The following is a 115,343-nucleotide window of genomic DNA, read 5'->3' on the forward strand; positions in this document are numbered from 1 at the left end:
CCAAGCTTGCTCTTTCTCGTGCACAATCTACAGCGGCGGCCAGAATGTTTCCTTCTCCAGTTGCTGCAATGTTCTCTAAGGCCCTTAATGCAGATTGGACCTTGTCCTCATCCCTGTTTGCGCGTAATTCTTTTAGTCGTTCAATTTGAGAGAGTCTAACTTTGGTGTTATCGACTTCTAAAATCTCCATCTCTTCCTCTTCGTCTAATTGGTACTTATTTACGCCAACCAGAACATCTTTTCCTGAATCTAAACGGGCTTGTTTTCTTGCTGCTGCTTCTTCTATTCTCATTTTTGGAACACCAGTTTCAATAGCTTTAGCCATTCCACCGAGTCCTTCTACTTCTTGTATGAGTTCCCAAGCCTTATCAACCAGTTCGTCAGTTAACTTTTCAACATAATAACTTCCACCCCAAGGGTCTATAAAATCTGTAATTCCTGTTTCCTCTTGCAGATAGATTTGTGTGTTTCGTGCAATTCTAGCTGAGAAGTCGGTAGGTAGAGCAATGGCTTCATCCAAAGCATTTGTATGTAGAGATTGAGTTCCACCAAAAACAGCGGCCATGGCTTCTATACAAGTTCTTCCTACATTGTTAAACGGGTCTTGCTCTGTAAGGCTCCAACCTGATGTTTGACAATGTGTCCTTAAAGCTAAGGATTTATCACTTTCTGGATTAAATTGCTTTACAATTTTGGCCCATAACAAACGACCTGCTCTCATTTTTGCGATTTCCATGAATTGATTCATACCAATTCCCCAGAAAAAACTTAGTCTTGGAGCGAATTCATCTATTTTTAAGCCCGCTTTTATTCCAGCGCGTAAATACTCTAAGCCGTCAGCTAGGGTGTATGCTAACTCAATAGAAGCGGTTGCTCCAGCTTCTTGCATGTGATAACCCGAAATAGAAATCGAATTAAATTTCGGCATGTTTTGAGAAGTGTATTCAAATATGTCTGATATAATCTTCATCGAAGGAAGAGGAGGGTAGATATAGGTATTCCGCACCATAAACTCCTTCAAAATATCATTTTGAATAGTACCTGATAGTAAGCTTTTATCGACACCTTGTTCTTCAGCAGCCACAATGTAGAACGCCATAATAGGAACCACAGCTCCATTCATTGTCATCGAAACAGACATTTTATCCAATGGAATTTCATTAAACAAAATCTTCATATCCATGATAGAGTCAATCGCTACACCAGCCTTACCAACATCTCCTTCAACACGTTCATGGTCTGAGTCGTAGCCTCGATGAGTTGCCAAATCAAAAGCTACCGAAAGTCCTTTTTGTCCTGCTTTTAGGTTTCTTCTGTAAAATGCATTAGAGTCCTCCGCTGTTGAAAATCCTGCATATTGCCTAATCGTCCACGGACGCGCGGTGTACATTGTTGAGTAGGGCCCACGCAAATAAGGTGGTATTCCAGATACGAAGTGACGCTGTTTTAAAGTGGCAATATCGCTGAATTGATAAAAAGATTTTAGATCAATTTTTTCTGCTGTGTCATGTGATTTTTCAGCCTTGTGAGATGTGTTCTCCTCAATCTCCATTGGAGAAACTTTACTAAAGTCTATTTTATTCATACCTCTTCTTCAATTTGACATTCATTTTCTAAAACCAGTGGTGCTCCAAAAGGAGTTAATTCTTCAATTTTCCATTCCGAATCATTCGGAGAAGGATTGAAGTACTTGTTTATCCCAATGTGTGTATCTATCTTTTCTTTAGTGCGTTGTATTCTTATTTTTGCAATCTTTCTAATACTAGATTTTAAAAACTCTATTCCTTCCTTTTCCAGTTTTTGGAAGGTAGACCACGATTTTTCCTTCACAGCATTTAGCAGTTCATTTTGGATATACGCACCTCCAGATGGATCAATAACTTTATCTAAATAGGATTCTTCCTTCAGTAAAAGAGCAAGGTTTAACCCAAGTCTTTGAGTTTTCTGTAGTGACGAATCAGTAGACCAAGCGTTGTAAGGTCTGACGGTTAACTCATCCACTCCTCCTAAAACAGCTGCAAAAGCTTCCGTTGTTTGGCGTAGTAAATTATTGTGAGGATCTTTTAATGATTTGTTTAAAAAACCGGTCTCTGCTTCAATGTAGGCTATAGCAGAACGAGGATCTTCTGGCTCGTATGACTTTATAATTGTGTACCAAAGTGAGCGAAATGCCTTGAACTTAGCAATCTCAAAAAAGAAATTATTTCCAATTCCAAGTTTGAATTTGATTTGAGCCGCGGCTTCATCAATGCTCATTCCCTTACTCATTAACAGGAAAAGGGATTCATGTCCTTGGTGCAGTGCATAAGCAATTTCTTGGTGAATATTTCCCCCAGAATATTGAACATCAATTCCTTTTACGATGTAGTTTTTGGTATTTTTTATTTCTATAAAATCTTGATTACTAATATTAAAAGTGGTGCAGTCTAAATTCTTATTTGAAGTGATTTGACTTAGCCAATCATGCTGTTCTTTAGTGGAATAATAGAATGTAGATGTGATGTGTTCTAGACCAATTTCCTTGATCAAAATCTCGCATTGCTCTATATCAAAATTACCGAGGTTTATTGTTATTCCTGTTGCTCCATTCATCAATTGCTTGAGGGCAAAAGTATTCATTTCTTCAGGTGTCCCCTGTGGAATAAAAACATTGTTTACCCAGTCGTTATTGTTTGTTTTCCCTCCTCTAATATAGTTTGGTTGGCCAGGAGTTGTATGGGAATCTTTCTTGTCATTTGCTAGTCCATAAGAAGTGTATGACAACTCTTCAATTGGGTGTTTTTTATGCAGGGTTTCCTCTATGCTTTTCCCTTTCAAATCCTTGGTGACTTTCTCCAACCATTCGGGAAGTGTTGTTGTTGAAAATTCTTTATAGAAATCGGTCATATTCGACGTTATTGTTTTTTTATCAAAAATATGAATATTTTAGTGTAATGGGCGCGGTATAATGGTAAACTTGACAAATTAAGCTAAAAAAGTATGATTGATAATGGGGAAAACAATTCATTTAGATTAAAATTTAATCCTTTCGAGCATGAGGTAACTGGAGTTAACCTTTGCAGTTTAACAATTTGTATAAAGAGTGAAAAACTCTTGCTTAACTTGTTAATTCAATTTAATTGCCTACTTTTAAGTACATTAAATTTACTATTATGAAGCTAAATTATTATTTATTACCATTTTTGATGCTGTTGTTGGGATGCGAAAACAAAACTGCGGAAACTAAAAAAACAGTTACCGTTGTGGATGCGCCTATTGCGGTAGACCATGTTTTAGAAGAAGAGCCTGTTAAAGAGAAATTGAGTAACAATACTTTTAATGTAGATTATTTTTCTGGAAAGGCCGAAATTGCAACTTATACTTTAAGAAAAGCAAGGTATAGCGAAGAGAACCATCAAGGAGAAGCGGTCCTGATATTTGTAACCGAGCCCTTTTTAATTGAAGAGCAAGTGAAGGCAGATAGTCCAACTCCCGAAAATAGTGTGAAAGTTTTAAAAATGAATCGAATCGATCGTTTTAAAACAGGATTATACGACTATTCTCAATTCACCTCTGTTTTTACTCCGGTAGAAAAATATGATGCAATGTATCCGTTGAAAATTACAATGGGGAGTCAAGATTGGTGTGGACAATCTTTTACGCAAGTCAATAACAAGGGAGGTTTTAATTTTGAACAAAAATCATATTTCGAATCAGAAGGAGACTCCAGCTTTCATATGGATTATGTGGTCATGGAAGATAACTTGATGAATATTGCACGACTATCCACGGATTTACTTCCAGTGGGTGATTTTACAGTTTTTCCCAGTATTTCATTTCTACGGTCATCACATGTAGAAATGAAGAATTATGAAGCATTGGGTTCTCTGGACTCTCTTGAATCTGGATTGTTTTATGTGTATGAAATTCCAGAATTAAGACGTTCGGTGAGATTTTTCCTGTCTTCTGAATTCGATAATAGAATAATGGGCTGGGAGGAATCTTACCCAACGGTTTCAGATGGTAAAGTGAGAACATCTATTTATCAGCTAAAAGGTGTAAATGATTTGCCTTATTGGGATTTAAATAAAAAAAGGGATTCTTCCTTTAGAAAAGAATTTAATATGATTTATTAAGCTTAAGCTACTGTTTTTTAAATTATTAATCTTTAGTGCAATGCAAAGTAAAAGCTTCTAGAAATCATTTTTGCAATTAAAAATTTGGTTTTGTAATTATAGTTCTCTATCTTAGTAAAAATCGAGGTTTCTCGATTAGTTTTTTATTAATATTAAAGATAAATATATATTATGGGTAGACCGCCAACAAGACCAGCAAAGCTAAAAGATGGTTTTTATATAGAAGTTAGAAACGAAGGATCTAAAGCAAATGGTATCAAAATTAGACGTGATACGAAAGAAGAAATGTTGATGGCTATTGAAGACTACAACAGAATTAAAGATGTTACTGTTTTAGGTGAGCTTAAAAATGACAAATGGGTCAACAAAAAAGAAGCGAAATCTAAAAAGTAAGCTCGAAATAACAAATAATACCTTTAAGCTTTCCAGTTCTGGAAAGCTTTTTTTATGCATTCCGTTTTAATATTACACGGTCCTGATTCAGATTCAATTGTTCTTGTAAATTATCTAGGATGATTTTCTGTCTGGGCGCTATTTAGATTAATTTTGTCCCTCATCGTCCACAAAAGTTTTATTTATAATGTATAGCCTTAAAAATAGGAGAGTAACCATGAAAGATAATTTACGATTAGCAATCGTATTGTCCTTTGTTGCTGGAATTGTAAATGTAACGGGCTTCCTATTTCTAAAACAACTTACGACCAACGTAACTGGACATTTCGCCTTGTTTATCAATGATGTTGCAAATTTAGAGTTTTGGCACGGAACAATTTATTTTTTATATATTTTCTCCTTTTTGTTCGGTTCATTTGCTTCTAGTTTTCTCATTGAATTTTTCCGAAATAACAATAGAATAAATGTTTATGTAATTCCTGTAATTATAGAATCTCTAATATTGATTTTTGTTGCCATCATAGCAAGCATTTACCTCACTACTTTTCCTGATTTAATTGCATGCCTACTTTTGTTTGCCATGGGACTTCAAAACTCCTATGTTACGAAAGTCTCTGATGCAGTGGTGCGTACAACGCATCTAACTGGATTATTCACTGATTTAGGGATAGAGCTTTCTTACCTCTTTTTTAAAAAGGAGTATCCCAACAGAAAAAAGATAAAAGCGTCGATACGCTTAAGGGTCTACATTATTTCGTTTTTCTTTCTTGGTGGATTATTGGGAGGATTTGCTTATTCAGAGCTAAATTTTGAAATGTACACCTTGATCTTGGCTGCGGTAATCCTTATCCTAAATCTTCTTTTTGATGGCATGAGAATCAAAGTAAAGAAATTAAGAAACTATAATTACAGGAGAAAAATTGCTTATAAAAAATAGCTTTTGTAATTGTCGACCATTCCTTAGCTTAAATTTAATCGATTTTCGCGGTTTTACAGAATTAACCTCTATTCAAAAATATTGAAATATACCTGTAGTCCAGTGTCATCCTTTCTAAATTTATTTCTCAATTTGCTGAAAATAGAAGTTTGTGAAGCTTCTGGTCAGCTATCCGCTCAATCTCATGTTTGATTAGCCATTTATTATTAAAGTATCGGCTGGAGATTAAAGGAGTTATTCCTTGCCGTGTTTCTCTTTAAAATAGGATTGAAACCATTTCGGAGCCTCGATTGGGTGATGGTAGATATATTTAGCTAGTTCTTTAATTTCATCTTTTGATAATGCAGTTTTTGGCATCAAACCAAAGCGTTTTATTGGGCCTTTCATTAATGCTTCTTCCTCCGAGGGCGAATCTATAAATTCGGTCATGTGCTCAACAAAGCTTTGCTCATCAGGGTATTGCTTCTTGTACCTGCGTTTTATCCCTGCAAGTGGTGGTGCTAAAATATCATCATGCGATTCTGTTTTGGGATTATGACAAGCATAGCAATTATTTCTCAAACTAATTAGTGCAATATCATCAGAGACTGTTGATGTGGTGATTTGTGGATTTGAATTTGCCTCTATTGCTTGTACAGTATCATTAGTATGATTACCGCAAGAAAGTAAAGTAAAAGTAGCGAGAGCTGCCATGAGTTGTAATAATTTCATGAATTATATTTTTGTTGTCGTTGATAAAAATAAGTAATTCTACTTTTTTTTTGAGCGACAAAAGTTACACAACAGGTGTTCAAGAATGACTCTAGCGAGCATATTATTTAAATCTGTTCTCTAACCAAAAAATACAAGGTAATTGTACGAAACTTTGAATCTCGGAGCTGCAATTACTTCATTTACAAGTATCACATCAAAATAAAGTCTAGTACTTCAATTTGGTTTTATCTTATCTCAAAATTTATCCCCAAGGACTCCACTAAAACTCATCCCATAATTATTGGAGTTAAAGGCTTCTAAAATAAGTCCTGATGCTACCTCCAAATGGTTGTTTTTTGCTTCTCTTTCTTGTGAAAATGCCAAAGTAGATAGGAAGAAAGCAAAAGCAAATAAAGAAATTCTATTCATGAGGTCTATTGATTTATGGATACTAATAAGCTTAATTTTCTATTTTCAAAAGTTGTTTATACTCTCCTTTTTCGGTTTTTATGCGTATAATGTAAATTCCCGAATCTAAATGAGAAACATTGAGCTTTACTTGCTGCTCAGAATAAAGGTTATTCATTCTAACTTTACCTAACAAATCTATTATTTGAATTTCGTAATTGTCCACATCCCAATCATTTGATATTTTCACGTTAAAATACCCTTTATTGGAAGGGTTGGGGTAGACCAATAAAGAGTTGCCTTGTCCAAAATTTTCCGTACTCACTTGGTTGGGAGAAATCCCATTAATCATCATAGAAAAATCTTGAAATCCATTTACCAAAGTATTTTTATGAGTTACTGTTACTGTATAGATTCCTGCAGGCAAACTATTGATATCAATTCGCTCAACGTTATCTCTAAAGTTATCTCCTTTCGTTGCTGCAAAATCAAAATTGTTGGAGGAGGAGTTAGGAGTCATTTTCCAAGGATAGTAGACTGCTGCACTTTTAGTAATTCTTACATCTAAATCATTTACCAACATTGGAGTCAAATTATCCAAAATGCCAGTGCTGACCGGTGTACCTTGGGGGTCTGTCCAAGCTATTGTAAGCGATAGAGGAGAGCTTCCATCTACTTCTATATCCGCAGTATAAGTGCTTCCGTTGGTTAAAGAAAGCTCATTTATTCTGGAGGTAATTCCGTGATTAGAAATCACCCCTGCCGCACGTTCAGCATTTATCAATCCCCAACCATGCTGAAAGTCTGGTCCATCGTTATCTCCTGCTTCATCTGTAGTTCCTAGTAGCAATGCTTTTACAGTCGCTGCTTTCATGTATACCGAATTCTGATTGTGATAATGCTCCTGTAATAGTGCTATTGCACCAGTAACGGAGGGAGTAGACATAGAGGTTCCGCTTTTAACTGTATAATCTGTGTCACTGTCATCGTCTGCGGAATATAGCGAAACACCGTTTGCCGTAAGGTCTGGTTTTATTCGCCAGTCATCTGTTGGTCCCCATGTACTAAACGCAGAATGGGTAATAGATTGCGGGCCTGTATAATTTAAAACATCGTTAATCGCACCAATCGTGAGCAGATTTTTGCAAGTTGCAACAGTATAAAGAAGGTCATAACCGTTGTCTCCCGTGTTTACGCCGTCATTCCTCGTGTTTCCTGCCGACTTACACAAAGTTAAGTAAGGAGCATTGAAAAGAATTTCATCCCATTCTGCGGCGTTTTCAGTGTAATGACCATAGAGTGGAATGTCACCGTTAGGATTTCCTGTGCTGTAGGAGTGATTGGACAAAAGGCCACCTAAAGCACCGAAACTGGCAATTTCAGCTTCATCATTGTTACTTCTTCTGGAAACTATTGTAGCGTTCGGAGCTGATCCCCGAGCATCCTGATCAATACCTTCACCAATCATAGTGCAAGCTGTGTGAGTTGAGTGACTGCTCACCGCTTCATTTTCGGCATGCGTGACTTTCCCTGCTAATTCTTGGTGCGTTGTTAAAGCGAGACCACCAGCTTCCCAATGTCCAATTTGAATTCCTAAACCACTTAAATCAAGACCGCTAGTTCCTCCAGTCCAAATCTTACTTACGCGACTTGATATTGCAGCATTCACATTGTCATCGGAATCATAAATCGGATTTCCCTTTTTATCAAATCCAGCTAAATATTCTATTTCATTTTTTTGTTTAAGATTTCTGTTGGAATCCCTTGCTCAATCGCCTTTTTTGAAAAACGTGCATATTGGCTGCTTTTTTTACTTGCGAATTCATTCAGTGCCTTTGTATTTGTTTGTTCAATAATTTGAGATCTGTCATTTTGATCTTGAGCTATTAGTTCTAATTGAATCAAAAATAACCAGCTTACTAAAATGAATACTTTTTTCATGGTAAATAGTGTTTTGTAGAATACTGTGAACGCAATTGTTTTGTAAATTTAAAAAATTATTCATTTCTAAACATCTTTTCGCTAGAACCATCGCTATATAGGTAAATTTGGACAGTATTCGATTTGATTTTGGTTTCTCTTCCTAAAAGATCAAGTACTTTAATGAGTTCTTTTTGCTTGTTATTTTCTGCAAGACAATCGATTAGTCACTTTCCCCAATCAATTATATATACCATCTGTCATTGCGCAAGAGTCAAACGGCAGAGGAGGTCTCAGGTTTCCGACTGAATCTTTTTTCGATTATCGTTTATTATTGATTTAGCTTCAAAGGCTTGATTTTTATTTAGTTGTTTTCGTTATAAAGAACTGGTATGATCGCCGTTAACCACAAAAAAATCTTTTAAAACCCAACTGTAGCTTGTTAAATGGAACATTTTTTGAATCTTTGTGATTAACCATGAAGAAGAAACTACTTTTAATACTGTTGATTGCTGCTTTTAACTCAATGGCACAAGATTTTACGGGAACCTGGTCTGGATTATTAATTTCTAACGGACAGGATGTTGAAAAAGCAGATGTTATTTATTTAACCATTGAGAAAAGTGGTGAACAATTAACAGGCTTATCTCGTATTGAATTATTGAATGATGTAGAATTTGCAGTCAAATCAATTGAAGGCCAGCAAAGTGGGAGTAAATTGACATTAACAGAAAAACTAGTGCGTCGTTCTTCAAATAGCAGAAAGTCTCCAATCTGCAAACTTAATTATGAACTGGAATACAACGATTCGACGGCTTACTTAATAGGAGAGTTTAAAAGCTCAGATTGTCGGAACATACAAGGAGAGGTACTTTTCTTTCGCTCCAATCATTTGGTTAATTTGGAAAAGGAGCCTAGCTCTACTCACATGTGGAAACACCGATTTTTGAAACTATATGCAAAAGGTTATCCCGCGCCAGAAGTAATGAAGATTGAGCAGCTAAATTTTAAATTCCAGCCTATTTTCTTTGATCATGATAAGTCTGAAATCAAAACTGAATTTTTTGATTATTTAAATAGAATGGCTAGAGTATTGGATGGTATTCATGATCTACGTGTTGAAATTACAGGGCACACGGATGCTGTTGGAACAGATCAGTATAACATAGGATTGTCGGAGCGCCGTGCCAAAGCAATTCGGGATTATTTCAAAAAACAAGGTATTGAAGCAGAAAAATTAGAAATCGATTTTAAAGGAAAGCGTCAACCTGTTGATACCAATAAAACAAAGGAGGGAAAGCAGAGGAATAGGCGAGTTGATTTCCGTTTCATCTAAATTTCTATTTGTAAAGAAATGAAATCGATGTGCCCCATGCTTTTTAAATAAGTCATGCCGTCATTTTCGTAGGGACTCGTCAGATTTAAAAAATGGAACGCGCCTAAAACTAAAACATACTAAATCATATCGAATAAATACCTAGACTAGAATCCAGTAACTGTTAGAATATTTTTTTTGATTTCATCCTGAAGAAAAGCAAAGGCGCTATATTATTTACTCTTAAAAGAAAACTCCTCCATCACTTCTAAAATACTGGCAAAAGTGTTCTTCTTAATAATGGATAAATCGTACTTGTTAAACCATTGAACCTCCGTAATTCCTTCTTCTGTTTGAGGCTCAACTTTTTCTTCCTTCGTTTCTAAGGTAAACCAATAAGTTTTTTTAATAAAGTGTTTGCCGTAAGCAAAATAGACATGATAAGTAGGGGAGAGTTCACTTGTAATTTTTAGGTTTTTCAAACCGCATTCTTCTTCAATTTCTCTAATTGCTCCTTCTTTTGGGTTTTCATCTTTTTCAATCTTGCCTTTTGGAATATCCCAAAGTCCATTTCTAAAAATGAATAAAAGCTTTTTGGTTTTAGTGTTTTGAACAATTCCCCCAGCGGCTTCAATCCATTCAAAATCGGCAAAAACTTCTTTTACTTGTTCAACAGGGTTAGGACTTTGAATAAATACTTCTTCTTTAACATTTAATCTTTCAATTTCTTTTAAAAAAGACTTATACTTGTTAATTGCAACCGTTGGAAAAAAATCTGATGAGATGTTGCTTTTAAAGAAAGAATCTTTTTGAAAGCAAATCGATAAATTATCGACAAAAACTTTATACATTTGCGAATATGATTAATGATATTGATAACGCTGCAAAGATAGCAGAATATTTATTGCAAATTAAGGCAATTAAGCTTCAACCTAAAGACCCATTTACATGGTCTTCTGGCTGGAAATCTCCAATTTATTGTGATAACCGAAAAACGCTTTCCTATCCTAAAATCCGTACGTTTATTCGTCAAGAATTCACCAAAACAGTTTTAGAAGAGTACGGTAAACCAGATATTATAGCTGGTGTTGCTACGGGTGGAATTGCAATGGGTGCGCTGGTAGCGCAAGAGTTGGGTGTTCCTTTCGTGTATGTTCGTTCATCGGCAAAAGGACATGGATTGGAAAATATGATTGAAGGTGATTACTCAACAGGTTCTAATGTAGTAGTCATTGAAGATTTAATTTCTACTGGAGGTAGCAGTTTGAAAGCTGTTGAGGCCTTACGTGCTGCGGAACTGAATGTAAAAGGAGTAATCGCAATTTTTAATTATGGTTTCGAGACTGCAACAAAGGCTTTTGAAGCGGCAAACTGTCAATTAAATGTACTGTCTAACTATGAGGTGATGGTAGATATTGCTTTAAAACAAGGTACAGTATCTGAAAAAGAAATGGGATCACTTCGTGAATGGCGTATTTCGCCAGATACATGGGGCAAATAATTATATAAAATGAAAATAGATAGCAATAAATCAATCGTTAATGCTCCAGTGGATAAAGTATTTGATTATTTAAAAAATACTGAAAATCTTGGTGAGTTATTACCGAAAAATGAGGTTAAAGATTTTAAAGGAAGTGCCACGGATTGTTCTTTTAAAGTTCAAGGAGGCATTACAATTTCTCTTGTTCAGAGTGATTTACACCCAAACAAGGCTATTCAGATGGTTTCTGGAGAAAAATCTCCATTTCCTTTTAAATTAACAGTTCATCTGGATGATGTGGACGGCAAAACTGAAGGGTATATCGCTTTTGATGGAGAGGTGAATGCATTTCTAAAAATGATGGTTAAAAAGCCATTAACAAACTTGTTCAATCACATGACAGGGGAGTTGAAGGAGGTATTTGCGTAAAATCATCCATAAGTTTCAAAACAAATATTTTAATACTGAGTCCTTTAATATAAGGCGAAACATTTGTTTGTCGCTCCTTAAAGGACTCAGTTATTAACGTATTAAACATATGAATAGAACTAAATTTACTGCTAGTATCTTGGATATTGACAATACACCACGATGGATTGTCATGCTCATGGACATACTTATTGCTCTGATAGCGCTAAGTATAGCTTATTTAGTTCGGTTTGACTTTTATGCTGACTACGAAACTGTTCTTGAGGAATGGAATATTCTAAAAGAAGTTTTATTGTTTGTAATACTTCTCAAGCCTGTCGTGTTTTATTTTTTCAAGATTCACAAGGGCATCGTAAGGCATACTTCATTAGAAGATGTAAAACGAATATTTTTTGCACTGCTCACCTACAGTCTAATCATTTCGGTGGTTAGCGCCATTCGTTTCTTTATTTTCGATCACAGGTTTATATTACCTACTTCGGTAATTATTGTGGAATTTTTGGCATCATTGCTATTAATGATTGGACTTCGTTTTACGATTAAAGTATTGTATTTCGAACTCAGTAAACCAAAAGATGAAGAGCGCAAGAACATTTTAATTTATGGTTCTGGTGTTTCTGGATTAATTACAAAGCGTACAATTGAAAAAGATCCAAAAATCCATTCTAAAATTATTGGTTTTCTTGACGACAATAAGAAATTAGAAGGCAATAGACTCGAAGGAACCTCTATTTTTTACTCAAAAAAATTAGCTTCAATAATCGACAAATACAAGGTTACAGAGTTGATTGTGGCGATTCAAAAACCTACAACAAAGAACATTACTGAAATTGTAGAGTTATGCTTGGAAAAAAATGTTGCTGTAAAACGTGTTCCTAGCTTTCAAAAATGGATTAATGGGGAATTTAGTTTAAATCAAATTCGTAAAATTAACATTGATGATTTATTGGGTAGAGACCCTATTAATCTAGAAGTAGAGGAGGTAAAAAAACAAATTAAAGGAAAAGTCATACTTATCACCGGAGCTGCAGGTTCTATTGGAAGTGGCATTGCACGTCAGGTAATCCATTATAAGCCAAAAAAGATGATCTTATTAGATCAATGGGAATCCGGTTTATATGATTTGCATAATGATTTAATAGCGAATAAGCTTTCTGATCATGTAGAGGTAGTTATTGGAAGTGTCTATGACTTAGATCGAATGAAAAATGTTTTTCAAAGTTTGAAGCCATCCATAGTTTTTCATGCTGCTGCCTATAAACATGTCCCTTTAATGGAAGATAATCCGTCTGAATCTATAAAGACGAACGTTTTAGGTACAAAAACTATAGTAGATTTAGCAGATGAGTATAAGGTAGAGAAAATGGTAATTATCTCAACGGATAAAGCCGTGAATCCCACTAATGTGATGGGTGCATCAAAGAGAATTGCTGAAATATACGCACAGAAAAAGAATGAAAAGTCGAATACCCTTTACGTAACCACTCGTTTTGGAAATGTTTTGGGTTCAAATGGTTCAGTAATTCCGCTGTTTAAAAGACAAATAGAGCAAGGCGGCCCTTTAACGGTAACGGATGAAAATGTTACCCGCTATTTTATGACTATTCCTGAAGCCTGTCAATTGGTTTTAGAAGCTGGAGCCATGGGAGACGGAGGAGAGATTTTTGTTTTCGATATGGGTAAACCTATTAAAATAATAGATCTTGCGAAGAAGATGATAAGGCTATCAGGCCTAGAATTAGACAAAGATATTGAAATCAAAATTTCGGGATTAAGGCCAGGGGAAAAACTATATGAAGAGCTTTTGGCAGATAAAGAGAATGCACTACCCACGCACCATAAGCAGATTCTAAGAGCCAGAAACTGCCCGTGCCCTGAAGGAGTAATAGCTGAGATTGAGAAATTAATTGTTTTATTTGAAAGTCAGAACAACGAAGCCATAGTGGCTCAAATGAAGCAAATAGTTCCAGAATTTGTAAGTAATAATTCAAAATATACAAAATTAGACAGATGATTAAACCAACGAAAATTCAAGTAAGGTTTGCCGATTGTGATATGATGGGCCACGTTAATAATGCAGTTTACCTTAGTTATTTCGAGCAGGCAAGAATGCACCATTTCGGACAATTGGTAGGAGCAGAATGGGATTATAAGAAACAAGGGACTTTACTTGTTAAAAACGAAGTAACTTACCTTAAACCAATTTTCTTGCATGATTTCCCTGAGATTTCATTACATTTAATCGAAATTGGAGAAAAAAGTTTCACTTTCGGATATAAAGTAACGGTGGAAGGAGAGGTGCGTACAACAGGATCTTCTAAATTAGTTTGCTTTGATTTCCGAACAAATTCAAGTGTTAAAGTTTTTCCTGAATTTATTGAAGCATTTAAACAACTCGAAGAAACAACATGATTAAAACATCACTTACATTTTTAATGATTATCATCTCCTCCTTATTATTTTCGCAAATTAATAATGTGAGAAGGGCTCCTTGCTTTAGCAAATCAGCTGAAAGACTTGGAAAAAAATATGTCAATTGGGAATGTAAAGACAATGATGATATTCTCGATTGTAATGAGAACCTAGAGGTCGACCCAGATTCTAAATTAATTCTTACCCGTAAAACAGGAAATCCTTATTCAGGAGATTGTGAAACCTGTCACATGAATGGTTTGAGAGAAAGATTGGTTAGTTTTTCAGGTGGAAAGGTGGATGGAATTGATACCACTTATTATGAGTCTGGTTGTCCGCAAGTAGTAAGAAATCATATCGTTGGTCAGGAGAATGGCCGATGGACTTTTTACAATGATACCAGTGGATTGGTGGCTTGGCATATCAATTACCTTAATGGCGAAAAGCATGGAGAGTCCATATTTTTCCGTCAATACAAAACAGGAACCGAAAAATATAAAATCACAATTGACAATGCAGATCGTTTTATTGAATATGCAGTTTATCAGAGCGATACATTTAAAATCGAGAATTATGCCAATGGTTTGTTGGATGGGTTAAAAACCGATTACTACCTTGACTCTAAGGTGAAAACTGAAATTAACTACAAACAAGGACTTTTTGATGGCGCATATGTAGAATACACTTACGAGGGAAATATACTGCAAGAACGCTTATATAATGAAGGCAAAAAGCATGGTGAATGGAAGTATTACTATAACGACGGGAATCTTCTAAAAACAGAAAATTGGGATAATGACGTCAAAGAAGGAGTTTTTAAATCTTTCTATATACAAGGACATATTCAATCTTTGAGTACCTATAGAAAAGGATTGAAACATGGAGAATTTATGGAGCGTTTTCCGGATGATAAGCTCAAGCTGCAAGCTTTTTATAAAAAGGGTGAGTTAATAGAAAAGCATGTATTTGACAAATACGGCAACGAGATAGAGACCTTTGGAGGTGAAAACGCTAAAAATAAATTGGAGGATGATGAAATTCCAAGCGGAAAAAACAAGAAATGGTGGCAATTCTGGAAAAAAGGATAAGCATTTCTAATCAAATTAAATTAAATGAATAAAGATTCAAATTTAGCCGTCTTAATAGATGGCGACAACATACCTAGCCGATACATCAAAGAAATGATGGAGGAAATTGCAAAATACGGAACTCCATCAATTAAAAGAATTTATGGTGATTGGACGAAACCACACTTGTCCAAATGGAAAAGTATTTTATTAGAAAATGCTATTCAACCCATTCAGCAATATGGATATACGCAAGGTAAAAATGCAACAGATTCTGCGATGATTATCGACGCTATGGATATTTTATACGGGGGTAAAACGGATGGCTTTTGTATAGTTTCCTCAGATTCAGATTTTACAAGATTAGCAACAAGGTTGAGAGAGTCAAGTCAATATGTGATTGGAATAGGGGAGAAGAAAACGCCTGAGCCTTTTATAGTGGCATGCGATAAATTCATCTACCTAGAAATTCTAAAAGCGGACGAAGTAGATGAGAAAGACGATAAAAAAGGGAAGGGAAAATCGAAATCAAAGACCAAGAAAACGGTACAAAATATTACGCCTACGGTCACTCGTCTCATCAGACAAACCATTTACGATTGTGCAGACGATGATGGTTGGGCATTTTTAGGAGATGTTGGTTCTTTAATTAACAAAAAGCAACCTAATTTTGACCCAAGAAATTTTGGTTTCTACAAGCTAACACCTTTAATTAACTCTATTGGAACTATAGAAGTTGAAGAGCGTCAAGCTCCAAACAGTAGATCAAAACATATTTTCGTTAAAAATATTCCAAGCAGTTAGTCCTTTTAGTAGCGCTTTCAGTTGGCGAATCGTGTGTCAAAATACAAAACGCTTTCCCTAGTTTCAGGACTTGTTCCTTTCTGTTCAAGCAGAAGATTTCAAGACAAACAGAGCCTTGATCTATTTCGTTAAGTATTTTGATTGCGTATAAATAAGTATAGTTTAAGATAAAAGCTTTTCTTAGCTTGCTATTGAAGGTGTATTTTGCTATATTCGCCATGCTTAAAAAAATTAAATTTTAAATACAAAATAAATATATTATGGCCTTTGATATTGATATGATTAAAGCCGTTTATGAGCGATACCCAGAACGTATTGCTGCGGCACGAAAAGTAGTGAACAAGCCTTTGACCTTGTCAGAGAAAATTCTCTACACTCACCTTTGGGATGGTGCTGCAGATACGGAGTTCAAGCGTGGTGGTTCATACGTAGATTTTGCTCCAGATAGAGTAGCAATGCAAGATGCTACCGCACAAATGGCTTTGTTGCAATTTATGCAAGCGGGGAAAGATAAGGTAGCCGTTCCTTCTACCGCACACGCAGATCACCTTATTCAAGCAAAATTAGGAGCTGATAAAGATTTACAAGAAAGTTTAAATAAAAATAACGAAGTATTTAACTTCCTAAGTTCAGTTTGTAATAAATATGGAATTGGATTTTGGAAGCCTGGTGCAGGTATTATTCACCAAGTAGTTTTAGAAAATTATGCATTTCCTGGTGGAATGATGATTGGAACCGACTCTCACACAGTAAATGCTGGTGGATTAGGAATGGTTGCTATTGGTGTTGGTGGTGCTGATGCAGTAGATGTTATGGCCGGAATGCCTTGGGAACTTAAATTTCCAAAATTAATTGGAGTTAAATTAACAGGTAAATTGAGCGGATGGACAGCGTCTAAAGATGTTATTCTAAAAGTGGCTGGAATCTTAACAGTGAAAGGAGGAACAGGTTGTATCGTTGAATATTTCGGAGAAGGTGCAAAATCTCTTTCTGCAACTGGAAAAGGAACAATCTGTAACATGGGAGCTGAAATTGGAGCAACAACTTCAACTTTCGGTTATGATGATTCTATGCGCCGTTACCTTAAAGCAACAGATCGTGCAGATGTTGTTGAGTTAGCAGATAAAGTAGCAGATCACTTAACTGGTGACCCAGAAGTTTATGCTGAACCAGAAAAATACTTCGACCAAGTAATTGAAATTAACTTGAGCGAATTAATGCCTCATGTGAATGGACCTTTTACTCCGGATTTAGCAACGCCTATCGATAAATTGGGTGAAGTCGCAAAAAAAGAAGGATGGCCTTTAGATATTGAATGGGGACTGATTGGTTCATGTACCAACTCTTCTTATGAAGATTTAACGCGTGCAGCTTCAATTGCAAAGCAAGCGGTAGATAAAAAATTGAAAACAAAATCTGATTTCGGAATTAATCCTGGATCTGAGCAAGTACGCTTTACCGCAGAACGTGACGGCTTATTGGGCGTATTCGAAGATTTAGATGCAACAATATTTACAAATGCTTGTGGACCTTGTATTGGACAGTGGGACAGAGCAGGAGCTGATAAGCAAGAGAAAAATACAATCATTCATTCTTTCAATAGAAACTTCTCGAAACGTGCGGACGGAAATCCAAATACCCACGCTTTCGTAACATCACCTGAGTTGGTGGCTGCAATGGCAATTGCTGGTCGTTTGGACTTTAATCCACTAACGGATACATTAACAAACGAAGATGGAGAACAAATTAAATTGGATCCTCCAACAGGAACTGAATTGCCAGAAAAAGGATTTGATGTTGAAGATAACGGATACCAAGAACCTGCAAAAGATGGTAGTGGTATTGAGGTAGTTGTAAAACCAGATTCTGAGCGTTTACAATTATTGACGCCTTTTAAAGAGTGGGATGGTAAGAATATCTCAGGAATGAGACTGTTAATTAAAGCATTTGGAAAATGTACAACTGACCATATTTCTATGGCTGGACCTTGGTTACGTTACCGTGGGCACCTAGATAATATCTCAAATAACTGTTTAATCGGTGCGGTTAACGCATTCGGAAAAGCAACAAATGAAGTCGTAAACCAACTAACGGGTGAAAAAGGTGAAGTTCCTGCTACGGCTCGTGCATACAAAGCTGCTGGAATTCCATCAATTGTTGTTGGAGATCATAATTATGGTGAAGGATCTTCACGTGAACACGCGGCAATGGAACCTCGTCACTTAGGGGTTATTGCAGTAATAGTTAAATCTTTTGCGCGTATTCATGAAACTAACCTAAAGAAACAAGGAATGCTAGGTTTGACTTTCGCAAATGAAGCGGATTACGAAAAAATCAAAGAAGATGATACTTTCAATTTCCTAGATTTAGATCAATTCGCTCCAGACAAGCAGATTACCTTAGAGCTTGTTCATGCTGATGGCTCAAAAGAGGACATCAAGTTGAATCACACCTACAATTCTCAGCAAATTGCGTGGTTTAAGGCGGGAAGTGCTTTGAACTTGATTAGAGAGAAAGCAAACGCATAATAGTTTAATTAGAATTATATTTAAAATGCTGTTCCAATTTGGAGCAGCATTTTTTTGTAGGCTTGCCCAATTTGGGCATGCCTACAAAAACAATTTGGGCATGCCTACAAAAACAATTTGGGCATGCCTACAAAAACAATTTGGGCATGCCTACAAAAAAAAAATTGGGCATGCCTACAAATAAAATTTGGGTATTCCCAATAAAAAACATCACCAACCATTGTGTATTTCAACTATTTCACTATCTTAATTCTAATAATAACCTAAATTAAGATAAATGTATAAGAATACCACCACAATTAAATCATGGGCAGAAGAGGACAGACCACGCGAAAAACTTCAACATAAAGGCAGAAACTCCTTAACGAATGCGGAGTTATTGGCTATCGTTTTGGGTTCAGGAACACGAAAAAAATCAGCTGTTGAATTAGCAAAAGAAATCCTAACCGCAAATAAGGATAATCTCTATCATCTGGGTAAAATGAACCAGGCAGAACTTATGAAGTTTTCTGGAGTAGGCGAAGCAAAAGCAATTAGCGTTATCGCGGTGATGGAATTGGGACGAAGAAGAGCAGAAACTGAAGTTCCCATAAATCCCAAAGTTGGACACGCAAGTGATGTGTATAAGTTCATTAAGCAGGACTTTATGGACCTAGACCATGAACAATTCAGGGTAATTGGACTGTCGAGAAGCAACAGAATAATAGGCAACAAACTTGTTTCTCAAGGAGGTCGCTCTGGAACAGTGGCAGATGGTAAACTTATTTTTAAAGAACTTCTCGATATGAAAGCTTCTTCCTGCATTCTCGCTCATAATCACCCATCTGGCAGGTTAATCCCCAGCAAGCAAGACATAAATTTAACCAGAAATTTTATTGAATTCGGAAAACTTATAGATATGCCAGTGTTAGATCACTTAATCGTTTGTGATAATGGCTATTATAGCTTTGTAGAGAATGGTAGAATCTGAAAAATGAAGCACTGATAAAAATGTAAAATAGGAATATTAGAAGCAGGAAAATGATAATCGTCCCTATCATTTTACTTGCTTCTCCCAATTAATAGTTTCTTTTCCATTTTTTTTCAAGATTTCGTTTGTTTGACTAAAATGCTTATTTCCAAACCAATAACCTCTATTAGCACTTAATGGCGAAGGATGACCGCTGGTAAGAATAAAATGCTTGCTGGCGTCAATTAGTTTTGCTTTCTTTTTTGCAAATCCACCCCACAAAAGAAAAATCACATTCTCCTTTTCTTTTGAAATGACTTGAATCACTTTGTCTGTAAATTGCTCCCAACCTATTCCTTGGTGCGAAGCTGCTTCATGAGCTTTAACAGTTAGAGTAGCGTTCAGTAACAAAACGCCTTGCTTTGCCCAATGAGATAGATCTCCATTGTTAGGAAATGCAATTCCCAAGTCTTGATTTAACTCTTTGAAAATGTTGATTAATGACGGTGGAGGGGTAACATCCCTATTCACAGAAAAGCACAGACCATTCGCTTGACCATTGCCATGATATGGGTCTTGTCCGATAATTACCACTTTCACTTCATCAAAAGGAGTGAAATTGAAACCAGCAAATATTTCTTCTCTTTTTGGGTAACAGGTACATTGTTCGTATTCTTTTGAAATTTCAGTTTCTAATGCTTTAAAATAATCTTTGGAAATCTCTTCACTCAAAACCCGTTCCCAAGATGGTTCTAATTTTGCTATCATACGACTACAGATAATGATGCAGGCTTACACTTTAATTGGATAGATAAATCCTTTAAATTGACAGGCTCTCCATCAATGTGGGCTGCATTGTTTTTTACTTTAATTTGAGCCTCACTCGTTTGAATGAGCGTTACATATTTGGATTTATGAACTGTTCCGCGAACAGAAGCGAGCAGTAAACCGATAAAAGCCATGGTAGGAGGCAATTCAACTATCACTATTTCAAATTGTCCATCTTTCATATTGGTTTCTGGCGATATATAAAATCCGTTTCCAAATTGAGAAGTATTAGCAACACTGCAAAACAGCAAATTTTTATATTCATCTTTGTCATTTAGAACCACACTTATTGCTTCATAATTTCTAAACTCTTTCAGCACCAATTTTATGTAGCTCAGAAACCCACGGGTATGATATTCATCAAATCTTTTTGCAATTAAAGCATCAAATCCAAATCCAGAAACCCCAATTCCTTTTCTATCATTAATGGTAACTGTATCCACAAAATCAAACTGCTGTTCATTGATGCGCTGAATTACTTTTTTTAATTTCAGCGACAAGCCCAAATGACGAGCTATACCATTTCCTGAACCAGTGGGCAAGATAGCTAAGGAAGTATTCGTGCCCACTAGAGCTGTGCCTGCCTCATTTACAGATCCATCTCCACCCGCAATGCATACGATATTTACACCCTCATCTGCAGCTGTTTTACTGAGTGCTCTGGCATGACCTCTGTGTTCGGTAAAAACAATGTCATGGGTGAAAACCTTGTGATCCAAGTACTTCTGAATCAATTTTGGTAAAATATTCTTTTTACCAATACCCGAAATCGGATTAATTATAAAACGAATACTCTTTTTCATTTCAATTTCATCGTATTGTGAATCAAGTCGTTGTTGTAACGCTGAATAATTCCTTTTAACTGTTCGGTCATCTCTTTTTCAACTGCGGGATAAAACGACAGTGAATCTTTCATCATGAGTGTATCCGTCTTGTAGTTATATAGGCCAGTAGCTTTATCATGAACAAAGTTTAGCATGTAGTCACCTTTAAACAACATGTGTGAATTGGCAATATAATTTATTGAAAAGGCTTCGTTTTGGTTAGATAAATAGGAGTTTCCGAAAGTATAAACATCTTTTGAATACCCTACTAAATCTAGAAGACTAGGCATAATATCTATCTGATTAAACAATTGACTATTCACCCGTGGTTTAATTTGACCTTGAGGATCAAAAAATGCAATAGGTATTTGATACATTCCTATTCTCCTATTGTATCGCATAGTTGTTCCTGCTGGCGTATGGTCTGCACAAATCACAAACACAGTATTCTCATACCAGTCTTGTTTTTTTGCTTCTTCAAAAAACAAACGTAAACTCATGTCTGCATAAGCAATAGATTTACCCATTGGATGTTTTCCTGTTGGCAAATTATTCCTGTGTTCTTCAGGAACGAAGTAGGGGTGATGGGAAGACAATGTAAACAATCCAGCCATAAATGGCTCTTTCAATTCTTGGGTAATAGATTTCGCTGTCCAAGGCATGAAATATTCATCTAAAACTCCCCAAGTTTCATCGGTATGTTTCTCATTGTCAAATTCTTTCCTGCCAAAATAATGATCAAATCCCAAATGCGCTGTAAACACATCAAATTTCATCGATCCATTTGTTGCTCCATGATAGAAAGCAGAGGAATAGCCTTTTTCTTTCAAAAGTTGGGGGAATGCTGTAATCGCATTCGTTCCGTAAGCCGAAGAAATATAGGGGTTGTCGAGTAGACTTGGTATACCCGCGAAAATAGCAGGAACAGCTTCTATGGATTTCTTCCCATTCGCAAAAGCATTGTCAAAATAAAGGGATTGATCCAATAATGAATCCAAGAATGGCGTGAATTCCTTTCCTGTTTTTTTTCCAATCCATTCATTCCCGAAACTTTCTAGAATAATCACCATTATATTTACATCCTTTCGCAATTGATGCTCTTTGCTTCCTTTGTGAATCGGGGCGTATATTTTTTCACTGTTTTCCTCAAAGAAATTTTGTTCCGTTAGTGAAGATTTACCTATCGTCTTTATTATGGACAATGGTGTGTTGGCAACAAGTGCCGTTTTATCAGGGTTTGTTAATTGAGATGCTGTTAGCATATCTGCGGGTCTGTAAGCCAATCCGCCACGACCAATAATGAATAGTAACGCAAACACAACAAGGAAATTAAGAATATCCACATAAACATTTCCCACTTTATTCCCGTAATTGATCGTCTTGTTGTAGAGCCAATTGCTAATAATAATCATTAAAATATAAATTAGAATTAACCACCAAAAATCAATCATAAAAGTCACGAATAATTGATTGATGTCATTTCCAGTAGAAACCATGGAAAACAAATCAGCGGTGCTTCGTTTTGCGGTAAACTTAAAATACTCAACATCCACTAGATTGAAGCCGATGATCACGGAGTTTGTAATGTGAAAAATCGTTTTTAGAAAAGTTTGATAGCCTTTTTTCTGATAAATTGGAAAAGGCAATAGAGAAAATATGTAAAATGGAATAGCGTACATTCCTATGGTTATTGCATCCATCCAAATTCCCACTAGAAAATCGTAGAACTTAACCCCAGTAAATGCATCAGAATTTACAATGAAAAAGATAATTCTAGACAAACTCATCATCAGCAAAATGATTCCTAATCTCTTAAGAAGCTGTATATTCTTTGTCAAAAACAATGCTTTGTTATTCATTTATAAAGAAAGTTACTGTTTTTCTTTGGCTCTAAACTACTAAAATAGGGTGAAGAGCCAGTCGAATTATCACAAAATTAACGAATGATTTGAATTAGTTGCTAACTCTTTTATACTTAATCGAAGACTTATTTTTTTCGCAGATTGTCCTGACTTTAACCAGATTCGAATATCTGTATTTTCGTGCCTCACCTGTGGACTCGCGATGTGGCTGAAAACCATTGTTTCATATTGGGCCAAATCATTTATTGTTGAGCAACTAATTTAAACAACAGTAAGATTTAGCTCCTCGTAAAAAAGCGTTTGCTTTTAGGCTTTTACAGTTTAGGTTTGGTTTCAATTGGTTCATTATTGCTCAAATCACTGGTAATTCACAGACTTTTTAGCATAAAAACAGCAACCAAGCCCTTTTTGTCCTAAATTTGTAAGCTGAATTCAATTGATTAGATTTTAATTAAAAACAATTTATAGATATGTATCAGCGCCCACGTAGAAATAGAAAATCAGCAGCCATTAGAGGAATGGTTGAAGAAACGAACTTAAGCGTTTCACACTTAATTTACCCATTGTTTGTAGCCGAAAATCCAGATGAAAAATCAGAGATCGCCTCTATGCCTGGTATTTTTCGTTGGGGAACTGAGAAAGTACTTTCTGAAATCGAAGAATGTGTTGAATTAGGAATTCAAAACTTTGTGCTTTTCCCTGTTGTTCCAGAGAAATACAAAACTAAAAGAGGGGAATACAGTGCAGACGAAAAGAACTTTTACTTAAAAGTAGCTACAGAAATTAAAAAGCGTTTTCCTCAAATTTCATTAATGAGTGATGTTGCTTTGGATCCATACAGCACTGATGGACATGATGGAATAGTTGAAAACGGAATCATTTTAAACGATGAAACTCTTCCCGTTTTGGCCAATATGAGTTTAGCCCAAGCACAAGCAGGGTTTGATATTATCGGACCTTCAGACATGATGGATGGAAGAATTGCTATAATTCGTGAAACGCTAGATGATAATGATTACGATCAAACAAGCATAATGGCCTACAGTGCAAAATATGCAAGTGCATTTTACGGACCGTTTAGAGATGCTTTAGATTCTACTCCAAAATCCGGAGATAAGAAGACGTATCAAATGAATCCTGCCAACAAGAAAGAAGCTTTGCTTGAAGCCATGTTAGACATCGAGGAAGGAGCAGACTTTTTAATGGTAAAACCAGCATTGGCTTATTTAGATGTGATTCATTCATTGAAGGAAAATTTTGTTTTACCAATCACAGCATATAATGTTTCAGGAGAATATGCTATGGTCAAAGCCGCTGCAAATAATGGATGGTTAAATTATGACGCTACAATGCAAGAAACGCTATTGTCTATGAGAAGAGCAGGAGCAAACGCTATTTTGACTTACCACGCTAAAGATTTTGCTCAGTTGCATAAAAAGTAAAGCTCGGTTTTCTATAATTAAATTTAAATGTAAAGATTGCTCTACATCCTGCTTTTATAGGTTGTAGAGCAATCTTTTCTTTTTTCAACCTAATAGATAGCAAGTTATAGAATATTCATAAACAGTTTTTATTCTATATTTTCTGTGTGAAACTAGGAGGTGAGTTTCATTATTCTAATGATAATTACGCAGGAACAAAGGTTGAAAGCTGTGTTATTATTGGTAAATCTAAACGCTATTTATTCATTTAACTCAGGGAGTAATCCAAATAGTATTTAATTTGTCTTTACTTCCACGGATACAATTTCGTTTAAAAGAACAATATTAATTTCGCATTGATGTAATCATTTTTATGAAGCTCCCTCCATTCGAATAGGCAGAACACCTTTAATAGTTCAAAACTGTTTATTATCATTATTTGTCATTTTCATCACCAAAATTGATTTATCTTTATCCCTGCAATGAATCTAGTTCAAAGGATTCATTTTAAGATTAAAAACACGATTATGAAAATTGAATTCGACAAAAACAATGGAATAATTCCCGTAATCATTCAAGATGTAAATACTTATGATGTTCTCATGTTTGCCTACATGAACGAAGAAGCTTACGACATTACTTTGAGAACAAAGGAAGTCACATTTTTCTCTAATGAAAAGCAAGCACTTTGGACAAAAGGTAAGGACAAGAATGCACTTATTTTTCATGGAGTCGAGCTAGACGAAGACGAGAGGGTATTGCTCATGAAAGTTGAGCCCATTCAAGCAATTGGAGAGGAGGGAAAAATGACTGTTTGGGGAGATACATTTTCTAACCAACATGGAATCTTAGAGCAATTAGAGAAGAAGATTAACGATAGAAAATTAAACCCTAAAGACAATTCTTACATATCGAGCTTGTTTGATCGCGGTGAGAATCACATTGCCGAGAAATTTGGGCAAGAAGCTATTGAAATGATTGTTGATTTAAAGAATAAGGACAAAGAGTTGTTTTCTAAAGAAAGTGCGGATTTATTATTGCATTATTTAGTACTGCTAAAGTCGAAAGGGATAACACTGAATGATGTTTTAAAAACGTTAAAGAGCAACAGTTAAATAAAACCTAAAACATTTTACAAAATTAATTGTAATTAAGTTAAATAAAAAACAAAAATGAAACAAAAAAGCTTATTGATTCTGGTATTTTGCATCGTAACAATCTTTCCTTTACTTTCTCAAAATATCACCATCAGCGGGAGCATTACTGACGGTAGGAATGGAGAGGATCTTTTTGGCGCGTCAGTTATAGTTTCTGACATGACGAATACCGGGGCAAAGGCAAATATTTATGGTTTTTATTCCCTTTCTATACCAAGCGGTAAGCACCAATTAATTTACAGAAGTTCGGGTTTTGAAGAGCAAATTCTGAATTTAACCTTTACCCAAGACACTGTAATCAACTAGAGAAGAAGATTAACGATAGAAAATTAAACCCTAAAGACAATTCTTACATATCGAGCTTGTTTGATCGCGGTGAGAATCACATTGCCGAGAAATTTGGGCAAGAAGCTATTGAAATGATTGTTGATTTAAAGAATAAGGACAAAGAGTTGTTTTCTAAAGAAAGTGCGGATTTATTATTGCATTATTTAGTACTGCTAAAGTCGAAAGGGATAACACTGAATGATGTTTTAAAAACGTTAAAGAGCAACAGTTAAATAAAACCTAAAACATTTTACAAAATTAATTGTAATTAAGTTAAATAAAAAACAAAAATGAAACAAAAAAGCTTATTGATTCTGGTATTTTGCATCGTAACAATCTTTCCTTTACTTTCTCAAAATATCACCATCAGCGGGAGCATTACTGACGGTAGGAATGGAGAGGATCTTTTTGGCGCGTCAGTTATAGTTTCTGACATGACGAATACCGGGGCAAAGGCAAATATTTATGGTTTTTATTCCCTTTCTATACCAAGCGGTAAGCACCAATTAATTTACAGAAGTTCGGGTTTTGAAGAGCAAATTCTGAATTTAACCTTTACCCAAGACACTGTAATCAACTTAGAGCTTTTCTTGTCTAAAGAAGTGCAGGAATTGGAAGAAGTCAACATAACTTCTAAAAGAACAAACGATAACATAACTTCTGCTCAAATGGAAGTGACGCGTTTAGATCCTCAGTCGATAAAAACTATCCCTATTTTGTTTGGTGAACAAGATGTAATGAAAACCTTACAGTTAACTCCAGGTGTCAAAGGTGGAGGAGAAGGGAGTGCTGGCTTTTATGTAAGAGGTGGAGGAGCAGATCAAAATCTTATTCTTTTAGATGAATCTACTGTATATAACGCCTCTCATTTGTTAGGCTTTTTCTCTGTTTTTAATTCAGATGCCATTAAAGATGTTTCCTTATATAAATCCGGAATACCCGCAGAATATGGTGGAAGAGCCTCTTCTGTTATGGATGTGCGAATGAGAGACGGAAACAATAAAAACCTTGCAGCGTCTGGTGGAATAGGATTAATTTCATCTCGTTTAACACTGGAAGGACCAATTGTAAAGGATAAAAGCTCATTTATTATTTCAGGGAGAAGAAGTTACGCAGATTTATTCTTGGTTTTTGCTCCTGATGAAGACATTAGAGATGCTCAATTATTTTTCTATGATTTAAACGCTAAAGTAAACTACAAAATCAGTGACAAGGACAGGATCTATCTTTCAGGATATTTTGGAAGAGATAAATTTGCTCTTAGCGAAGACTTTGGTTTTAATTGGGGGAACAAAACAGGAACTATTCGCTGGAATCATTTATACAACGACAAACTTTTCGTAAATACTTCATTTATTTACAGTTCCTTTGATTATGAATTCACTATTGGGCAAGGGGAAGATGGATTTGGAATTCGTTCCTCTATCAGAGATTTCAATCTTAAACAAGATTATAGTTATTTCTTAAACTCTAATAATAGTCTCAAATTTGGGTTCAATGGAATTCACCACACTTTTGAGCCAGGTGTTTTAGAAAGTGGAGAAAATGTAGGATTCAATCAAATTGAATTAGATAAACGTCATGCTTTGGAGTTAGGTGCTTATATTCAAAACGAACAAAGTATTGGAAATCGTTGGGCTCTGATGTATGGATTAAGATATTCAGGGTTCAATTACATGGGGAAAGGAACAGCCTATGAATTTGCTGAGAATGGAGATATTCTAACTGAAAGATCTTATAGTTCATGGGAATCTATTAAATATTACCAAGGATTTGAACCAAGATTGTCTGCTAGTTTTATCATTAACGAAAGTAATTCAGTAAAAGCCGGATACAACAGAATATTTCAATACATACACCAGTTAACAAATGCTACAACGAGTAGTCCAACAGATGTATGGGTTCCTACTTCAAATAATGTCAAACCTCAAATAGGTGACCAAATTGCATTAGGTTATTACAAAAATTTCAAGAAAGATGAATACCAGGTTTCTGTTGAGACCTATTACAAGTGGTTGCAAAATCAAATCGACTACAAGCCCAATGCAAACTTACTATTGAATGGTCAGATTGAGAGAGAACTGGTTTATGGAAAGGGTAAAGCTTACGGAGTTGAATTTCAGCTAAAGAAAACCAAAGGTGCTTTTACTGGTTGGGTAAATTACACCTTATCACGCGCTTTGAGATCATTTGATGATATCGATGGAGGAGAGGAGTTTTCTGCAAGACAAGACAGAATTCATGATGTGAATTTAGTTTTAACCTATGAAATTAACAAGAAGTTTGTGGTGAGTACAAGCTTCGTTTATTATACCGGCGATGCGGTAACTTTCCCAAGTGCACTTTATGAAATGAATGGTTATGAAGTACCCTATGTGGGCAAAAGAAATGCCAACAGACTTCCAGATTACCACAGGTTGGATTTAGGGCTGACATGGTATTTAAAAGAACGAAAAAACTACAAACACAATCTGAGTTTCTCCATTTATAATGTTTACAACAGAGAAAATGCATTCTCGGTTAGTTTTGTTGATGATTTCGAAGGAAACACTACAGGACAAACACAGGCCGTTCAAACAGCACTCTTTAAAATGATTCCATCAATTACTTACAACTTTAACTTCAAATAAAATGAAAAATATACTTTACATCACATTTTTATTTTTGTTAACTGCTACCTCATGTCAAAAAGTGATTGATTTAAAAGTAGATGACACAGAACCAAAGATCGTTTTAGAAGCGAGGTACGACGCAACAAAGGAAGAGGTTTGGGTTCGAATTTCTAAAACCATTGATGTTTTCTCAGCTGAAAACTATCCACAAATTAAAGGAGCTCAGGTTGAGATTATTGATGAAAATGGAGTGTCTACTCCACTTGCTGACCAAGGAGATGGGACTTATTTGTTTGAGAACTATGTACCCATCTTTGATAGCGAATATGCAATAAAAATTGTAGTGGATGGAGAAACATACGAAGCATCAGATTACTTGAAAAATGTGGTTCCTCTGGATTCATTATCTACTGAATTTCAGGAGGCCTCCGCTTTTTCTGAAGAAGGTTATGTTGTTTTCATGAATGCTACAGATCCTTTTGGATCAAACTATTACGGTGCAATTCGTAAAGTAAACGGAGAATACAGAAAAGAATTGGGAGATGAGTTTCTTTTTGATGATAGCTTTTCTGAAGGAAATACCCAAAGCGTTCCAATCTTCTCAGAGCTCTATCAAGTGGGGGATACAGTCCAAATTGAATTGAATTCTTACAGTGAAAAAACATATAACTACCTGAATCAATTGAGAGCTATTGCATCAGGGTCAGAAGTTTCTGCTGCACCAGCAAATCCAGTTAATCAATGGTCCAAAGAAGCACTTGGCCACTTTTCAGCCTTTGGGTATGACACCAAAACAATTATCATTGCGGAATAGCCTGCATCAAGTTTATTGTTAATAACTATTGGAAAAGACTTAATGTTAACTTAATACACCTTAAGAGAACTTATCTTAATTTTGTAGTCAAACATATAAAAAATAGTTATGAAAAAAATTTACTTATTAATGATGTTGTTTTTCACATCAACAGTAATGGCACAAACACCAATCATTACAATGATCATGGATGGTGATTGCCCAGGAGGTGTACCAAAGGTACTTGAAGTTTATGCGCAGGGAACTGTGGATTTCTCAAATTACTCTCTAGAAAATCAAATGAATGCTGGGACTACATGGGGTAACACTTATGATTTATCTCCAATTGGAACGATAACAGATGAATTTGTTTACATTCACGCAGATGACCCAAGTTTTGCTACTGAATTTCCTAATGTTACAAATTCACACGCAGTAGTTGGTTCAGTTATGAATGTTAATGGTGATGATAGATTAAGAATTATCGAAACTGCAACTTCTAATGTTGTTGACACTTATGGTGTTGAGGCAGTAGATGGAACAGGAGAGACATGGGAATACAAAGATGGTTACGCAAAAAGAAATGACTATACTGGTCCTGATGGAACTTTTGTTGAAGCTAACTGGACATTCAATAACGGTGGAATAGACGGACAATGTGGAACAACAACTTTTGAAGTTATTGCAAACGCTGGTTCTTATATCCATACTGCAACAGGAACTCCAACATTATCTGCTTCTGCAGGAGTAGTTGGTGGTTTTGTCCAAATCCTAGGAAACCCTTCTTCTGAAGAGTCTTTTGATGTTTCAGGTGTAGATTTAACTGCTGATATCGTTGTAACGGTTAACTCTGGAGACTACGAAATTTCAACTACTTCTGGTTCAGGATTTGGAAACTCAGTTACTATTCCTTTTGGAACAGGAACTGTTGCTGCAACTACAATCTATGTTCAATTGAACGGAACTGCAGCGGCTAATCCTTCAAATGGTGATTTATTAATTACTTCAGCTGGCGCAACAGATGTTAATGTAACGCTTGAAGGAAAAATCGTTGACTTTACAGCAAGCACAATTGCCGATGTTACTGGTGTGGATGCTGACGGTGTTGGTACTTCTTTAGGAGAATTTGTTTCAATAACAGGTGTTCTTCACTGTAATAATTTTAGAGGAGCAGGTTCAGGATATGACCTAACTTTAATTGATGATAATAACGATGGAATTAACATCTTTAGCTCTAGTGATATTGCTGGATTCGTACCAACTGAAGGAGATGAAGTAACAATTGAAGGAGAAATCAGTCAATACTTTGGTTTGCTTCAAATAGAGCCAATGACAATTACTGTTGTTTCTCAAGGAGCTACTTTACAAACTCCAACTGTTGTTACTGTGTTGGATGAATCAACTGAAAGTCAGTTTATCAAATTAGAAAACCTAACTTTAGTAGATGGTGAAGCACTATGGCCAGATAATGGTAACATTAACGTAACTGATGGAACAAATACTTTTATGGTGAGAGTTCCTTACGCATCTTCATTAGTGAATACACCAACGCCAACAGGATCATTCAGCTTAACAGGTATTGGGAAACAATATGACAACAGTAACCCTTACACTGAAGGTTACCAGATTTTCCCTTGTGGTGTTATAGATAACGTAGGTTTATCAAGTAACGAATTCGCAGGTATTTCAGTTTACCCTAATCCTGTAAATGAAGTATTGAATATTTCAAACGAAAATGGTTTAGTTGAGTCTGTAGAACTTGTTTCAACAACTGGAAGCGTAGTTTATACTTCTTCTGTGTCTGCAAGTAATTTTACTGTAAATACTGCTGAGTTAAACGCAGGAATTTACTTTGTAAACGTTCGCACTGCTAACGGAGTTAAAACTTTCAAAGTAGTGAAGTAAAACTTGCTATTTTATTATATTGAAAGCCCAGACAAATTTGTCTGGGCTTTTTTGTGCTATTTTATATTTAAAACAGAATTAGTTTATACTTTTATGGGATATGAAAGATAAGTTTACTGTGACCGTATTGGGTTCAGGAACCTCACAAGGTGTTCCTGTTATTGGTTGTCAATGTGAGGTCTGTTCGTCAACAGATTCGCGAGATAGTCGCTTGAGAAGTTCAATATTAATCTCCTACAATGATCAAAACTATGTAATTGATTCAGGACCTGATTTTAGACAACAAATGCTCAGGGAAGACGTAAGAAGTCTTCGCTCTGTCATATATACACATGAACATAAGGATCATGTTGCAGGAATGGATGATGTGAGATCTTTTAATTTCTTGGAGGGTCGAGATATGGAACTCTTTTGCAATGAAGCTGTTTCAACAGCGTTAAAAAGGGAGTTTCATTATGCTTTCGGTGCTAACTTATATCCAGGTGTTCCTCGGGTTAAAATTAATATTATTGGTAACGAACCTTTTCAATTACCAGATGGACCTATGATTACTCCTATATTAGCTTACCACTATAAAATGCCCGTTTTTGGTTATCGCATTGGTGATTTTGCCTATATGACAGACGTAAAGACAATACCTGTTGAGGAACTTCAGAAACTTAAAGGAGTCGAGGTTTTAATATTGGACTGTTTACGTGAAGAACCGCATGTATCACACCTAAATTTAGAGGAAGCATTAGATATAATCAATTACTTACATCCTAAACAAAGCTATTTAACCCATATTTCCCATTTGTTTGGAACCCATGAAGAGATCTCAGCGAAGCTACCACACTCTGTTTCGCCTGCCTTTGATGGCTTAAAAATTAAAATTGACTAAAATTATTGATTCAAATCTATTGATTGAAAGGTTATTAACATTGAGCTATTGAAAGAATTGAATGAATTACTATGATTTAGTTCCCAGACTTACTATATTTAGAACGAATTATTAAAACTTATAATTATGAAAAAAGTTATTTTAACAGGTTGCTTAGCTGTTTCTGCTTTGTTTGCAAGTAATGTTAACGCACAGACATTTGCAGATGTAGAAAAGGCTACAGATGCAACTCCATTCTCAATTGAGACTACTCTTATTGAGAATTTCGGAAACGGAATGAATTGGACTACACCAGCATTAAGAGGTCGCTACTTTGTTGACAACAATATTGCTGCGCGTTTACAAATTGGTTTAGGAGACGGACTTGGAAGTGCAATGTCTACAACAAATCGTTTTTATGAAAATATGGACGGTTCAGGAGGCGAAGGAACTCAAGAAATCAATAGAATGTCAGTTAACATTCAAGCTGGTGCGGAGTATCATTTCGTAGGAACTCAAAAATTAGATCCTTACACTTATTTAGGAGTTAATTTTGGTTTTGGAACTCAGAAAGTAACAGGTACTGCATATAACGATGGAGCTGTAGTTCCGGGAGCTGGATACAATGCTGATCACTCTTTTGAGTCAGAAGGAGGTTACACTTTAATTGGAGGTATAATTGGTCTAGGTATGGATTTCTATTTTGTAGAAAATGTATACATCGGAGCTGAATTAGGTGTTGGTATAACTGCATTCAACTACAAAGATTCAGAAAGAACTGATATGTTCAAAGCAGGGGGTAGCGATTTCCAAAATGATATTAAAATGGCTGGTTATGAAGAATCATTCATTGGTACTCAGGCATCTTTACGTTTAGGATGGAGATTCTAGAATTATTTACAAAGTAATATTGAAGGAGGGAGCAGCGGAAACGTTGATCCCTCTTTTCTTTTGGATTAGTTTCACTCTGTGTAATCAATTTTAAAAATATAAACTACAATTGAGGACTAATCACTAAATTTGGAAAAAAAGATAAAATGAAAAAAATACTATTATTGGCTTCTTTAGGAATGTTGGTTTTCACCACATCTTGTGAGAAAAGCCTTAGTACAGAAGAGCAATTTGATGAAGATATTAAAGAAATTGAGGAGTATATTTCAAAAAATAAGCTTGATGCCGTTCGCTCAAGCACGGGCTTGTACTATGTGATCAATGAACTAGGAACTGGGCATCATCCAGAAGCAAATGATAATGTTAGGGTTAGATACAAAGGCTACACAACAGACGGTGCAGTTTTTGACCAAAGTGATGAAGATGGAATTTCGTTTAATTTGCAAGGTGTTATAAAAGGTTGGACAGAAGGAATTCAATATTTCAAAGAAGGAGGGAAGGGAGTTCTTTTAATTCCTTCAAAACTAGGGTATGGAGAGTCAGGTTCTGGTCCAATTGCACCAAATACTGTTTTGGTTTTTGATGTAGAATTGTTAACAATTGTTGAATAATTTGATATTTCGGTACATTCTATCTACTTTTTAGGAAAAAGATTATGAATTACACACCAGAAATGTACGAACAAAAATTAAATGAGTTTTTTGATAGGCATGATCCACTAAATAAACACTTATCTAGTGAGATTGTGAGTAAATTTCCTGATAGACAAGAGGATGTTTTTAAACACCTAACAGCAGTTTACGCAAAAAAAGAAGGAACCTTGGAACAAGCTATGAATCAAGAAACTATATTGAGTATTCCACCGAAAGCAAATACGGGAGTAGGATAGGAACAAAAATGAGATGTGCTGGAAGAAATTTCAGCACATTTTTAATTTTGTAGAATACAGCGTTTCGCTACTATAATAGATACATTTGAATAAGAATTTCTTATCTTAGCGACATGTTTGAAGAAGAAAATGAAGACGATTGGTTAAACCATGATTATCAAAGAAGTTTAGCCAACTTTGATGAAATGTATCAACGTGATGAATATATTTATATAGATTCTGATGATGTTGAATATATATTGGATCATTTGATGATTTCAAACCAATTAAAAAAAGCCAAATGGGCTGCGGAAAAAGCGCTTCAACATTTCCCAACAAATAGTACAATTATCATCCGTCAGGCCCAAATTATGTCAATGACGGGTAGCACCAATTCAGCTTTAAAAAACTTAATTAATTTAGAGCAATTGGAGCCCAATAATCTCGATGTCTTGCTGTCTATCGCCTCATGCTACAGTCAACTGAAGCACAGCGATCAGTCAGTAAAATATTTCAGGAAAGCTCTTCTTGTTGCCACAGGAGAAGAAAAAGTTGATATTGCCATAGACTTAGCAATGGAATTGGAAAGTAAAGACGACTACATTGAAGCGATAAAAGTCATAAATGGTACCATAGACGAGGGCTTTCTCAGCGATATGTTAATTTACGAATTGGCACACTGCTATGAAAAAATTGGAGATTATGCCAATGCAGTAAAGAGCTTTTTATCCTACATAGACAATGATCCGTATTCCTATACCACTTGGTACAATTTAGGGAATACTTACTCGAAAATGGACAAAACCGATGAGGCCATTTGGGCTTATGAGTATGCTATTGTTATACAAGACGATTTTGTTCCTGCTTTATACAATATTGCCAATGCCTATCTCGACGCCAACAAAATAGAGTCTGCATTAGAATATTATAAAAAATGTTTAGAGTTAGATAAAAACGATCCTATGGTATTTTGTTCCATGGGAGAATGTTACGAAGAGTTGGCAGATTACGAAAAAGCCTATCAAATGTATAACAAAAGCACTATTCTATTGCCGCAGCTGGCAGACGCTTGGTTGGGGAAGGGAATAATGAGCGATTTGATGGAAAATCACACGCGTGCGGTTCAAGAGCTTATCGTAGCTGTCGATTTAGAGCCCGAAAAAGGAGATTTTTGGAGAGCTCTCGCTAACGCTTACGAAAATAAAAACCAAACAGAACAAGCGCTCAAGGCCTACGAAAAAGCGGTCCAATTAGAGCCAAATGAAAAAGAAATAATAATAGATTATCTCTCTTTCTTGGCAGGACAATCTATGGAATTAGTTTTTGAAGCAGTTGAAAAGAATAAAGAACTCAATAATAATAATGTAACTAAAATGGTGCTTTGTTATTGTCATTGGATGGTAGGAAATCAATCTGAATCTATGATGATATTTGATGAAGTCCTAGAAAATGATGCTATTTTGGCGAAAAGTTTATTTTTGCATTTTCCAGAAATGAGCAAGGCATCTTATTTTATAGATAGGTTACATGAACTTGACGAAAGTAAAGACAATGAAAAATTTTGAATTACCTTTTATTCCTGAAAGACCCGAAAAACCTCGGGAAAAGGGATTAACAATGATGATGGACAAAGGCTTAAGTCTTTCCCAAACAGCAGATTTTATAGAAGCGAACAAGCACCTTACAGATATTGTGAAGTTTGGTTTCGGAACAGCATTCGTTACCAACGACTTAGAAGAAAAAATCGCGTTATACAAATCCAATAATATTAGGCCATACTTTGGAGGAACATTATTCGAGGCATTTTATGCTAGAGGAATGTTTGAAGATTATTTGCGATTAGTAGATAAGTATGACTTAGATTTGGCTGAAATATCTGATGGTTCTATCATTATTCCTCATGACAAAAAGTGTGAACTAATTCACACCATGGCCAAAGACAGAACGGTTTTATCTGAAGTTGGATCAAAAGACTCTGGTATTTTAATTTCTCCAAATAAATGGATTAAAATGATGAGTACAGAGCTGGAAGCCGGATCTTGGAAAGTGATTGCTGAAGGTAGAGAAAGTGGAAATGTTGGAGTTTTTAGACCTAATGGAACAGCGCATACTTTTTTGATTAACAAAATTATCGCTAAGATTGAACCCAATCGAATTCTTTGGGAAGCACCAATTAAAAATCAACAAGTTTGGTTTATTAAATTATTTGGAGCTAACGTAAACCTTGGTAATATTGCTCCACATGAAGTTATTCCATTAGAATGTTTAAGAATTGGCTTACGTGGTGATACATTCTTTGAGAATCTACCAGAAGATTATGCAACACGTTTAAAGCAAGTTAATTCTGACGATATAGAAGAAGAGGAAGAAAATCAATAATCTAGAGTTATGAAGGGATTAGAAAATATAAAATCTATTAGTGGCCATAATGGTGCAATTTACGATGTTATTTTTTGTGATCCTTTCCTATTTACAACAAGTGCTGACAAATATGTTGCACAATGGAACCCAAAGACTGGCGAACAAACAAAATTCGCTGTAAAATTAGAAAGGTCATCCTATAATATTGCTTTTTCAAAAAAACATAATCTTTTGGCTGTTGGTACTAATAATGGAGGAATTCATGTTATAAATACAGAGAAGAAAGAGGAAATACGATTGTTAACGCAGCATAAAAGTGGTGTTTTTGCTTTAATTCATAATGAGAAAAAGGGACATTTCTACTCTGGTGATAAAGATGGTGTTTTTTGTGCATGGAGCTCTGAAACTTTTGATTTATTGATCACCCTTCCTTATAATTGTGGTAAAATTCGAGAAATTTCCCTTAGCGAAGATGGCGAATTTTTAGCTATTTGTGGTCAGGATGGAATCGTTAGAATTTTAGAAACATCTTTCTTCAATCAGACAAATGAATTAACAGCACATAAAGAAGGGGCAAACTGCGCTTTATTTGATGGTGATTTTTTATATACCGGAGGAAAAGATGCCCACATAAAGAAATGGAATTGGAAAGATGAAAAACAATTATTAACTATTCCAGCTCATAATTATGCGGTTTACGATTTAGAATTTTTAAATAATAAGAAAAATCTAGTTTCTGTTAGTTTCGACAAAAGTATTAAGCTTTGGAACACTGAAGATATTTCCATTATTGAAAGAATAGAATTTAAAAATAGGGGACACCGGCACACCGTTAATAGAATCGCCAAAATTTCTGAAAATTCTTTTGCCACTGTCAGTGATGACAGAAAAATTAAAATCTGGAAGTTGAAAAATGATTAGGTAAACGGATAGTCACTGGTTTGTTTTTAGCTCAAGGGAGAAAAAATAATACCTTCCCAGCTTACAATTATCTACTTGGAATTTTCATGCTGCCATTTAATCAAGCTGGTATTCAGGCAATCTAACAACAAATAGCTTAGCATAATAATCTAAAAGAAAAATGGGCTGATATCAATTATCAACCCATTGTCAAAATTACATTATATCATTTTATAAAATACCAGCACCTTGACGAATCAATTCTGGAGCATCTCCAGTACAGTCTATTACAGTAGACGCCTCTAACTTTCCTGGACCCCCGTCTATAATTGTTTTTACTTGATCATCAAATTGTTCGTATATTTTATAGGGATCAATAAAATACTCCAGCATATCATCCTCATTATTATTTAATGAAGAAGTTACTAAAGGATTACCCAAAGCTTCAACAATTTCTAAAACAATATTGTTGTCAGGTATTTTAATCCCCAATTCTGTTCGCGTGGTATCAAATAGTTTTGTCACTTCACTCGATGCATTTAAAATATAGGTAAACGGACCAGGTAAAGTTCGTTTCATTAATTTAAAAGTTGGTTGTGGAAGGTGCTTCACATATTCTGAAACCTGACTTAAATCTTTACAGATAATGGAGAATTTTGAATTTTTCAGTTTCATTCCTTTAAACTTGGCCAATTTCTCCAAGGCTTTTTTATTCTTTAAATCACAACCAATCGCATAGACTGAATCCGTTGGATAAATAATAATTTCACCTTTCTTTAACTCACTTACAATGTCATCGATTAGTCGCTTATCGATGTTGTTGTTATTAATTTCTATTAGCATAGATTCATTTTTTAATTTCCCAAGTAAGTTAATGAAAAAATTGATTTGGAAAATTATTTATGAACTAAAATTGTCTAAAAAATACAGGAAACTTAGTCCACTTGATAATTGACTGAAAATGTATTGTTTTTCTTGAGCTTTACAAGATAGACAAGAGCGGGTGATCTTCATTAGATTTTTGTTAAACTGTAATTTCAGCGCGATTCACACCCTGACTTTTTTCAAGCTTAAAAGTAGTTTCAGGGTCAGCTGGAAGAAAGTACATTTCTCTCTGAATTAAGCTGAATTGTTCACAGAAACAAAACTATTCATTTAAAACACCTACTTAAAGCGTTATTCAATAGTACTTTATCCTGATTTGAATAGTCTGCGCTTTCTTAGAAAACTCAAAACTAGCTTCTTCAAAACTAGGTGGGCCAAAGCTTCCTTCAGCGTTATTACTCATTCCAATACCTTCTTTTGGGATTCCAATAAAATTAGTATCGAGCCGTTGATTTGAATTTTCATCATGAACTAAACTAACGCCATAGTTACCAAATGGAACATTCTCTATCTTTATTCTACTGGAATTATTAGTAATTTCCTGTTCAACTAAATATTTGGCCAAGTTGGGAGTTCCAGGAAAGCCACTTTTAGAATTAAATACACTGCCAATAATCTTACCAGTGTTGTTTCTCATTCCAACCACTTCAATGATCAAGGTGGCAGATTTTTCTTGTCCAAACACTGTTACCGAATGAGCTAGAATACCCCCTAATAAGAGCAGTACAGTGGGTAGTAATTTTGAAAGATTAGAATAAAATGTGTTATTATTTTTCAAGATAGTTTTTTTAAGATGATGCTTTAACAATAAATAATGCTAGAATGTTTATTCTTGATGTAAAAAGAAAGACCTTACTCTAAGCAGAATAAGGCCCTTCATTGTATTTTATAAAGAAATAGAAAATTACTTCTTACCGTTTTTTAGTTTTTCTTGCTGTGCTTTTTGCATTTGCTCTAAGCGTTCTTGGAATTTAGATTTTCCTTTTTTCTTTCCTTCCTTTTTACTCGCATCTTGGCGTTTGGCCATTTTTGCTTTCAATTTATCTTCATTCACAAAGAAATTCTTAATCATCACCATAGTTAAAATAGACATTAACGTTGAGATGAAGTAATAATAACTTAATCCTGATGCATAATTGTTGAAGAAGAAAATCATCATAATAGGGAAGAAGTACATGATAACTTTCATATTTGGCATTCCCGGCTGTGATGGTTGCTGCATGTTACTACTGTTTAAAACAGTGTAAAACAAAGTGGTTACCGCCATTAATAGGGTAAATAAACTTACGTGCGCACCATAAAATGGAATATTGAAACTTAAATCTAAAATAGAATCATAACTTGATAAATCTTCAGCCCAAAGAAAGCCTTCCTGACGCAAGGTAAAGGTACTTGGGAAAAAGCGGAAAACTGCAAACAAAATCGGCATTTGAATTAACATCGGAATACATCCCGCCAATGGACTTGCACCAGACTCTCGATAGAGTGACATCATTTCCATTTGTTTTTTCATAGCATCATCCTTTTCAGGATATTTTTTGTTGATTTCTTCAACCTCTGGCTTCAAAATTCTCATTTTCGCAGAAGAAGCATACATTTTCCATTGAATAGGAGTAAGGATTAGTTTGATAATTACAGTCAATAGTAAAATTGCAATACCTAAGCTCATTCCGTAACCTGCTAACCATACGAATAGGGGTTGAATTGCATAGATGTTAATCCATCTAAATAATCCCCAACCATAATTAATGATATCCTCACTACCATTAGCATAAGATTCTAATAAATCATAATCATTTGGACCAAAGAACCATTTCATCTCAGCGTTTCCAGAACCTGTATTACTCATTCCTATATTCATAGAAGAGCTATACTCTTTAATATGAGTTGAATCTTTAAAAGATCCTTCTTCGTAATTTGTTACTTTGAAATTCGTACCTTCCTTCTTGAAACTTTGATCTGGCATGATGATAGAAGAGAAGTAACTTTGTTTAAAAGCAACCCAATCAACATTCGTTTCTGCATTAAATTCATCATCGGAATATTCAGAAAGGTAATCATATGAGCCGTTTGATTCTTTAAAGAAGATGGTTGAAATTCTGCGTTGTTCAGAAAGTAATCTCTCTGTTTTCAACAGTTCAACATGCCAATCTAGGAAAACTTGATCTGAATTAACTTCACCTTCAAAGCCATTCATTTTCACCTCATAATTGATGTGGTATTGCTCTGGGGTAATCGAATAAATTTGTTCAATTGACTTACCGTCTTCAAAATTGGCTATAAAAGAAATGTAGTTGTCTGTATTTTTTGAAATCTCAAAAGCAATTCCAGTCGTATTTTGTTCACCTTCATTTGTTTTGAACCTCAAACCATTAGAAGCAACCTCTTCATTAAAAAGTTCAAGTGGATCAATCTTATCTGTTCCCGTATTTTTACTAAAATCATCATAAGTTTGGTGTTCTTTTAGGAATACACTTTTTACACCACCACCTTTATTCGTTAAAATAACTTTGAGTTTTTCATTCTCTAAGATATAAGTTTCTTCCTCTACATCTCTGGCTTTAACAACTCCTTCTTTTTTAGTCGGCGCAGCATCAATACTTCTATAAACAGTATTACCTAAACTATCAAAAACTGTGTTACCGTTTTCATCTAAAAGAGCAACTGGTTCTGCTTTTTCATCAGTTTCAATTGTAGTTTTCTTTTGTTCGTCTGCTTTTTCAACTGCTTCTTTTTGTTGCTGGGCTATTTGTTCTTGTTGCGCCATTCTTTCTTTCAGCTCTTCTTCCGAAGGCTGATTAAAAAAGGTGAAAAGCGCCAGTATTAAACCGATTAAACCTAAACCAATAATTGTATTTTTATCCATTACACTGTTTTTCTTATCTCTTTACTCTAAAATTTATTATTTTTTATTATCCAACACCGCCTTCACAAAACTTTTGAATAGGGGATGTGGAGTATCTACTGTGCTTTTGTATTCTGGGTGGAATTGAACCCCCACAAACCAAGGATGGTCTTCTACTTCAACCACTTCAACCAACCCGGTGTCCGGATTAAATCCTGTGGCTTTCATACCATTTTTTTCAAACTCCCCAAGAAATTCACTATTAAACTCGAATCTATGACGGTGGCGCTCCTTAATAACTTCTGTATTATAAGCTTCGTAAATTTTAGAATTAGGTTTTAATTCACATTTATACTGACCTAAACGCATTGTTCCTCCCATGTCAGATACAGTTTTTTGTTCTTCCATTAAACTGATGACAGGGCGCTTTGAATCTGGAGATATTTCAGCAGTATGCGCGTCATCCCAACCAATTACGTTTCTTGCAAACTCAATGACTGCACATTGCATTCCCAAACAAATACCCAAGAAAGGCAGCTTATTTTCCCTTGCATATTGAACAGCATTAATTTTCCCAGTGATTCCACGAGAACCAAATCCAGGAGCAACTAAAACACCGTCAAGGTGACCAAGCATTTCTTCGACATTGCCCTTAGTGATTTTTTCAGAGTGAATCCATTCTAAATTTACCTTGCATAAATTAGCTGTCCCACCATGAATAAATGCTTCATTGATAGATTTGTAAGCATCTTTTAATTCAACATATTTTCCAACCAATCCAATTGTGACCTCGGATTTTGGACTTTTCAAATTTTTCAAAAACGAATTCCAAGAAGTTAAATCAGGCTTAGATTTACGAGAAAGATTTAATCGCTTTAAAACTATTTCATCCAATTCCTCTTCCTGCATCATTAAAGGAACATCATAAATCGTATCAGCATCCATTGCTTCAATTACAGCTTCCGGAACTACATTACAAAATCGTGCAATTTTCTTACGTAGCTCTAAGTCTAATTTATGCTCTGTTCTACAACAAAGAATGTCGGGTTGAACACCTAATTCCAAAAGTTGTTTAACTGCATGTTGAGTTGGTTTTGTCTTCAATTCACCAGCAGCTTTGAGGTAAGGAACAAATGTTAAGTGAATCACTATACAATCATCCGCAAACTCCCATCTCATTTGTCTTAGGGCTTCTACGAAAGGAAGAGATTCTATATCTCCCACAGTTCCTCCAATTTCTGTAATAATAATGTCATATTTCCCATCTTTTCCAAGACGTTGAATATTCTCTTTGATTTCGTTTGTAATGTGCGGAATCACTTGAACAGTTTTTCCTAAATATTCACCTCTCCGCTCCTTATTAATCACGGATTGATAGATTCTACCCGTGGTAACATTGTTGGCTTGAGAAGTGGTTACATTTAAGAAACGTTCATAATGACCTAAATCTAAATCAGTCTCGGCACCGTCATCCGTCACATAACACTCGCCATGTTCGTATGGATTTAAAGTTCCAGGATCAATATTGATGTATGGATCTAATTTTTGAATTGTTGTTGAGTAACCGCGTGCTTGAAGAAGCTTGGCTAATGAAGCCGCTATAATTCCTTTCCCTAATGAGGATGCAACCCCACCAGTTACAAAGATATATTTCGTTGAATTTGACATTATAAATAGATTTGTAACTACGGGGGGCAAAGATACAACAATACTTAGGAGTTGAATGAAATCTTTATCTTTTTTTATGCGTCCCTATTGAAACAGTGAGAATGGTGTATTCAATATTCTGCAATGGAGAAAAGAACTCAATTATGAAGTATGGATTGGATGAAATATAAAGCGCTTACAGAAAATGGTTTAAGTCTTTGGTTTCTAAAAGTGAAAATAATTTCAGGGGAAGAAGCTTATTTAAAAAGCACTCAAGCGCTATTAAACAACAAGAGGAAGAAACTGGCGTTTCTCCCTCTTGCATATCAACCTAACTTAACCACCTAAATCACTACAAATGTAGTTTATTATGATTGCATAACCAAGAATTAAAACTCTAATTGTCGAATTTTAACATATTTAAACAACTGTTCCTTAAAAGGTTACCCTCAATGCTTGAAAAATATCAAAAAATAGCATTGTAAAGGAAAGTAAGGCTCATCTTATTTCTTCGGAAAATGAGCCAAATACAGTTTACATACGGTTCAGGGCCTGACGCCGTAGAAAGCGCTAATGAAATTTATTAATGTAAAAAAAGGAATGAAATAGTGGAGGAGGAGGTAAAAAAAAAGTGGGGTAAGCAACATGCATCGCACTGCTACAACCTCTTACCCTTGCTACATTCCTGTCCTGGGGGATTCAGAGGGAGCTAGTCGTACATAACTTACCCCGCAGCAAAATTAGTAATTTGATTTTAGTCTGCAAGCATTATCAATATAATTTATTAAATATTTTTTGCTGCTGCTGCAATCACATCATCAATTGACTTTGTATCATTGAAATAGGACAAAACTTTATGAAGAACTCTGTCTACAACAGCATCCGGACAAGACGCTCCCGAGGTTAGTACAATATCTAAGACATCGTTTTCTGGAAGAAAACCATTCGTTATTTCCAGCTCCTTTGAGTGAATGTTGAAGTGCTTAATTTCGTATTTGCTTTTTATATCGTCTTCGGTATTGATAAAGTAACAAGGATACTTTTCTTCCAGTAATTCAACCAAATGCGTGGTATTTGAACTATTGTATCCACCAACCACAATCGCAAGATCAGCATCAGACTCCATTAATCCATAAGTAGAATTTTGGTTATCATTCGTCGCGTAACAAAGGGTATCTCGGGTATCAGCAAAGTGGCTTTTTATTTTATCCAGACCGTATTTATGAATCATCGTGTCTTTAACAAAGTCCGCGATTTCTTGTGTTTCAGAGGCTAACATTGTAGTTTGATTAACCACACCAAGCTTATCTAGATGAACATCGACATCAAAGCCTTCGGTATATTTACCTTCAAAGTAAGTGTAAAAACTCTCTTTCGGCTTATTCCCCATAACAATATCCATTAGAAAAACAGTATCTCCAATATCGCGAACAACAACAGAAGGTGCATTAAAGGAACTGTGAGAAAAAGTTGCCCTTGTCTCTTCATGGTTATGTTTACCATGGATAATGATGCTATGATCAGACTCACCAAGACTTTTGGAACGGTTCCAAACTTTTTCAACAAAGGGGCAAGTCGTATTATACGCCTTAACATCTACACCTTTCTCTTCCAGTTTTACAACAGTCTCTAATGGAGCGCCAAAAGCAGGAATAATAATTACATCATCTGGCTTTAATTCATCAAAGGAAATTAATTCATTCCCTTCCGTGTCTTGGAGAAATTTAATTCCGTTATCCAACAAGTCTGCATTCACATTTGGATTATGAATCATTTGACTCAGCAAGAATATACGTTTACCCTGGTTTTCAACAATGGCCTTGTAAGAAATTTCAATTGCATTTTCAACGCCATAGCAAAACCCAAAATGTCTGGCGATATGGAAGCGTACTGGCCCAAAGTTAAGGATGGTTGGTGTAAAATCTTTTTTTCTAGGATCTGCCACCTTACGCAAATTCTTAACTTTAGATATAATAGGAGAGCGGTAAAACTCTGGGATATCAAACTCTTTCATCTTATTTTACTTTTACATTTCAAAGATAATGCTTATTTGTTGATTGAAGCGTTGTATTTTTATTAGACCTCAAAATGATAACTAAATGTTCACTTTAAAACATAGATTGCTTAAGAAAGTTTATGCGCACAGAATTTTGATATCCAATACAAAATTGATTTTTGCAATTTTTAATAATTCAGACTTCACAATTAAATTTGTAAAAACCTTGTAGTCAAGTGTTAAAATTCAAACACCTAAAGTAGTTGTGTGATGTTTATCTGAAAAAGGAAGAATTCAAAAAAATGCATTTTAAGAGCTGTTAAGCACTTAGTTTTAAAGAAAATAAGGGCTTTAAACAAAACGACTTGTTTTTAAATAGAAAAACCTATAGTTTAATTCAAGTCTATTAATTGATTTACTACCAAAGAACTAAAGGTACAAATCTTACTCATCTACAAGCATCAAGAAACATTACTTACACGTGTGCTAGCATTTTGATTACTTGACTGATCGAGTAATGATATTGGTCGAATAGCTTTACGAATATTCATCCATTTTTCCGGATATTGCTGAAGCAGATAAGCAATTTTAGATTTCTTTTTCTTGATGGCATCTGTTATCGCAGGAGGTGTAACTGGAGGATCCAACTGTGCTGCAACATTTTTTCCATTTATAGAAAGCCCAAGCGCTGCTGCACGTAAAGCAGCCTCCTCGTATTTATCCAGTAAGAATGAAGTTTTACCGTCGTTTTGATTGATAGTCGTCTTCGGCTTGTTTTCAGGTTGTTTCAGTTTATTTAACTGGACATGATCTACTGTAACTTGAATCGTATCATCCGAAATATTTAAATTATAAGCTAAATAGACAGAATTTTTGATAATCAACTCAATCTGATCTATAGTTAAACGCTCCTTCGCCAACTTGAAAATTACTTCATTATTAATAACGAATAATTTCTTGAGTTCTTTTTCTAACTTATTTTTGAAATCGTTAATAATATTTCGAATCGACGAGCTATATAACTGTTCTGTAGATTTCAAATCATCAGTTAGTTGCTTAATTCTTAAATCTTTCTTTCGGTTTATATGTTGCACACTTTCCAAGAAATCTCTTTCCTGGACCACCCGAGTGTGTTCAGCTGAAAATATCGAACTTAAAATATGGCTCAAGATATGTTTTTCCTGAGTGCTCATTCCTTTGAATTTGCTATTTAAACTTTTCAGAAAAACGTTCTGAGGAAAGGCTATAGAGACTACATCTTTAAAACTATCGATGGGAGAGGGAAAATATAACCTTAATACGTTCAACTCATCCTCATCTTCAAAAGTCAATTGATTTTTTGATTTTTTATCTTCAGTAAACGGTTCCGGATTAGTCGTCCATTCTGAATTTAGCTGTGTATTCCTGATGTTTTGTGCCTTAACTTTTAGGTAATTATTCAGCGGGATTCCCTCGTTTGTAGAATAAATTTGCTTGTCGTAATCGAGCCAAATAGCAGATACGACAGTAACACCGGGTAAAAACTCAGTTACCCTTTCAAGAATATAGGGGATGGGGTGATATGTACCAGCAAGTCTCAAGAATTAGCAAAAATAGAAAAACTTAACTTAATTCATTACTTAATCTGCTTAATTAAGCTTAATGAATTAACTTAATATTAGTATACCGCTTAATTCATCAAAAAGTTACAACCAAACTCCGGATATTTGCATTCAACAACAATAATAGTCATGCAAGCAACCCTCTCAGAAGACAATAGAATTTTATTAGAAGACCTCAAGTCAGAGCTAATAATAGTTAAGCAAGAAGCCACAGAATTAAGTATTTCTTTATTAATTCAATTGAAGACACTAATGTTTCAATTTTTATTAAGCTACAAAGAGTATTCTTTAACCAACATTCGAGAATATGGTATTGCTGAAATCTTGATGAATAGAGCGAATAGATTTTTTCGACTAGACAACGAAGAAGATGAGCCTAAAAAACCCAAGAAAAAAACTAAATCTAAATTACAGCTTAAATACAAAAGAAAAAATTCGAATCCGGCACAAGAGAGAGTTGAAAAAACAAGCGCGCATAAATCTGGCAAAATCAAAACCAAGTCCAAAAAAACGTATAAGTACATCTTAAAAAGGTTGATAAAGATAATTTTATTCCCATTTTACATTCTTATTCTTATTCTTGGAATGCTTTTAGAATCAGAAAGTAATGAAAATTCTAGTAAAAATGTAAAAAACAAATACACACCTTATTGATTTGATAAACAACAGAATACACGATATATCCTCGAGTTATAATTTAGAAAATTATTGAAATATGTTAATTTTATTTAGAAAATTGTAACTTATTGATTGATTGAACGTAACAACGAGAAGTTATTTTAAACAGAGAGATATGAGGAATCGATATGTAATAGCACTAAATCGCATGGTAATTACCAATGAACGAATGGAAAAACATCAAGCGCAAAGAGAAGAGCGATCAATCTCAATAATTGAAATTTCAAAAATTATGGATTTAGTTAGCAAGTATCCTGCTCGAAAAATTGAACAAGATCAATTGCTTACATGTGGATTTTCAAAGAATTAAGTTTTTATTTGTTTATAGTTTAACGTTGTTTTATTTATTTAAGGAGGAGTTTAAAAACTCCTCTTTTATTTGTTACTCATGATCTTGAAGCCTTCGCATAATAGAATGACTTAGTCCTTATAATTTAACCCACAACTCTAACAAATAAGACACGAATAAAGTATGAGACCTTACGCAATTAAATCCTAAAGCTACAATGTCAAATTTTTATTAGGTATTCTACTTACAAACAAGGCTAACTCTCTACAAAATAAAACTCTTAACCATAAGGTAATGTGCCAAAGAGGATAAACTATAATCCAGCACGTAAGTATAGATCATTCTAACTCGAATAAGATAAAAACAAGACCAATTCATTTGAAACTGAACTCTATTCATCATTCATCTTAAAAATTATAATGTCAGTTCTTTCTTAACCTCGAAAGTCAATGAAGCTTTGTAAGTATAGAGATAGTATACTGATGATCAATTCAAATTAACTCTACTAAAAGCTTGTGTAACTTTAACCTTCATGATTAACAAAGTCCTTGGTTTGTTTTTAAAAGCAATCGTATTCCAAATGAAATTACGACAAAAAGGAGGAAAGCTGAATGAAGACGCTACCCGCAACTCAAAAGTACAGTAGAAATCGATAGTTTTTAGCTTGTTTAAACCTTAAAATGTAGAACAGTAAAAAAAACACAACGTGACATGCAACTTTGAAGAAGTAGAGAAGTAGAGCAGGAGTACACAAATCAGTAAATTCAATAATTTACGCATCAAAAAAGAATGTAAATCTACATTAAACTAGCACATAACAACCTGTTGGTGGGAGGTGAAGCCATTAACACAAGCCACAAAACCAAATAGAAAGCAACAAGAATAAGTTGACAAATGTAACATTGTTTTATTTACAAATCTAAACGATATGCAAAAGATGAAATAAAAATATAGTTTACTTTTGTAATTTATTCCGCAAAACCATTAACTTTACATCAAATAATTATTTATGTCAATTAGCGAAAGGTTACAAATGGTAATAAAAATGAACGGAATGACAAATGCATCATTTGCAGATGAAATAGGAGTTCAACGCTCTAGTATTTCTCATGTTCTTGCGGGGCGTAACAAGCCTAGCATAGATTTTATTCAAAAGATCTTAACCACATTTCCCAAGGTGAATGCCGATTGGTTGATCACGGGGAAGAAAATAGGGCGAAATACGGAGCAAGTCAATACAATGAAAACGCCTGAGAAAGACAACAAGGACTTAAGTGACTTTACCGTAGCCCCAACAATCAAGGAGGAGGAATCCGCTCCCTATGAAGGAAAAACAAGCCCAAGTTCAATCACTGCGTCGATTGGTGAAAATAAAAGACGGATAACGAAAGTCCTTGTATTTTACAACGATGGGACTTTTGAAGAAACTGTAGCTAAGCACTAATAACACCAGAACCCAATAATTCGTCATTGTCATCATAAAAAGCACAGAACTGCCCTGGTGTAATGCCTTTTTGAAGTTCATCAAATAAAACGTAGGTATAGCTGTTTTTACGCAAGACTTGCGCTTTTTGCAAAGTTTGTCTATAACGAATCCGAACGAGCACATGAAGAACTTTACCTTCTTTGAACTGATTGTTTAAATTAGCAAACACAAGAGATTTACTATCAATTTTTAAAGCAGGCTTATTTAAAGCCTTATGACTATCTTTTTGACCACTAAAAATCAAGTTATTCACCGTATCTACCTCAATTACAAAAGATGGATTCGGACGCCCACCAATTGCAAGACCTTTTCTTTGTCCAATAGTATAAAAATGAGCTCCTTGATGAGTCGCAACCTCAATCCCATCATTTTCTTTAAAATGAACAGGACTGACCAATTCCTCTATGTGGTCAAAATCACGTGGGATATTATGAAAATCTGATAAAACCGGCAGCTCCTCAGCGATTTCAATTACCTTACCTGTTTTCACTTTAAGTTGTTGCTGTAAAAACTCTGGCAAACTGACTTTACCAATAAAACAAAGTCCTTGAGAATCTTTTTTATCCGCCGTTATTAAATCTTGCTCTCTCGCAATGCGGCGAACTTCATCCTTCTGTAAATCCCCAATAGGGAAGAGGGCTTTACTTAACTGATCTTGATTCAGCTGACATAAAAAGTAAGACTGATCTTTATTCCTATCCAGCCCAGCCATTAAGCTAACACTTCCGTCTGCATTATCTTTCCGTCTGCAATAGTGACCCGTAGCCACATAATCCACACCTAATTCCATTGCCCGTTCCATAAACACATCAAACTTAATCTCACGATTACACAGCACGTCCGGATTCGGTGTTCTTCCTGCAGCATACTCATCAAACATATATTCTACAATACGCTCTTTGTATTCTTCGCTTAGGTCAATCACCTGAAAAGGAATTCCTAACTTATTAGCAACCAGTAGTGCGTCATTAGAGTCATCTATCCAAGGACATTCATCGGAAAGTGTAACTGATTCATCGTGCCAATTTTTCATGAACAAGCCAATAACATCATAACCCTGTTCCTTTAACAAGTATGCTGCGACACTTGAATCTACACCTCCTGATAATCCTACTACTACACGTTTCATTGCTAAATTTTGAGAATGCAAATTTACACAAGTTTTGGGTCTAAACAAAATGATGGAGATAAGGACGTATTTTTAATGTCGGTATTTACAATTGTGTATTTATTAGACAATGAAGAATTCTTATTTCTGTTTACAAAAGTATATAATTTACTTTCTTACAACCGTATTGATTTACAAAAGTATACAAGTGTGTTTTTATATTATTTTAACTATGTTACAAATGTAAACGTATCAATTCGATAATAATTTTCAATATATTTACTGCATGAAGAAAACAGTACTCTCCATTGGATTAGCTTTCGGTAGTTGGAGTTTTGCTCAAGGGCAATGCGAAGAAATATATTTAAAAGGATCTGTAAAGGACACCGCCATGGCGCAAAGCTTTTATAATTTAATGGTCATCAACATTACCACTCAGCAAGGAGTTTTTGGTCGGCCTAATGGAGATTTTTCTGTTTATGTTCGTCCAGGAGATAGAATTGCGTTTTCAGTGAAAGGTTATGGTAAAAAGTTTATCGATATACCGCAACAGAATAAATGTTCAATTGACACCCTCGTTTATTTGAGCCCAAATATTCAGAAATTTGAAGAAGTTCAAATTTATCCTATAAAGTCCTTAGAAAAAATTAAAGCGGAGCGCGAGGAGCTTAGCATGAGAGAGACGAGGACTGTTACGGGTGTTAATGCATTGAGTAGTCCAATTACTTTTTTATACGAAAGGTTCAGTCAAAAAGCAAAATCCAAACGTCAAGTGGCAGAAATGGAACATCAAGACAACATCAACAACGTTGTGAAAGAGTTGCTGCGTGTTTTTGTTTCTTATGATGTGGTTTATTTGGAAGAAGAGCAGTTTATGGCTTTCATCAACTTCTTAAATATCGATGAACACTTCCTAAGAACAGCATCTGATTATGACCTGATTGTTTATATACAAGACAAACTAGAGCACTATAAATACCTACATCCCGATTTATTTAAATAATTATTATTGTCTTGCCAAGGGTAAACATGTTGATTAACTAAAAGCTGAATATTCTGTGAATACTTTATAGGCGATCCTTCAGCTTTTTAATTCTTTGGCTATTCAATCTCTATTGAACAATTTATCTTATTTGACGGTCAAACAGTGATACTTGCGCTGAATCTGAAATCTTGGCTTGCGCAATGTCCTGTAAGAATTGACTAAAATGTTCTAAAACAAAAAAACCGATCTATCAGATAGTCGGTCAATTTGTAATTTAGAATGAAGCACCTCATTCAATAATTTAAAAGCTTTGCTTAATCTTCTTTCTTTTTTCTTCTTGGTCGCATCACTCTTCTCTCCACTGTTTTTACCTCTTTCACCACCTTAGACTTTCTTTCCTCCGGATTTCTGTCCTCAGATCTTCTTTCTGGTCTTGGCGCAGAAGAAGGTTTGGAAGTGAAATTATCTTTTGGCTTATCAATGTTTTGCGGACGTTTTTCTTTAGGCGTAGCTAGTTTTACGTCTAAAACCCTACCATTAACCTCCATTCCGTTCAATTGATTTATCGCTGTATTGGCCTGAGAAAGATCCTCCATCTCAATATAACCATAGCCCTTCGACTTTTTGGTTTTGTTGTCGTACACTACATGTGCATAAGTAACTTCACCGAATTGTGAAAAAGTGGCTCTAAGGTCATCAGAAGTGATTCCAAAATCTAGGTTGGCTATAAATATATTTGTCATTACTAAATTGTTTCTCTCAATTGTTGTCCGCAAATTTACATTTTACATTTCAAAAAACACAGAGAAAAATGATTATATGCATATTTAATGTTAAAAATGTTACATAAAATCAAAGCATCATGATGTCCTTGAACCTTATTGTTTGTCGGCGGGAGACTTCTATTTCTTTTTCATCAGAAAGCTTAACTTTTAATCCACCGTTAAACCAATTTTCTATACTTTCTATGTGGTGAATGTTGATTAAATACTTTCGATTGGCCCTAAAAAAGTCTTCTGTAGACAACCTTTCTTGAAGAGCATTTAAGCTTCTCAAAATCATTGGACGCTCATCATTAAAGAAAACTCGCACATAATTTCCCTGACTTTCAAAATAACGTACATCTTGCAATTTTGGAAAAAAACATTTCTCACCATCCTTCAAAAAAATATGATCACTAATCGTAAGTTTTCTCTCTGTTCTGTGGTTTTCATCAGGTGAATAGAAATCTTCCTCTTGACTGTTCTCTAATTTCTCTATGGTACCTTTCAACAACTCCGGTTCTACAGGTTTCAGCAGATAATCCAATGCATCGACCTTAAAAGCCTCAATTGCATGGTCATCATAAGCTGTTACAAAAATAACCTTGGGTATTTCTTCTAGGTTTTTTAGCATTTCGAAACCACTCATCTCAGGCATTTGAATATCCAAAAAAATCAAATCAGGATTCAATTCTTTAATCAGCTGAATACCTTCCTTGCCATTCGTAGCTTCACCAATAATCGTGATTGTATCTTTGTGTGCTTCCAGCAAGAGCTTTAATTCTTGTCTTGCCAATCTTTCATCGTCAATGATTATTGCTTTCATAACTTCGTTCTATTAGTTTCTTTTTATTAATCCAAATATGCGAATATACTTTGTTTTCTTTGTTTTTTATTCCGAAACCTGCTTCTTGTCCATATAATATTTCAAGCCTTCGTTTTGTGTTTTTTATCCCGATTCCATGATTTTGACGCTCATTGTATTCTCCATCATTGATCACTTCCATGATTAAATTTTGCTCACGTAAATAGACATTTACAACTATTTCACCTCCTTTTAATTTTTTAGACACTCCATGTTTAATGGCGTTCTCAACCATACTTTGAATTAAAAATGGAGGAATTTGAATACTCTTTTGAGGTTCACAATTTAAAGTATAACTTAACCTTTCTTCATAACGAATCTTCTCAAGCTTTAGGTATTCCTCCACGAGTAACATCTCCTCCTTTAAGCTTATAAATGATTTTTTACCCAACATAAGTGAATTTCTCAATAAACTTGAAAGCGTAGTTATGGCCGACTTTGCTGAAGTGGGCTCAATTTCAATTAACGCTCTTATACTGTTCAAAGAATTAAATAAAAAATGAGGATTCAGCTGATCTCTCAAGGCTTTTAACTCATTTTGCGTCTGACTTGCCTGCAACCTTAAGTTATTTATTTCTTGTAGTCTCGATTTCTGTAGTAAATGATAAGTTAAGTAAACTGCACTCCACATAATTAAAAATAATGAGTAGAGTAGAGAGTTGATAATGAATTCAGAAAATGGAATCCATCCTTCACCATAAAAAATTACAGTGCTTAAACTGGTAATAAGCATTAGCAAAGTAGAAAGCAAAAATGATAAAGTAACAACACGAGGGATTAATGAAGCTAATTTTAAGTTCAGCCAACTTCTTTTGATGAATGCCCATCGGATAATATTTGAAAAGAAGATCAAGAGCAGGTAAAGCTCCATTAGTTTTAAGCCAGTGCGAAAGCTAAGCTCACCTTGAACAAAGGCCGCTATACCTATAATTCCACAAAGCACCCCCCAGGCGACCAGCTGAACAATCCAATAGAGTAACTTGTGTTTTCCCATTTTTTAAAACTAATTATTAAATTTTTAATGTCGGCATTCATTGTAGAAATAATTTAAAGGTAAGGGGCTTTCTGTTTGTGGCTAAGTTCATAACAGATGAAATTTATTCCCACTTAAAAGCGGGAAAGAGAATAGGTTTACTCTTGGGGAGAATTATGCACCAGTCAAAAGTAGACTACCCTGTTTAAAAGCAATAGAATCAATATTAATGGTGTGATGCTTCTGTCCAACCACTATTTAGAATGATTCAATAGTAGCTTATAATTTTGAATATGTTACCAAGGTAATTATCTTTGCGCCATTATGAAAAAAATCGAAGAAATTATAACCGCCAATTTTAAGGATGAACATCATAAGGCACTCATAAACATTAGGTATACATCGAACTATATAGGCGTATACTACAACCATCAATTAGAAGTTTTTGACCTGACATTGGCTCAGTTTAATATTTTGCGAATTTTAAGAGGAGCAAACAAGCGATTGAGCATTAAAACAGTTAAAAACCGAATGGTTGAAAAATCACCAAACACGACACGGCTGGTAGATAAATTAATTGCAAAAGATTTTGTGAAACGCTCAAGAAGTGAAAAGGACCGCAGAATTGTAAACATCGAAATCACAGCACTGGGGCTAGAAACACTAGCGAAGTTGGATGTGCAATTTGAAGACAACTATTTCAGACAAAACCTAAGTTCAGAAGAGGTGAAGACCTTGAACCACTTGTTGGATAAATTCAGGAAGGAGTAAACAACTTTTTACTTTAGCTGTTCCTCGATACAGACGTTACTATAAGGTTAAATTAATTTACAAACCAATTCCAATTTTTAATTTCGTAGCTCAATTTTTTTTTATGCGCTTTATACTCAGTTTCACTATTTTATTTCTTGCTTTTACCTCCTTCTCACAAGGGCAAATCACCCTGAAGGTTGTGGATGAAAACAACGAAGCAATTGAATATGCAAATTTTAGACTTTTTTCTCCGAAAGACTCTTCCGTTGTCTCTGGTGATTACTCTTCGTCTTCAGGTAAAATCTCAATGAATGCTGTTCCTTTTGGAGAGTACTATGCAATTTTGTCCTTTTTTGGATTTGAAGACCTCACCATTAATTCCATTCAAATTTCAGAAGAGAACCGTAAAGAAAACCTCGGAAATGTTAAAATGAGCACTTTAAAAAGTCAGGACTTTGAGGAGGTGGTGATTAAAGGGGAAACCAACTTAATGGAATCTAGCATTGACAAAAGAACCTATAATGTGGATGAGGACATGACAGCTGTGGGCGGCGGATTAACAGAAGTGTTGAACAACATTCCATCAGTTGAAGTAGACAATGACGGAAATGTTTCGCTGAGAGGAAGTGGAAGCGTAACCATACTCATCGATGGCCGACAAAGTGCTTTATCCAGTGGAGATGGTGCTTTAGATGGAATTCCAGCTAATGCAATTGAGCGCATTGAATTGGTAACAAATCCATCTGCCAAATATAACCCAGAAGGCACAGCGGGAATCATAAACATCGTATTAAAAAAGAAAAAATTACGAGGAATAAATACGAATGTTCAATTATCTGCAGCAAGTGAAAACTTGTACAGTGCAACGGTTGGATTTAATATTAGAAATGAGAAAATAAATTTCTATACCAATTACTCCTATCGATATAGGGAAGGGTATAGAAACAACTTTAACAAAAGAAGATCAAGCTTTGGCGATACTGTAGAGTTTTTAAACCAAAAAAGGCTAGGTACAGATTTTAGAGAGTCTCATACTGGTAAAATAGGGGCAGACTTCTTCATAAAAGAAAATCAGGTGATTGGTGTTTCAGCTTCTGGAACTTACACCGATAGAATAAGAAATGGAAAGCAAACGAATGAATTGTTCTACAACGACCTTCTTTTTCAATATTGGGACAGACAAGTTTACGACCCGAGAAACAGAAATTCTGTAGATTTAAACGCGAATTATAAATTAGACTTTAATGACCAAAACGGAAATTTGATTTTGGCTGCCACACAGTCTTTGGGGGACGAAAGTTCAATCGGCGAATTTGAAGAATATTATTTCAATCCCGATGGAACACCAAGTAGTAACAATTATCGCTTTCAAAATCAATTACGTGATGACAGTAATAATAAATTTACACTGTCCGCAGATTTAGAAAGGAGCATCAATGAAAACATGAAATACGAAACAGGACTCCAAGCCATCATTAATCGTCAAAATGAGTCTAACTATTTAGAGTATTTCGACACCCTCACACAAACCGTAATTCCAGATTTAAATGTAAATAACGAATTGGCTTTTAATGAAGAAATACTCTCAGTTTATGGGATTTTAGGTCACCAAGTATCGCAGAAATTCAAGTATCAAGCAGGAGTGAGGTTAGAGCAAGCTTACACAGAACCAAGGTTAATCACCACAAATGAATCATTTCAAAACGATTATTTCAGTTTTTTCCCATCAGTTCATGTAACATATGGCGACAAAGACAAGGGAGAATATTTTGCGAGTTATAGCCGAAGAATTAATCGTCCTAGCACGAGGTCATTAAACCCTTTCCCAATTTACAGCGATCCTTTAAACTTGATGAGAGGAAATCCGGAAATTCAACCAGAGTACATCAATTCTTATGAGTTAGGTTACGAAAAAATGTGGAAAAAAGGAAGCTTAACAAGTACTCTTTATTTTAAAGAAACGGTAAACAGAATTCAGCGTATTCGTCAGTTTTATGATGACGGGCGCAGTGTCACTACCTTCACTAATGTTGACGAAAGCTATGATTATGGTGTTGAATTGATTGGTACATATTCACCTTTTAGCTGGTGGAGAAATATGGTATCTGTTAACGCCTATGAAAGTAGATTATCAGCCAATGTTGGCGGAACCCAACTAAGCAACAAAGGAGTAAGCTGGGACGCCAAGCTGAATGCAACCTTCTCATTTTTTGATAACACCACAGCTTTACAGATCAATGCGCAATACATCGCACCACGCTACACAGTTCAAGGTTTTTATGAAAGAAGTCCCGGTGTAGACATAGGATTTACGAGAACTTTAATGGAGAAAAAAATGGTTATCGGAGTGAGGGTTTCTGATATTTTCGATCAAAAAGGATTTTATTTTGAAATAAACGATGGAGACATCGTTCAAGAGACCAATTATAAATGGACCACGCGCCGTTTATACTTAACATTATCGTATAAATTTGGGAACTTAACTACCAAAAATAAAGAGTTGAGAGAAAAGATAAAAGAAGCTGAAATAGAGGAGTAGTTGATCTCTCCAAAAGCCGCTATACAGCACACTTTATTTTATGCAAAAAGTTTATTTTCTCCCAATTCATGATCATCCTGAATTCCGGTATTAAGTGAATTGGGAAATGTTTTCCTCATGATCTATGAACTCATTGAGCTTCCTAGATTATCTTGAGTAACACACTTGAAAAGGATACCCATTTTTCACCCAATCATCATTATTATAGCTATGATGTTTGGGTGAAAAAAATCACTTTTAAAATAACGAGAAGCTGGCATCAATACTAAGTCATTCTGTACAGAATAGTTGAATTCTTGAAAATCTAACCCATCTATTTCCTCTCTTCCAGTTTTCGTATTTAAAAGGCCAAAGAAAACGAGAAGCACCAATTCCTATTTTCGCTGATAAAGATTAGTACTAAGGTCATAGTTTTAACGCCGTGCAGTTCCTAAAATCGTATTATTCTGCTATTTTTGTAAAAACACATAAATAATGACTACAAAAATTGGTATCATAAGAGAAGGTAAGAATCCGCCAGATGCACGTGTGCCACTTTCTCCAGAACAATGCCTCCGCGTAATGGAAGAGTATCCGAATGTTAAATTAGTTGTACAAAAAAGCGAAGTAAGGGCTTTTAAGGACAATGAATATTCTGATTTAGGTATTCCTATTGTAGATTCGTTAGAAGATTGTGATATCATTATGGGGGTTAAAGAAGTCAATATAGAAGACTTAATTCCCCAAAAGCAATACTTTTTCTTTTCCCATACATTCAAGGAACAGCCTTATAACAGGGATTTGTTGAAAGCGATCATAGAAAGAAGAATTCAATTAACGGATTATGAAGTGTTAACAGACAAAAATGATAAACGAATTATTGGTTTTGGACGTTACGCAGGAATTGTAGGCTGTTATAATGGGTTTTTAACCTATGGACTCAAAAACGCTCTTTATACTTTAAAACCAGCTCATCAATGTGCGGATAGAAAAGAAATGGAAAGTGAATTAGAGAAAGTAATATTACCGAAAGACACTAAGATTGTCATAACTGGATTTGGTAGAGTAGGACATGGTGCACTAGAAGTAATCAATAAACTTCCGATTACCGAAGTTAGCCCAGAAGAATTCTTAGATGATGTTTTTGACGAACCTGTATTCACTCATTTAGGAACCGCTGACTATGTTGCGCGAGATGATGAGAAAGAATTTGACCGAGATGCCTTTTTTGAAGACGGTTCGGGTCATCATTCTACATTTAACCGTTATTTAAAAGAAGCTGATTTGTATATCGCATGTCACTACTGGGAAAATGGTTCTCCATTCCTGGTAAGCAGAGATGAGCTTAAAAGTAAAGATAGACGTGTTTCGGTGATAGCAGATATATCCTGTGACATTGATGGACCAGTTGCATCAACAATTCGTCCAAGCACCATAGCCAACCCTATTTACGGATATGATCCAGAAACGGAGTCTGAAGTAGATTTTAGAGAATCTGACGCAATTGCAGTTATGGCGGTTGACAATTTGCCTTGTGAACTTCCTAAAGATGCCGCAATAGATTTTGGAAATGAGTTAATTAAAAATGTGTTGCCTGCTCTTTTTGGTGAAGACCCACACAGCATTATCGAGCGGGGCTCTCAAACATCCAAAGACGGCAAATTAACGCACGATTTCAAATACTTATCGGCTTATTTAGCAGGAAAGGAATCTGTAGAGCATTAATCTAAAATGACGGAAATATTTAGCGACATACCTTTGTGGACGCTTCTACCTTGGGCAGTTGTAACAGTCGCACTTTCTTTTTTGTTGTACAGAAAAAAAACTTGGGTTAAAGACATTTCTGGCTTTAAGCGATATCTTTTAATTACTCTAAGAAGTTTAGGCTTATTTTTGGTGGGCCTTCTTCTTTTGGGAATTTTGATTAAAGGAGTGGAAAGTGAAGTAGATCAGCCTTTGATTATCACAGTTGTTGATAATTCGGAGTCAATGCTGAATTATGCAGACAGTTCATCTGTTGAGGAGCAAAGTAAATCCTTTATAAATACAGCGATTACACAGTTTCAAAAGAATTATCAGAATGTAACTATCACTTTAGATAAGAACTTAGAAAAAACTGATTCACTGCACTATAATAACAAAGAGACAAACCTAAGTCATGCACTCAACAATGTGTTTGACAATTATTACGGAAGAAATATTGGAGCTTTGTTATTGCTATCAGATGGCAATTTTAATGCTGGTTCCACGCCGCTCTTAGTTGCCGAAAAATTTAAGAAAACACCTATTTACACCTTGTCGGTTGGCGATACTATTCAAAAAGTTGACCATTTAGTAAAAAATGTAACCGTAAATGAAATTGCATTTCTAGACAACCAGTTTCCTGTAGAAATTAGCGTTGAAGGGAATAAAACCCCAAATACAGAGTTCTTGTTGGAGTTGAAGAAAGAAGGTAAAGTAATTGCTTCAAAAACGCTAAATCATCAACAGAGCGAATACAGCTTAATAAAAACAGATTTTTTATTGGATGCGAAAAGCATTGGAATTCATGAGTATACAGTAAGTATTGAAGCTATTCAGAATGAGTTTGACTTAGACAACAATGAAAAAACCTTTTACGTCGAAGTTTTAGACGATAGGAGTAATGTGTTAATTATCGCTGAAGCTTTAAATCCTGATGTAGGAGCTATTAAAAGTGCTTTAGTGACAGAAAACAACCTAGATATCAAAACAGTCACAAAAGATAATCTTCCAAGCGATTATTCAAAGTTCGATTTAATTATTTGGCATGCCCCCGGAGTAGCTAAAAATCCAAAGGCATTTGAACGCATTACATCGGAGGGTATTCCTACCTGGTACATCATTACCGCCCAAACTTCTAGATTTGATATAGCTCAGTTAAAATTATCAGCTAACATTAACACAACTGGGTCTGCTGATAACTACGGAGCAGCCTACAACCAAGGATTCACATTATTCAAATTGTCTACCGAGGCCAGAAAAATGCTTGATAATTTCCCGCCATTGAACGCGCATTACGGCAAGGTTAACTATTCTAATAATGCTTCAATTCTAGCTTTCCAAAGATTAGGAGCAATTCAAAAAAGTGACCCTTTGATCTTTTTTGGGGGCAAGCAGAGCAGTAAATACGCTGTTACCTATGGAAGTGGCTTATGGAGTTGGAGACTTGCCGATTATCAAGAGAACCAAAATCAAGAACAATTTAATGAGATCGTCCATAAAACAGTTCAGTACCTCATTTTAAAGGAAAATACCACACGCTTGAGGGTTCAGTTACCATCCTTGATATCGAGTACAGAAGAAATTATCGTTAAAGCTTCTTTTTATAATGAAAGCTACGAAGCCATAACAGATCCAACTATTCAATTAGAATTAAGTAAACCCAACGGCGAAAGCTTTGATTATTCATTCTTGGCTTTAGAGAAAGAATACAACCTAAATTTAGGTCAATTACCAGCAGGTCGCTACGCATGGAAGGCTTCTACAAGGTATAATGGAGAAACATTCGCTAAAGAAGGAACATTTGGAGTGAAAGACTTAGCGTTGGAAAAACAAGCGACAAAGGCAAATCACCAGTTGTTGATGCAAATGGCCGAAAATGGTCAAGGTAAATTTGCAATGCTTACTGACTATCAAAGTATTTTGAATGATATCAATCAACGAGATGACATTGTTCCAGTAGCCTATGAATCGAGCACATACCACAAGCTCATCGACTATATTTGGTTGATGCTGATTATTGTAGCCTTATTTACGACAGAATGGGTTATTCGCCGATATTCAGGAGCTTATTAATGTTTAACGTGGGATGATTTGGAATCCCTTCCGCGAAGTGATCGGGGTGAATTAACCGCTAAGGGCCCTAAGGAGACGCAAAGTTCGGAGTGAAGAAACTAGTGATTAATTAATGATTAACGTGGTTTGGTATTGAAACTCTGAGTCATTCTTCTTTCCTCTGCGAAACTTTGCCCCTCAGTGAATCTTTGCGTCATTCCTTTTTTCCTCCGCGAAACTCGGCATCTTTGCGAAACTTTGTGTCATTCTTCTGCATCCCTCTGCGAAACTTTGCTCCTTTGCGAATCTCCGCTTAACCTCTTTTCACTTAGCCTTCCTCTTCAAAGCATCCACAGCCTCCTCAATCCCGTTTATCGTTAAGGGAAACATCCTGTCTTTCATTATTTTTTGCATCATTCCAATCGACTGTGTGAATTTCCAATCTTCTTTTGGAACAGGATTTAGCCATGCAAAGTAGGGGAAGTGTTCAATCATTCTGGTTAACCAAACTTGACCCGCTTCATTATTATAATGTTCTACGCTTCCCATGCGGGATACAATCTCATAGGGCGACATTGAAGCATCTCCAACAAAAACAACGCGATAATCCTCATTAAATGTGTTGAAAATTGATTCGGTTGGTGTTTTTTCATCCCAACGGCGTTCATTTTGCTTCCAAACATTTTCGTATAGACAATTGTGGAAATAGTAGAACTCCAAATGCTTGAATTCATACTTTGCCGCCGAGAAAAGTTGAGAACACAATTCAATATGGTCGTCCATAGAGCCACCAATATCGAAAAGTAAAAGCACTTTTACCACATTCTTTTTTGATGGAACCATTTCAACCTCTAGCATTCCGCTGTTTTTAGCAGTACTTCGAATGGTTTTGTCTAAATCTATTTCTTCTGTTCGGCCTTCACGACTAAGAACCCTCAACTTTCGAAGTGCCATTTTCATGTTTCGGGTGTCGAGCTCTTCATCCTGACTCAGGTCTTTAAAACTGCGTTTATCCCAAACTTTCACCGCTTTTCCATGCCGACTTTTATCTTGTCCAATTCGCACACCTTCAGGATTATAGCCATAAGCACCGAAAGGAGAAGTTCCGCCTGTTCCAATCCATTTGTTTCCCCCTTGGTGACGTTCTTTTTGTTCTTTTAAAAGCTCCGCCATTCTATCGAGCAAGCTTTCTAGATCTCCATGACTTTTAATTTTCTCCAATTCCTCTTTAGAAAATAAACGCTCACCATTTTTGCGCAACCATTCATCCGGAATATCCAAAATATCGGAAGATTTGATTTGTTCAATTCCTTTAAAGTAAACCCCGAAAATTTGGTCGTATAAATCTAAATGCTCTTCATTTTTCACTAAAATAGTTCTCGAGAGAAAATAGAAATCATCCACATTATATTCGGCAATATTAGCTTCTAATGCAGCCAGTAAATCTAAATATTCACGCAGGGTAACTGGAATATTTTTCTGTTTCAGCAATAAGAAAAAGTCTAAAAACATGATTTCCTATTTTTATCGAATCAAAGCTTTGTCGTGCTCATTCTTAAGTAAGGCCCCCAAAAATGGTGTATTTCCATTTCCCGCCATTACGTCATCTAATTCCTGCGCATTGATTTTCCCAACTAATAAGAGTTTAATCCAATCGATTAATTCACTTGTTGAAGGTTTTTTCTTAATATTTCTTTGATTTCTAATGGCATAAAACAATTTCATTGCACTTTCCACCAGTTGTTCTTCTAAATCAGGGTAATGAACCGCAACAATTGCTTTCAAAGTTTCGCGGTCAGGAAAAGAAATGTAGTGGAAGAAGCAACGACGCAAGAAAGCATCAGGTAATTCCTTTTCGTTGTTCGATGTGATGATGATAATTGGACGGTGTTTTGCAATGATTTCCTCACCGGTTTCATAACAGAAAAACTGCATTTTATCGAGTTCCAGTAATAAGTCATTAGGAAACTCAATATCCGCTTTATCAATTTCGTCAATCAACAAAATAACGCGCTCATCTGCCTCAAAAGCTTGCCATAACTTCCCTTTATTGATGTAGTTAGCGATATTATCCACTTTATCATTCCCCAATTGCGAATCTCGCAAACGAGAAACAGCATCATATTCATACAATCCTTGTTGAGCAGTTGTAGTTGATTTTATATGCCAAGTGTACAAGGGTTTGTCCAATGCTTTTGCAATTTCATGCGCCAACAGCGTTTTTCCTGTTCCAGGTTCTCCCTTAATCAATAATGGCTTTTCCAATGTAATTGCAGCGTTTACCGCCACAGATAAATCGTGAGATGCTATATAATTTGTGGTACCTTGAAATTTTGTCATTGTTTTGTTTGAGTTTTGGTTCAAAAATAGTAAATGTTTGGGGAATGTTTGGTGTAGGGGCGATTTGCAAATCGCCCCTACAGCACCTTCACCGAAATCTCCATGTCAAAAACAGCAACTATTTCACCATCTGTATTCTTCGCTTCAACTTTAACCCATTTGTTTACTCTTTCTTTAGTTAACAGAGCTTCATCGAAAGCTTGTTTCACCAATTGACCTTCGTCAGAATTAAAGTAAACATCAGTCATGGCGCGTTTCAGAAACTCTGCTTTTACGGCTTTAAATGCAAAAGAAACTTTCACTCCCGATTGCCTGGCAAAGTAAAAAGCATGTAATCCAGCTGCCATATCCGCTCCCACGGCCAAACTTCCGAAATACATAGATTTTAAATGATTTTTTGTGCGACGTTTGAGTTTGATTCTCACTTGAGACCTTTCTTCATCTAAAAACATTAGTTTAGGGCGAACGTAGGCAATCATAGGTATTTTCACCACTCCCATTAACCAAAGTAATCTGCGCATCCTACTTAAGGAAATCTTATTTTTCTGCATGATATTCTTCTACAATTTGATCAATAATTGCTTTGATTGGGCGAACAGAATTTACATTCTCAATCGTTGGTCCAGCGCACCATAAGGTTTTGTAGGTTGCACTAAAAGCCGCTTTCTGCAGCTGTTTCATTCCACGTAAAAAAGTAAACGCTTTAAACCATTTTTTAAGTTTTCTATTTTTATTCAGTAATCGTTCTAACCAATTTTGATCTGTTCCAATTTTCTCAACATAAGGCGTTTTTATAACTGTGCATGGTGTTCCAGAAAGTTTAGAAGTCATTACAATATCATCCTTCCCATAGTCGATACAAGCTTGTTTATATTCTTCGCTGACGTCAGATTCTTCCGTTGCGATAAAAATAGAACCAATGGAACAACCTTCAGCACCCAGTTTCATAACGTCACGCATCTCATGCCCATTTCCAACCCCTCCTGCAGAAATAACAGGAATTTTACAATGCTTTTTTAATTCTGGAACCAAATCTTTGATGGAAATATTTCCCGCATGACCACCCGCTTCTTTGTTCACTGCAATTATTGCATCAGCTCCTAAAGATTCAACTTTCTTTGCGAATTTTAGATTGGTGACATCACAAAACACCTTAATTCCATTCTTGTGGGCTTGATTTATTGTTTCTTCTGGTGAGCCTAGACTGGTAATGATATAATCTACTTTTTCCTCACAAATAACCGCCAACTGTTCCTTGTAAGTAAAATTACTTTTGTTGACAATCAGATTAATTCCAAAAGGACCAGTAACCGCATTTTTGATTTCACGAATCGCTGCTCTCAATTCTTCGGTAGTCCGGTAATTCATAGCAGGAACAGCCGCTGTAGCACCCGCATTAACTCCCGCAATAATCATTTTGGTATTCGAAACCAAAAACATAGGAGCGATTATAATAGGATAGCGGATTTTGAGCATTTCACTCAAACTGGTTTTTATTTCATTATTTTCCATACGCTAAACTAATTATATTTTTTATGTATGCATAGAAAACTCATGAATAATTTACAAAGGATTTATTTTTTACACTTGATGAATCAGAGCGGACAAGGGTGCATAAAAATGTAAAATAAATTGAAATAAATTTCTTATCTTAGTCACGAAAAATAAAACAAGAAACATGCTCATATTAACTATTCATCGTTTATAAACTAATCGATTTGGTGCTAAAAAACTAAGAATAGATAGTATATTTGTTTGCATACTCAAAACACGCGTTATAAATATGGCAGAAGAAAATAATTACACAGAAGACAATATACGCTCACTCGATTGGAAGGAACACATACGTCTACGACCGGGAATGTATATTGGAAAGCTGGGAGATGGTGCTTCTGCTGATGATGGAATTTACATTCTCATGAAAGAGGTGATCGATAATTGTATCGATGAATTTGTCATGGGAAATGGAAAACGAATTGACATTAAAGCCAAAGAGGGTAAGGTGACCATTCGAGATTATGGTCGAGGAATTCCCCTGGGTAAGGTCGTAGATGTAGTTTCCAAAATAAATACGGGGGGTAAATATGATTCAAAAGCCTTTAAAAAATCTGTTGGTCTAAATGGTGTCGGTACAAAAGCTGTTAACGCATTGAGTAGTCATTTCATGGTGTATTCTGTTCGTGATGGAGAAAAGAAAAGCGCTACTTTTGAGCGTGGAGTGCTTACAGACGATCCAAAAATTGAAAAAACGGATGAACGCAATGGGACTTTTGTTGAGTTTTATCCGGATGAACAAATATTTAAGAAGTTTGCCTTTAAAGTTCCCTACATTGAAAAAATGATTTGGAATTACTGTTACTTGAACAGAGGATTAGCGATTTATTTCAATGGTGAGAAATTTCAATCGAAAAACGGACTTAAGGATTTACTTGAAAACAACCAAGATGGAGATCCCTTGTATCCAATTATTCATTTGGAAGGTTATGATATCGAAGTGGCGTTTACGCACGGAAGAACTTACGGAGAAGATTATTATTCTTTTGTCAATGGTCAGCATACAACCCAAGGCGGTACGCATCACAGTGCTTTCAGGGAATCTGTGGCGCGTGTAATCAAGGATTTTTACAACAAAAATTATGAATCTTCAGATATAAGGCAATCCATTGTTGCCGCAATATCGGTTAAAGTTGTGGAACCTGTTTTTGAATCACAAACAAAAACAAAATTAGGTTCGCAGGACGTTGAACCGGGAGGAAAGTCAATGCGTGCTTTTATAAATGATTTTTTAAAAACAAAGCTTGACAATTATTTGCATAAGAATCCTACAACAGCAGAGATTTTAGAAAATAAAATAAAGCAATCAGAAAAAGAACGTAAAGAGCTTTCTGGAATTCGTAAAATAGCAAGAGAAAGAGCGAAAAAATCGAGTCTACACAATAAGAAACTTCGTGATTGTCGTGTGCATTTAACGGACATGAAAAACGATCGTCGTGAAGAAACTACTTTATTTATCACCGAGGGAGATTCAGCTTCTGGTTCTATAACGAAGTCCAGAGATGTAAACACACAGGCGGTTTTTAGTTTACGTGGTAAACCTTTAAATACATACGGATTAACCAAGAAAGTAGTTTACGAGAACGAAGAATTTAATCTGGTTCAGGCCGCCTTAGATATTGAGGACGACATGGATAATTTGAGGTACAACAAAATTGTAATCGCAACAGATGCCGATGTGGATGGTATGCACATTCGTATGTTGTTATTGACTTTTTTCCTGCGTTTCTTCCCTGATTTGGTCAAGCGAAATCATGTTTATGTGCTTCAAACACCATTATTTAGAGTAAGAACCAAAAAGAAAACAAGGTATTGTTATTCTGAGGAAGAGAGAAGGCAGGCATTGGATGACCTAGGAAAAACAGCAGAGATTACACGATTTAAAGGACTTGGGGAGATTTCTCCAGATGAATTTAAGCACTTCATAGGTGAAGATATTCGTTTAGAACCCGTAATGTTGAGTAAAGGCGCTTCAATTGAAGAGGTTCTTTCTTTCTACATGGGAAAAAACACACCCTCTCGACAAGAATTTATCATTGAAAATTTACGAGTAGAGCAAGATATCGCAGAAGAGATTAAGAGTGATAAGGAAAAAATAGAAAAAGCATCATAAACTATGGCGGAAGACAAAAATTCTGAAGATGAGGAAAACAAAAACATTCCAGATTCTGAAAATGATGACAATAAAGACCAAGAAAACCAAGACAATCAAGAAGTTTCCAATGATCCTGAAGAGGACGGGAGCGATGTAAACGGAATCAAAAAGGTAGATGAAAACATCATCTCTTTAGATGGACTGTATGAAAATTGGTTTCTAGATTATGCCTCTTATGTTATTCTTGAACGTGCAGTTCCGGGGTTAAATGATGGGCTAAAACCTGTGCAACGTCGTATTCTTCACTCCATGAAAGAATTGGAGGATGGACGATACAATAAGGTCGCAAATCTTATTGGAAATACCATGAAATATCACCCGCATGGTGACGCTTCCATTGGAGATGCTATGGTGCAAATGGGTCAGAAAGAATTGCTGATCGACATGCAAGGAAACTGGGGTAACACGCTGACTGGTGACGGTGCGGCCGCGCCACGTTACATTGAGGCACGTTTATCCAAATTTGCACTTCATGTGGCATTCAACGCCAAAACAACAGAATGGCTCACGAGTTACGACGGAAGAAATAAAGAACCTGAGGATTTGCCAATGAAGTTTCCTTTGCTTCTGGCGCAAGGAGCAGAGGGAATTGCCGTGGGGTTGGCCTGTAAAATTTTACCGCATAACTTTATAGAATTAATAGATAACTCGATTAACCATTTGCGTGGAAAGAAAGTCGAAATTTTCCCAGATTTCCTTACGGGAGGAATGGCCGATTTCACCAATTATAACGATGGTTTACGCGGAGGAAAAGTGAGAGTTCGTGCGAAAATTAATAAGATTGACAACAAAACTTTAAGTATTACAGAAATTCCTTTTGGAACGAATACTTCTTCTTTAATTGATTCTATTTTACGCGCCAACGACAAAGGGAAAATTAAAATCAAGAAAATTGATGACAATACTGCTGCGGAAGCTGAAATTTTGATTCACTTAGCCAGTAATGTTTCTCCAGATAAATTAATTGATGCACTTTATGCATTTACGGATTGTGAAGTGTCCATTTCGCCCAACTCAACTGTAATTGATAAGGAAACTCCTCGTTTTTTGGGAATGAGTGAGATTTTAAAGCACAATACAGACAATACAGTTCGTTTACTTAAACGCGAATTAGAAATTCGAAAAGAAGAACTGGAAGAACAATGGCATTTTAGCTCTTTGGAGAAAATTTTTATCGAGAATAAAGTCTACAGTTTAATAGAGGAGGAGGAAACCTGGGAAGGTGTTATTTCCGCTATTGATACTGGATTAAAACCATTCACAAAACACTTAAAAAGAGAAGTTACCAGAGACGATATTATCCGATTGACAGAAATTAAGATCAAGAGAATTTCTAAATTTGATAAGTTTAAAGCAGATGAAATCATTCAAAAAATTGAAGATGAATTAGCACAGGTTATTTCAAATATTGAGAATATTATTGAATTTTCTATCGATTACTTTAAAGACCTGAAAAAACGTTTCGGGGAAGGAAAGGAGAGAAAAACGGAGATCAGAGTTTTTGATAACATCAACGCTTCAAAAGTAATTATTGCTAATGAAAAGTTGTATGTTGATTTTAAAGAAGGTTTCATTGGTTATAAGCTGAGAAAGGCCGATTATATTCAAGATTGTTCTGAAATTGATGATATCATCGTTTTCTTCGATACGGGTAAAATGATGATTACCAAAGTAGCCGATAAAAAATTCGTAGGTAAAGGCATTCTTCATGCGGCGGTATGGAAAAGAGGGGATAAGCGAACGGTTTATCATGTGATTTATAAAGATGGAAAATCTGGAAATTCTTACATGAAACGCTTCTTAGTGAATTCAATTACGCGAGATAAAGAATATGATTTAACCACGGGTAAAAAAGGATCTAAATTGCATTATTTCTCTGCACATCCCAACGGTGAAAGGGAAGTGGTGACCATTCATTTAAAAGCGAGAACCCATTTAAAAAAGCTAAAATTAGATGTAGATTTGGGAGAACAGTTGATAAAAAGCCGTTCTGCCAAAGGAAATATTATTAGTAAAGAGCCGATTTCAAAAGTAACGCAAAAAGAGGTCGGTGGATCTACTTTAGCAGCAAGAAAAATTTGGTACGATGATATTGTTGGTCGATTAAATGATGATCAACGTGGGAAATTTTTAGGTCAATTTAGAGGTGACGACAAAATATTGACACTATACAAAAACGGTGAATATCGTTTGTCAAGTTTCGATTTAACCATTCACTTTGGGGATGACATGATTCATATCGAAAAATGGAAGCCTGAACACGCTATTTCTGCCGTTTATTACGATCCTGAAAAGGAAATTCACTATGCAAAACGATTTGTTTGCGAAGTAACGACGGACAGAAGAGTGCCCTTTATTCCTGAAACAGAAGGAACGGAGCTTAATGCAGTTTCTACCGCTTATGAGCCTGAAGTAAGGATTGTTTACAATAAACTCTTGAAAGCGACTAAACATTTGCCAGATAGACTCGTCAGAATAGACGAATTTATTGACGTTAAAGGAATGAAATCTATTGGTAATCAGCTTGAAAAGCTAAAGGTCAAAGAGATTGAATTGACCCATCCGATTGAAGGAAAAACACCTTGGCCAGATGAAGAGGAAGAGGCTACAGAAGTTGCAGAAGAGGAAAATGAAGAGGAAACGGATGATGAAAATCAGGACAATTCAAAAGCAGCTCATGACAAAGAAGGAAGCGATGACGACTCAAATGACGATTCTGACAAGGATGACGATGATAGCAGCGATGATGGGGATGATGGAGATGACGACGGAGATGATGACCAACCAAAAGGAGGTTCACCAAAACCTGAGGCGATCAAGGAAAAACCTACTGTAGAGAAGAAAAAACCCGTTAAAAAGGTTAAATCTAAATCCGTCCAAGAAGTTCAGCCTGAGAAAACAGATAAACAAGAGGATTCCTCAAATAAAAAAGCAGCAACGAATTCAGAATCATTGAAGAAGGAAACGCAAGCTGTTGTCAGTATAGAAGATATTTTACCACCAATAGAGGAAAAACCAAAACCAGCACCCAGAAGAAGAAGTTTATCTAGACGACCGATCAAAGACAAGCCGGCACAGCAGGTGACTTGGGATTTATTTAGTTCAACAGACGAGAAAGACAAAGATGATAAGGATAAAAACTAAGGCTTAATGGTAAAGCGTGTGTCAAGAAGAATTAATAGCATTATTTGTTAGGATATAAATAGAAGAGACTGTTTGAAAGAACGGTCTCTTTTAGTTAGGAATTTCTATTTAACATAATATTAATTATAGGACAAATATAAATTAGTGAATATACGCCAACACAATAGATTTTCCAATGTAGATTTAATAATGCGCTTGGTTTTAAAACTCTTGCTTTAAATTCACTCAAAGCATTTGAACTCATTCAGTCTGTTATTCCCAATTCACAACTATTTAAACAAAGTATTGTGTTCTAATAAAAAATGAACTCAAGATAATTCCGCACGCTAAAATTGTTGTTAGTATTACCATGGGTTCAGAATTTTGAGTTGAATCCTCTTAGAATTTGAACATCTAAAAAATCACCAACCCAACAACCAATTATAATGAACACGCTCAAACGACGTTTATCATTTCATTATCATTTCTTAACTAGATATTTTCCCATTGCTGTGCATTATGGAAATCTTTGGTTAATTTTAGAATTCATTGAAAAATCTTGTTGATTTTTGTCATATTATCGAGTTTATTGTCTTCTAAATCTAGGCTATACTTTTTTAAGAATTCAAACTGCAAGGATATTGAATTTTAAGCAAAAATGAAAATTGGTTAAGGTTTAATGGACAATTAACTAGAAGAAATTTAATTAAAAATAACTATGGAGTTTAAAACAATAAATCCGCATAACGGAGAAACAATTGGTGTATATAAAGGCTTGACAGATGATGAGTTAGCTGAAAAACTGGACAATAGTCAAAAAGCTTTTGAATCATGGAGCAAAGTCGCACTTTCAGAACGCTGTACCCTTTTAAAAAAAGCGGGTCAAGTTTTACGAGAACATGTCGAAGAATATGCCAAAATGATCAGCCTTGAAATGGGGAAATTGATTTCAGAAGCCAGAAACGAAGTGAAAAAATGTGCAAGCGTATGTGACTATTATGCAGAGCATGCAGAATCATTTTTAGCGGATGAAATAATTAAAAGCGATGCTTCAAAAAGTTTTGTATCTCATCAACCCTTAGGTGCTGTATTTGCCGTAATGCCTTGGAATTTTCCTTTTTGGCAGGTCATGAGGTATGCCGCTCCTACTCTAACCTCCGGAAACGTGGGATTATTAAAGCATTCCTCTAGCGTAATAGGTTGCGCGCAATTAATTGAAGACGTTTTTAAAAAAGCGGGTTATCCAAAAAATGTATTTCAAAATTTAATCGTCAGTCATGATGCTACCGAGCAAATTGTATCTCACCACGCGGTAAAAGCAATTACATTAACAGGCAGCGAAAAAGCGGGATCGTCGGTTGCTGCTCTGGCTGGAAAACACATTAAAAAATCCTTGTTAGAATTAGGCGGAAGCAACGCATTCATTGTTTGGGAAGACGCAGATATTGATAAAACCGTAGAAATTGCATTAACGGCCAGAATGATGAATTGTGGTCAAAGCTGTATTGCTGCTAAGCGTTTTATTTTACTTGAAGGAGTTTACGATGAATTCGTAGAAAAATTTACAGCTGCAGTGAAAAACTTAAAGTCAGGCAATCCTATGAACGAAGAGACAACCCTTGGACCAATGGCAAGAAAAGATTTAGCAGATGAATTACAAAAGCAAATCACCAATTCAATTGAACAAGGTGCTCAACTAATTTATGGCGGAAACCAAGAGGGTTGTCATCACGAGGCAACTGTCCTGGGGGATGTTAAACCAGGAATGGCCGCTTTCGATGAAGAAAGTTTTGGGCCCTTGGCCGCTATGATAAAAGCAGATTCTATCGAGCATGCGTTTGAACTTTCAGAGCGATCTAAGTTTGGTTTAGGTGTAACAGTTTGTACGGAAAATGTTGAATTGGCCTTGAGTCATGTCGACAAAGTAAGTGACGGTGCTTATTTTATCAATGAATTGGTAAAATCAGATCCAAGACTACCATTTGGTGGAACAAAAATTTCGGGCTACGGAAGAGAATTGTCTAAGGACGGAATAATGGAGTTTGTGAATCGCAAAACGGTTTATGTGAAGTAAATCAAAAGAAGCATTAAGATACGATGTGGTGTTTTATTCATAGATATTGCTAATGTAAAATTATTCATTAATAGGTAATCCTATCTATTTTATAAAATTCAGTTGATTAGAAATACCAACTGAATAAAAAGAAAACTGTTTTAGTTATTTTTGAAATTTAATTCACTTTTTACAATTCTAAAATCCAGCGTATGTCAGCTTCCTCCCAAAAAGCAAATCAAATTTTAAAAGTTCATACTTTCGAAGCCCTTGCCACTACTCCATTTCAAGGAGAAATCAATGCAATGTGCTGGGAACGCAATTTGTTGGGCAATTTTTCGGAAATTGTTGAGAAAATAGAATGCGAGGGAAATATGAAGGAAATAGATTTAGAAGAACTTCGTGCGTTAAATTTAAGTAAGGAGGCCAATTTAGCACGTGAGGTTCTCCTTACTGACTTTGAGAACTTAAAAAAATTTGGCGCAGCTCCCATTCTCAACTTAATTAAAAATTATGAGCGCGACGATTCCTTCCCAATTTTCCCAACTGATGTCTATTCTTTTCATGTCGACCGCTCCCCTATTCCATCACAAACATTTCTTTGCACTTATTACGGCGAACCGAGCGATATTTTGCCCAACCATGAAGGAATCCAAAAAGTACTCGTTCCAGAAATTCGAAAAGAACTCAAAAAGATATACGCTGGACCTGATGAAGGATTTGAAGAGTTCTTAAGTGAATACTTCTTTGATCTACATTATCAAGCTCTGCCTAAGGCCAATATCACAAGTTTAGGCAAAGGAAATCTATGGAAATTGGCCATCGATCATCCTGATAATCCTGTTTTACCATGCTTGCACAGAGCGCCGGTGGAAAAGGATGGCGAAGCTAGATTGATGATTATTTGTTAAAAAAAGCATTTTAAAAAACTGATTATCCGCCATCCCAGCAGTTATTCATGGTGAATAGAAGAAGATAAAAATCCAACACTAAATTCTCCTTAAGCTTTTAATTTTGCCAGTTTAAATCGTAATAAGGATTAACCTCGGTCGTCCTATTAACATGTCGTCTTCTGGTGCTCATAAAGTTAAGTAAATTAGATTTTTAACAGAAAGTGTCCATTTAAATAACATTGAAATCAAATAGACAATCATTTAGCTTCAATTAAGATCATAGATTATAAAACTAGCCAGAATAAATCCATTAGAACTAAATGTAAATACTGTTTAAGCATTGGGAATAATGGTTTTATAGTGAATTTGAATTGTTAAAAAGAACTTTTGTAAAAAGAAATATCAAATTCTTACAAATCCCCGAGAATAATGTGCGTATTTTTGCACACATTTTAATTTGAATCAATGAAACGTATTAATCAATACAAAAAACTCTTTAATATTGAATCGGAAATCGATTTAGCTGAATTGAAGAAAACTTATCGTTCTTTAGTAAAAGAATGGCACCCAGATAAATTTCAGGAAGAAGACGAAAAATCTGCTTTAGCGGAAGAAAAAAGTCGTGAAATTACTCAGGGTTATGAATTCTTGATCAGTATTGCTCCAGCTACTAAAGAAGCTAACTTAGTTGAATACGAACATATTCTTGATACATGTGGAATTGTAGATTTTCAGTGGAAAAATCAAGTGTTAGAGGTTGAGTTTACAAACGGGAGTACTTACGAATATTTTGGAGTTTCTAAACCATTATACATCAAATTTGTAAATGCAGACAAGCAATTCAGATTTGGTAAAAGAAAGATTTTTACAACATGCTTGTATAGAAAATCTAAAAAAGATGTTGAAATGGCGTAATTAGTTTACAAATTTCCTCGTTATTTAAGGTTGTTGATTTCTAATCAGCAACCTTTTTTTTGGTAGAAGCCGATCTAAATGCAATTAATAATTACAAAAAAATCCATTTCAAAGTATAATCCCAGTAGGAATTAAACTTTAAAATGGACTTAAATATTTTATTAAGAAAAAAACGACTAAGCCAATGCTACATTCACAGCATCCATACCTTTTCTACCTCTCACGATATCATAGGTTACCTTGTCGTTTTCTTTTATATCGAATGTAACATTGTTAATATGGAAGAAGTATTTTTCTCCTGAATTATTATCGTTAATAAATCCAAATCCTTTACTACTATCATAAAACGCAACCGTTCCAACGTTAACATCTGGCTCACCAGTATCTTCTTTCTTTGGAACACCAATAACGATGTCTTCTGCTTCTATTTCCTCAACTACCTTCTCTTGCTCTTCTGGCGGAGTATCTGTTAGGTTTCCATAAGCATCAACATAAGCAATCATGTCATCCAAAGATCCGCCTTGATTGTTGTCCTCATTACGAGACTCTCTCTTAGCCATTTTTTCTTTCTTCTTCTTTGCTTTTTTCTTTTCTTTTTCACGTTTACTAAACGATTCTTGCGATCTACCCATTTATATTTTTAAAATATTTTGTGCTTTCAGTTACTAAAAGCGTATTAGTTGTGCATGATAAAATATCTGCTTTGGTGTAACAAATCCAATGCTACAAAATTAAGCAATAATTCACGAAAAACGCAAATTATTGGTGTTATTTAATCTTTGCGTGAAAACAAATTAATTTTTAATCCATTCAATTATAGCGGCATCAGTTGGAAGCGTTTTTGAATAATAAACTTGTTCTACTTGTCCATTTGCACCGATTAAATATTTTTGGAAGTTCCATTTTACATCAGAGTCCATTTTTCCATTCATTTCTTTAGAAGTCAAATATCCATAAAGTGGTGCCATATCTTCATTTTTTACAGAAATCTTGGACATCATTGGAAATGTAACTCCGTAGTTCTTTTGACAAAATGCTGCAATCTCTTGATCACTTCCAGGTTCTTGCTTCAGAAAATCATTAGATGGAAAACCTAATATCACAAAATCGTCTCCGCCATAGGTCTCATATAATTCCTGTAATTGCTCGTACTGAGATGTGTATCCGCATTTTGATGCCGTATTCACAATCATCACTTTCTTGCCTTTAAACACTGATAAACTAATCATTTCACCATCAATTGTCTCAACTTCATAATCGTAAATTGTTTTGTTTTGAGCAAAGAGAAGACTTGTAACGGCTAAAAGTAATGTTAAAGTTATTGTTTTCATTTTCTGTTGTTTTTATGTTTTAAAAGTTCTGTTATCCATTATTACAATTCTGCAGCATATATGTTTTGCCTAAAGCCATATTCGGTGCTAAATGATTGGATGATTTTTAATTAAGCATTGGTTGAATTCGAGTAATTTATCGTTCTTCATTAGCGAACTGCAGCTCAACATGGACTTTCTACAACAAATTAAGAAGATAGAATAGGCAGGCTGACTAGCGATAGAATAATTCTACGGTGGTAGCTCCCTTTCCATATTTTCTGAAGTCAGCATCATAAAAATCGATTCCCTCTTTACCTTCTAGAAATTGACGAATCTCACTTTTCAACACACCCTCTCCCACTCCATGAATTACCACAAGCTTACGAATACTTTTTTCGCGTGCTTTTCTAAAGAAACGCTTAAATTCTAAAAGTTGGTGACTTAACAATTGTCCATTGCTTAAACCTCTTTCACTTTCCATTAATACATGGGTATGCAAATCAATTTCCCAGAAATCTTTATTTTTGGTTATATCCCCAAGATCATCGGAATAGCTTACTGTTTCTTCAATTACGTCATTAATGTCGAAATTACTGCTCAGAATATTACTTTGATCACCAATAATTGAGTTTAGATCCTCTTCCATAAACTCACGCTCAAAGCCGGTTTCGTCTTCAACGATAACAATTTGATCATTTTTGTAGGATTGAACTATTCCTCCTCCAACTTCTCTTAGGAAGCCAACTTTTTCACCTATTTTGAAACGCATTGATTATTGAATTGAATTCTATGGCAGTAATTGCATAAGTAGAAAGAATTATTCCTCCAGCCCAAAGGAAAAGCATAAACAGCTTAAACGCAATTGAGGCATCTTTCTTGGTTGGTGGGAACAAAACTCCATCCACTTGTTTGGCCACGATTTGATTGTACCTTTCCTCTTCATTGTACTCTTCTATTTCATTGAGTACTGGAGTATGTTCGATGATAATACGCTTAATTTTGGAATAGGTTTTATTGCTAATATCGTCATAATTTGACTCATATTCAATGTCGTCCTCTTTCATGTCCTTACGAATGAGGTACAATTTATTCTTGTTTTTTATACGCAGTCCTAGTAGAAGTCCGAAAATAATCATTAGCCAAGAATTAAAATATAAACCCACACCAGCAACGGCCAAGGAAGATATCGCGGTAAAAATCAACTGTGCATATTCATAATTATTGAAGAATAAAATTCGCATGAGCTGACCACCATCTAATGGGTCAATGGGAATAAGATTCATCACATTTAAAAGAATGAGAATAACTCCCAGTTGAATGTACAATGAGGAAGGTTCAGTCCAATTATACAGCAGCAAGAAAGCACCCAATAGAATACCAGGTAAAGGTCCCGCGATCACCATCAAGGAACTTTCAATTTGTGAGTATTCTTTTTTTCTTCCGGAAACCATAGCCCCCATGAACGGAATAAAAAGCATGTTCAATTCTTCGTAATTGAAAAGTTTCATCATTAAAAAATGGCCTAATTCATGAAACAACAAAACACCTAACAGTATAGCTATTAGATAGTAATCGTCCAATATCAAGGAAAAGGTTATGGCAAAAATAACCATAGAAAGAACAGTCACAGAAATGTGACCACCGCTCTTCCGTTTCATTAAAATCGGCTTTTGGGGATATTGTTGTTCAAAATTTTCCATCTCGTGTCAACAAAATTAAGTTAATTCCAGTTTATACACAAATTAAATATTATTTTCGTCTCCTATGATTCAAGCCAAAAACATAACAAAGGCATACGACCAAGTAAAAGTACTGAAAGGAATTGATATTTCAGTAAAAGAGGGAGAACTTATATCCATTGTAGGGTCTTCAGGAGCAGGTAAAACGACTTTACTCCAAATTTTAGGTACACTTGAGCGACCAGATCAAGGAACATATCAGGTGGGAGAAAAGTTTCCTTTTGAATTATCACAAAAACAATTGGCTCAATTTAGAAACGAATCTATTGGTTTTGTCTTCCAATTCCACCAATTATTGCCCGAATTTTCAGCGTTAGAAAACGCAATTCTACCCGCTTTGATTCGAGGAAAACAAAAGCAAGAAGCAGAAAAAAGGGCAAAAGAATTGTTTTCTTTTTTGAATTTAAAAAATAGAGATCACCACAAACCTTCCGCCCTTTCTGGAGGTGAACAACAAAGAGTAGCAGTTGCTCGTGCATTAATGAATTCTCCTAAGGTGATTTTAGCAGACGAACCATCAGGAAACTTGGACACAAAAAACTCCGAAGAACTGCATCAATTGTTCTTTAGTTTACGTGAAAATTTTGGTCAAACTTTCATAATTGTAACACACAATACGCAGCTCGCAGATATTTCTGACCGTAAATTAGAAATGGCAGATGGAAGATTCATTTAATCTAGATTTCAAGGAGATAAAAGATTTACTTAATGTAAAGGTAGAACAATTCAACACTGTTGATTTCATTAAAGACGACCCCGTTCTTCTGCCCCACCGATTTCGAAAAAAACAAGACATTGAAATCATTGGATTCATCGTTGCATTAATCGCTTGGGGAAAACGTAAGATGATTATCGACAATGGAAATAAGTTGATTGAAATCATGAATCACGGGCCTTATGATTATGTCATGAATTATGAAACAGGAATGCTTTCTGAAAAGGCTTTTGTTCACAGAACATTTAATACAGACGATTTAGATTTTGTTCTCCGTGCTTTAAAAAATTGCTATTCTCAGCATGAATCGCTAGAGTCTTGGTTTGAACTTAAACCTTCTGAATCTGGCGTTAAACAACGAATAATCAACTTCCGCAAAGCATTTTTTGAAACGTCACACCAACAAAGAAGCGAAAAACACATCGCTAATCCCGCAAAAGGTTCCGCAGCTAAAAGAATCAACATGTTCTTAAGATGGATGGTCAGAAAAGACGACAACGGTGTTGATTTTGGAATTTGGAACACAATTGGAATGAACGAACTCAACGTTCCTCTTGATGTTCACACCGGAAATGTTGCCCGAACACTTGGATTAATCACAAGAAAACAAGACGATTGGAAAGCCTTGGAGGAATTAATGGAGAATTTGAGGAAAATGGATGCAAATGATCCTTGTAAGTATGATTTTGCCTTGTTTGGATTGGGTGTTAGCGGGGAAATGAAATAGAACCAAAGTTCAGAGAAAGGATGCCGATAAAAATCGGCTTGGGAGAGTTTAGGAAAACTCCCTTGTCCTTTCATCATCCAAAATGATTAGCTTTTTGGCACTCTAAAAAGATCACGTGGAATGGTAATTCATTAAACTGCGGGTAAAATTCAAAATAAGGAACTAAATTAATAACAAGCTCATCTAAAACTAAATCATTTAAACCTGTATATTTATCTTTAAACTATTGATTATAGTTCTTTTATAAAACAACCTATTGCATTAATTTTACTACTGAACATTAAAAAACACTATTATGAAAAATTTACTATTATTAATTTTGGCTGTTATTTCTTTTTCTTTATTCGGTCAAAACAAATTAAAATCCTCTATTTTAGAAGAATTCAATGGATCCAATTGGTATACAACAGGAGGTGCAGACTTTGAATACGACAGCAATAATAACCTCATATCGATAACTTATTATTTGTGGAATGGATCTTTTTATCAAGTAAGTTCAATATTAACTTTCTCTTATAATGCTAACAATAAAATTACAGAGCAAATAGTAAAGGTTTGGGATAATACTGCCGACGTATTGGAGAATGTAGCGAAGTATGAAAGCAATTATAATGCTTCCGGTGAATTAATTGAGTTTATTACTTTTGAGGAAATAAATTCTGCTTGGAAGGAATTCAATAAGCAAGAAATTTCTTATCAGAATTCAAAAATTTCTAACATAGATTACAGTTTCAAAGATGCAAATCAATGGAACAATAATCGTAAATTAGTTCTTCAATACACAGGTAACAAAATTACTCAAGCAAAAATGTTAACGCTTAATGGTACTTCATTTTGGGAAGATAATTATAGACATATTTTGACTTACGATTCGAATGATAAAATTAGGGAAAACAAAATTGAGTATTATACTAATTCTGTTTGGACGGACTTTATAAACATCAGTTATGAATTAGATGCTAACTACAACCGCATTACGGAATACGTTGGAGATACTACGTCTGAACACTATAAAACAACTCATGACTATGACATGTCTGAACAAATGGCAAATTATGCACATCCCTTTATAAATAATCAACCAGATAGCTATTTGTTTCAAGACTTTGCACATGTGAATAAGGTTTTATCGAGTACTACTTATAATTATGACACATTAACTGGAAGTTATGAGGAAGACACAAGGGTTACACATAATTATAATGAACACCTTGTGCTGAGTGTAGACAATATTCAGCAAATTCAAAAAGTAAGCCTCTACCCCAACCCTGCCAATGATTTCATTCAGGTTAAAGGAATCACAAAACCCGAAAACGTTTCTGTTTACACTGTTTTAGGTGTAAAGGTTTTCGATTCTGTAATAAAAGAGAATGAAAAATTAGATATTCAAGGATTGAATAAGGGAATGTATTTATTGAAATTTGAAGATGGAAAAGCGCTGAAATTTTTAAAGAAATAACTATTTTTACTTGAGAAAAGCATTCATTTCTTCGGAATGGGTGCTTTTTTATTTTAATAAACTTATCCTGAAATCAGTTCTTGTCAAAGTCTTGAAATTCATGCCAAATCCAACAGAAATATCAATTATATATTTTAATTAATAACTATCTGAATTATCAATGCCTTAATCTCCCTTTATTTGGCTTTTTGATTTACTTTCGCATTTCCTAAAATCCCATGGATAGAAACATAATTAAATTGAAAATTAGCATGAAAAAAACTCTTATTTCAGTATTCATTTTTTCGCTCTCGTTTTCTTTGATGGCTCAAGAAAATACAAATAATTCAAATGTCATGGATTCATACAACGAATACACATCACAAACCATTACTTTAAAACCAGATTATGAAGGCGAAGTTACTGCAACTCTAATTTCTTCTAATGCTAATGCTGGAAACAGAAAAAGCGTTTTGTATGTTCATGGTTTTATAGATTATTTCTTTCATGGTCACATGGGGAAAGAGTTCAACGCGAATGAATTTGATTTTTATGCGTTAGACCTGAGAAAATATGGACGTTCTTTAATGGAACATCAGCATCCAAACTATTGTAAAAGCATTGAAGAATATTATGAAGAACTGACATTGGCTATTCGTCAAATTCATGAGACAAGTAACGGTGAAGTGATTTTATTGGCCCATTCTACAGGTGGATTAATTACTTCCAACTATATGAATTATGGTGAAGAGAAAGACTTAGTAAAGGCCCTTGTCCTTAATTCACCATTTTTTGATTTCAATATGTCCGCAATTGAAAAAGCAGCTGCTTTAACAGTTTCAAAACCAATTGGTGGACTTTTTAAATATTCCAAAATCGAAGGAGCCCTTTCTCCAGCTTATGCTGAAAGTATTCACAAGGACTATTATGGAGAATGGAGTTTTAATTTGGATTGGAAGCCTATCGAAGGGTTCCCCACTTATTTTAAATGGATTGGTGCAATTAGAAAAGGGCACAAAAACTTAAAGAAATCGGACATAAAATCCCCTGTTTTGGTCATGCATTCAAGCAGTTCAGAGAGAATTTCAAAATATTCTGAAAAGGCTACACATCAAGATATTGTGTTGGATATTGAAGACATTAAAAGAGTCGGTGAAAAATTAGGTTCACAGGTAACTTTACTCGAAATTGAAGATGGTTTACATGATTTATTTCTATCCAAAGAACCTGTCCGAAATAAGGCTTTCCAGGAAATGTTTGATTGGTTAAACAAGCTGGAATCTTCAGAATAGTTGAAATTATTGCAGGAAATACAGTTGCATAAAAAAGTGCGCTACCTTTTGATAGCGCACTTTTCATATATTCTGAATTGCAACTCCAGTTATAAAGTCGTTACCATTTCCAATATTAAACCTCAAATTTCCTTGACTACCAAATGTTTGGTCTATCGTTCCATCAGTATTCAAACGAGCAATTCCCATTTCAAAAATCTGACTCGAAGACAAAACAAGACCACCTTGAATGATTTTTCCATCATTTTGAATCTCTATTTCTTCAATAAATGAAGAAGCCCCAGCAAAAGTGGTGATTGCCCAACCTGAAACTCCAAAACTATTGTCAATTGTTCCATCTGTTTCTAATCGTAAAACTGCAAACTCATCGTCATAATACCCCGCCAACAAGATTTTTCCATTGTCTTGGATCCTGAGAGATTGTGTAACTGCACTCCCTGAATTTGAGATCAATTGAACACCTTGATTTCCAAAAGTTGAATCAAATGAACCATCTGAATTTATTCTAATAGCAGCAAATTCTCCTTTTACATCGTTCCAAGTATAGGCAGACATCACAATTTTACCATCATTTTGAAGCGCAATATCAGTTGCAAAAGACTTCGCATTTCCAATTGGAATAACCAAAGTTCCGTTGTTTGCAAAAGAATTATCCAAACTTCCATCAGTATTATACCTGGCAACAGTTGCTTTGTATGTCGAAGGCTCACCTGCTCTTCCACAAACCAAGATTTTCCCATCATTCTGAACTATCGTAGCATTGGAAAAGTTGTAAGTTCCATTAATAACAGTGGTCACAAAGCCATTCTGTCCAAAAGTGGGATCAAGAACACCAGATTGTGAATGCACAAAAAATGTGGCGAAAAGACCTAAAATTAATACAGAAATTTGTTTCATAATTCTTTACTTTTTTTTTGATTTTTCACAAATTTAGAAAATGGAGATTGAGATACTAGATGCAAATGAGAAAACATTGACAACTGACTTCTGCTAGGAATCCAATAATCTCCGTTTTAAATGTATTGTAATTCTGTATAGAACTCGAAAAGTTCAACTTAAAAACACCAATAAAAATTTATATGCCAAACAATTAAATGAATGTTGTAATTTTAAAAACAAAGAATTTACCAATCTACATTAGGCTTTATTAACACTTAAACCTCGCTAAAACCCTCCATTTAGCTTGACTTAAGACATATAAGTTGCTATATTAAGTGCGTAGAAAAATGTACATAAAACAATAACGGGAGATTTTCTCCACTCAAATAAAATACAATGAAAAAAATAAATTATTTACTACAAATTAGTTTAGTAACACTTTTAATGTTAGGCTTTACAAAGGCAACACATGCACAAGACCCTATTCCAAAAGATGGATTTGTTGAACACAATGACGGAAATAGACCTTCTTTGTATGTCAATCTAGACCCAGAGCCGAAACCTTTAAAAAAAGCTTGGAAGTCGTTTTTAAAAGATAATTATGACTTTAAAATTAAGGGAATCGGTTTTTTATCGAATAAGGATTTACTTTACAAAGAGGATGTAATTATTGAAAAACTGTCTTCTAAAAGAATGAATTTTTATACCCAGATTGTAGAAAACGAAGTGGGTTCAGAAATGAAAGTGTTTGCCTCATTTGGTTATGACATTTATATAAGCAAAACTGAAACACCTGAGGAATACAAGACTATGAAAAGGATGCTTAGCGAATTTTTGAATTCCTATCTTCCAGATTATTACAAAGACCAGGTCAAAGACACTGAAAAAAAAGTGAAAGACTTAAGCAAAGATGTTAAAGGGCTAAACAAGGATATTTCAAAAAATAATAAAGAAATAGAGAACTTAAATGAGGAACTTGAAGAACTGACAAAAGAAGCAGCAGAAAAAGAAGAAGCACTTGAAAAAGCCAGTATAAAGCTAGAAGAAAGACAAAATAAATTGACCAGGATAAAGAAAGCATTGAAGAATTAAGAAATCAACATAATTCTCAAAAATAAAGGAGCATTCATTTTTTAGTGGAGGCTTTTTTAGTAAAATGCTTTCTGTAAGTTACTGATGGTGCAGTTCATTTAGAACCGATAAAGTGTATGCTTTCAGGAATTTAAAAATCTAAAAATAATATCCTTAGGGTTTCCACCTGAAAATTATCTGAATTGCTACCTTTGACAAACATGGAGAACATCACAAATAGAGCATTAATCAGTCGGCTATTCAGGTCAGCAGAAGAACAATTAGAAAGCGCCCAACTTACTGGGGAAAATTGGTCGGAATCCTACCAAGCAGTTCAGCATTTAACCGTTCCAGAGAAAATGGTTTATATCATCGTGAAAATGAATCAAGCCGTTACAAATGGAGGTTTTTCACAGTTTTACGATTCTTCCTTAGGGATATTTACTCCTGAAATAATTCATGTTCTCAATGAAATAAAAGCTCATAAAACTGCTGAAATAGCCTCCACTACACTCGATATTGTTAATCTTATTGGATTGGTTGACGATTCCTACAAGGCTTTTGTTTTTAATATTCAACTTTCCGAAAAACAGCGAATGGAGCTCTACACCTGTGATATTCGATATGATCAATTGCATGACACTGAAAATTTAGAAGATTTAATGGGAAGTTATTTAGCGTCTGTACGGAAACACATCGAAATTTAAAATATTTCTTTTTGCGATAGTTCCCTTTATTTTTAATTGCCTGATGCTAAGGCATCACCTCATAAAAATAAATTCAACTCTCATCAAAAATAATCTATTTTATAAAATTCGTCTGTTTCCGACCAACCACTATTTACAAATGCTGATAAAATCATAAAAAAAGTGAAGGGAAGATTGCAAATGAGAAATTTTGAGCATCTTTAACTAAACCTCAAGTTGTTAAAGCGCATTAAACTGAAACAACTCGCATAACTAAAAACAAACATTATGAAAAAGATTCTCGTCATTTCCCTTTTGGTCATTGCTGCCCTCATCATTGGAGTGCTTACTTTTATTGTGGGTGCAATCAAATTTTTTATCGGTGGAATTTCACTTGGAGCGCTGATTGTTGTTACCCTAATACTTTGGCTGGCTTGGAAAGTTAGTGATTAAACCCTGTTTAAACATCCTTTAAATTGTCCTTCGATCAAATAAATCTTCAGGTAAACTGTTACAATTGTTACTCGCTTGTAATTGTTAACAAAGTAATTTTAGACATTAAAAATTCGGTATGAAAGAAAGACTACTTAATAATTGGACATTTATCCGCGCAATTTATGTAATCATGGGAAGCTTAATCATTGTACAGACTGCCATGAGTCGTGAATGGATTGGAGTGCTATTTGGTGGCTATTTTGCTGCAATGGGATTGTTTGCTTTTGGTTGCGCTTCAGGAAATTGTTTTGGAGGTAACTGTTCTACGGACCTCAATAAAAGTCAAGACCAATCAATTGATGATGTTGAATTTGAGGAAGTCCAGATAAAAAACTAGTCAAATAAAAACCTCTCTCTGAACTTTGTTTCGGCACAAACGTTTGAATCTAATATTAAAATCATTCTATGTATAGACGTTGAAACACAAAAGCAATGAAAAAAGTTAAACTTAAACATGTTGATGATACTGCACTTTGCATTCAACGAAAAAAAGTAGGACGAGGCTATCAATTTATTGACGAAAATCACGAAAAAATTACCAATAAGAAAATCTTAAAGAGATTGAAAGGGCTTGTTATTCCGCCAATGTGGGATGAAGTTATGATTTGCAAATTTGATGACGGCCATGTTCAAGCCATTGGTCGAGATGCCAAAGGAAGAAAGCAATACATTTATCATTCCTTATGGGAAAAGCTAAAGCAAGAAGAGAAGTTTAATCGCATTGAGGAATTTGCCCGTCATCTGCCTAAAATAAGAAAGACTTGCTATCAAAACATTGAGCTGGAAGAATGGACAAAAGATAAGATTTTGGCTTTATTAGTACTTATTTTGGATGAATACGGAATTCGAATTGGGAATCAATATTATGCCCAGAAAAATGAAACTTATGGACTTACTACACTTCGCAGGAAACACTTAACGATAAATCAATCAGAGTTGATCTTTCAATACAAAGGGAAAAGCAATAAGGAAAGAGAAGTAAGCATTGATGATGAGGGTCTTATTAAAATGATTAAAAAAAGTGCAGAATTGCCCGGATATGAGATTTTCAGATACAAAGATGAATCTGGGAGTTTTCAAAATATAGACAGCAGTGACGTTAATGATTTCATAAGCGAAATTATAGGTACTAATTTTTCAAGTAAAGACTTTAGAACATGGGTTGCTACAAGACTTGCAGTGGAACTTTACCCACAAGCAATTGAACAAAGTAGTCAATTTCCAAGAAAGAAATTTAGCAACATCCTCATTAAAATGGTTGCAGAAGAATTGGGCAATACCCCAACCGTTTGTAAAGATTATTATGTTCATCCAAAAATTTTTAAATCAGTAGACAAACAAGTTATTCCTCTCGAAAATCCTTTTAAAGAGCCTAAGGAAGATTATGAATTATCGGCATCTGAACAACTGATTTTAAGCATAATAAAAGATTGATTAAGTTCTAACCTTTGACTACATTCTATTTTTATCTTCAATTGGAATAAGACCACTAAGCAATCTTTTGTTTTAGGGTTAACAAGATGAGCCGTTTGCTAAAAGGTTTTATTCAGAACACTTATCGACAGGATCAAGTTTTCTAACTAAAAAAGGCCTTTTTGAAAATTCTTAGATTTTATTTTAAGAAGGATCGGTTATAATTTAAATGCCTATCCGATACTTTACCAGTAAATATGTCTAAGCCAACCATAATGTGATTCAGCGGTAAACTAACAAGATCCTTCGCAAATTTCTATTTCCAAGCAGTTGAAAAAAGAAATTTGCGAAGGATGATATTAAGCTAGAGTCATACTTCAAGTGAGAGGGGAAAAGCAAAAGCGCTAGAGCGCTTTTGCTTTTCCCCTCTCACTTGCTTACCAGCGCCTACAACTGTCATCCTTCCAGGGTTGAAAATCTTAATTTTCAACCCTGGGAGGATCTGGCCCAGTTAATAGAGAGTACTTTTTATTGTAGTAAATTAAATAGCTGGTACAGTTCCCGATAAGCATTATAATTTATTCCTGTTCATTATCTGAAGACAATGTTTTAATTCTCTGTATAAAATTTTAAATTTCGAAGAGAAGAAAATTGGCTTTTACAATCTGCGACTTAAAAGGCCAGCCTCTCCAATATACAAAAAACAACTATTTCCGAAAAGGCATTAAATAAAAAAGCCTCCGTCACTGTTAACATGATCGAAGGCTTTTTATTTAGTGCTTGGTCTGAAACAGACGATTTTTACAAATTGTATAGATTTTGAGAATTATTTTATTTTTATTTCTTTAGGAGATGCCTTAGCATCAGCCGACAAGAAAAAAGATAAAATAAACTCAAAAGATTCAATTTTAAATTTGTTGTGTTTCCGACCAAGCACTATTTTAGAAATTTACAAATTTACCACTTTGGAACACTTCCTGGAGTCCAATTTGCTCCCATTCCTTCAAGTTTAGATTCTATCGTTGAGATATCATCTTCAATAAGATTTGTCAATTCGTCCATAACCGATTGCAACTCCTCTTTAGCAATTTCATAACCTACTTTCTCAGTATTTGTAGCTTGTCCAGTTGAGGCAAATCTAGCATAAGCCACTGCACTCACTCGGTTGTTGATAGAGACTTGTGTTGGTGGTACTTCTTCTCCACTCGCTTTCGCTTTTACACCTTCCATTTTAAATCGCAGCTCTTCCACTTGTTTCGCTATTTCTCTCGCCTTTGCAACTTCCTTTGTTGGAATCTCTTCCATATTGTACATCGTTTGCAACATTGAAGCGACTTTTTTCTGTGATTCTTTGATAGAACTGTTCAAAGCTGAAGAAACCCTTACCATATTCGTAACTTTTTGATCAAAATCAGCCAGTTCTTTTCTCTCGGCAGCAGTTAAATCATCTTCAAATAACTTCTCCACTAAAAAAGAAACTGGTGCTACCAAATCGGTGAGTGAATCGTTGTTCCACAATTGCATGCTTACAGAATATTTTCCTGGCATCGCTGGCCATCCTGCCTTGCTTTCCGCTGCTGGATTAAATTTGTCTGTAATGATTGGTCTAGGAGAAGGAAGTCTTAAATCCCAGACAATTTCTCCCATTCCTTTGCTCGCTTTTTTGGTCAAGGTTCTCACCGCGTTCCCTTCTGCATCTCTAATCGTGAAAATCAAATGAGCTCCCTCCTCGAGTTTTTCAAGTTCAACATCCCTCCAAGAAGGTTGAGGAATAAACTCACCGTTCTTAAACAACTTCTTCTCTTTCTCCTGCCTTTGGACTTTAGAAGATTTAGGAGCTTCTTTTAAATAATAGCGAATGTGCGCTCCGTATTCAGGATTCTCAGCAAAATAATAAGTCGAGCCTTGATTGTTTCTGCTGCTCGTTTGAACAAACATTTTCGCATCCTTGATTGGGAAAATATGCGCTTCATTTTCTTCAATTAAATTTTGAGATAATATTCTCAATGGAGAGTAATCATCTAGGACATAAAATCCTCTTCCAAAAGTAGCCAAAACCAAATCATTTTCTCTTTCTTGTAACGCAAGGTCTCTTACTGCAATAGTTGGAACTCCAGACTTCAATTGAGTCCAATTTTCACCACCATCCAACGACGTAAAAACACCAAACTCTGTTCCTACAAACAATAAATCAGCGTCTTTATGATCTTGCTGAATCGTATGAACTGTTTGATTAATTGGTAAAACTGAAGATATTGATTTCCAAGTTTTTCCTTTATCCGAACTTTTGAAAATATAAGGCTTAAAGTCATCCATTTTTCTATTGTCGAAAGTAACATAAACCACGTTTTCGTCGAATTTGTCTGCTTGAATATCGCTGATGTAAGTGTACTCTGGAACGCCTAAATCTTTTGCTTTTACTTGCCTCCAATTTGCGCCATCATCTTCAGTGATTGAAATCACACCATCATCCGAACCTGCATAAATTAAACCTGCTTTAATTCTAGATTCGTCCAAGGCTACCAATGTTCCCCAAAGTGAAGTTGAAACATGTTTTTTCACTGCATCAATACTCCAGTATTTGTCCATTATTTTCAATTCGTCCCGATTTTTTTGAGCGGTTAAATCTTCACTGATAACCTCCCAAGTGTTTCCTCTGTCTGTACTCTTGAAAACCTTATTTGCTGCAGCATAAAGCGTTTTACTATCGTTTGGACTAATAAACAAAGGCGTATTCCAGTTCCATTTGTAGCTTTCTTCTCCTTTTCTTTCCCTTGGTTTAATGTTCACTTTTTCGCCTGTGGTTTTATTATAGCGGTACATATTTCCATATTGATATTCCGAATAAACAATGTTTGGATCTTCTGGATCGATGGCTTGCCAAAATCCGTCTCCACCTAGCGTAACAATCCATTCGTCACTAGTAACTCCTTTGGATGAAGTATTTTGAGATGGACCGCCAGTGCTGTTGTTATCTTGCGTTCCACCGTAAACATTATAGAAAGGCTCTGCATTATCAACTGCGAGACGATAAAATTGTGTTACCGGTAAATTTTCTTTGAAATCCCAATTTGCGCCGTGGTCAAATGTTTCATAGATACCTCCATCTGAACCAATGATAATGTGATCGGTATTCTTTGGGTTGATCCATATCGCATGGTCGTCAACGTGTTTATTATTGTTTCCTAATCTTTTCCAAGTTTTACCAGCATCCTCTGTGTAATGCGTGAAAGTTTCCACTGAATACACCTTATCTACATCCACCGGATCACAAGTGATTTCGTTGTAGTACTGACCGCTGCTGTGGTGTCCGCTCATTCTTTCCCATGATTCTCCTTTATTTAAAGAACGATAAAAACCTCCTTTTCCTTCGGCAGCTTCAATAATGAGGTAGACTACATTCGGGTCAACAGGTGAAACTGCAATTCCCATTCCACCTAAATGAACAGTTGGTAAGCCTTTTTTAATTTCTCTCCAATTTTCTCCACCATCTGTACTTTTGTAAACAGAAGATTCTGGCCCACCATTAATTTTTCCATAATGATGTCTTCTCCTTTGTTCCGTCGTTGCGTAAAGTATATCGGGATTTGAAGGATCCATTACGATATTATTCACTCCTGTATTTTCGCTGATTTCTAGAACTTTGTTCCAGTTTTCGCCACCATCTTTTGACTTATAGAGTCCACGGTCGCCTCCTAATCCCCAAACAGAACCTTCACAAGCAACAAGCACCACATCAGAGTTTCTTGGATCGATCACGATTCCGCCAATTTGACGAGAATCTTTTAATCCCATATTTTTGAATGATTCTCCACCATCGATAGATTTATATACTCCATCTCCGTATCCCAGAGCTCTTTGGTGATTGTTTTCACCTGTTCCAACCCAAATTACGTTCGTGTTATTGGGATCCATCTCCACCACTCCAATTGAATAAGTTCCGTAGTTTTCAAAAATAGGCTTCCAAGTAATTCCATTGTTTTGTGTTTTCCATAGATTTCCACTGGCCACACCCACATAATATTCCGAGGGATTCTCTGGGTTGAACGCAAAATCTCCAATTCGACCAGAACACCAAGCTGGACCTAAACTTCTGAATTTTAGACTAGAGACCGCTTTCTCTAAATTACTTTTCTCTTTTTTCTCCTCTTCCCCCTTATTTTTCTTTTGGGCATATACTGTTTCTGCTGAAAAAAACAGGATCAGCACTCCCATTAATAAAGATATCCTCATATTTCTAGTTTTATATTTGGAACATTAAAGTTAAAATAAATCCAGAATAATTTTAGTTCAGGGTCTAAAGTTCACGACTTTTGTCACAAATTTCAACACAAAGTTCTCCTGTCTGCCTTCTAGATAAAAACAGAACTTCGATTTTTAAAACTTAATCTTCTTTCCTTTGTTTTATAATTTAATTCAAAGAGAAATGGGGAGTCAATTAATTTCAGTAATTTTAATTCTAGTTATGAGTGGTGGAACAATTAATATTTTCAATTTTTCTGAAGAAGCGCCTATTAAAAATTGGCGAATTGTCAATGATGGCGTAATGGGAGGACTTTCTCAAAGTTCAATTGAGATGACTAAAGAAAATCATGGTATTTTCTCTGGCAGTGTTTCCTTAGAGAACAATGGAGGTTTTGCTTCGGTTCAATTGCCAACAGATATAGATCTAGAAAAATCTAACTCCAAAGTCGTTTTAAGAATTAACGGTGATGGAAAGTCTTATCAATGCCGCTTGAAAGGATCGAGTAATCAAAGAGAATCTTATGTACAGGTCTTTGAAACCAATGGCGAGTGGCAGACCATTGAGCTTTTAATCAAGGATTTTTATCCACAATTTAGAGGCCGTAAATTGGATATCCCGAATTTCAATTTTGATAGAATTGAACAATTTAGCTTTTTAATTGCCAATGGAAAAGCAGAGGATTTTGAGTTGTTAATTGATTATATTGATATCTCATAAACAACAGTAAAAGGTTAAAATAATTGAAAAACAACATGACTCATCAACTTTCAAAACTTCCTGAATTGAACTTAAGAATAGCCAAGTGAATTCAATTGGCACTAAATATGATTTATTGAATAAGAAGTGCTAAATTTCCCTTAAAAAAATTACAATTATCCATGAAGAATATTTTTCTATTTCTATTAATATCATTTTTCATCTCCTCCTGTGCTGCTCAGAAAGTGCAAAGCAGTGCTTACAACACGATGTTGAAATCGATGCTTAAAAATGATGTACCTGAATTAACGGTAGACCAAGCCGATAGTATAAAACAAACAAATTCAAAGGTGATTTTCATTGATACACGTGAAAAGAATGAATATAACGTCAGCCACATCAAAGACGCCGTTTGGGTGGGTTATGATGATTTTAAAATTTCCAGAGTTCAAGAGATAGAAAAAGACACTAAAATTATTGCGTATTGTTCTGTTGGAGCGAGAAGTGAAAATGTAACACGACAACTCATCGAAGCCGGCTATACTGATGTTAGCAACATGTACGGAAGTATTTTTGAATGGGTAAACGAAGGAAAACCTGTGTATAATTTAGAAGGAGAAGAAACCATGAAAGTTCACGCTTATTCGAAAACGTGGGGAGTTTGGTTGAAAAAAGGGGAAAAGGTTTTTGATTAGAGAGAAATTTTCTAAGCTAAACGAAGACCACGAGCTACAAGCTCGCGGTAGCTTCGTTTAGCTTAGAAGTTGTACGTAGAAAAATTCTAGTCTTATTTAACAACCTAATAGGATAGTACATTTTCTAAAATTCGTATTTTTTAATTTTCAATTCGTAATTGACTCCCTATTCTACCCAACAAATACAAATTATGCTCTACCACCAAAACATCATTCTCAACTGCAAGTTTTTCTAAAATTCCTAACAATAAATCTATATCTGAATAATGCAAACCTATACTCGGTTCGTCGAGAATAAATAACTCGTTTTTAGGATTTTCATCAAGCCAATTCAGTAAGAGTAAACGCTGTTTTTCTCCTGACGATAAGGATTGAACGGTTTGCTGTAAAGAAAGATGACCTAAACCGATTTCTCTGAGTTGCTCAAGGAATCTTACTGTTTTAGAGGAGATTTTGTACTCTGAAAACCAATTTTGAATCTCTGAAAGGTTAAATTCTAGCACGTCGGCAATGTTTTTCGATTTTATTCGATATTCTAAAATGTGATTTTGATAGCGTTTCCCTTCACATTCCTCACATTTTTCAATCGCATTTGCTGCAATGTCTAAACTCGTTTCAATGAAACCTTTTCCTTTGCAAATTGGACATTGACTAGATTTCGTTTTATAGGAAAAGTCTTTGGCTTTTAACTTTGTTTCTTTTGCGAAGATTTTCGTGATTTCATTCAAAATTCCCAGATAATCTACCAATAAAGTGGCTGAGTGCGTTCTTAGTTTCTTCGATTCGAAGTAATGAACTCCTGCGTACTTTTTAGGCAATTGAAATTGTTCACAATTTACTGGCTTCCCTGCTTCTATGCTTGGTATTAAGATTTCCTTGACCAAAGTCGTTTTTCCTACGCCCGACTTTCCGGTGATGGCTGTTATTCCACCCACTGGAATATCCAATTGCTCTTTTTGAAGTGAATGTTTGGCTAAATTAGCTATCGAAATATGTTCTTTTGAAGGTGCTAATTCAACAGAAGCTATTTCATTTCTCAAGAAAGGATGACACTCTTTTTCTTTGAGTAAGCCTTCTGGTGGACCTTGATATGTTATTGCTCCTCCGTACTTTCCGGAATTCGGACCTAATTCCACAAGGTAATCGGCAGACAGCATGATTTCTTTGTTGTGTTCGATGACAATTACGGTATTTCCTTTCGCAACCAGCTCTTGTAGAATGCCAATCAAATCTGGAATATTGTCGTTGGATAATCCCGCAGAAGGTTCATCGAGTAAATAGGTAATTCCTTTGAGTGGATTATTCAATTGTTTAATCAGCTCCACACGTTGATTCTCACCTCCTGAAAGCGTTGCCGATTTTCGTGTCAATTGTAGGTGGTCAATGTGTAACTGCTCTGCTCTTTTAATCGTTTTCGAAATAAAAGGTTGAATTTGAGCGATTAATTTACCATCAATTTCATCGTTTTTGGAATTTGAAATGAGCCAATTTTGCAACTCTAAGAAATGCATAGATTTGATATCAAAAATAGATTTCCCCGCTAGTTTTACAGTCAATCTTTCTGGCTTTAATCCACTTCCTTGACAAACACTGCATTCTTTTTGTGAAAACAAGGAAAGTAGATTTTTCGTAAACTTATTCTTTCGGGTTAAGTAATATTCATTTTTCAAATAATTGAAGATTCCCTCCCACTTCATCGATAAAGCCTGACTTCCTTGATTGGTTTTCGTTTTATAATTCCAATTCGTTTCCCATATCTTTTCTCCTGTTCCCTTAAAAATAAGTTCTGTTTGTTGTTCGGAAAGTGCATTAAATGGCGTTTCAAGTGAGAAGTCATGTTGTGTTCCAATTTCTTTTAAAATCGCCATGTACTGACTCCCGGCATTTCCATAATAATCCAAAGCTTTATTGTGTTCGAACAATCCTTCAGAGACGCTTAAATTCGAATTCAAAACAATTTTATCGACGTCCGGCAATAATTCTTCGCCAATTCCTTCGCAAACGGCACACCTGCCCAATTCATGGTTATTCGAAAAATGACTTGCAGATAAATCTTCTCCTTCAAAAGTAGATTTTCGGGAGAAAGCAAAACGCAAAATTTGGTCAATTCCTGTTTGCTTAGCAATGTCTGAACGCTGAGAGTAGTTGGTTTGCTTCTGCGTGATGCAAATTGTGGGAGTTAATCCTGTGATGCTGTCTACATCGAATTGAAAAGCCGTTCCTACGCGAGATTGCTGATAACTCGAAAATTGCTTACTCATTTCCTGTAATCCGTAACCATGCAGGGTATCAATCACCAATGACGATTTACCTGAACCAGAAATTCCAGTTACTACGGTTAATTGATGCTTTGACAGGTCTAAATTAATGTCCTTTAAATGGTGAGTTCGCGCCCCTTTTATTGAAATTACTTCTTTATTCTGCTGAATTTCATCTTCAAATTCAATTGGATCAACTTTTAACGAATTATCAACTAAAAAATCACATTCAGATTGAAAAAGTTGATGATTTTCGAAGCAAATAATTCCTGCCGTACTGCTTTTTAATTGATGTAAAGCGGAAATTAATTGTTTGACATTCTGTTGATGTAGACCTATACTCGGTTCTTCAAGTATCAGAATGGTTTTTGGAGATTTCTTCGCAAAATGCTTCGTTAATTTCACACGTTGCGCTTCTCCTCCTGATAATGTGTTTGAAGGCTGACCTAATTTAATATAGTCCAATCCCAACTGAATCATTAAGGACAAGACATCTGTGATTTTCTTCTCCGTTGAAAAGAACGCAAAAGCTTCGTCGATACTTAAATTATAAATTTCTGAAATGTTCTTCTCGTTCCATTTTACTTGTAAAACCTCATTTTTAAAGCGTTTTCCATTACATGTTGGACATTTCTGATTGATATTCCCCAAAACACTCATCGAAAGTGTAATTACACCTGCTCCTTCGCACGTCTCGCATCGACCGACTTTATTGTTAAACGAAAACGCTCCTTTTGATAATTTCAATTCTTTTGCTGTGGCAGTTTTCGCTAATAAATCTCTTATTTTATCCGCAATTCCAGTGTATGTCGAGGGATTACTTCTCGGAGTTTTCCCAATGGGTTGATCAGAAACAGTGATATTTTTCAAATCATTTTTATCGCAGAATTCTTCAATTATATGAATCGATTGAGCTGTTTTTCGGGTAATTACAGTCAGTTTTTTAAGTGAAGGTTGAAAAGAAGTCTCTAACTCGACTTTTGGCGAATGAATTGCCGGAATTTTACTTTCTTTCAAAGCATTTAAAGTCGGACTATTTAACTCCTTGGCGTTTAGAAAGTTGTTTACCAAACCATTGAAAACCACTTCTCCTCCATTGATTCCCGATTCAGGTCCTAATTCAATGATCCAATCTGCAGATTTTATAAAATCCAAATCATGTTCGACTACCATCACGGTATTTCCTCTCAAAATCAAACGATTAAAAATATGCAATAAGTATTTTTGATAAGCTTCTGAAAGTCCAATGGATGGCTCGTCAAAAACATACAGAATCCCCTGTAAATTAGTGTTTACCTGATTGATCAACTTGATTCTTTGTGCATCACCCGATGAAATTTCGAAACTTTCTGTACTCAACTTGTATTCACTCATTCCCAAGCGAATCAAGTCATACAATTGAACTCTAATTTTATCTACAAGTACTTTTTCTCCATCGTTTAAATTTTGAATTTCAAGCTTTTCATATAGTTCAACCAATGGGAAATTCATCCAAGCATCGAAATTAAAGCCTTGCCATTTAAATTTTAGCTGTTCCGCTTTTATTCTGGCACCTTGACAACTTGGACACAACCTGGAGCTTACAAATTTCAGAATATTAACATTGCGATCGCGTTTCAGAATGTCTTGCATAATGGGAAGAACACCTTTATAGAAACCTTCTTCTCTTGGTTTCGCTTTAAATCCTGTCCACCTTAAGCGAGATTCCAAACTGTGCTTTCCATAGAAAACTTTAATCTTTTCACTTCCATTTAAAACCACATCTTTTTGTTCTTCAGAAAGGTTTTTCCATGGAATATCTACACTGAAACCATGCGCTTTACACAACTTATCCAATTCTTCAACTGTTACTTGAGAGTAAACAATATAACCATTTGGCAAAGTGGTGACTAGCGCTCCTTCTCGAAGAGTTAATTCTTCATCTCCAACAAGTTTATTTAAGTCGATATATTCTTCTTGACCAATTCCATTGCATACTTCACAAGCACCCCTCGGATGATTAAAAGAGAACAAAGATTTACTCATTTTATGTTCCGCAGAATAACGCGCAAACAAGATTCTAAAAACGTCAGTCAATTCAGAAAGCGTTCCAAAAGTTGTATTTGTAGATTGAAACCGTTTGGACTGTTCCACCTTAATTACCGGAGGAAGATCTTTAATTTCATCCACTTCGGCAGTTGGAATTGCCAAACCATTTTGTTGATTATAAGCTGGCAAACTCTCCAAAAAGTAACGATAACCTTCATTCGCAATAACGCCCATAGCCAAAGAAGATTTCCCCGAACCAGATAATCCTGTCACCACGATCAATTGATTTTCAGGAATTTCTAAACTGATGTTTTTTAGGTTGTTTTGATGAGCATTGATGATTTTCATGAAGGACTTTTCTTTTTTGAATTGGAAAAGTTTAAATATAGGGATTTTGAGGTGGCGACCAAGAGGAAAAGGGTTGTATTTTGTGTCAAGTCTACCAGAAGCTGCGCTAAATTTTGTGGTAGCATGGGGGGTAAATAGTCTGTACTGTGATTGTTTTGATTTTTAGGATTACTTTGATTTTGAAACTCTTAGTTTTAGAAGTTTTCAACCCAAGGCCACGAGAAGCTGCGCTAAATCTCGCGGCAGCTTGGGGAGTTTTGGATTGTATTGTTAAAATTTACTCAAATAAGATAGTTTGGGAATTATGATTCTAGAAGGAGGTTTATGTTTGGAGACCCAAGGCCACGAGAAGCTGTGCTGAATCTTGGGGGAGCTTGGGGGAATAAAATTGTCTGTACTGTGATTGTTTTGATTTTTAGGATTACTTTGATTTTGAAGTTCTTTGTTTTTGAAGTTTGGGTAAAGAAATCAAGAGGAGTTTTGGATTGTATTGTTAAGGTTTACTCAATTGGGACTACTTGGGGATTATGGTTCTTAAAAGAGGTTTATGTATGGAAACCCAAGGCCACGAGAAGCTTCGCTAATTTTCGTGGCAGCTTGGGAGTATCTTAAGGTGTATGCCGAAGCGAAAGTGTACTCAGAAGATTATGAATTATCTACAGAAAGCATTGAAAATACAATTAAAGAAATAATAGAACCGTAGATATATAAATTAGTTAATATAAAGTAAGTTATGTACTTCAATTTAGATATTTCTAAAGTTTCATAAGCCTTTAACACTGATAAATACTTAGATTTATACTCGTAGTAATAATGGTGTAGACCTAATACTAAACCTACCAATATATATATCAATAGTTTATTGCTAAAAAAGTTCAAAAACAAATTTTGTCCAATTATAAAATCAGTAAATAAAATTATGCTGTAAAAAAAACATACAAAACTTAAAGTCATTGTCAAAGTAACATTAAAAGGGATAATGTTTTTTTTAAACGTAAAGCTCCCCCAAATTCTTTGGAAATACTTATATTCAATGACGTACATTATGTTATACGTTCTTTTCAAAAGCAAAAACAAATTAATCATCATTTACAGACTTTAAAATAAATATTGGCTCAGGTAAAACTACTTTCAAAAATACATGAGGTAAAAATTGCCATCAACCATTTGTCTAATTATTTTATTCATTATATGTTGTTTTGAATAGTTGAAATTACTATCTCGTTTTTTCACTTCCGTTTAGGTAATACCTAAGTTATATATTTTAGTCAAAGAATACGATGTAAGTGTTACTTATGGACCTTTGGTACATTATCGGGGTAATAGATAAGATTCTCTAATGAAAGCCTTTTAATCCAATCAAATAACTTTTCATTTTCAAATAAAAGCTTTGAATCCCCACCAAAAGAAAACTGTTTTTTATTATTCATCAAAAGTAACATTACGATTTTATCGTGGCTAAATACTTCTATTACTAATCTTGTATCCATATAATCTTTCATATAGACCAAATCATTGAATTCAATATTAGTAAATTGCTCAAGAATTAACAAAGAGTCCTTTATAATACATAAATAAACAAATTCTTTGTCAAAATGCTTTACATCATACTCATCCAAATATATGATTGGGTCAACGATATTCAAAGGAATATAAGTAATTTTGATACTGTCTAATTTAAGACAAATATTCTGCCCAAAAGTATTAAAACTAATAACAAATAAAATTAAACACAATGTTTTCATGATATGATTATTAAACAGTATTATAAGTAACTTGGATTTCTTCATTTAGTTGATTCCAGAACTTCATTTTGATAACTTCCTTCCTATAGAATTTCACCATTTTTATAAGTATTTAAAACCTTACTTTTTTGCTCTTTTAGACCTGCCAGATGGAATAGTTAAAGCAAAATCTAGCAGTAGTATGGATTCATCTTGTGATTGACTGAATCAAAACGAATTATTTCTTAAAGATAGAAATCTTTTTAAAATCTAACCACCACTAGGTTATAATTCAATTGCGTGTTCTGTGAAGAAGTATGGCAGTGTTCTTCTACCTCCCAACTTGAGGTCGCAAATTGCGACTTCAAGTATTCCCATTCTTTTTCATTAAGCTGGAACCTAAAATCTTCTGGAAAACGCATGTCGTTGCGTTTAACTTGTTCATTCAAACGTTTTGTTTCTACTTGATAAAGTTCCGCTAAATCGCTATCCAACATTACTTTTACTTCTCTTATCACAAAGATTTTACTTGCAATTATTTCTTCCGGTAAATTCAATTCAGTTTCTTTTAGATATTTGAAATGGAATAAAACCTTGTCAATTTAAATTATAAACATTAGTTTTAACTATGTCAAGAACATTAATAGTAATAACAATCTTTATACACTCATTTATTATTTTTGGTCAGAATAATTATGATTTATTCGGTCCTGATGAAACTGATGAGTTTAGAGGTACATTTTATTCTAATTTTTTTGGAGCAAATATTCAATCCGTTTCAACATCTTTAAATACCTATTATGCTACAAGAAAGTATGAAGGAAAAAAACTGAACAAACCAGTACGATATTATTTACATGGAGAGCTTTCCAACGAATTATGTGGTGTTAAATTTAAGTATGAATTAATTGAAACGGAAGAGCCTAAAAATCTTAAGTTAGTAAAAAAATACCATTTACATGTGCTAAACTTCAGTGAATACGAAGATTATTTTCAGATTGACTCTTTCAATTATTATATGAAAGTTGACTCAATTGAGGCTTTTGAAGACTTAGTTAATCTAGATATCCAAATATCTTCAAAAGATAAGGAGAATGAGATAGGAATTTATTTTCATTCGAAATCTGGTGATTACTATATTAAATCCGAAAGATACTGTGTTCGAGTAAAAACTAAGGTCAAATTCCGTTTAAAAGGAAAAGGAAAACTGTTTTTAAGAAGATATAATTATGATATTGATAAAAGCGAACTTTGTAAGGAATTATTGGAGTACATTAACTTTGTTGATGAACCTTACGATATTGATTATGGAAATGTAACAGCACCGGATGTTAATCGGTATGATTTATATGAGTTGGAATAATTCTGATTTTATAGGTCTAAAGCACTACTAAATTCAACTCCAAAATCACTATATCCTAAATTAAACTCACTAATTCAAACCTTTAAATCACCCTCTACCCCAATAAATCTATATCTTTACACAAAAAAAACACAGTGAATTTTACAAACAAAGAACTAATCATTTTCGATTTTGATGGAACGCTTATTAATAGTATTCCCGATTTGACATCTGCTTTAAATGTGATGTTGGCGCATTATAATTTGACCACCCTAACCATTGAGCAAGTCACTCCTTTCATTGGAAACGGAGCAAAACCGCTTGTTAAAAGAGCACTAGAAGCTTCCTTGCAAAGTGAAAACTTAGGCGTAATTGATTTTAATGAAGCTTTCGATGTTTATTTATCGGCGTATACAGAAATAACTTGTAAAGATACTTTCTTGTATCCTGGCGTGAAAAGCACTCTGGAATACCTAAATGAAAAAGGCTACAAACTAGCAATTTGCACCAATAAACCTTTTGAATTTATAGCGCCCATTTTAGAAACCCTTCAAATTAAAGGGCTCTTTAAAAAATGGATTGGAGAAAATTCTTTGCCTCAAAAAAAACCAAATGAACTCCCGCTTGTTCATTTAGCTAAGGAACTAGATTCAACAATTGAAAAAACGGTTATGGTCGGAGATTCCAAAAACGATATCCTTGCTGCACAAAACGCCAAAATGGAAAGTATTGGTGTAAGCTACGGATATAATTATTTCGAGGATATTTCTGATTACAACCCAACAGTAGTTGTTGATAATTTTGAGGATTTACAAAGCTATTTTTAAAATGAACAAAATTTACAATGTAGGTGTAATTGGTGGAGGAGTTTCGGGTGTTGTAACATCCTTGGAACTTGGTAAATATGGAATCGATAATGTACTTTTCGAACAAGAAAATAGTGTTGTCAATGGTCCGCCTTTCTGCCATTTGCACGCGGGGGGAAATCTTTATCCTGATATTTCAGATGAACAATGCCGAATTTTAATGAAGCAATCCATTGAAATGGCGCGTTTATTTCCGCAATCTATCGACGAAAGGCCTACTTTTATTAGCATTCCGAAGTCACAGAAATACAGCGTAGAAAATATTCAGAGCCGGTTGGATATGTTGGTGGACTATTATAAGTCGTTAATCGCTGAAGACTCACGCAATGAAATACTTGGCAATCCAGATGAATATTACAAAACCTACACAGAAGAAGATTTGAAGCGTTTATCTGGAAACGAAAGTGTTAAAAATCCAAGTACACCAGATCAATGGCTCACCAATGCCATTAGTCTTGTAGACTATACTCAGCTCAAAACGCCAATTATTATCGTTCAGGAGTATGGATGGAACATGTTTAGACTGGGAGCTCAAGCACAATTGGCCTTGGAAAAAGCAGAAAATTGTACGCTTAAAACAAATACCCAAGTTACAGAAGTAAAAGACTTCCGCAATCAGAACTTAGACTACAATTGGGAAATTCATACAGAAACTGAAGTTTACAAAGTCAAGTACTTGGTGAATTCATGTGGATTTGAAACTGGGAAAATTGATGATTCCCTTCACATAAAATCAGATAGATTAATCGAGTTTAAAGCGGCCTATGTATCCAAATGGCAACCCATTGATGGATTGATTCCTGAACTCATATTCCATGGCGAGCGCGGAACTCCTGGAGGAATGGTACAACTGACTCCTTATTGTCAGGATTATTATCAAATTCATGGAATGACAGAGCAAATTACTCTTTTTAAAGGAGGGTTGATCAAATCTAAGGAAGACAAAGCGCAACCACAATTCAACGATGACATTGACAACAAACTCTTCAGAGGATGGAAAAAGGCCGATATTGACTCCAGAACTGAAAGTGCTATTGAAGGCGTATCAAAATACCTTCCTGCTTTTAAATCGGCCACAGTTGGAGGTCCGCCTCTTTTCGGAGCACAGCAAATTCCCGGTGATGATGCCACTTTGAGGGTTGGAGAAGTGAGTTTTCCCGACACCACCTATGCAAGAAGCGAAATTGTGAAGGCTTCCTCTGCTTTGACTGTTGCCAATCAAATTATAGATAAAATTCAAGAGGAGAAAATTATTTCTGTCATCGAAAACAGATCAACAGATAACGCCATTCTTGATTCCATTCGTAAGAAAGAAATCGATGTTTTGGCAGCAGAACTCACCCAAGAGCGAGGTTACCCTCAAGCGTTATCCAGACTATTAATAGATCGTAGAGAAGCTGATGTAACAAAAGAACATCAGCCAGAATTAGAATTACAACTGCATTAAAAACTCAAATACGAGCTGCATTAATCTTAGCCTAAGCCTTTTTATTTTTTGGGGCTGCCTCATTCAATTCTTTAACAGGAATAACACCATTAAAAAAGTGTGCCTAAAGAATTGAATGGGTCGGGTTATCCGCTATATCTCTGACTTAAGCGTCAGAGGATGCCGCTGCTACCCCTCAGCCGAAGTTTGCTGTTGAGAAAATGTTCTCCTTCCAATTCTAAATTTAATTCTTGTCAGGAACTCTACCAGCAGTTCAATAAATTACAGGAACAAGCTTTAAACTCGCATAATGTAAAAGCCAATTTTCTTCCCTACGCAGAAAATTACGGGAATAAACCGTAACTAATTCCTCGAAAAATAAATCACTAAGATTTTTTAATTCTCCAAAGAATGACAAGGTGAATAGTTCTTGGAGCAAAAAACAGTGTTTGATTCCAACTGATCCTTAATTAGTGTCTGGACGGAAACACATCAAAATTAAAAATATTTCTTTTTGCGAAAGTTCCCTTTATTTTTAATCGCCTGATGCTAAGGCATCACCTCATAAAAATAAATTCAACTCTCATCAAAAATAATCTATTTTATAAAATCCGTCTGTTTCCGACCAACCACTAATTAGTGGTAGTATTGTGAAAACACTTAGCTGTGCAATAAATTAAATGTGAAAAATACGCAGCAATAAGCAATTAAGTTGATATTTGTACTAAAATGTGCAGAACATTATCTCTCAAAAAACTACGCCATGAAATTTGTAATAATACTTCTTTTATTCACTTCTACCCTAGCCTCCCATGCTCAAAACAAGGTTCAGCTTGAACAGATCCAGACTTTGGGAAGACATAATTTGATTCCCATGTTTGGCGAACCTTATATTGAGAGAGGTTCAGAATACATTGAGGCTGATAATGAGTTTCTTGGAACGATAGACAGCGATTTTGATTCTCGCACTACTGCTGCTGCAAAATTTGTGCATTTAGGATTTGATTATTTTTATAAATTAGATTTAAGAACTGCAATGAAAAGATTTAATCAAGCTTGGTTAATTGACTCAGAAAATGCAGGTTCATTTTTTGGTTTTTGGCTTGTGCACAATGTTTTAGACAACGATTCTGTTCTGAGTAATTATTTTGACCTTGCTTCTATTCAGCACAATCACGATTTTAATGCAGAGAAGTATTACAAACTAGGCAAAGATCTAGACAAAGAGAAGTACTATGAAAACCTTGCTTTGCATTATGCCTGTAGTTCGTTTCCAGAATTCGGCAAAGCAGATAAAGCCCTTCAAAGTTGTTTAACATTGTTAGACCTAGATCAAAAGGACACCTTAGCACTACAAAACCTGGTATATGTGCATAGGGAAATGCAAGAATGGGACAAAGCCTTGAGCGTTCTCAGACAAAGTCTACAATACCGAAAAGATGTGGCGTTCGTTTATAATGACATCGCATGGACTTTTCAAGAAATGAATAAGCTGGATTCCGCTGAAGCAAACTATTTAAAAGCCATAGGCAAAAGTGAGATAAATTACTTTATGCCAAGGATTAACTACTGCGTTTTGATGGAAATGGTGAATAAATGCAGTGATGCAATTCCCGTGATTGAGAACTGCATTAATGCTATTCCAAAAGAAGGTTTTTTTCACTTTATGAAAGGTCGACTCCTGTTGTGTTCAAACCAAGAGAACGAAGCAATAAAGGCATTAAAGAAAGCAAAAAAGCTGGGTAGTGAAGAAGCTGCAATTCTATTGTTGGAAATAAAAAACTAGCGTAAAATAGGCCTACAACCATTCCGATCGCTTTCTTAAATTGGGTTCACAATAAAACCAATCTTTGTTCGTTTTCAAATTTAACCCTATATTAACATTCAGGTGGTGACTTTTGCTCTGAACTCACTTAAAAAATTTAAAAAATGAAAAGAATAAACTGCTTACTTCTTCTTTCCTTGATTTCATCGTCTTTAATCTCTTTTGGTCAAGAAAGCCCTGAGACACCCGTTAAAAGAATCAAAATTTCAGATTTCATACTCTACAGCGGATTATCATTTGAACGCACGAATCTTGGTTCGTTTAATGATTTTAGAGAATTAGCTCCAGAATCAGAATTATTACAAAATGATATGTCGCTGATAAATCAAAATCAGGGCTACTCCTATTTGAGTAATGGAAGTTTTTCTGTGTTATTAGGAATACAATTCAGCGATAAAAACAAAACAAGGTACAAAGTTAATCCGCTCCTCAGACTGGGACTCACCTACTCATCCGGTTCGCGTTTAAGCACTTATAACTATGGAGAAGAACGCACTCCATTCGATACCTTAACATCCTCAGAAACTGGAAATGAAACTTACATTGATTCTGTATATGCCGAGCGTTATTCCATGAATTACAATTCAGAACAGATTTTACTCAATGCCTCATTAATCTTTAGAACAGACCATGAAGCAAGATGGTCTTTATTCAGTGGAATCGGTTTTACTGCTGGAGTTTCTATAAATTCATCAACCGGCATACATTATTTTTCTGAAGATTGGAAAGAAGAGCAAAGCACTAATGAGTTTTCTGTAAACAATCAACCGCGAGACATAAACATAATAGATGACGAATATGAAAATTTTGAGAACAAAACAAATTATGGATTTTCAGCCTATATTCCTATTGGTGTTGATTTTAGAATAGGAAACAAAAAAGAGTTTTGGAAAAAAGCACACTTGTTTTATGAGGTTCAGCCTACTTTAAATGTGTACACCATTCCAGAGCTAGGAACATTCAACAGTGTAAACTTCCGACATGGAATTGGAGTTAGAATTAATTTTAATTAAAATGTCTTTTGAATTTATAAAAACCTTAAATGTAAAGCACTTCATGTTTAAAAGAAACCTTCGAAAATGGCTCAAAAAGGGCTGTTTTCGAAGATTTTTTATGAAAATAAATGTTTATCCGGAAGTTTACCAGCTGTTTAAAAAAGTACTCTCTTTTAACTTGGCAAGATCCTTCCATAGTTGAAAATCATAATTTACAACTATGGTCAGGATGACACTTGTGGGCGTTGAGAGGCAAGCGAGAGGAAGAAAGCAAAAGCGCTAGAGCGCTTTTGCTTTCTTCCTCTCGCTTGAAATATGACCTTCCCCAATGTCATCCTGATGTGAATTTCTTTTTTCAACTGATTGTAAATAGAAATTTGCGAAGGATTTTGTCAGTTAACCGCTTAATCACATTATTGATAGATTAGATATATTTACTCCTAAGTATCGGGTAAGCATTTAGAATAATTAAAACTCAGAATAAATACATGGAAAATGTAATAGCCCGTTTCAATTTTCATAAATCCTTCCATCAGCTATTAAAGTTTCATCAGACCTCAAATAATCAACAAGAATGCAATCATTTTTTAGTATTTTGTGAGTTCATTACTATATCCAAATAAAAACTTGAAAAACACGATTGCTTTCATACTTGTTCTGCTGATTAGCTTTTCTCTAGCTTCTCAAACCGCTACGAATTTAACCCATCTTGAAACTCCAACTTTAGACGAAACATCTGGATTACTTTTCTACAACAATAAGCTCATTAGCTTTAATGATAGCGGAAATGAAGCTGAACTGTATGAGATCGACATTATTTCTGGAGCAATTGTTAGAACCATTATCATTAACAATGCTACGAATATTGATTGGGAAGATATCGCCCAAGACTCAAGCTACATCTACATTGGAGATTTTGGTAATAATGCCGGAAATAGAACCAATTTAAAGATTCATAGAATTTCAAAAGAAGATTTCGATGAAATGGATAATTCTGCCACAGCTGAAACTATCTCTTTTTCTTATCTCGATCAAATTGATTTTACTCCGCAGTACAACAATACAAATTGGGATGCTGAAGGAATGATTGTTTACAAAGGAAGGCTAATGATTTTTTCTAAAAACTGGACAGATAATACGGTCAATGTTTATTCTATTCCCAAAACGATTGGTAGTCATATCGCTGAATTCGAAAGTAGTTTCAATACAAATGGTTTAATTACCGGAGCAGATATTTCTCCCGATGAAAGTCAAATTTATCTTTGCGGATACAGTACAACTCAAGCTCCATTCCTATACACTATAAATGACATTCCAGTACAAAGTTTTGATATTTTCTCTGGAAAAATCTCCGATAAAATTGCGAACATAACTCCTTATGGAAATCAAATCGAAGGAATCGCTGTTTATGACACCACCCCTACACTGTCATTCTTGTATCTTTCAAATGAAAAACTTTCCACCTCTAATGGAACAAATCCAATTGTTTTTCCTGCGAAATTATGGTCAATAGAAGTAGAAAAAACACCATTGAATCTAACTTCAAATAACATTGAGAATTCAATTAACATTCATCCAAATCCTCTTAATACACATTTAAAGCTGAGTACAATAGTTGAGAAAGTGATTATTTATGATGCTTTTGGAAATGTAATTTCTAAACATTTCTCTGTTGATGAAATTCAATTAAACATGCTTAAAAAAGGAGTTTATTTTGCACATATCTATCACAATGATGTCATTCAGATTAAAAAATTGATAAAGAATTAACGCTCATACAAGATTCTCCCTTTTCTGCGATTCCTTTACCTGAAACACCAACCATCACAAAAATCCATTGATTTTCTGCAATAAACAGAAACTAGAAATTGTTCTTTCAAAATGAAATGAATTTGTATTTTCAACATTTTGAGTTTCTCAGAGATCTGAATCAAAATTCTGATAACTGTTACTATTTTCAATCTTATTTTTACTAAATTAGCGAAAGTGTCAGCAAACGGCAGCAAGAAATCATAGAATATAAAACCAACAATATGAAAGAAGAAGAAAAGAAAAAACTTACCTCAGTTTCAGGAAGACCAATAGCAGAAAATCAGAATGTTAAAACTGCTGGTAAAAGAGGACCAATGCTGATAGAAGATTATTGGTATTTGGAAAAATTAGCGCATTTTGATAGAGAGGTTATTCCAGAAAGAAGAATGCATGCCAAGGGTTCTGGTGCTTTCGGAACTTTTACAGTAACTCACGACATTACGAAATATACAAAAGCCAAAATTTTCTCTGAAATTGGTAAGAAAACAGAAATGTTTGCTCGTTTCTCTACAGTGGCTGGAGAAAGAGGTGCTGCTGATGCGGAAAGAGACATCAGAGGATTTGCTCTGAAATTTTATACCGAAGAAGGAAACTGGGATTTAGCAGGGAACAATACACCTGTCTTCTTTTTAAAAGATCCTTATAAATTCCCAGATTTAAATAAAGCGGTAAAACGTGATCCAAAAACAAATTTAAGGTGTCCAAATCACAATTGGGATTATTGGTCATTGCTTCCAGAGGCTTTGCATCAGGTAACAATTACGATGAGTGATAGAGGAATTCCAAAGTCTTACAGACACATGAATGGGTATGGAAGTCATACTTTTAGCTTTTTGGATGAAAACAATAAAAGAAGCTGGGTTAAATTCCATTTCAAAACTGCGCAAGGAATTGAAAACATTACCGATCAAGAAGCTGAAGCACTTGTTGGAAAAGACAGAGAAAGTAACCAACGTGATTTATTTGAAGCCATTGAGCAAGGAAATTTCCCAAAATGGCACTTGAAAGTTCAAATTATGCCAGAGGAAGACGCCAAAGATTATAGATTTAATCCTTTTGATTTAACGAAAGTTTGGCCACATTCTGATTATCCTTTACACGATGTTGGTGAGTTTGAATTGAACAGAAACCCAGAAAACTATTTCGCGGATGTTGAACAAGCTGCATTTAATCCGGCAAACGTTGTTCCTGGAATTGGTTTTTCGCCAGACAGAATGCTACAAGGTCGGTTGTTCTCTTATGGAGACGCTCAACGTTACAGATTAGGTGTAAATCATTACCAAATCCCAGTAAACAAGCCGCAATGCCCATTCCATAATCCACACAGAGATGGAGCAATGCGCGTTGATGGAAACGAAGGTTCAACAATTCATTACGAACCCAACAGCTACGGACAATGGTCTGAAAGTAAGCAATTTGCTGAACCTGCTTCACCGCTAGAAGGAGATGCTTTCCACTACGATCACCGAGAAGATGATGATTATTACACACAACCTGGAAATTTATTCAGAATTATGTCGCCAGAACAGCAACAAGTTTTGTTTGAAAATACAGCTAGGAATATTACAAGTGCTGAAGAATTCATCCAAAAAAGACACATTGGAAATTGCTACAAAGCAGATCCAGCTTATGGAGAAGGCGTAGCTAAAGCCCTAAATATCGATATTAAAGATGTTGATGTGAGTTAGATTTTAAAACTTATGTTTTTTAAACTCCGTTCAGTTTTGGACGGAGTTTTTTTTATTGATCCAACAAAAAAAAGGGTGGAATCAAACTTCTCTACTAGATTCGTTTAATTCCACCCCACTCAAGGAACAGTTTTCTTGAATTATTAAAACTTATAATTGTTCCTCAAAACCTTTTATATTTTACGATTCAATAAGCGCACTACTCTTTTTTGCTTTCTTATTGAATAAATAGATTTTCAATTGCAATAAAACAAGCATTGCAGCAAATGCCACCAAAGTAATCAAAGTCAACATTCCTATTTCTGATTGAATAGACGACATATCACCACCATAAAAGGCTACTTTTCTAAATCCTTCTAGGAATTGTGTCAATGGAATAAACTGCGCAATATTTGTAATCGCTGCAGGAATTGCCATTGTTGGCCAAGTAAATCCACTCAAAATAAATGCTGGAGTAGAAATTACCATCAATAATTCAGTTGCTTTTAATTGATTTGGTATTGCAATCGAAAACAACATCCCAATTGCCATCGATGCTAAAGTTAACAAGGCAGCTAAGGCCATCATTGGTACATTAAATATCGAAACATCCGCATTAAAGAAAGGCAAGAAAAAGCTAATTCCGAACCACATAATTGGTAACATTAATAAAAACGGCGTTGCTTTTAAGAATATGTGGTACAATGAGTTCTTACTGTAACTCACTAGTTTTCCAAAATACCCATCTTCAAAATCTCGTGCAAAAACCAAAGCCATCGCTAAAAAGATGATTTGTTGCATTATTCCAGCCAGTAAACCAGGCAACATAAAAGTGACGTAGTTTCCAGTAGAATTGTACAATTTATTAAAGTTAATCTTGAAACTTTCGTAAGAAGTCATTGCTTGATCTGTATGCATTCCTTGTTTTTTCAAGCCTTCTATCTCTATTCCTGCGTTCAGCGTCATCAAAACAGATTGAATGTTTTTACTCGCCGTATTGGCATTCAATATATTCGCCATGTTTAAATCTACATGAACTTCTGGACGTTTTTTCTGTAATAATTGTGCTTCAAAATCACTAGGTAATGTTATAACAGCAGCGTATTGTTCAGTTGGCATTTCTGCAATGATGTTTCCAGCAGAAAAACGAACGTCTTTAACCAATAAGCCTTCGTTGTCGTGAAAAGCATCGATGAATTTATCAGACATCGGACTCCTGTCTTGATCAACGATAACAATTGGTAAATCCACTACTTTGGCTTGTTGGTAAACATATCCAAACAAGAACCCGTAAAGTACTGGCGCTCCAAAGAAAATGGCCATTAAAACACTGTTTGAAAAAATACGCTTAAACTCTATTCGGAGTAATTCTATGAATTTTTTCATGGCTTTTATTGTTTAATCAAAACTGTACTGTTTAAGTAAAATGATTGCTCATCCACTTTTCCAACAGGAACAATTTTTAGTTCATAAATAGACTCATCCAATTCATACAAAGGCGCTGTACTTGTGATGTCAGCATAATGTGCCAATTGTTTTATCGCAACAACCTTCCCTTTGTAATCTTCTTTTGTGTAAGGATTTGTCAACGTTAATTCTTGATTTACTTTAAAATCGTAAATCTTAGATTCAGGAATAGTAAAACGAAAATATACACTGCTTCTTTTGTAAGCGTTAAACATTGTATATCCAGGTGTCAACAACTCCCCTTCTTTTAAACTGATTGTTTCAATCGACATATCGGCTGGCGCAATCAAGTATTTTTCATTCGATGCAACTGTAACTTCTTCTTTTGCTCCTAAAGCACGATCTAATTGACCTTTTGCTTGACTAATTTGCTCAGAACGTGCACCTTTTTTTACTTCTTGTTGCTTGGCTTCAACGGCATCAACTTGAGCTTTAGCCATCGCTAATTTCATTTTCACTTCGTCAAATTGTTGTTGACTCACCAAAGAATCTTGGTACATTCCCTCCAAGCGATTAAAAGATTCTTGTGCGAAATCTAACTGTGCTTGTGCAGATTTTAGTTTTTGATCTACTTGACTCAATTGCTCAGTTGTTGCTCCGTTAAACGCCATATCCAATTGACCTTCAGCAGCCATTATTGCTCCTTCGGCTTGCATCATTTTGGCTAAAACTTCTGGTACATCAATGAATGCCAATGTATCGCCTTTCATTACTTGTTGTCCTTCTTCAACATATATTTTAGCAACTCTACCCGCCAATTTTCCGCTTACAGCAATAGTTTCAAATTTTACTTTCCCTCTGTTTGGCGTAATTTTATCCTTGGTTGAACATGAGCTAGCGCTAAATATAACGATGCTGCTCATGATGATTATTTTAATTGTTTTCATTTTTTCTCTCTTTAATGGTTATGATTAATAGTTTAAAACTCCTTTTGCATGAAGCAATTCTGTGTTTGCTTTTCGTTGATTAAAAACAGCCTCTTGATATTTGAAATTGGTCTTTTCTAAGGCTGTTAAAGCATCTAAAACATCATTGATTGACGCCAAATTACTTTTGTATTGCTTGTTCACCATATCGTAAGTGTCCTGAGCCAATTCTACCTCCTTCTCAACTATTTTAAGCGACTGAATTTTAGATTCATAATTCAATTGTGCATTAATTACACTTAATGCAATCATTTCCTCGGCTTCCTCAATTCTTTCGCGGTATTTTAAACTTTCAAGTTCTGTTTTCTTTGCTTTTATGCGAGATTGATTTCCGTCGAATATATTCCACTTTACACCTACGCCAACATACCATTTCGGATCTAGAAGCGATAATCCTTCATCTAAAAATTCATAATGTCCTTTCAGCGCTACTTTAGGAATAAAATTACTTTTCTCCATTTTCGACTTGTAAAGTGTTGCTTGTTCTGCTGCCTCTAGCGCTTTGATTTCGTTTCTCTTTTCAAGTTCGGACTTGTTACTAATTCCGCTCATTTGAAGTTTTGGAGTCATCAATTTCAAGCGTTCTTTGTCTTCCCCTGTCAATTGATGTAATTGTTCAATTAATAGAATCTTGTTGTGCTGAAAATCAAGCTTCTTACCTTCTAGTTGTTGTTGCGCTAATTCAACTTTTTTTCTGCCAATCGGAGTAGCCAAACCGTTCTGAATTGCTTTTTTCACGAAGTTATCTTGCTCCATTAAATACTCTTCAGAAGTGACCAACACCTTTTCAGAGGCATTTACCAAAGCCAATTGATCGTAAGCTGTAATAATTTGAATTGCGATTTTATCTTTTTCAGCCAATCCTAAATAATTCAAAGAAGAAGCCTTATGTTTACTCGCTTTTATTGCATTTGTAGCCTCCATTCCGCTAAATAAAACCCAATCCACATCAACAGAAGATTTTAAAATGTTTTTGTCCTGCAGATTTGGAGCGTCTCTTAATTCAATTCCTTCTGGAAATGGCATATTAAATGGCAATCCAACAGCTTCTTTGATCAATAACTTTTGGGTTGACATTAAAAGTTCTTGTGTTTCCTGATCGAATGTTAAGTCGTCATTTAAACGTGTAAAACTTCCGTTCAAAGTTACCTTAGGAATAAAAGTAGATTTAGCTAATCGCTGATCTAACGCTGCTTGCTCCTCATTAATGTCGTTGATTTTTACCGTTTGACTTTTGTTTAGTCCTTTGCTGATCAGTTCTTGGAGATAAGGATCCAAATCTTGTGAAAAGCCAGAAAACGAAACAAGCCCAATAAAAGGAACAAGCACTAGGCTTTTTAATAATTGATTTACTTGCATTGTTTTAGTTTTAATAATTCAATGCAAATATCTAGAGATAGAATACCTATTCCTTTGACATAAATCAAAAACTAAAAACCACTAAAATTTTTAACAGATTTTGTATCCCTAACCTCTCCCTAAAAACTCTCCCTAGAAACCTCTCCCCGCGCTTAAGCGCCAAAGCGCTTTAACGTCTTATCCGACTTAAAGTTTCCTGTGTCATTCCAAGATAAGAAGCAATATGTCCAAGTGCCACACGGTGAGAAATATCAGGAAATTCTTCTAACATATATTCGTAACGTTCTTTTGCCGTTTGAAACTGTATTGCGTTGAGTTTATTCACCACTTTGGTTAACATTTCAATAGAAACCTGTCTACCAAAGTGTTCCATTTTGTGGTATTTAGAAAACAACTCATCCATTTTACTTTTCGAAATCGAATACACTACAGAATCTTCTATAATTTCTAAATAATAAAGGCTAGGCGTTTGTTGAAAAAAACTGTCTACGCTAGACATAAACTTTCCCGACCCAAAAAACCATTGCGTTACCTCCTTACCATCTTTTTTTAAAAAATAACTTCTCCCAATTCCACTCTCTATAAAATAGAGCGTTTTACATATCTCACCTTGCTCAATTAGCATTGTGTTTTTAGAAAACTTCTTCTTTTCGAAACAAGATAAAATATCTCCCAATTCTGCTGAATCAAATGGAACAATGGAAGTTAGGAAGTCAGAAATGTTCATAAAATGATAAGATTATAGAGATTAAAAAGAAAAGCCTCAAATATAGTAAAAGCCAATGAAAACATGTGAATTATTGATTTTTTGCAGTTTTAGATAAAAAACAATTAGGCATTCTCCTAAATAACATAAAAACAAGCCATGATAATTTAAGTCTATCCCTGGCTATTCACATTAAAGAAAAAATAATAGCGCTTATACCTTGTTCAGATGTCTCAAATCAAACTCCGGCTTGGCACCTTGAATAGTTGAGAAGAAATTTATAAACTTCTTAATGTCCGCCTCTTCGTTTCCGGAAGGATAAATAGGATCTCCCACCACCACTTCTCTATTTTTAAAATCAAAACCGATTAAAACAATTGGAATGTTTGCTGTTTTTGCAATGTGGTAAAAGCCTGTTTTAAGTTTATCTACTCGTTTTCGCGTTCCTTCGGGAGAAACACCTACAAAAAAACGTTCATTTTCTTCATAATATTTGGCTACCTGCTCCACTACTCCAAGCTTTGCTTTTCTATCGACTGGAATTCCTCCCATATTTTTTAGAATCTTACCAAATGGACCTTCAAACAACTCTTTCTTGCCCATAAATTTGGCATCTTTTATTCCCATTTTTGATCGGGCCGCAAAGCCCACAAGAATATCTACCCAACTGGTATGTGGTGCAATAACTAAAATTGCTTTTTTTAAATCAGCTGGGAGTGCACCTGCCATTTTCCAACTATAAATTTTCCAGTAAAGCTTTGAGAGTAGTGTTAACATGTTAGATTTTTATTTTCAACGTGGATCACAGCATTCGAGTTTGATGACGTGTAAATATATTACAATTCTGTTAAATCACACCTATTCTAAACAGGTATTATAGAATAGCTTTACTGAGTTTGAATTTTGGAAAAATAAATTCTGCTAAACCACAAACAAACCACTGAATTCTATTAATTTTGAAAGGATGAATTTTGTTTACCCAAATATCCTCTATTTACTGTTATTGCTAATCATCCCGATTATCATTCACTTGTTCAATTTTAGACGATACAAAAAGTTATATTTCTCCAGTTTACAGTTTATTAAAAAAGTTGAAAAAGAAACCAATGCAACAAAAAACTTAAGACATTATCTCGTTTTAGCTTGTCGAATGTTAGCTTTCGCAGCATTAATTTTGGCTTTTGCTCAACCTTACATTCCAACATCAACACAATCTAAATCTTACGAAAACCTTATCCCTATTTATTTGGATAACTCCTACTCAATGTCTGCTAAAGGAAGTAATGGTGATTTATTGAATCAAGCCAAAACCACAGTGCAACAAATTGCAGATGCTTATCCTAAAGGTCAGCGCTATATTTTAGTAAGCAATGCACTTGCGGGAACGGAACACAGAATAATTACTCGTTCTGAATTGGAAGATAAGTTGGCAGACATTAGTCTTTCCCCAATTTCTAGAAAAATCACAAATCCATTGGAGAGTATTAAAGAGTATTTAAGCTCAATTGCTTACTCAGGGAATTTGCATTATTATGTGATTTCTGATTTTCAAAATCAAGATTTACAAGATACAGATGCACGGATAGATACTACAGCGCAATATTCATTTCTTCAGCTTGAACCACAAATCAAACGTAATTTGTATATAGATTCTATATGGTTTGACCAGCCTTTTCAGCGTGTTAACATGAATAATTCACTGAATATTCGCGTTCACAATACAGGAAATGAGAAATTAACTAACATTGAGCTCCTCTTAAATGTTGGTGGAAATAGACGCCAATCACTGATTGATTTAGAACCGAATAACAACACTGTTGTTAAAATGAATTACACCGACAAATCTTCAGGAACAAAAGTAGGAACAGTAGAAGTTATAGACCAAAATTTATATTTCGACAACAGTTTTCACTTCGCTTACAATGTTGAAGAATCTATAAATGTCTTGGTCATAAACGATGAAAATTCAACTTCATTTCCAGCACTGGTATATGCCACAGATGATTTTTACACTGTTCAGGAAAGCCTCGTTGGACAATTAAAAAGTAATGAATTAAATGAGGCCAGTCTTATTGTATTGAATGAAATCAACGCTATTTCTTCAGGACTTCAAACTCAATTAAATCAACTAGCTGCCAATGGAGTACATATTTTAATCATTCCGTCTCCAAATTTTGAAGCAAAGTCTTACAATAATTTGATGAGCTCATTTCAACTACCACTATACCGCGAGACTTCCGCCCAAGAAATTAGAATTGGGAAAATTTCATCTGAGCTAAGTTTTTTCACAGGCATGTTCGATGAGAACGTAGACAATATCAGAATGCCACCATTAAAAAAATACATCAGCTCTTCCATTTATAATAATAGCAACTATAACTTATTGATTCAATACGAGAATGCTATGCCCCTTATGGTTGAACAAGCAAACGGGAAAAACGTCTACGCGCTCTACTCTGCCATTCATCCTGATTTCAATAATTTTGGTAAATCAGCATTGTTTTCATCTTTACTTTTAAGAGTCGGTGAAAGAAGTCAGGACCAATTGCCATTATCGCTAACAATTGGTTCATCTGATAGCTACAGAATGAGAATGCCCAAGAACAAAGAAAGCGCTGTACTTTTAAAGCAAGAGGAGATAGAATTTATTCCTGAAATGACTCAAAACACAGGATTTACATCAATTTCCGTGCGCAATGCCATTAATAATCAATCCATAAAAGATGGGGTCTACACGATTTTAAATGGTGAGCAAGAGCTCAGCAAGTTAGCTTTAAACTACAATCGTTATGAATCCGAAATGAATTACGCCACTGAAAATGAAATAACAAGCTTTTTTAAAAATTTAGATGTTAAAAATATAAACACAAAAGGAATTTCAACCCTTACAGATATTCAGCAATTAACACTTGAAAAACACAGTGAATTTTGGAGAATTCTCTTAATTTTGGCGCTAACGTTTTTTCTTTTAGAAATGCTCATACTCATCTTTTGGAAAGTATAAAATGAAGATATTACTTAAACAAGCAACTATTTTAGACAAGGCTTCTGCTTATTTCAATCAGCAAAAGGACATTCTAATTGTCGATGGAAAAATCTCCAAAATTGCAGATTCAATAAGGGATGAAGAAGCACAAGAAATTTCTAGTAATGAACTTTATGTATCCCAGAGTTGGGTAGATTTAAAAGCAGATTTCTGCGATCCCGGATTCGAATACAACGAAGATATTCAAACAGGTCTTGCAGCCGCCGCAGATGGAGGATTCGGACATGTTTTCGTTGTTCCTACCACATCGCCAATAGTAGACAGTAAAGGACAGGTCAATTACCTAAAGGCCGAGAGCGCTAAGCATATTTCTGATTTGTACCCGCTCGGTGCAATTACAAAATCTGCAAAAGGAGATAGTCTTGCAGAAATGTACGACATGTATAAGGTAGGAGTTCGTCTTTTTACTGATAACACCCATTTTATTTCTGCTGGAATTTTATTTAGAGCATTACTCTACGTTAAAAATTTCGGTGGGAAAATAATTTCCTTTCCGCAAAACGAATCCATAAGTGAAGGTGGTCAAGTAAACGAAGGAACAGCATCTTTAAAGACAGGATTAAAAGCTATTCCTGCAATTGGTGAACAAATTCAAGTACAAAGAGATTTAAGTTTATTGGAATATACGGATGGTGAATTACATTTCTCAGGTATATCTTCCGCAGCATCACTAAGATTAATTAAGGAAGCTAAAGCAAAAGGGGCTAAAGTAACTTGTGATGTTCACTTACATCAGTTGTTATTTACGGAACTAGATACTTTAGATTATGACACCAACCATAAAGTTTTCCCACCTTATCGCAGAGAAGAAGACAGAATTGCACTTTGGAATGGAATAAAAGATGGCACAGTTGATACTATTGTCTC

The 115,343-nt window shown here is 35.0% G+C and carries 100 protein-coding genes and 1 other RNA gene (2 of these 101 only partly in view); 62 read left to right on the forward strand and 39 right to left on the reverse strand.

Annotation, left to right across the window (positions count from 1 at the left end):
• Both scpA and DIT68_RS02020 read right to left on the reverse strand, forming a co-directional pair.
• On the reverse strand, positions 1-1,552 hold the 5' portion of the coding sequence (gene scpA / locus DIT68_RS02015; protein ID WP_233244141.1) for a methylmalonyl-CoA mutase. The gene continues 548 nt to the left of window position 1, outside the view; the window shows 1,552 of its 2,100 coding nt (coding positions 1-1,552); it begins with the start codon at positions 1,550-1,552; its stop codon lies beyond the left edge, outside the window.
• A gap of 29 nt (positions 1,553-1,581) precedes the next feature.
• Positions 1,582-2,886 carry a methylmalonyl-CoA mutase family protein gene (locus tag DIT68_RS02020; RefSeq protein ID WP_109358138.1) on the reverse strand — a complete coding sequence of 435 codons (1,305 nt, stop codon included), beginning with the start codon at positions 2,884-2,886 and terminating at the stop codon, positions 1,582-1,584.
• Positions 2,887-3,152: 266 nt separating this feature from the next.
• On the opposite strand from DIT68_RS02020, the gene DIT68_RS02025 reads away from it, so the two are divergent.
• The 3 genes from DIT68_RS02025 to DIT68_RS02035 all read left to right on the forward strand — a co-directional run bounded on the left by DIT68_RS02025 (position 3,153) and on the right by DIT68_RS02035 (position 5,445).
• Positions 3,153-4,115, forward strand: coding sequence for a hypothetical protein (locus tag DIT68_RS02025; RefSeq protein WP_109358139.1), 963 nt, complete (start codon positions 3,153-3,155; stop codon positions 4,113-4,115).
• 171 nt (positions 4,116-4,286) lie between these two features.
• Positions 4,287-4,508, forward strand: a complete 222-nt coding sequence (locus tag DIT68_RS02030; protein WP_109358140.1) for a hypothetical protein — start codon at positions 4,287-4,289, stop codon at positions 4,506-4,508.
• Positions 4,509-4,725: 217 nt separating this feature from the next.
• Positions 4,726-5,445: a YoaK family protein gene (locus tag DIT68_RS02035; RefSeq protein WP_233244137.1), complete on the forward strand. Its 720-nt coding sequence runs from the start codon at positions 4,726-4,728 to the stop codon at positions 5,443-5,445.
• Between the two features lie 234 nt (positions 5,446-5,679).
• Here DIT68_RS02035 and DIT68_RS02040 read toward each other — a convergent pair whose 3' ends face one another.
• The 4 genes from DIT68_RS02040 to DIT68_RS02050 form a co-directional block, all read right to left on the reverse strand.
• Entirely contained in the window at positions 5,680-6,156 is a 477-nt protein-coding gene (locus DIT68_RS02040) for a c-type cytochrome (protein WP_109358142.1), read from the reverse strand.
• A 237-nt stretch (positions 6,157-6,393) separates the two neighbouring features.
• On the reverse strand, positions 6,394-6,567 hold the full coding sequence (locus DIT68_RS16245; protein WP_158276091.1) for a hypothetical protein: 174 nt from the start codon (positions 6,565-6,567) through the stop codon (positions 6,394-6,396).
• A gap of 31 nt (positions 6,568-6,598) precedes the next feature.
• Positions 6,599-8,215, reverse strand: a complete 1,617-nt coding sequence (locus DIT68_RS02045) for a S8 family serine peptidase (protein WP_109358143.1) — start codon at positions 8,213-8,215, stop codon at positions 6,599-6,601.
• A 56-nt stretch (positions 8,216-8,271) separates the two neighbouring features.
• Positions 8,272-8,487 carry a hypothetical protein gene (locus tag DIT68_RS02050; RefSeq protein ID WP_109358144.1) on the reverse strand — a complete coding sequence of 72 codons (216 nt, stop codon included), beginning with the start codon at positions 8,485-8,487 and terminating at the stop codon, positions 8,272-8,274.
• Between the two features lie 457 nt (positions 8,488-8,944).
• On the opposite strand from DIT68_RS02050, the gene DIT68_RS02055 reads away from it, so the two are divergent.
• Complete coding sequence (locus DIT68_RS02055) at positions 8,945-9,802, forward strand: OmpA family protein (protein ID WP_109358145.1); 858 nt, start codon at positions 8,945-8,947, stop codon at positions 9,800-9,802.
• Between the two features lie 212 nt (positions 9,803-10,014).
• Here the strand turns inward: DIT68_RS02055 and DIT68_RS02060 are convergent, their stop codons facing one another.
• The gene (locus tag DIT68_RS02060; RefSeq protein WP_109358146.1) at positions 10,015-10,632 is read right to left on the reverse strand and encodes an NUDIX hydrolase; all 618 of its coding nucleotides are present in this window, start codon (positions 10,630-10,632) and stop codon (positions 10,015-10,017) included.
• 8 nt (positions 10,633-10,640) lie between these two features.
• Here DIT68_RS02060 and pyrE point away from each other — a divergent pair, with 8 nt between their 5' ends.
• The 8 genes from pyrE (at position 10,641) to radC (ending at position 19,471) form a co-directional block, all read left to right on the forward strand.
• Positions 10,641-11,282 (forward strand): orotate phosphoribosyltransferase, encoded by a 642-nt coding sequence (gene pyrE, locus DIT68_RS02065; protein ID WP_109358147.1) that lies wholly within the window; start codon positions 10,641-10,643, stop codon positions 11,280-11,282.
• A gap of 9 nt (positions 11,283-11,291) precedes the next feature.
• Positions 11,292-11,690, forward strand: a complete 399-nt coding sequence (locus DIT68_RS02070; protein ID WP_109358148.1) for a hypothetical protein — start codon at positions 11,292-11,294, stop codon at positions 11,688-11,690.
• 109 nt (positions 11,691-11,799) lie between these two features.
• The gene (locus tag DIT68_RS02075) at positions 11,800-13,704 is read left to right on the forward strand and encodes a polysaccharide biosynthesis protein (RefSeq protein ID WP_109358149.1); all 1,905 of its coding nucleotides are present in this window, start codon (positions 11,800-11,802) and stop codon (positions 13,702-13,704) included.
• Positions 13,701-14,102, forward strand: a complete 402-nt coding sequence (locus tag DIT68_RS02080; protein WP_109358150.1) for an acyl-CoA thioesterase — start codon at positions 13,701-13,703, stop codon at positions 14,100-14,102. The genes DIT68_RS02075 and DIT68_RS02080 overlap by 4 nt, the downstream gene beginning before the upstream one ends.
• Positions 14,099-15,190 (forward strand): toxin-antitoxin system YwqK family antitoxin, encoded by a 1,092-nt coding sequence (locus tag DIT68_RS02085; protein WP_109358151.1) that lies wholly within the window; start codon positions 14,099-14,101, stop codon positions 15,188-15,190. The genes DIT68_RS02080 and DIT68_RS02085 overlap by 4 nt, the downstream gene beginning before the upstream one ends.
• 24 nt (positions 15,191-15,214) lie before the next feature.
• Entirely contained in the window at positions 15,215-15,973 is a 759-nt protein-coding gene (locus DIT68_RS02090; RefSeq protein ID WP_109358152.1) for an NYN domain-containing protein, read from the forward strand.
• Between the two features lie 260 nt (positions 15,974-16,233).
• Complete coding sequence (locus tag DIT68_RS02095; RefSeq protein WP_109358153.1) at positions 16,234-18,501, forward strand: aconitate hydratase; 2,268 nt, start codon at positions 16,234-16,236, stop codon at positions 18,499-18,501.
• Between the two features lie 277 nt (positions 18,502-18,778).
• Positions 18,779-19,471 (forward strand): RadC family protein, encoded by a 693-nt coding sequence (radC, locus tag DIT68_RS02105; protein WP_109358155.1) that lies wholly within the window; start codon positions 18,779-18,781, stop codon positions 19,469-19,471.
• A gap of 66 nt (positions 19,472-19,537) precedes the next feature.
• Here the strand turns inward: radC and ung are convergent, their stop codons facing one another.
• The 3 genes from ung to DIT68_RS02120 are packed head-to-tail and all read right to left on the reverse strand — an operon-like array spanning position 19,538 to position 22,961.
• Positions 19,538-20,218 carry a uracil-DNA glycosylase gene (gene ung / locus DIT68_RS02110; RefSeq protein ID WP_109358156.1) on the reverse strand — a complete coding sequence of 227 codons (681 nt, stop codon included), beginning with the start codon at positions 20,216-20,218 and terminating at the stop codon, positions 19,538-19,540.
• Positions 20,215-21,081: a diacylglycerol/lipid kinase family protein gene (locus DIT68_RS02115; protein WP_109358157.1), complete on the reverse strand. Its 867-nt coding sequence runs from the start codon at positions 21,079-21,081 to the stop codon at positions 20,215-20,217. Before DIT68_RS02115 ends, ung begins: the two co-directional genes overlap by 4 nt.
• A complete protein-coding gene (locus tag DIT68_RS02120) occupies positions 21,078-22,961 on the reverse strand; it encodes an LTA synthase family protein (protein WP_109358158.1) in 1,884 nt (627 codons plus the stop codon). The genes DIT68_RS02115 and DIT68_RS02120 overlap by 4 nt, the downstream gene beginning before the upstream one ends.
• Positions 22,962-23,434: 473 nt before the next feature.
• Between DIT68_RS02120 and hemB the strand changes: the two genes are divergently transcribed.
• The 14 genes from hemB to DIT68_RS02190 all read left to right on the forward strand — a co-directional run bounded on the left by hemB (position 23,435) and on the right by DIT68_RS02190 (position 37,079).
• On the forward strand, positions 23,435-24,406 hold the full coding sequence (gene hemB, locus DIT68_RS02125; RefSeq protein WP_199223363.1) for a porphobilinogen synthase: 972 nt from the start codon (positions 23,435-23,437) through the stop codon (positions 24,404-24,406).
• Between the two features lie 506 nt (positions 24,407-24,912).
• Positions 24,913-25,500 carry a bifunctional phosphoribosyl-AMP cyclohydrolase/phosphoribosyl-ATP diphosphatase HisIE gene (gene hisIE, locus DIT68_RS02130; RefSeq protein ID WP_158276092.1) on the forward strand — a complete coding sequence of 196 codons (588 nt, stop codon included), beginning with the start codon at positions 24,913-24,915 and terminating at the stop codon, positions 25,498-25,500.
• Between the two features lie 57 nt (positions 25,501-25,557).
• The gene (locus tag DIT68_RS02135; protein WP_109358161.1) at positions 25,558-25,848 is read left to right on the forward strand and encodes a carboxypeptidase-like regulatory domain-containing protein; all 291 of its coding nucleotides are present in this window, start codon (positions 25,558-25,560) and stop codon (positions 25,846-25,848) included.
• A 47-nt stretch (positions 25,849-25,895) separates the two neighbouring features.
• Positions 25,896-26,102, forward strand: coding sequence for a phosphoribosyl-ATP diphosphatase (hisE, locus tag DIT68_RS02140; protein ID WP_233244142.1), 207 nt, complete (start codon positions 25,896-25,898; stop codon positions 26,100-26,102).
• Positions 26,103-26,159: 57 nt separating this feature from the next.
• The gene (locus tag DIT68_RS02145) at positions 26,160-28,499 is read left to right on the forward strand and encodes a TonB-dependent receptor (RefSeq protein WP_109358163.1); all 2,340 of its coding nucleotides are present in this window, start codon (positions 26,160-26,162) and stop codon (positions 28,497-28,499) included.
• Between the two features lies 1 nt (position 28,500).
• Entirely contained in the window at positions 28,501-29,295 is a 795-nt protein-coding gene (locus DIT68_RS02150; RefSeq protein WP_109358164.1) for a DUF4249 domain-containing protein, read from the forward strand.
• A 108-nt stretch (positions 29,296-29,403) separates the two neighbouring features.
• Positions 29,404-31,179 (forward strand): T9SS type A sorting domain-containing protein, encoded by a 1,776-nt coding sequence (locus DIT68_RS02155; protein ID WP_109358165.1) that lies wholly within the window; start codon positions 29,404-29,406, stop codon positions 31,177-31,179.
• Positions 31,180-31,279: 100 nt separating this feature from the next.
• Positions 31,280-32,059 (forward strand): MBL fold metallo-hydrolase, encoded by a 780-nt coding sequence (locus DIT68_RS02160; protein ID WP_109358166.1) that lies wholly within the window; start codon positions 31,280-31,282, stop codon positions 32,057-32,059.
• Positions 32,060-32,185: 126 nt separating this feature from the next.
• On the forward strand, positions 32,186-32,929 hold the full coding sequence (locus tag DIT68_RS02165) for a hypothetical protein (RefSeq protein ID WP_109358167.1): 744 nt from the start codon (positions 32,186-32,188) through the stop codon (positions 32,927-32,929).
• A gap of 146 nt (positions 32,930-33,075) precedes the next feature.
• The gene (locus tag DIT68_RS02170; protein ID WP_109358168.1) at positions 33,076-33,540 is read left to right on the forward strand and encodes an FKBP-type peptidyl-prolyl cis-trans isomerase; all 465 of its coding nucleotides are present in this window, start codon (positions 33,076-33,078) and stop codon (positions 33,538-33,540) included.
• A gap of 44 nt (positions 33,541-33,584) precedes the next feature.
• Complete coding sequence (locus DIT68_RS02175) at positions 33,585-33,818, forward strand: hypothetical protein (protein WP_109358169.1); 234 nt, start codon at positions 33,585-33,587, stop codon at positions 33,816-33,818.
• Between the two features lie 113 nt (positions 33,819-33,931).
• Complete coding sequence (locus DIT68_RS02180) at positions 33,932-35,362, forward strand: tetratricopeptide repeat protein (RefSeq protein ID WP_109358170.1); 1,431 nt, start codon at positions 33,932-33,934, stop codon at positions 35,360-35,362.
• Positions 35,349-36,176: a phosphosulfolactate synthase gene (locus DIT68_RS02185; RefSeq protein ID WP_109358171.1), complete on the forward strand. Its 828-nt coding sequence runs from the start codon at positions 35,349-35,351 to the stop codon at positions 36,174-36,176. The genes DIT68_RS02180 and DIT68_RS02185 overlap by 14 nt, the downstream gene beginning before the upstream one ends.
• Positions 36,177-36,185: 9 nt before the next feature.
• Positions 36,186-37,079, forward strand: a complete 894-nt coding sequence (locus tag DIT68_RS02190) for a WD40 repeat domain-containing protein (RefSeq protein WP_109358172.1) — start codon at positions 36,186-36,188, stop codon at positions 37,077-37,079.
• Positions 37,080-37,289: 210 nt separating this feature from the next.
• Here the strand turns inward: DIT68_RS02190 and DIT68_RS02195 are convergent, their stop codons facing one another.
• From DIT68_RS02195 to DIT68_RS02210, 4 genes are all read right to left on the reverse strand, one after another.
• Complete coding sequence (locus tag DIT68_RS02195) at positions 37,290-37,901, reverse strand: L-threonylcarbamoyladenylate synthase (protein WP_109358173.1); 612 nt, start codon at positions 37,899-37,901, stop codon at positions 37,290-37,292.
• 337 nt (positions 37,902-38,238) lie between these two features.
• Positions 38,239-38,721, reverse strand: a complete 483-nt coding sequence (locus tag DIT68_RS02200; protein ID WP_146194095.1) for a DUF2141 domain-containing protein — start codon at positions 38,719-38,721, stop codon at positions 38,239-38,241.
• A 126-nt stretch (positions 38,722-38,847) separates the two neighbouring features.
• The gene (gene yidC / locus DIT68_RS02205) at positions 38,848-40,809 is read right to left on the reverse strand and encodes a membrane protein insertase YidC (RefSeq protein WP_109358175.1); all 1,962 of its coding nucleotides are present in this window, start codon (positions 40,807-40,809) and stop codon (positions 38,848-38,850) included.
• A gap of 36 nt (positions 40,810-40,845) precedes the next feature.
• On the reverse strand, positions 40,846-42,456 hold the full coding sequence (locus DIT68_RS02210; RefSeq protein ID WP_109358176.1) for a CTP synthase: 1,611 nt from the start codon (positions 42,454-42,456) through the stop codon (positions 40,846-40,848).
• Positions 42,457-42,606: 150 nt separating this feature from the next.
• Between DIT68_RS02210 and DIT68_RS16250 the strand changes: the two genes are divergently transcribed.
• A complete protein-coding gene (locus tag DIT68_RS16250) occupies positions 42,607-42,783 on the forward strand; it encodes a hypothetical protein (protein ID WP_158276093.1) in 177 nt (58 codons plus the stop codon).
• 289 nt (positions 42,784-43,072) lie between these two features.
• On the opposite strand, the gene ffs is transcribed toward DIT68_RS16250, so the two are convergent.
• The 3 genes from ffs to DIT68_RS02225 form a co-directional block, all read right to left on the reverse strand.
• An RNA gene (gene ffs, locus DIT68_RS02215) (signal recognition particle sRNA small type) lies at positions 43,073-43,165 on the reverse strand.
• Between the two features lie 54 nt (positions 43,166-43,219).
• Positions 43,220-44,449 carry a 4-hydroxy-3-methylbut-2-enyl diphosphate reductase gene (locus tag DIT68_RS02220; protein WP_109358177.1) on the reverse strand — a complete coding sequence of 410 codons (1,230 nt, stop codon included), beginning with the start codon at positions 44,447-44,449 and terminating at the stop codon, positions 43,220-43,222.
• A gap of 443 nt (positions 44,450-44,892) precedes the next feature.
• Entirely contained in the window at positions 44,893-46,011 is a 1,119-nt protein-coding gene (locus DIT68_RS02225; RefSeq protein ID WP_109358178.1) for a hypothetical protein, read from the reverse strand.
• A gap of 150 nt (positions 46,012-46,161) precedes the next feature.
• Between DIT68_RS02225 and DIT68_RS02230 the strand changes: the two genes are divergently transcribed.
• From DIT68_RS02230 to DIT68_RS02240, 3 genes are all read left to right on the forward strand, one after another.
• On the forward strand, positions 46,162-46,686 hold the full coding sequence (locus DIT68_RS02230; RefSeq protein ID WP_109358179.1) for a hypothetical protein: 525 nt from the start codon (positions 46,162-46,164) through the stop codon (positions 46,684-46,686).
• Between the two features lie 139 nt (positions 46,687-46,825).
• Positions 46,826-47,020, forward strand: a complete 195-nt coding sequence (locus DIT68_RS02235) for a hypothetical protein (RefSeq protein ID WP_109358180.1) — start codon at positions 46,826-46,828, stop codon at positions 47,018-47,020.
• 988 nt (positions 47,021-48,008) lie between these two features.
• Positions 48,009-48,443: a helix-turn-helix domain-containing protein gene (locus tag DIT68_RS02240; protein WP_109358181.1), complete on the forward strand. Its 435-nt coding sequence runs from the start codon at positions 48,009-48,011 to the stop codon at positions 48,441-48,443.
• Here DIT68_RS02240 and mnmA read toward each other — a convergent pair.
• Positions 48,433-49,614 (reverse strand): tRNA 2-thiouridine(34) synthase MnmA, encoded by a 1,182-nt coding sequence (gene mnmA, locus DIT68_RS02245; RefSeq protein ID WP_109358182.1) that lies wholly within the window; start codon positions 49,612-49,614, stop codon positions 48,433-48,435. The two genes, DIT68_RS02240 and mnmA, sit on opposite strands and share 11 nt — an antisense overlap.
• Before the next feature lie 15 nt (positions 49,615-49,629).
• On the opposite strand from mnmA, the gene DIT68_RS02250 reads away from it, so the two are divergent.
• Entirely contained in the window at positions 49,630-49,857 is a 228-nt protein-coding gene (locus DIT68_RS02250) for a hypothetical protein (protein WP_109358183.1), read from the forward strand.
• A gap of 22 nt (positions 49,858-49,879) precedes the next feature.
• Positions 49,880-50,596, forward strand: coding sequence for a hypothetical protein (locus tag DIT68_RS02255; RefSeq protein ID WP_109358184.1), 717 nt, complete (start codon positions 49,880-49,882; stop codon positions 50,594-50,596).
• A 296-nt stretch (positions 50,597-50,892) separates the two neighbouring features.
• On the opposite strand, the gene DIT68_RS02260 is transcribed toward DIT68_RS02255, so the two are convergent.
• The 3 genes from DIT68_RS02260 to DIT68_RS02270 form a co-directional block, all read right to left on the reverse strand.
• Positions 50,893-51,321: an RNA recognition motif domain-containing protein gene (locus DIT68_RS02260; protein WP_109358185.1), complete on the reverse strand. Its 429-nt coding sequence runs from the start codon at positions 51,319-51,321 to the stop codon at positions 50,893-50,895.
• Positions 51,322-51,430: 109 nt separating this feature from the next.
• A complete protein-coding gene (locus DIT68_RS02265; RefSeq protein ID WP_109358186.1) occupies positions 51,431-52,165 on the reverse strand; it encodes a LytR/AlgR family response regulator transcription factor in 735 nt (244 codons plus the stop codon).
• On the reverse strand, positions 52,146-53,198 hold the full coding sequence (locus DIT68_RS02270; RefSeq protein ID WP_109358187.1) for a sensor histidine kinase: 1,053 nt from the start codon (positions 53,196-53,198) through the stop codon (positions 52,146-52,148). Before DIT68_RS02270 ends, DIT68_RS02265 begins: the two co-directional genes overlap by 20 nt.
• 303 nt (positions 53,199-53,501) lie before the next feature.
• Between DIT68_RS02270 and DIT68_RS02275 the strand changes: the two genes are divergently transcribed.
• The 4 genes from DIT68_RS02275 (at position 53,502) to DIT68_RS02295 (ending at position 60,264) form a co-directional block, all read left to right on the forward strand.
• Complete coding sequence (locus DIT68_RS02275; protein ID WP_109358188.1) at positions 53,502-53,948, forward strand: MarR family winged helix-turn-helix transcriptional regulator; 447 nt, start codon at positions 53,502-53,504, stop codon at positions 53,946-53,948.
• A 103-nt stretch (positions 53,949-54,051) separates the two neighbouring features.
• The gene (locus tag DIT68_RS02280; RefSeq protein WP_109358189.1) at positions 54,052-56,469 is read left to right on the forward strand and encodes an outer membrane beta-barrel family protein; all 2,418 of its coding nucleotides are present in this window, start codon (positions 54,052-54,054) and stop codon (positions 56,467-56,469) included.
• A gap of 474 nt (positions 56,470-56,943) precedes the next feature.
• On the forward strand, positions 56,944-58,173 hold the full coding sequence (locus DIT68_RS02290) for an NAD(P)-dependent oxidoreductase (RefSeq protein ID WP_109358191.1): 1,230 nt from the start codon (positions 56,944-56,946) through the stop codon (positions 58,171-58,173).
• 6 nt (positions 58,174-58,179) lie between these two features.
• Positions 58,180-60,264 (forward strand): vWA domain-containing protein, encoded by a 2,085-nt coding sequence (locus tag DIT68_RS02295; RefSeq protein ID WP_109358192.1) that lies wholly within the window; start codon positions 58,180-58,182, stop codon positions 60,262-60,264.
• 303 nt (positions 60,265-60,567) lie between these two features.
• Here the strand turns inward: DIT68_RS02295 and DIT68_RS02300 are convergent, their stop codons facing one another.
• From DIT68_RS02300 to DIT68_RS02315, 4 genes are all read right to left on the reverse strand, one after another.
• The gene (locus DIT68_RS02300) at positions 60,568-61,755 is read right to left on the reverse strand and encodes a vWA domain-containing protein (protein WP_109358193.1); all 1,188 of its coding nucleotides are present in this window, start codon (positions 61,753-61,755) and stop codon (positions 60,568-60,570) included.
• A gap of 12 nt (positions 61,756-61,767) precedes the next feature.
• A complete protein-coding gene (locus DIT68_RS02305) occupies positions 61,768-62,583 on the reverse strand; it encodes an AAA family ATPase (RefSeq protein ID WP_109358194.1) in 816 nt (271 codons plus the stop codon).
• Between the two features lie 77 nt (positions 62,584-62,660).
• Positions 62,661-63,134 carry a DUF4442 domain-containing protein gene (locus tag DIT68_RS02310; RefSeq protein WP_109358195.1) on the reverse strand — a complete coding sequence of 158 codons (474 nt, stop codon included), beginning with the start codon at positions 63,132-63,134 and terminating at the stop codon, positions 62,661-62,663.
• Entirely contained in the window at positions 63,121-64,095 is a 975-nt protein-coding gene (locus DIT68_RS02315; RefSeq protein ID WP_109358196.1) for an NAD(P)H-dependent flavin oxidoreductase, read from the reverse strand. Before DIT68_RS02315 ends, DIT68_RS02310 begins: the two co-directional genes overlap by 14 nt.
• A gap of 271 nt (positions 64,096-64,366) precedes the next feature.
• On the opposite strand from DIT68_RS02315, the gene DIT68_RS02320 reads away from it, so the two are divergent.
• From DIT68_RS02320 to DIT68_RS02340, 5 genes are all read left to right on the forward strand, one after another.
• On the forward strand, positions 64,367-66,250 hold the full coding sequence (locus DIT68_RS02320; RefSeq protein ID WP_109358197.1) for a DNA topoisomerase IV subunit B: 1,884 nt from the start codon (positions 64,367-64,369) through the stop codon (positions 66,248-66,250).
• A 3-nt stretch (positions 66,251-66,253) separates the two neighbouring features.
• Positions 66,254-69,436, forward strand: coding sequence for a DNA gyrase/topoisomerase IV subunit A (locus DIT68_RS02325; protein WP_109358198.1), 3,183 nt, complete (start codon positions 66,254-66,256; stop codon positions 69,434-69,436).
• Positions 69,437-70,133: 697 nt separating this feature from the next.
• The gene (locus DIT68_RS02330; RefSeq protein WP_109358199.1) at positions 70,134-71,489 is read left to right on the forward strand and encodes an NAD-dependent succinate-semialdehyde dehydrogenase; all 1,356 of its coding nucleotides are present in this window, start codon (positions 70,134-70,136) and stop codon (positions 71,487-71,489) included.
• 191 nt (positions 71,490-71,680) lie between these two features.
• The gene (locus tag DIT68_RS02335) at positions 71,681-72,379 is read left to right on the forward strand and encodes a hypothetical protein (protein WP_109358200.1); all 699 of its coding nucleotides are present in this window, start codon (positions 71,681-71,683) and stop codon (positions 72,377-72,379) included.
• 447 nt (positions 72,380-72,826) lie between these two features.
• Positions 72,827-73,276 (forward strand): KTSC domain-containing protein, encoded by a 450-nt coding sequence (locus tag DIT68_RS02340; RefSeq protein ID WP_109358201.1) that lies wholly within the window; start codon positions 72,827-72,829, stop codon positions 73,274-73,276.
• A gap of 176 nt (positions 73,277-73,452) precedes the next feature.
• Here the strand turns inward: DIT68_RS02340 and DIT68_RS02345 are convergent, their stop codons facing one another.
• The 4 genes from DIT68_RS02345 to DIT68_RS02360 form a co-directional block, all read right to left on the reverse strand.
• Positions 73,453-73,908, reverse strand: coding sequence for a cold-shock protein (locus DIT68_RS02345; RefSeq protein ID WP_109358202.1), 456 nt, complete (start codon positions 73,906-73,908; stop codon positions 73,453-73,455).
• Positions 73,909-74,070: 162 nt separating this feature from the next.
• Positions 74,071-74,607: a glutathione peroxidase gene (locus DIT68_RS02350; RefSeq protein WP_109358203.1), complete on the reverse strand. Its 537-nt coding sequence runs from the start codon at positions 74,605-74,607 to the stop codon at positions 74,071-74,073.
• Positions 74,608-74,821: 214 nt separating this feature from the next.
• Positions 74,822-75,358: a Smr/MutS family protein gene (locus tag DIT68_RS02355; RefSeq protein ID WP_109358204.1), complete on the reverse strand. Its 537-nt coding sequence runs from the start codon at positions 75,356-75,358 to the stop codon at positions 74,822-74,824.
• Positions 75,339-76,247: a site-2 protease family protein gene (locus DIT68_RS02360; protein WP_146194096.1), complete on the reverse strand. Its 909-nt coding sequence runs from the start codon at positions 76,245-76,247 to the stop codon at positions 75,339-75,341. The genes DIT68_RS02355 and DIT68_RS02360 overlap by 20 nt, the downstream gene beginning before the upstream one ends.
• A gap of 106 nt (positions 76,248-76,353) precedes the next feature.
• On the opposite strand from DIT68_RS02360, the gene DIT68_RS02365 reads away from it, so the two are divergent.
• The 4 genes from DIT68_RS02365 (at position 76,354) to DIT68_RS02380 (ending at position 80,500) form a co-directional block, all read left to right on the forward strand.
• Positions 76,354-77,004 carry an ABC transporter ATP-binding protein gene (locus DIT68_RS02365; protein WP_109358206.1) on the forward strand — a complete coding sequence of 217 codons (651 nt, stop codon included), beginning with the start codon at positions 76,354-76,356 and terminating at the stop codon, positions 77,002-77,004.
• Complete coding sequence (locus tag DIT68_RS02370; protein WP_109358207.1) at positions 76,988-77,770, forward strand: TIGR02757 family protein; 783 nt, start codon at positions 76,988-76,990, stop codon at positions 77,768-77,770. Before DIT68_RS02365 ends, DIT68_RS02370 begins: the two co-directional genes overlap by 17 nt.
• A gap of 295 nt (positions 77,771-78,065) precedes the next feature.
• Entirely contained in the window at positions 78,066-79,229 is a 1,164-nt protein-coding gene (locus DIT68_RS02375; protein WP_109358208.1) for a T9SS type A sorting domain-containing protein, read from the forward strand.
• Between the two features lie 335 nt (positions 79,230-79,564).
• Positions 79,565-80,500 carry an alpha/beta hydrolase gene (locus DIT68_RS02380; protein WP_109358327.1) on the forward strand — a complete coding sequence of 312 codons (936 nt, stop codon included), beginning with the start codon at positions 79,565-79,567 and terminating at the stop codon, positions 80,498-80,500.
• A 63-nt stretch (positions 80,501-80,563) separates the two neighbouring features.
• On the opposite strand, the gene DIT68_RS02385 is transcribed toward DIT68_RS02380, so the two are convergent.
• A complete protein-coding gene (locus DIT68_RS02385; protein ID WP_109358209.1) occupies positions 80,564-81,397 on the reverse strand; it encodes a delta-60 repeat domain-containing protein in 834 nt (277 codons plus the stop codon).
• A gap of 378 nt (positions 81,398-81,775) precedes the next feature.
• Between DIT68_RS02385 and DIT68_RS02390 the strand changes: the two genes are divergently transcribed.
• The 5 genes from DIT68_RS02390 to DIT68_RS02405 all read left to right on the forward strand — a co-directional run bounded on the left by DIT68_RS02390 (position 81,776) and on the right by DIT68_RS02405 (position 85,065).
• Entirely contained in the window at positions 81,776-82,471 is a 696-nt protein-coding gene (locus DIT68_RS02390) for a hypothetical protein (RefSeq protein ID WP_109358210.1), read from the forward strand.
• A 200-nt stretch (positions 82,472-82,671) separates the two neighbouring features.
• Positions 82,672-83,157, forward strand: a complete 486-nt coding sequence (locus tag DIT68_RS02395; protein WP_109358211.1) for a DMP19 family protein — start codon at positions 82,672-82,674, stop codon at positions 83,155-83,157.
• Between the two features lie 267 nt (positions 83,158-83,424).
• Complete coding sequence (locus DIT68_RS16385) at positions 83,425-83,589, forward strand: hypothetical protein (protein ID WP_199223364.1); 165 nt, start codon at positions 83,425-83,427, stop codon at positions 83,587-83,589.
• Between the two features lie 118 nt (positions 83,590-83,707).
• The gene (locus tag DIT68_RS02400; RefSeq protein WP_109358212.1) at positions 83,708-83,968 is read left to right on the forward strand and encodes a hypothetical protein; all 261 of its coding nucleotides are present in this window, start codon (positions 83,708-83,710) and stop codon (positions 83,966-83,968) included.
• A 95-nt stretch (positions 83,969-84,063) separates the two neighbouring features.
• Entirely contained in the window at positions 84,064-85,065 is a 1,002-nt protein-coding gene (locus tag DIT68_RS02405; protein WP_109358213.1) for a DNA topoisomerase IB, read from the forward strand.
• A 936-nt stretch (positions 85,066-86,001) separates the two neighbouring features.
• On the opposite strand, the gene DIT68_RS02410 is transcribed toward DIT68_RS02405, so the two are convergent.
• Positions 86,002-89,277 carry a WD40/YVTN/BNR-like repeat-containing protein gene (locus tag DIT68_RS02410; protein WP_109358214.1) on the reverse strand — a complete coding sequence of 1,092 codons (3,276 nt, stop codon included), beginning with the start codon at positions 89,275-89,277 and terminating at the stop codon, positions 86,002-86,004.
• A 193-nt stretch (positions 89,278-89,470) separates the two neighbouring features.
• Here DIT68_RS02410 and DIT68_RS02415 point away from each other — a divergent pair, with 193 nt between their 5' ends.
• The gene (locus DIT68_RS02415; RefSeq protein WP_109358215.1) at positions 89,471-90,007 is read left to right on the forward strand and encodes a CIA30 family protein; all 537 of its coding nucleotides are present in this window, start codon (positions 89,471-89,473) and stop codon (positions 90,005-90,007) included.
• 161 nt (positions 90,008-90,168) lie between these two features.
• Complete coding sequence (locus DIT68_RS02420) at positions 90,169-90,681, forward strand: rhodanese-like domain-containing protein (RefSeq protein ID WP_109358216.1); 513 nt, start codon at positions 90,169-90,171, stop codon at positions 90,679-90,681.
• A 140-nt stretch (positions 90,682-90,821) separates the two neighbouring features.
• Here the strand turns inward: DIT68_RS02420 and DIT68_RS02425 are convergent, their stop codons facing one another.
• The gene (locus tag DIT68_RS02425) at positions 90,822-95,315 is read right to left on the reverse strand and encodes an excinuclease ABC subunit UvrA (RefSeq protein WP_109358217.1); all 4,494 of its coding nucleotides are present in this window, start codon (positions 95,313-95,315) and stop codon (positions 90,822-90,824) included.
• 547 nt (positions 95,316-95,862) lie between these two features.
• On the opposite strand from DIT68_RS02425, the gene DIT68_RS16255 reads away from it, so the two are divergent.
• Positions 95,863-96,018, forward strand: a complete 156-nt coding sequence (locus tag DIT68_RS16255) for a hypothetical protein (RefSeq protein WP_158276094.1) — start codon at positions 95,863-95,865, stop codon at positions 96,016-96,018.
• Positions 96,019-96,604: 586 nt separating this feature from the next.
• Here the strand turns inward: DIT68_RS16255 and DIT68_RS02435 are convergent.
• Both DIT68_RS02435 and DIT68_RS02440 read right to left on the reverse strand, forming a co-directional pair.
• The gene (locus DIT68_RS02435; protein WP_146194097.1) at positions 96,605-97,060 is read right to left on the reverse strand and encodes a hypothetical protein; all 456 of its coding nucleotides are present in this window, start codon (positions 97,058-97,060) and stop codon (positions 96,605-96,607) included.
• A gap of 242 nt (positions 97,061-97,302) precedes the next feature.
• Positions 97,303-97,596, reverse strand: coding sequence for an ORF6N domain-containing protein (locus DIT68_RS02440; RefSeq protein WP_233244138.1), 294 nt, complete (start codon positions 97,594-97,596; stop codon positions 97,303-97,305).
• A 71-nt stretch (positions 97,597-97,667) separates the two neighbouring features.
• On the opposite strand from DIT68_RS02440, the gene DIT68_RS02445 reads away from it, so the two are divergent.
• The 7 genes from DIT68_RS02445 to DIT68_RS02475 all read left to right on the forward strand — a co-directional run bounded on the left by DIT68_RS02445 (position 97,668) and on the right by DIT68_RS02475 (position 106,993).
• Positions 97,668-98,402 (forward strand): hypothetical protein, encoded by a 735-nt coding sequence (locus tag DIT68_RS02445; protein WP_109358220.1) that lies wholly within the window; start codon positions 97,668-97,670, stop codon positions 98,400-98,402.
• A gap of 134 nt (positions 98,403-98,536) precedes the next feature.
• Positions 98,537-99,208, forward strand: coding sequence for a phosphoglycolate phosphatase (locus DIT68_RS02450; protein WP_109358221.1), 672 nt, complete (start codon positions 98,537-98,539; stop codon positions 99,206-99,208).
• 1 nt (position 99,209) lies between these two features.
• The gene (locus tag DIT68_RS02455; protein WP_109358222.1) at positions 99,210-100,694 is read left to right on the forward strand and encodes an FAD-dependent oxidoreductase; all 1,485 of its coding nucleotides are present in this window, start codon (positions 99,210-99,212) and stop codon (positions 100,692-100,694) included.
• A gap of 742 nt (positions 100,695-101,436) precedes the next feature.
• Complete coding sequence (locus tag DIT68_RS02460; RefSeq protein ID WP_146194098.1) at positions 101,437-102,459, forward strand: tetratricopeptide repeat protein; 1,023 nt, start codon at positions 101,437-101,439, stop codon at positions 102,457-102,459.
• Between the two features lie 143 nt (positions 102,460-102,602).
• Positions 102,603-103,511: a hypothetical protein gene (locus DIT68_RS02465; RefSeq protein ID WP_109358224.1), complete on the forward strand. Its 909-nt coding sequence runs from the start codon at positions 102,603-102,605 to the stop codon at positions 103,509-103,511.
• Positions 103,512-104,120: 609 nt separating this feature from the next.
• Complete coding sequence (locus tag DIT68_RS02470) at positions 104,121-105,263, forward strand: T9SS type A sorting domain-containing protein (protein WP_109358225.1); 1,143 nt, start codon at positions 104,121-104,123, stop codon at positions 105,261-105,263.
• A 263-nt stretch (positions 105,264-105,526) separates the two neighbouring features.
• The gene (locus DIT68_RS02475) at positions 105,527-106,993 is read left to right on the forward strand and encodes a catalase (protein ID WP_109358226.1); all 1,467 of its coding nucleotides are present in this window, start codon (positions 105,527-105,529) and stop codon (positions 106,991-106,993) included.
• A 180-nt stretch (positions 106,994-107,173) separates the two neighbouring features.
• On the opposite strand, the gene DIT68_RS02480 is transcribed toward DIT68_RS02475, so the two are convergent.
• The 5 genes from DIT68_RS02480 to DIT68_RS02500 all read right to left on the reverse strand — a co-directional run bounded on the left by DIT68_RS02480 (position 107,174) and on the right by DIT68_RS02500 (position 112,207).
• Complete coding sequence (locus DIT68_RS02480) at positions 107,174-108,358, reverse strand: ABC transporter permease (protein WP_109358227.1); 1,185 nt, start codon at positions 108,356-108,358, stop codon at positions 107,174-107,176.
• Between the two features lie 5 nt (positions 108,359-108,363).
• Positions 108,364-109,326 (reverse strand): HlyD family secretion protein, encoded by a 963-nt coding sequence (locus tag DIT68_RS02485; protein WP_109358228.1) that lies wholly within the window; start codon positions 109,324-109,326, stop codon positions 108,364-108,366.
• Positions 109,327-109,350: 24 nt separating this feature from the next.
• On the reverse strand, positions 109,351-110,724 hold the full coding sequence (locus tag DIT68_RS02490; protein WP_109358229.1) for a TolC family protein: 1,374 nt from the start codon (positions 110,722-110,724) through the stop codon (positions 109,351-109,353).
• Between the two features lie 169 nt (positions 110,725-110,893).
• Complete coding sequence (locus DIT68_RS02495; protein WP_109358230.1) at positions 110,894-111,451, reverse strand: Crp/Fnr family transcriptional regulator; 558 nt, start codon at positions 111,449-111,451, stop codon at positions 110,894-110,896.
• Positions 111,452-111,643: 192 nt separating this feature from the next.
• Positions 111,644-112,207 carry a 1-acyl-sn-glycerol-3-phosphate acyltransferase gene (locus DIT68_RS02500; RefSeq protein ID WP_109358231.1) on the reverse strand — a complete coding sequence of 188 codons (564 nt, stop codon included), beginning with the start codon at positions 112,205-112,207 and terminating at the stop codon, positions 111,644-111,646.
• 187 nt (positions 112,208-112,394) lie between these two features.
• Between DIT68_RS02500 and DIT68_RS02505 the strand changes: the two genes are divergently transcribed.
• The gene (locus tag DIT68_RS02505) at positions 112,395-114,434 is read left to right on the forward strand and encodes a BatA domain-containing protein (RefSeq protein WP_109358232.1); all 2,040 of its coding nucleotides are present in this window, start codon (positions 112,395-112,397) and stop codon (positions 114,432-114,434) included.
• Position 114,435: 1 nt separating this feature from the next.
• Positions 114,436-115,343: the 5' portion of a dihydroorotase gene (locus DIT68_RS02510; RefSeq protein WP_109358233.1), read on the forward strand. It continues 355 nt past the right edge of the window; the window shows 908 of its 1,263 coding nt (coding positions 1-908); the start codon lies at positions 114,436-114,438; its stop codon lies beyond the right edge, outside the window.

This window comes from Brumimicrobium oceani (assembly GCF_003143775.1).
Lineage (GTDB): Bacteria > Bacteroidota > Bacteroidia > Flavobacteriales_D > Crocinitomicaceae > Brumimicrobium > Brumimicrobium oceani.

What these genes read in the sequence shown, in the direction of transcription:
- DIT68_RS02020 (WP_109358138.1), bottom strand. Translation starts at nt 2,886, where the DNA reads ATGACCGATTTCTATAAAGAATTTTCAACAACAACACTTCCCGAATGG.
- DIT68_RS02025 (WP_109358139.1), top strand. Translation starts at nt 3,153, where the DNA reads ATGAAGCTAAATTATTATTTATTACCATTTTTGATGCTGTTGTTGGGA.
- DIT68_RS02030 (WP_109358140.1), top strand. Translation starts at nt 4,287, where the DNA reads ATGGGTAGACCGCCAACAAGACCAGCAAAGCTAAAAGATGGTTTTTAT.
- DIT68_RS02035 (WP_233244137.1), top strand. Translation starts at nt 4,726, where the DNA reads ATGAAAGATAATTTACGATTAGCAATCGTATTGTCCTTTGTTGCTGGA.
- DIT68_RS02040 (WP_109358142.1), bottom strand. Translation starts at nt 6,156, where the DNA reads ATGAAATTATTACAACTCATGGCAGCTCTCGCTACTTTTACTTTACTT.
- DIT68_RS16245 (WP_158276091.1), bottom strand. Translation starts at nt 6,567, where the DNA reads ATGAATAGAATTTCTTTATTTGCTTTTGCTTTCTTCCTATCTACTTTG.
- DIT68_RS02050 (WP_109358144.1), bottom strand. Translation starts at nt 8,487, where the DNA reads ATGAAAAAAGTATTCATTTTAGTAAGCTGGTTATTTTTGATTCAATTA.
- DIT68_RS02055 (WP_109358145.1), top strand. Translation starts at nt 8,945, where the DNA reads ATGAAGAAGAAACTACTTTTAATACTGTTGATTGCTGCTTTTAACTCA.
- DIT68_RS02060 (WP_109358146.1), bottom strand. Translation starts at nt 10,632, where the DNA reads ATGTATAAAGTTTTTGTCGATAATTTATCGATTTGCTTTCAAAAAGAT.
- pyrE (WP_109358147.1), top strand. Translation starts at nt 10,641, where the DNA reads ATGATTAATGATATTGATAACGCTGCAAAGATAGCAGAATATTTATTG.
- DIT68_RS02070 (WP_109358148.1), top strand. Translation starts at nt 11,292, where the DNA reads ATGAAAATAGATAGCAATAAATCAATCGTTAATGCTCCAGTGGATAAA.
- DIT68_RS02075 (WP_109358149.1), top strand. Translation starts at nt 11,800, where the DNA reads ATGAATAGAACTAAATTTACTGCTAGTATCTTGGATATTGACAATACA.
- DIT68_RS02080 (WP_109358150.1), top strand. Translation starts at nt 13,701, where the DNA reads ATGATTAAACCAACGAAAATTCAAGTAAGGTTTGCCGATTGTGATATG.
- DIT68_RS02085 (WP_109358151.1), top strand. Translation starts at nt 14,099, where the DNA reads ATGATTAAAACATCACTTACATTTTTAATGATTATCATCTCCTCCTTA.
- DIT68_RS02090 (WP_109358152.1), top strand. Translation starts at nt 15,215, where the DNA reads ATGAATAAAGATTCAAATTTAGCCGTCTTAATAGATGGCGACAACATA.
- DIT68_RS02095 (WP_109358153.1), top strand. Translation starts at nt 16,234, where the DNA reads ATGGCCTTTGATATTGATATGATTAAAGCCGTTTATGAGCGATACCCA.
- radC (WP_109358155.1), top strand. Translation starts at nt 18,779, where the DNA reads ATGTATAAGAATACCACCACAATTAAATCATGGGCAGAAGAGGACAGA.
- ung (WP_109358156.1), bottom strand. Translation starts at nt 20,218, where the DNA reads ATGATAGCAAAATTAGAACCATCTTGGGAACGGGTTTTGAGTGAAGAG.
- DIT68_RS02115 (WP_109358157.1), bottom strand. Translation starts at nt 21,081, where the DNA reads ATGAAAAAGAGTATTCGTTTTATAATTAATCCGATTTCGGGTATTGGT.
- DIT68_RS02120 (WP_109358158.1), bottom strand. Translation starts at nt 22,961, where the DNA reads ATGAATAACAAAGCATTGTTTTTGACAAAGAATATACAGCTTCTTAAG.
- hemB (WP_199223363.1), top strand. Translation starts at nt 23,435, where the DNA reads ATGTATCAGCGCCCACGTAGAAATAGAAAATCAGCAGCCATTAGAGGA.
- hisIE (WP_158276092.1), top strand. Translation starts at nt 24,913, where the DNA reads ATGAAAATTGAATTCGACAAAAACAATGGAATAATTCCCGTAATCATT.
- DIT68_RS02135 (WP_109358161.1), top strand. Translation starts at nt 25,558, where the DNA reads ATGAAACAAAAAAGCTTATTGATTCTGGTATTTTGCATCGTAACAATC.
- DIT68_RS02145 (WP_109358163.1), top strand. Translation starts at nt 26,160, where the DNA reads ATGAAACAAAAAAGCTTATTGATTCTGGTATTTTGCATCGTAACAATC.
- DIT68_RS02150 (WP_109358164.1), top strand. Translation starts at nt 28,501, where the DNA reads ATGAAAAATATACTTTACATCACATTTTTATTTTTGTTAACTGCTACC.
- DIT68_RS02155 (WP_109358165.1), top strand. Translation starts at nt 29,404, where the DNA reads ATGAAAAAAATTTACTTATTAATGATGTTGTTTTTCACATCAACAGTA.
- DIT68_RS02160 (WP_109358166.1), top strand. Translation starts at nt 31,280, where the DNA reads ATGAAAGATAAGTTTACTGTGACCGTATTGGGTTCAGGAACCTCACAA.
- DIT68_RS02165 (WP_109358167.1), top strand. Translation starts at nt 32,186, where the DNA reads ATGAAAAAAGTTATTTTAACAGGTTGCTTAGCTGTTTCTGCTTTGTTT.
- DIT68_RS02170 (WP_109358168.1), top strand. Translation starts at nt 33,076, where the DNA reads ATGAAAAAAATACTATTATTGGCTTCTTTAGGAATGTTGGTTTTCACC.
- DIT68_RS02175 (WP_109358169.1), top strand. Translation starts at nt 33,585, where the DNA reads ATGAATTACACACCAGAAATGTACGAACAAAAATTAAATGAGTTTTTT.
- DIT68_RS02180 (WP_109358170.1), top strand. Translation starts at nt 33,932, where the DNA reads ATGTTTGAAGAAGAAAATGAAGACGATTGGTTAAACCATGATTATCAA.
- DIT68_RS02185 (WP_109358171.1), top strand. Translation starts at nt 35,349, where the DNA reads ATGAAAAATTTTGAATTACCTTTTATTCCTGAAAGACCCGAAAAACCT.
- DIT68_RS02190 (WP_109358172.1), top strand. Translation starts at nt 36,186, where the DNA reads ATGAAGGGATTAGAAAATATAAAATCTATTAGTGGCCATAATGGTGCA.
- DIT68_RS02195 (WP_109358173.1), bottom strand. Translation starts at nt 37,901, where the DNA reads ATGCTAATAGAAATTAATAACAACAACATCGATAAGCGACTAATCGAT.
- yidC (WP_109358175.1), bottom strand. Translation starts at nt 40,809, where the DNA reads ATGGATAAAAATACAATTATTGGTTTAGGTTTAATCGGTTTAATACTG.
- DIT68_RS02210 (WP_109358176.1), bottom strand. Translation starts at nt 42,456, where the DNA reads ATGTCAAATTCAACGAAATATATCTTTGTAACTGGTGGGGTTGCATCC.
- DIT68_RS16250 (WP_158276093.1), top strand. Translation starts at nt 42,607, where the DNA reads ATGGATTGGATGAAATATAAAGCGCTTACAGAAAATGGTTTAAGTCTT.
- DIT68_RS02220 (WP_109358177.1), bottom strand. Translation starts at nt 44,449, where the DNA reads ATGAAAGAGTTTGATATCCCAGAGTTTTACCGCTCTCCTATTATATCT.
- DIT68_RS02230 (WP_109358179.1), top strand. Translation starts at nt 46,162, where the DNA reads ATGCAAGCAACCCTCTCAGAAGACAATAGAATTTTATTAGAAGACCTC.
- DIT68_RS02235 (WP_109358180.1), top strand. Translation starts at nt 46,826, where the DNA reads ATGAGGAATCGATATGTAATAGCACTAAATCGCATGGTAATTACCAAT.
- DIT68_RS02240 (WP_109358181.1), top strand. Translation starts at nt 48,009, where the DNA reads ATGTCAATTAGCGAAAGGTTACAAATGGTAATAAAAATGAACGGAATG.
- mnmA (WP_109358182.1), bottom strand. Translation starts at nt 49,614, where the DNA reads ATGAAACGTGTAGTAGTAGGATTATCAGGAGGTGTAGATTCAAGTGTC.
- DIT68_RS02250 (WP_109358183.1), top strand. Translation starts at nt 49,630, where the DNA reads ATGCAAATTTACACAAGTTTTGGGTCTAAACAAAATGATGGAGATAAG.
- DIT68_RS02255 (WP_109358184.1), top strand. Translation starts at nt 49,880, where the DNA reads ATGAAGAAAACAGTACTCTCCATTGGATTAGCTTTCGGTAGTTGGAGT.
- DIT68_RS02260 (WP_109358185.1), bottom strand. Translation starts at nt 51,321, where the DNA reads ATGACAAATATATTTATAGCCAACCTAGATTTTGGAATCACTTCTGAT.
- DIT68_RS02265 (WP_109358186.1), bottom strand. Translation starts at nt 52,165, where the DNA reads ATGAAAGCAATAATCATTGACGATGAAAGATTGGCAAGACAAGAATTA.
- DIT68_RS02270 (WP_109358187.1), bottom strand. Translation starts at nt 53,198, where the DNA reads ATGGGAAAACACAAGTTACTCTATTGGATTGTTCAGCTGGTCGCCTGG.
- DIT68_RS02275 (WP_109358188.1), top strand. Translation starts at nt 53,502, where the DNA reads ATGAAAAAAATCGAAGAAATTATAACCGCCAATTTTAAGGATGAACAT.
- DIT68_RS02280 (WP_109358189.1), top strand. Translation starts at nt 54,052, where the DNA reads ATGCGCTTTATACTCAGTTTCACTATTTTATTTCTTGCTTTTACCTCC.
- DIT68_RS02290 (WP_109358191.1), top strand. Translation starts at nt 56,944, where the DNA reads ATGACTACAAAAATTGGTATCATAAGAGAAGGTAAGAATCCGCCAGAT.
- DIT68_RS02295 (WP_109358192.1), top strand. Translation starts at nt 58,180, where the DNA reads ATGACGGAAATATTTAGCGACATACCTTTGTGGACGCTTCTACCTTGG.
- DIT68_RS02300 (WP_109358193.1), bottom strand. Translation starts at nt 61,755, where the DNA reads ATGTTTTTAGACTTTTTCTTATTGCTGAAACAGAAAAATATTCCAGTT.
- DIT68_RS02305 (WP_109358194.1), bottom strand. Translation starts at nt 62,583, where the DNA reads ATGACAAAATTTCAAGGTACCACAAATTATATAGCATCTCACGATTTA.
- DIT68_RS02310 (WP_109358195.1), bottom strand. Translation starts at nt 63,134, where the DNA reads ATGCAGAAAAATAAGATTTCCTTAAGTAGGATGCGCAGATTACTTTGG.
- DIT68_RS02315 (WP_109358196.1), bottom strand. Translation starts at nt 64,095, where the DNA reads ATGGAAAATAATGAAATAAAAACCAGTTTGAGTGAAATGCTCAAAATC.
- DIT68_RS02320 (WP_109358197.1), top strand. Translation starts at nt 64,367, where the DNA reads ATGGCAGAAGAAAATAATTACACAGAAGACAATATACGCTCACTCGAT.
- DIT68_RS02325 (WP_109358198.1), top strand. Translation starts at nt 66,254, where the DNA reads ATGGCGGAAGACAAAAATTCTGAAGATGAGGAAAACAAAAACATTCCA.
- DIT68_RS02330 (WP_109358199.1), top strand. Translation starts at nt 70,134, where the DNA reads ATGGAGTTTAAAACAATAAATCCGCATAACGGAGAAACAATTGGTGTA.
- DIT68_RS02335 (WP_109358200.1), top strand. Translation starts at nt 71,681, where the DNA reads ATGTCAGCTTCCTCCCAAAAAGCAAATCAAATTTTAAAAGTTCATACT.
- DIT68_RS02340 (WP_109358201.1), top strand. Translation starts at nt 72,827, where the DNA reads ATGAAACGTATTAATCAATACAAAAAACTCTTTAATATTGAATCGGAA.
- DIT68_RS02345 (WP_109358202.1), bottom strand. Translation starts at nt 73,908, where the DNA reads ATGGGTAGATCGCAAGAATCGTTTAGTAAACGTGAAAAAGAAAAGAAA.
- DIT68_RS02350 (WP_109358203.1), bottom strand. Translation starts at nt 74,607, where the DNA reads ATGAAAACAATAACTTTAACATTACTTTTAGCCGTTACAAGTCTTCTC.
- DIT68_RS02355 (WP_109358204.1), bottom strand. Translation starts at nt 75,358, where the DNA reads ATGCGTTTCAAAATAGGTGAAAAAGTTGGCTTCCTAAGAGAAGTTGGA.
- DIT68_RS02360 (WP_146194096.1), bottom strand. Translation starts at nt 76,247, where the DNA reads ATGAAACGGAAGAGCGGTGGTCACATTTCTGTGACTGTTCTTTCTATG.
- DIT68_RS02365 (WP_109358206.1), top strand. Translation starts at nt 76,354, where the DNA reads ATGATTCAAGCCAAAAACATAACAAAGGCATACGACCAAGTAAAAGTA.
- DIT68_RS02370 (WP_109358207.1), top strand. Translation starts at nt 76,988, where the DNA reads ATGGAAGATTCATTTAATCTAGATTTCAAGGAGATAAAAGATTTACTT.
- DIT68_RS02375 (WP_109358208.1), top strand. Translation starts at nt 78,066, where the DNA reads ATGAAAAATTTACTATTATTAATTTTGGCTGTTATTTCTTTTTCTTTA.
- DIT68_RS02380 (WP_109358327.1), top strand. Translation starts at nt 79,565, where the DNA reads ATGGATTCATACAACGAATACACATCACAAACCATTACTTTAAAACCA.
- DIT68_RS02385 (WP_109358209.1), bottom strand. Translation starts at nt 81,397, where the DNA reads ATGAAACAAATTTCTGTATTAATTTTAGGTCTTTTCGCCACATTTTTT.
- DIT68_RS02390 (WP_109358210.1), top strand. Translation starts at nt 81,776, where the DNA reads ATGAAAAAAATAAATTATTTACTACAAATTAGTTTAGTAACACTTTTA.
- DIT68_RS02395 (WP_109358211.1), top strand. Translation starts at nt 82,672, where the DNA reads ATGGAGAACATCACAAATAGAGCATTAATCAGTCGGCTATTCAGGTCA.
- DIT68_RS16385 (WP_199223364.1), top strand. Translation starts at nt 83,425, where the DNA reads ATGAAAAAGATTCTCGTCATTTCCCTTTTGGTCATTGCTGCCCTCATC.
- DIT68_RS02400 (WP_109358212.1), top strand. Translation starts at nt 83,708, where the DNA reads ATGAAAGAAAGACTACTTAATAATTGGACATTTATCCGCGCAATTTAT.
- DIT68_RS02405 (WP_109358213.1), top strand. Translation starts at nt 84,064, where the DNA reads ATGAAAAAAGTTAAACTTAAACATGTTGATGATACTGCACTTTGCATT.
- DIT68_RS02410 (WP_109358214.1), bottom strand. Translation starts at nt 89,277, where the DNA reads ATGAGGATATCTTTATTAATGGGAGTGCTGATCCTGTTTTTTTCAGCA.
- DIT68_RS02415 (WP_109358215.1), top strand. Translation starts at nt 89,471, where the DNA reads ATGGGGAGTCAATTAATTTCAGTAATTTTAATTCTAGTTATGAGTGGT.
- DIT68_RS02420 (WP_109358216.1), top strand. Translation starts at nt 90,169, where the DNA reads ATGAAGAATATTTTTCTATTTCTATTAATATCATTTTTCATCTCCTCC.
- DIT68_RS02425 (WP_109358217.1), bottom strand. Translation starts at nt 95,315, where the DNA reads ATGAAAATCATCAATGCTCATCAAAACAACCTAAAAAACATCAGTTTA.
- DIT68_RS16255 (WP_158276094.1), top strand. Translation starts at nt 95,863, where the DNA reads ATGTATGGAAACCCAAGGCCACGAGAAGCTTCGCTAATTTTCGTGGCA.
- DIT68_RS02435 (WP_146194097.1), bottom strand. Translation starts at nt 97,060, where the DNA reads ATGAAAACATTGTGTTTAATTTTATTTGTTATTAGTTTTAATACTTTT.
- DIT68_RS02445 (WP_109358220.1), top strand. Translation starts at nt 97,668, where the DNA reads ATGTCAAGAACATTAATAGTAATAACAATCTTTATACACTCATTTATT.
- DIT68_RS02455 (WP_109358222.1), top strand. Translation starts at nt 99,210, where the DNA reads ATGAACAAAATTTACAATGTAGGTGTAATTGGTGGAGGAGTTTCGGGT.
- DIT68_RS02460 (WP_146194098.1), top strand. Translation starts at nt 101,437, where the DNA reads ATGAAATTTGTAATAATACTTCTTTTATTCACTTCTACCCTAGCCTCC.
- DIT68_RS02465 (WP_109358224.1), top strand. Translation starts at nt 102,603, where the DNA reads ATGAAAAGAATAAACTGCTTACTTCTTCTTTCCTTGATTTCATCGTCT.
- DIT68_RS02475 (WP_109358226.1), top strand. Translation starts at nt 105,527, where the DNA reads ATGAAAGAAGAAGAAAAGAAAAAACTTACCTCAGTTTCAGGAAGACCA.
- DIT68_RS02480 (WP_109358227.1), bottom strand. Translation starts at nt 108,358, where the DNA reads ATGAAAAAATTCATAGAATTACTCCGAATAGAGTTTAAGCGTATTTTT.
- DIT68_RS02485 (WP_109358228.1), bottom strand. Translation starts at nt 109,326, where the DNA reads ATGAAAACAATTAAAATAATCATCATGAGCAGCATCGTTATATTTAGC.
- DIT68_RS02490 (WP_109358229.1), bottom strand. Translation starts at nt 110,724, where the DNA reads ATGCAAGTAAATCAATTATTAAAAAGCCTAGTGCTTGTTCCTTTTATT.
- DIT68_RS02495 (WP_109358230.1), bottom strand. Translation starts at nt 111,451, where the DNA reads ATGAACATTTCTGACTTCCTAACTTCCATTGTTCCATTTGATTCAGCA.
- DIT68_RS02500 (WP_109358231.1), bottom strand. Translation starts at nt 112,207, where the DNA reads ATGTTAACACTACTCTCAAAGCTTTACTGGAAAATTTATAGTTGGAAA.
- DIT68_RS02505 (WP_109358232.1), top strand. Translation starts at nt 112,395, where the DNA reads ATGAATTTTGTTTACCCAAATATCCTCTATTTACTGTTATTGCTAATC.